This is a genomic window from Pontibacter sp. LHS1 (genome assembly GCF_058932855.1).
On record NZ_JBZYWF010000005.1, the window covers coordinates 112,762 to 228,104 of the forward strand.

General features: G+C 51.2%; 94 protein-coding genes (2 of these 94 only partly in view). 43 read left to right on the forward strand and 51 right to left on the reverse strand.

Annotated elements, in window-relative coordinates:
* The 5 genes in view from AC5FXQ_RS11755 to AC5FXQ_RS11775 are tightly spaced (at most 58 nt apart) and all read right to left on the reverse strand, a layout consistent with a single transcriptional unit that may run on beyond the window.
* On the reverse strand, positions 1-265 hold the 5' end (the start) of the coding sequence (locus AC5FXQ_RS11755; protein WP_493602619.1) for a class I SAM-dependent methyltransferase. The gene continues 329 nt to the left of window position 1, outside the view; 265 of the gene's 594 nt are visible here — the first part of the coding sequence; the start codon lies at positions 263-265; its stop codon lies off the left edge, out of view.
* A 58-nt stretch (positions 266-323) separates the two neighbouring features.
* Positions 324-1,160 carry a subclass B1 metallo-beta-lactamase gene (bla, locus tag AC5FXQ_RS11760; RefSeq protein ID WP_493602620.1) on the reverse strand — a complete coding sequence of 279 codons (837 nt, stop codon included), beginning with the start codon at positions 1,158-1,160 and terminating at the stop codon, positions 324-326.
* Positions 1,161-1,174: 14 nt separating this feature from the next.
* Positions 1,175-2,533, reverse strand: a complete 1,359-nt coding sequence (locus tag AC5FXQ_RS11765; RefSeq protein ID WP_493602621.1) for an MptA/MptB family glycosyltransferase — start codon at positions 2,531-2,533, stop codon at positions 1,175-1,177.
* Positions 2,530-4,011 carry a cellulose synthase family protein gene (locus tag AC5FXQ_RS11770; protein WP_493602622.1) on the reverse strand — a complete coding sequence of 494 codons (1,482 nt, stop codon included), beginning with the start codon at positions 4,009-4,011 and terminating at the stop codon, positions 2,530-2,532. Before AC5FXQ_RS11770 ends, AC5FXQ_RS11765 begins: the two co-directional genes overlap by 4 nt.
* 19 nt (positions 4,012-4,030) lie before the next feature.
* Entirely contained in the window at positions 4,031-4,723 is a 693-nt protein-coding gene (locus AC5FXQ_RS11775) for a glycosyltransferase family 2 protein (protein ID WP_493602623.1), read from the reverse strand.
* A gap of 135 nt (positions 4,724-4,858) precedes the next feature.
* Here AC5FXQ_RS11775 and AC5FXQ_RS11780 point away from each other — a divergent pair, with 135 nt between their 5' ends.
* Complete coding sequence (locus AC5FXQ_RS11780; protein WP_196115807.1) at positions 4,859-5,347, forward strand: peroxiredoxin; 489 nt, start codon at positions 4,859-4,861, stop codon at positions 5,345-5,347.
* A 78-nt stretch (positions 5,348-5,425) separates the two neighbouring features.
* Here AC5FXQ_RS11780 and AC5FXQ_RS11785 read toward each other — a convergent pair whose 3' ends face one another.
* From AC5FXQ_RS11785 to AC5FXQ_RS11805, 5 genes are all read right to left on the reverse strand, one after another.
* Complete coding sequence (locus AC5FXQ_RS11785; protein WP_493602624.1) at positions 5,426-6,010, reverse strand: hypothetical protein; 585 nt, start codon at positions 6,008-6,010, stop codon at positions 5,426-5,428.
* Between the two features lie 139 nt (positions 6,011-6,149).
* Positions 6,150-6,731: a hypothetical protein gene (locus tag AC5FXQ_RS11790; RefSeq protein WP_493602625.1), complete on the reverse strand. Its 582-nt coding sequence runs from the start codon at positions 6,729-6,731 to the stop codon at positions 6,150-6,152.
* A gap of 144 nt (positions 6,732-6,875) precedes the next feature.
* On the reverse strand, positions 6,876-7,115 hold the full coding sequence (locus AC5FXQ_RS11795) for a hypothetical protein (RefSeq protein ID WP_493602626.1): 240 nt from the start codon (positions 7,113-7,115) through the stop codon (positions 6,876-6,878).
* A gap of 212 nt (positions 7,116-7,327) precedes the next feature.
* Positions 7,328-10,954: a T9SS-dependent M36 family metallopeptidase gene (locus AC5FXQ_RS11800; protein ID WP_493602627.1), complete on the reverse strand. Its 3,627-nt coding sequence runs from the start codon at positions 10,952-10,954 to the stop codon at positions 7,328-7,330.
* A gap of 507 nt (positions 10,955-11,461) precedes the next feature.
* Entirely contained in the window at positions 11,462-12,820 is a 1,359-nt protein-coding gene (locus AC5FXQ_RS11805) for a neutral/alkaline non-lysosomal ceramidase N-terminal domain-containing protein (RefSeq protein WP_493602628.1), read from the reverse strand.
* A gap of 240 nt (positions 12,821-13,060) precedes the next feature.
* Between AC5FXQ_RS11805 and AC5FXQ_RS11810 the strand changes: the two genes are divergently transcribed.
* From AC5FXQ_RS11810 to AC5FXQ_RS11820, 3 genes are all read left to right on the forward strand, one after another.
* A complete protein-coding gene (locus AC5FXQ_RS11810; RefSeq protein WP_493602629.1) occupies positions 13,061-15,313 on the forward strand; it encodes a Tex family protein in 2,253 nt (750 codons plus the stop codon).
* A gap of 166 nt (positions 15,314-15,479) precedes the next feature.
* Complete coding sequence (locus AC5FXQ_RS11815; RefSeq protein WP_493602630.1) at positions 15,480-16,229, forward strand: YgaP-like transmembrane domain; 750 nt, start codon at positions 15,480-15,482, stop codon at positions 16,227-16,229.
* Positions 16,230-16,415: 186 nt separating this feature from the next.
* Positions 16,416-17,027: a hypothetical protein gene (locus tag AC5FXQ_RS11820; RefSeq protein ID WP_493602631.1), complete on the forward strand. Its 612-nt coding sequence runs from the start codon at positions 16,416-16,418 to the stop codon at positions 17,025-17,027.
* A 1-nt stretch (position 17,028) separates the two neighbouring features.
* Here the strand turns inward: AC5FXQ_RS11820 and AC5FXQ_RS11825 are convergent, their stop codons facing one another.
* On the reverse strand, positions 17,029-18,444 hold the full coding sequence (locus AC5FXQ_RS11825) for a high affinity choline transporter 1 (protein WP_493602632.1): 1,416 nt from the start codon (positions 18,442-18,444) through the stop codon (positions 17,029-17,031).
* Positions 18,445-18,620: 176 nt separating this feature from the next.
* Between AC5FXQ_RS11825 and AC5FXQ_RS11830 the strand changes: the two genes are divergently transcribed.
* The 8 genes from AC5FXQ_RS11830 to AC5FXQ_RS11865 all read left to right on the forward strand — a co-directional run bounded on the left by AC5FXQ_RS11830 (position 18,621) and on the right by AC5FXQ_RS11865 (position 25,051).
* Entirely contained in the window at positions 18,621-19,523 is a 903-nt protein-coding gene (locus AC5FXQ_RS11830) for a M48 family metalloprotease (protein WP_493602633.1), read from the forward strand.
* A 103-nt stretch (positions 19,524-19,626) separates the two neighbouring features.
* Positions 19,627-20,349 carry a head GIN domain-containing protein gene (locus AC5FXQ_RS11835; RefSeq protein ID WP_493602634.1) on the forward strand — a complete coding sequence of 241 codons (723 nt, stop codon included), beginning with the start codon at positions 19,627-19,629 and terminating at the stop codon, positions 20,347-20,349.
* Positions 20,350-20,363: 14 nt separating this feature from the next.
* Entirely contained in the window at positions 20,364-20,954 is a 591-nt protein-coding gene (locus tag AC5FXQ_RS11840; protein ID WP_493602635.1) for a hypothetical protein, read from the forward strand.
* Positions 20,955-21,169: 215 nt separating this feature from the next.
* On the forward strand, positions 21,170-21,379 hold the full coding sequence (locus tag AC5FXQ_RS11845) for a hypothetical protein (protein ID WP_493602636.1): 210 nt from the start codon (positions 21,170-21,172) through the stop codon (positions 21,377-21,379).
* Between the two features lie 55 nt (positions 21,380-21,434).
* Entirely contained in the window at positions 21,435-22,355 is a 921-nt protein-coding gene (locus tag AC5FXQ_RS11850) for a M28 family peptidase (protein WP_493602637.1), read from the forward strand.
* Between the two features lie 206 nt (positions 22,356-22,561).
* A complete protein-coding gene (locus AC5FXQ_RS11855; protein ID WP_493602638.1) occupies positions 22,562-23,335 on the forward strand; it encodes an outer membrane beta-barrel protein in 774 nt (257 codons plus the stop codon).
* A 121-nt stretch (positions 23,336-23,456) separates the two neighbouring features.
* Positions 23,457-24,476: an SDR family NAD(P)-dependent oxidoreductase gene (locus tag AC5FXQ_RS11860; protein ID WP_493602639.1), complete on the forward strand. Its 1,020-nt coding sequence runs from the start codon at positions 23,457-23,459 to the stop codon at positions 24,474-24,476.
* Positions 24,477-24,538: 62 nt separating this feature from the next.
* Entirely contained in the window at positions 24,539-25,051 is a 513-nt protein-coding gene (locus AC5FXQ_RS11865; RefSeq protein WP_493602640.1) for an NUDIX domain-containing protein, read from the forward strand.
* A 74-nt stretch (positions 25,052-25,125) separates the two neighbouring features.
* On the opposite strand, the gene msrA is transcribed toward AC5FXQ_RS11865, so the two are convergent.
* The 3 genes from msrA to AC5FXQ_RS11880 all read right to left on the reverse strand — a co-directional run bounded on the left by msrA (position 25,126) and on the right by AC5FXQ_RS11880 (position 28,457).
* Entirely contained in the window at positions 25,126-25,668 is a 543-nt protein-coding gene (msrA, locus tag AC5FXQ_RS11870; protein WP_493602641.1) for a peptide-methionine (S)-S-oxide reductase MsrA, read from the reverse strand.
* A 111-nt stretch (positions 25,669-25,779) separates the two neighbouring features.
* Positions 25,780-26,478: a DUF6565 domain-containing protein gene (locus tag AC5FXQ_RS11875; RefSeq protein WP_493602642.1), complete on the reverse strand. Its 699-nt coding sequence runs from the start codon at positions 26,476-26,478 to the stop codon at positions 25,780-25,782.
* Positions 26,479-26,558: 80 nt separating this feature from the next.
* Positions 26,559-28,457, reverse strand: coding sequence for a glycoside hydrolase family 3 protein (locus AC5FXQ_RS11880; RefSeq protein ID WP_493602643.1), 1,899 nt, complete (start codon positions 28,455-28,457; stop codon positions 26,559-26,561).
* 226 nt (positions 28,458-28,683) lie between these two features.
* On the opposite strand from AC5FXQ_RS11880, the gene AC5FXQ_RS11885 reads away from it, so the two are divergent.
* The 4 genes from AC5FXQ_RS11885 (at position 28,684) to AC5FXQ_RS11900 (ending at position 31,777) form a co-directional block, all read left to right on the forward strand.
* A complete protein-coding gene (locus AC5FXQ_RS11885; protein ID WP_493602644.1) occupies positions 28,684-29,481 on the forward strand; it encodes a rhomboid family intramembrane serine protease in 798 nt (265 codons plus the stop codon).
* A 29-nt stretch (positions 29,482-29,510) separates the two neighbouring features.
* On the forward strand, positions 29,511-30,230 hold the full coding sequence (locus tag AC5FXQ_RS11890) for a TVP38/TMEM64 family protein (protein WP_493602645.1): 720 nt from the start codon (positions 29,511-29,513) through the stop codon (positions 30,228-30,230).
* Positions 30,231-30,628: 398 nt separating this feature from the next.
* Positions 30,629-31,129, forward strand: a complete 501-nt coding sequence (locus AC5FXQ_RS11895; protein ID WP_493602646.1) for a hypothetical protein — start codon at positions 30,629-30,631, stop codon at positions 31,127-31,129.
* 84 nt (positions 31,130-31,213) lie between these two features.
* Positions 31,214-31,777, forward strand: coding sequence for an HD domain-containing protein (locus tag AC5FXQ_RS11900; protein WP_493602647.1), 564 nt, complete (start codon positions 31,214-31,216; stop codon positions 31,775-31,777).
* A 64-nt stretch (positions 31,778-31,841) separates the two neighbouring features.
* Here the strand turns inward: AC5FXQ_RS11900 and AC5FXQ_RS11905 are convergent, their stop codons facing one another.
* On the reverse strand, positions 31,842-32,033 hold the full coding sequence (locus AC5FXQ_RS11905) for a hypothetical protein (RefSeq protein WP_493602648.1): 192 nt from the start codon (positions 32,031-32,033) through the stop codon (positions 31,842-31,844).
* Positions 32,034-32,226: 193 nt separating this feature from the next.
* On the opposite strand from AC5FXQ_RS11905, the gene AC5FXQ_RS11910 reads away from it, so the two are divergent.
* Positions 32,227-33,228 (forward strand): sterol desaturase family protein, encoded by a 1,002-nt coding sequence (locus tag AC5FXQ_RS11910; RefSeq protein WP_493602649.1) that lies wholly within the window; start codon positions 32,227-32,229, stop codon positions 33,226-33,228.
* A gap of 51 nt (positions 33,229-33,279) precedes the next feature.
* On the opposite strand, the gene AC5FXQ_RS11915 is transcribed toward AC5FXQ_RS11910, so the two are convergent.
* Together AC5FXQ_RS11915 and AC5FXQ_RS11920 are read right to left on the reverse strand one after the other, a co-directional pair.
* The gene (locus AC5FXQ_RS11915; RefSeq protein WP_493602650.1) at positions 33,280-33,714 is read right to left on the reverse strand and encodes a DUF4890 domain-containing protein; all 435 of its coding nucleotides are present in this window, start codon (positions 33,712-33,714) and stop codon (positions 33,280-33,282) included.
* 128 nt (positions 33,715-33,842) lie between these two features.
* Positions 33,843-34,892, reverse strand: a complete 1,050-nt coding sequence (locus tag AC5FXQ_RS11920; RefSeq protein WP_493602651.1) for a nucleoid-associated protein — start codon at positions 34,890-34,892, stop codon at positions 33,843-33,845.
* Positions 34,893-35,177: 285 nt separating this feature from the next.
* On the opposite strand from AC5FXQ_RS11920, the gene AC5FXQ_RS11925 reads away from it, so the two are divergent.
* Positions 35,178-35,858 carry a porin family protein gene (locus AC5FXQ_RS11925; protein ID WP_493602652.1) on the forward strand — a complete coding sequence of 227 codons (681 nt, stop codon included), beginning with the start codon at positions 35,178-35,180 and terminating at the stop codon, positions 35,856-35,858.
* 71 nt (positions 35,859-35,929) lie between these two features.
* On the opposite strand, the gene AC5FXQ_RS11930 is transcribed toward AC5FXQ_RS11925, so the two are convergent.
* Positions 35,930-36,646, reverse strand: coding sequence for a response regulator transcription factor (locus tag AC5FXQ_RS11930; RefSeq protein WP_493602653.1), 717 nt, complete (start codon positions 36,644-36,646; stop codon positions 35,930-35,932).
* A gap of 75 nt (positions 36,647-36,721) precedes the next feature.
* A complete protein-coding gene (locus tag AC5FXQ_RS11935) occupies positions 36,722-38,917 on the reverse strand; it encodes a sensor histidine kinase (RefSeq protein WP_493602654.1) in 2,196 nt (731 codons plus the stop codon).
* A 142-nt stretch (positions 38,918-39,059) separates the two neighbouring features.
* Here AC5FXQ_RS11935 and AC5FXQ_RS11940 point away from each other — a divergent pair, with 142 nt between their 5' ends.
* On the forward strand, positions 39,060-40,163 hold the full coding sequence (locus tag AC5FXQ_RS11940) for a T9SS type A sorting domain-containing protein (protein ID WP_493602655.1): 1,104 nt from the start codon (positions 39,060-39,062) through the stop codon (positions 40,161-40,163).
* Between the two features lie 118 nt (positions 40,164-40,281).
* Positions 40,282-41,277 (forward strand): alpha/beta fold hydrolase, encoded by a 996-nt coding sequence (locus AC5FXQ_RS11945; protein ID WP_493602656.1) that lies wholly within the window; start codon positions 40,282-40,284, stop codon positions 41,275-41,277.
* A 20-nt stretch (positions 41,278-41,297) separates the two neighbouring features.
* Here the strand turns inward: AC5FXQ_RS11945 and AC5FXQ_RS11950 are convergent, their stop codons facing one another.
* The gene (locus AC5FXQ_RS11950; RefSeq protein WP_196115716.1) at positions 41,298-41,525 is read right to left on the reverse strand and encodes a hypothetical protein; all 228 of its coding nucleotides are present in this window, start codon (positions 41,523-41,525) and stop codon (positions 41,298-41,300) included.
* Between the two features lie 203 nt (positions 41,526-41,728).
* On the opposite strand from AC5FXQ_RS11950, the gene AC5FXQ_RS11955 reads away from it, so the two are divergent.
* The gene (locus AC5FXQ_RS11955; RefSeq protein ID WP_493602657.1) at positions 41,729-42,100 is read left to right on the forward strand and encodes a hypothetical protein; all 372 of its coding nucleotides are present in this window, start codon (positions 41,729-41,731) and stop codon (positions 42,098-42,100) included.
* Between the two features lie 76 nt (positions 42,101-42,176).
* Here AC5FXQ_RS11955 and AC5FXQ_RS11960 read toward each other — a convergent pair whose 3' ends face one another.
* Positions 42,177-43,607, reverse strand: coding sequence for a DEAD/DEAH box helicase (locus AC5FXQ_RS11960; protein ID WP_493602658.1), 1,431 nt, complete (start codon positions 43,605-43,607; stop codon positions 42,177-42,179).
* A gap of 293 nt (positions 43,608-43,900) precedes the next feature.
* Here AC5FXQ_RS11960 and AC5FXQ_RS11965 point away from each other — a divergent pair, with 293 nt between their 5' ends.
* Together AC5FXQ_RS11965 and AC5FXQ_RS11970 are read left to right on the forward strand one after the other, a co-directional pair.
* Positions 43,901-44,479, forward strand: coding sequence for a helix-turn-helix domain-containing protein (locus tag AC5FXQ_RS11965; RefSeq protein WP_493602659.1), 579 nt, complete (start codon positions 43,901-43,903; stop codon positions 44,477-44,479).
* An 11-nt stretch (positions 44,480-44,490) separates the two neighbouring features.
* A complete protein-coding gene (locus AC5FXQ_RS11970; RefSeq protein ID WP_493602660.1) occupies positions 44,491-44,946 on the forward strand; it encodes a DUF305 domain-containing protein in 456 nt (151 codons plus the stop codon).
* Between the two features lie 99 nt (positions 44,947-45,045).
* Here AC5FXQ_RS11970 and AC5FXQ_RS11975 read toward each other — a convergent pair whose 3' ends face one another.
* Positions 45,046-45,462, reverse strand: a complete 417-nt coding sequence (locus AC5FXQ_RS11975; protein ID WP_040574064.1) for a response regulator — start codon at positions 45,460-45,462, stop codon at positions 45,046-45,048.
* A gap of 2 nt (positions 45,463-45,464) precedes the next feature.
* The gene (locus AC5FXQ_RS11980) at positions 45,465-48,812 is read right to left on the reverse strand and encodes a PAS domain S-box protein (RefSeq protein WP_493602661.1); all 3,348 of its coding nucleotides are present in this window, start codon (positions 48,810-48,812) and stop codon (positions 45,465-45,467) included.
* A gap of 298 nt (positions 48,813-49,110) precedes the next feature.
* Between AC5FXQ_RS11980 and AC5FXQ_RS11985 the strand changes: the two genes are divergently transcribed.
* Positions 49,111-51,345, forward strand: a complete 2,235-nt coding sequence (locus tag AC5FXQ_RS11985; protein ID WP_493602662.1) for a heavy metal translocating P-type ATPase — start codon at positions 49,111-49,113, stop codon at positions 51,343-51,345.
* 35 nt (positions 51,346-51,380) lie between these two features.
* Complete coding sequence (locus tag AC5FXQ_RS11990; protein WP_007655716.1) at positions 51,381-51,590, forward strand: heavy-metal-associated domain-containing protein; 210 nt, start codon at positions 51,381-51,383, stop codon at positions 51,588-51,590.
* 73 nt (positions 51,591-51,663) lie between these two features.
* On the opposite strand, the gene AC5FXQ_RS11995 is transcribed toward AC5FXQ_RS11990, so the two are convergent.
* The 3 genes from AC5FXQ_RS11995 to AC5FXQ_RS12005 form a co-directional block, all read right to left on the reverse strand.
* Entirely contained in the window at positions 51,664-52,056 is a 393-nt protein-coding gene (locus tag AC5FXQ_RS11995) for a transmembrane 220 family protein (protein WP_493602663.1), read from the reverse strand.
* A gap of 133 nt (positions 52,057-52,189) precedes the next feature.
* Positions 52,190-53,206 carry a PorP/SprF family type IX secretion system membrane protein gene (locus AC5FXQ_RS12000; RefSeq protein WP_493602664.1) on the reverse strand — a complete coding sequence of 339 codons (1,017 nt, stop codon included), beginning with the start codon at positions 53,204-53,206 and terminating at the stop codon, positions 52,190-52,192.
* Positions 53,207-53,212: 6 nt separating this feature from the next.
* Entirely contained in the window at positions 53,213-59,749 is a 6,537-nt protein-coding gene (locus AC5FXQ_RS12005) for a T9SS type B sorting domain-containing protein (RefSeq protein ID WP_493602665.1), read from the reverse strand.
* Positions 59,750-60,804: 1,055 nt separating this feature from the next.
* On the opposite strand from AC5FXQ_RS12005, the gene AC5FXQ_RS12010 reads away from it, so the two are divergent.
* From AC5FXQ_RS12010 to AC5FXQ_RS12040, 7 genes are all read left to right on the forward strand, one after another.
* Entirely contained in the window at positions 60,805-62,136 is a 1,332-nt protein-coding gene (locus tag AC5FXQ_RS12010) for an undecaprenyl-phosphate glucose phosphotransferase (protein WP_493602666.1), read from the forward strand.
* Positions 62,137-62,140: 4 nt separating this feature from the next.
* Positions 62,141-62,962 carry a WecB/TagA/CpsF family glycosyltransferase gene (locus AC5FXQ_RS12015; protein WP_493602667.1) on the forward strand — a complete coding sequence of 274 codons (822 nt, stop codon included), beginning with the start codon at positions 62,141-62,143 and terminating at the stop codon, positions 62,960-62,962.
* Positions 62,963-63,262: 300 nt separating this feature from the next.
* On the forward strand, positions 63,263-64,063 hold the full coding sequence (rfbF, locus tag AC5FXQ_RS12020; RefSeq protein ID WP_493602668.1) for a glucose-1-phosphate cytidylyltransferase: 801 nt from the start codon (positions 63,263-63,265) through the stop codon (positions 64,061-64,063).
* Positions 64,064-64,142: 79 nt separating this feature from the next.
* On the forward strand, positions 64,143-65,249 hold the full coding sequence (rfbG, locus tag AC5FXQ_RS12025) for a CDP-glucose 4,6-dehydratase (protein WP_493602669.1): 1,107 nt from the start codon (positions 64,143-64,145) through the stop codon (positions 65,247-65,249).
* A 61-nt stretch (positions 65,250-65,310) separates the two neighbouring features.
* Positions 65,311-65,862, forward strand: coding sequence for a dTDP-4-dehydrorhamnose 3,5-epimerase (gene rfbC, locus AC5FXQ_RS12030; protein ID WP_493602670.1), 552 nt, complete (start codon positions 65,311-65,313; stop codon positions 65,860-65,862).
* Between the two features lie 132 nt (positions 65,863-65,994).
* Positions 65,995-67,341, forward strand: a complete 1,347-nt coding sequence (locus tag AC5FXQ_RS12035) for an NAD(P)H-dependent oxidoreductase (protein WP_493602671.1) — start codon at positions 65,995-65,997, stop codon at positions 67,339-67,341.
* Positions 67,342-67,442: 101 nt separating this feature from the next.
* The gene (locus AC5FXQ_RS12040; protein WP_493602672.1) at positions 67,443-68,657 is read left to right on the forward strand and encodes a glycosyltransferase family 4 protein; all 1,215 of its coding nucleotides are present in this window, start codon (positions 67,443-67,445) and stop codon (positions 68,655-68,657) included.
* Between the two features lie 10 nt (positions 68,658-68,667).
* On the opposite strand, the gene AC5FXQ_RS12045 is transcribed toward AC5FXQ_RS12040, so the two are convergent.
* The 3 genes from AC5FXQ_RS12045 to AC5FXQ_RS12055 form a co-directional block, all read right to left on the reverse strand.
* Positions 68,668-69,909, reverse strand: coding sequence for a glycosyltransferase family 61 protein (locus AC5FXQ_RS12045; protein ID WP_493602673.1), 1,242 nt, complete (start codon positions 69,907-69,909; stop codon positions 68,668-68,670).
* Between the two features lie 61 nt (positions 69,910-69,970).
* Positions 69,971-71,083 carry an alginate O-acetyltransferase AlgX-related protein gene (locus AC5FXQ_RS12050; protein WP_493602674.1) on the reverse strand — a complete coding sequence of 371 codons (1,113 nt, stop codon included), beginning with the start codon at positions 71,081-71,083 and terminating at the stop codon, positions 69,971-69,973.
* 12 nt (positions 71,084-71,095) lie between these two features.
* Positions 71,096-72,574: an MBOAT family O-acyltransferase gene (locus tag AC5FXQ_RS12055; protein WP_493602675.1), complete on the reverse strand. Its 1,479-nt coding sequence runs from the start codon at positions 72,572-72,574 to the stop codon at positions 71,096-71,098.
* Positions 72,575-73,247: 673 nt separating this feature from the next.
* Between AC5FXQ_RS12055 and AC5FXQ_RS12060 the strand changes: the two genes are divergently transcribed.
* Together AC5FXQ_RS12060 and AC5FXQ_RS12065 are read left to right on the forward strand one after the other, a co-directional pair.
* A complete protein-coding gene (locus AC5FXQ_RS12060; protein ID WP_493602676.1) occupies positions 73,248-75,530 on the forward strand; it encodes a LamG-like jellyroll fold domain-containing protein in 2,283 nt (760 codons plus the stop codon).
* Between the two features lie 342 nt (positions 75,531-75,872).
* Positions 75,873-76,352 carry a hypothetical protein gene (locus tag AC5FXQ_RS12065; protein WP_493602677.1) on the forward strand — a complete coding sequence of 160 codons (480 nt, stop codon included), beginning with the start codon at positions 75,873-75,875 and terminating at the stop codon, positions 76,350-76,352.
* A gap of 184 nt (positions 76,353-76,536) precedes the next feature.
* On the opposite strand, the gene AC5FXQ_RS12070 is transcribed toward AC5FXQ_RS12065, so the two are convergent.
* The 17 genes from AC5FXQ_RS12070 to AC5FXQ_RS12150 all read right to left on the reverse strand — a co-directional run bounded on the left by AC5FXQ_RS12070 (position 76,537) and on the right by AC5FXQ_RS12150 (position 100,307).
* Positions 76,537-79,164 (reverse strand): PA14 domain-containing protein, encoded by a 2,628-nt coding sequence (locus AC5FXQ_RS12070; protein ID WP_493602678.1) that lies wholly within the window; start codon positions 79,162-79,164, stop codon positions 76,537-76,539.
* Between the two features lie 628 nt (positions 79,165-79,792).
* On the reverse strand, positions 79,793-81,031 hold the full coding sequence (locus AC5FXQ_RS12075) for a glycosyl hydrolase (protein ID WP_493602679.1): 1,239 nt from the start codon (positions 81,029-81,031) through the stop codon (positions 79,793-79,795).
* Between the two features lie 57 nt (positions 81,032-81,088).
* Positions 81,089-81,928 carry a glycosyltransferase family 2 protein gene (locus AC5FXQ_RS12080; protein WP_493602680.1) on the reverse strand — a complete coding sequence of 280 codons (840 nt, stop codon included), beginning with the start codon at positions 81,926-81,928 and terminating at the stop codon, positions 81,089-81,091.
* Positions 81,929-82,040: 112 nt separating this feature from the next.
* Positions 82,041-82,976 (reverse strand): nucleotide-diphospho-sugar transferase, encoded by a 936-nt coding sequence (locus AC5FXQ_RS12085; RefSeq protein WP_493602681.1) that lies wholly within the window; start codon positions 82,974-82,976, stop codon positions 82,041-82,043.
* A 64-nt stretch (positions 82,977-83,040) separates the two neighbouring features.
* A complete protein-coding gene (locus AC5FXQ_RS12090) occupies positions 83,041-84,342 on the reverse strand; it encodes an O-antigen ligase family protein (protein ID WP_493602682.1) in 1,302 nt (433 codons plus the stop codon).
* A gap of 29 nt (positions 84,343-84,371) precedes the next feature.
* On the reverse strand, positions 84,372-85,589 hold the full coding sequence (locus tag AC5FXQ_RS12095) for a glycosyltransferase family 4 protein (RefSeq protein ID WP_493602683.1): 1,218 nt from the start codon (positions 85,587-85,589) through the stop codon (positions 84,372-84,374).
* Between the two features lie 84 nt (positions 85,590-85,673).
* Positions 85,674-87,209, reverse strand: a complete 1,536-nt coding sequence (locus AC5FXQ_RS12100; protein WP_493602684.1) for a lipopolysaccharide biosynthesis protein — start codon at positions 87,207-87,209, stop codon at positions 85,674-85,676.
* Positions 87,210-87,312: 103 nt separating this feature from the next.
* Positions 87,313-89,685, reverse strand: a complete 2,373-nt coding sequence (locus AC5FXQ_RS12105) for a GumC family protein (RefSeq protein WP_493602685.1) — start codon at positions 89,683-89,685, stop codon at positions 87,313-87,315.
* A 9-nt stretch (positions 89,686-89,694) separates the two neighbouring features.
* Positions 89,695-90,468: a polysaccharide biosynthesis/export family protein gene (locus AC5FXQ_RS12110; RefSeq protein ID WP_493602686.1), complete on the reverse strand. Its 774-nt coding sequence runs from the start codon at positions 90,466-90,468 to the stop codon at positions 89,695-89,697.
* 496 nt (positions 90,469-90,964) lie between these two features.
* A complete protein-coding gene (locus AC5FXQ_RS12115; RefSeq protein WP_007657645.1) occupies positions 90,965-91,177 on the reverse strand; it encodes a hypothetical protein in 213 nt (70 codons plus the stop codon).
* A 172-nt stretch (positions 91,178-91,349) separates the two neighbouring features.
* On the reverse strand, positions 91,350-92,666 hold the full coding sequence (locus tag AC5FXQ_RS12120) for a sensor histidine kinase (RefSeq protein WP_493602687.1): 1,317 nt from the start codon (positions 92,664-92,666) through the stop codon (positions 91,350-91,352).
* Entirely contained in the window at positions 92,650-94,029 is a 1,380-nt protein-coding gene (locus AC5FXQ_RS12125; protein ID WP_493602688.1) for a sigma-54-dependent transcriptional regulator, read from the reverse strand. The genes AC5FXQ_RS12120 and AC5FXQ_RS12125 overlap by 17 nt, the downstream gene beginning before the upstream one ends.
* 56 nt (positions 94,030-94,085) lie before the next feature.
* The gene (locus tag AC5FXQ_RS12130; protein ID WP_493602689.1) at positions 94,086-95,267 is read right to left on the reverse strand and encodes an ABC transporter permease; all 1,182 of its coding nucleotides are present in this window, start codon (positions 95,265-95,267) and stop codon (positions 94,086-94,088) included.
* The gene (locus tag AC5FXQ_RS12135; RefSeq protein ID WP_493602690.1) at positions 95,264-96,505 is read right to left on the reverse strand and encodes an ABC transporter permease; all 1,242 of its coding nucleotides are present in this window, start codon (positions 96,503-96,505) and stop codon (positions 95,264-95,266) included. Before AC5FXQ_RS12135 ends, AC5FXQ_RS12130 begins: the two co-directional genes overlap by 4 nt.
* A 2-nt stretch (positions 96,506-96,507) precedes the next feature.
* Positions 96,508-97,212, reverse strand: a complete 705-nt coding sequence (locus tag AC5FXQ_RS12140) for an ABC transporter ATP-binding protein (protein WP_493602691.1) — start codon at positions 97,210-97,212, stop codon at positions 96,508-96,510.
* A 219-nt stretch (positions 97,213-97,431) separates the two neighbouring features.
* Positions 97,432-98,898: a TolC family protein gene (locus AC5FXQ_RS12145; RefSeq protein WP_493602692.1), complete on the reverse strand. Its 1,467-nt coding sequence runs from the start codon at positions 98,896-98,898 to the stop codon at positions 97,432-97,434.
* 164 nt (positions 98,899-99,062) lie between these two features.
* Positions 99,063-100,307 (reverse strand): efflux RND transporter periplasmic adaptor subunit, encoded by a 1,245-nt coding sequence (locus AC5FXQ_RS12150; RefSeq protein WP_493602693.1) that lies wholly within the window; start codon positions 100,305-100,307, stop codon positions 99,063-99,065.
* Positions 100,308-100,619: 312 nt separating this feature from the next.
* Here AC5FXQ_RS12150 and AC5FXQ_RS12155 point away from each other — a divergent pair, with 312 nt between their 5' ends.
* The 7 genes from AC5FXQ_RS12155 (at position 100,620) to rluF (ending at position 108,207) form a co-directional block, all read left to right on the forward strand.
* A complete protein-coding gene (locus AC5FXQ_RS12155) occupies positions 100,620-101,141 on the forward strand; it encodes a hypothetical protein (RefSeq protein ID WP_493602694.1) in 522 nt (173 codons plus the stop codon).
* A 96-nt stretch (positions 101,142-101,237) separates the two neighbouring features.
* Positions 101,238-101,708: a YehS family protein gene (locus AC5FXQ_RS12160; RefSeq protein ID WP_493602695.1), complete on the forward strand. Its 471-nt coding sequence runs from the start codon at positions 101,238-101,240 to the stop codon at positions 101,706-101,708.
* A 174-nt stretch (positions 101,709-101,882) separates the two neighbouring features.
* The gene (locus AC5FXQ_RS12165; protein ID WP_493602696.1) at positions 101,883-103,022 is read left to right on the forward strand and encodes an OmpA family protein; all 1,140 of its coding nucleotides are present in this window, start codon (positions 101,883-101,885) and stop codon (positions 103,020-103,022) included.
* Positions 103,023-103,178: 156 nt separating this feature from the next.
* A complete protein-coding gene (locus tag AC5FXQ_RS12170; protein ID WP_493602697.1) occupies positions 103,179-104,957 on the forward strand; it encodes an aminopeptidase P family protein in 1,779 nt (592 codons plus the stop codon).
* Between the two features lie 119 nt (positions 104,958-105,076).
* Positions 105,077-106,006, forward strand: a complete 930-nt coding sequence (gene ctlX / locus AC5FXQ_RS12175; protein WP_493602698.1) for a citrulline utilization hydrolase CtlX — start codon at positions 105,077-105,079, stop codon at positions 106,004-106,006.
* A 189-nt stretch (positions 106,007-106,195) separates the two neighbouring features.
* On the forward strand, positions 106,196-107,107 hold the full coding sequence (locus AC5FXQ_RS12180) for an AEC family transporter (RefSeq protein ID WP_493602699.1): 912 nt from the start codon (positions 106,196-106,198) through the stop codon (positions 107,105-107,107).
* 89 nt (positions 107,108-107,196) lie between these two features.
* Positions 107,197-108,207, forward strand: coding sequence for a 23S rRNA pseudouridine(2604) synthase RluF (gene rluF / locus AC5FXQ_RS12185; protein ID WP_493602700.1), 1,011 nt, complete (start codon positions 107,197-107,199; stop codon positions 108,205-108,207).
* 177 nt (positions 108,208-108,384) lie between these two features.
* Here the strand turns inward: rluF and AC5FXQ_RS12190 are convergent, their stop codons facing one another.
* From AC5FXQ_RS12190 to hemN, 3 genes are all read right to left on the reverse strand, one after another.
* On the reverse strand, positions 108,385-109,047 hold the full coding sequence (locus tag AC5FXQ_RS12190; RefSeq protein WP_493602701.1) for a hypothetical protein: 663 nt from the start codon (positions 109,045-109,047) through the stop codon (positions 108,385-108,387).
* Between the two features lie 59 nt (positions 109,048-109,106).
* Positions 109,107-109,655 carry a CopD family protein gene (locus AC5FXQ_RS12195; protein WP_493602702.1) on the reverse strand — a complete coding sequence of 183 codons (549 nt, stop codon included), beginning with the start codon at positions 109,653-109,655 and terminating at the stop codon, positions 109,107-109,109.
* Between the two features lie 115 nt (positions 109,656-109,770).
* A complete protein-coding gene (gene hemN / locus AC5FXQ_RS12200; RefSeq protein WP_493602703.1) occupies positions 109,771-111,141 on the reverse strand; it encodes an oxygen-independent coproporphyrinogen III oxidase in 1,371 nt (456 codons plus the stop codon).
* Between the two features lie 230 nt (positions 111,142-111,371).
* Here hemN and AC5FXQ_RS12205 point away from each other — a divergent pair, with 230 nt between their 5' ends.
* The gene (locus tag AC5FXQ_RS12205) at positions 111,372-112,484 is read left to right on the forward strand and encodes an alanine racemase (RefSeq protein WP_493602704.1); all 1,113 of its coding nucleotides are present in this window, start codon (positions 111,372-111,374) and stop codon (positions 112,482-112,484) included.
* Between the two features lie 75 nt (positions 112,485-112,559).
* Here the strand turns inward: AC5FXQ_RS12205 and AC5FXQ_RS12210 are convergent, their stop codons facing one another.
* Positions 112,560-113,423 (reverse strand): M28 family peptidase, encoded by an 864-nt coding sequence (locus tag AC5FXQ_RS12210; protein ID WP_493602705.1) that lies wholly within the window; start codon positions 113,421-113,423, stop codon positions 112,560-112,562.
* A gap of 196 nt (positions 113,424-113,619) precedes the next feature.
* Here AC5FXQ_RS12210 and AC5FXQ_RS12215 point away from each other — a divergent pair, with 196 nt between their 5' ends.
* Entirely contained in the window at positions 113,620-114,519 is a 900-nt protein-coding gene (locus AC5FXQ_RS12215) for a glycoside hydrolase family 25 protein (RefSeq protein WP_493602706.1), read from the forward strand.
* A 45-nt stretch (positions 114,520-114,564) separates the two neighbouring features.
* Here the strand turns inward: AC5FXQ_RS12215 and AC5FXQ_RS12220 are convergent, their stop codons facing one another.
* On the reverse strand, positions 114,565-115,343 hold the 3' portion of the coding sequence (locus AC5FXQ_RS12220; RefSeq protein ID WP_493602707.1) for a hypothetical protein. The gene runs 1 nt beyond the window's last position; the window shows 779 of its 780 coding nt (coding positions 2-780); only part of the start codon is in view: it crosses the right edge, with 2 bases visible at positions 115,342-115,343; it ends in the stop codon at positions 114,565-114,567.

Below are 115,343 nucleotides of genomic sequence, written 5' to 3' on the forward strand. Positions count from 1 at the left end.
GGAAGAATTGAGCGGAAGCATGATTGGCCTTTGCTATCGCTATCATTTTTGTTGAAGCATCTATTCCTGTCACACTAAACCCGTTCTGCTCCAACCTTCTGACCATTCTGCCACCACTGCCACACCCCACATCCAAAGCTGAATCACGACTTCCGCAATATGAAATCGCCCTTTCAAGCTGGCTTAGTCCGTAGTCAGATTCATTATGGTAGCTGTGCCACCACTGTGCTATTCTATCGTATTTCTCTCCGATATTAGATTTCATCAGTCAATAATGCTTCAACTTGCGATGATGTCCACTATTATAGGCTATGAGTAGCAGCTTAATTTTGCTCAAACAGCCGAACAGTATAGTCGAATAATTGTTGCCCACCCGCTTTGCCATGTCCCGGAATAACGTGCTTAACCTGCGGGAAAATGGCTTTCAACTTCGCCACCGTTTGTGGCCAGGCGACCGTATCAGCATCGGCCAGATTGCCTTTGCCAGCACCCAGTTCCTTGATCAGGCAGCCGCCAAACATGGCCTCCGCCTTCGGAAAATAGCCGACTACATTGTCGTGGGTGTGCCCCTTGCCGGGGTATAAAACCAGCACTTTTTCGTTTCCGACTTCCAATGTTAACTCCTCCTCAAAGCCATGCGCTGGCACGGCTGTATTGTTGTCCTTAGCCAAGGCAATGGTCCTATGGCTGGCGTAAGTCGGAATGCCTCGTTGCTCGAAGACCTGCAGTCCGCCCAGGCAGTCGTCGTGGAAGTGCGTGGCGACAACCGCTTTTACTTTGCAACCCAGGCTTTGCTCCACCCAATCGATCAGCTCCAGAGAGGCCCGGTCTGTTGTCGGCGTGTCGAAAATGATGGCTTCCTGCTGATCAATCACGACCATTCCGTTGCAGGGCACTTTACCGAAGCTTTGGGTTTCCAGGAAGGACAGGTGCTGGTATACCTGGTCTGCTATTTTGTGCACCTCCAGTGTTTCGGAGGTATAGCTCTGGCCGTCGCGGGAGACTATACCTGAGGTGTTCTTTTCAACTGTAGTCTGCTCGTCAGTTGGCATAGGTGATTGACAGGAGAGGAGACAGGTAATAAGCAATGTTCCTGAGAATAGTGTTATGTTAGCCAGACTATAAGGCATGCCTGGAACGTGCTGGAAGTGTTTTTTCATAATGTGAGTAAAGTTTATTTGGGCTGCGCGACACTCTGCCGGGGCAGGTTGATATGTTTTTTCTGTTGGCGGTACAGGTATAGCTCGGCCAGCAGCCAAAGTCCAACCAGGGTATACTCCAGCGCCACAAGCCACAGGTTTTCGGTATAGGTACTGGTGCGGTAGGCGGAATAGCTGAAAATGGCCAGACAACTCCAGACTGTGGCGTAGCGGAAGTGACTCAGGGTGGTGAGCGCCACCAGTGTGGTGATATACCAGGGATGCACCGTGGTAGCCAGCAGCAGGTATACAGTGAGGGCTGCCGCCATGTAGCCGGCCAGTCGGCGCACCGAACCCAGCTTCTTCACCGCCGCCATCGACAGGATAATAACCAATGTTGCCAGCGAGAGCAGTGGACCGATTACTGCAATCTGGTTGTAGCCTGTCAGCTGATAACCCAGCCAACGCAGCAGATAGTAAACACTGGCATTGAACTCAAACCGCTGAAAGTACAGGTCGATGCTTTGCCAGATATTGTGCAGCACCTCCATTGAAAGAAGCGGCAGAAACAGCAACACCAAAACAACAGTCATCACCACCCCAAAACTGATGAAGCGTTTCAGGCCCAGTTTGCGCCACACAAAGGGCAGGAACATCAGCGGCAGGAGTTTGCTGCCAATAGCCAGGGCAAAAGGCACCGCCGCTATGAGGTAGCGCTGATAGTGCAGCTGATACAGAAACAGCAGCAGGAAAAAAATAAGCAGTGCCTCCATGTGCAGATTGCCGGTCAGCTCGAGGATCATCAGTGGGTTGAGAGCATAGATATGCACGTAGCGGTCGGGCAGGGCCATGCGGCGCAAAAGGCGCAGCAAAAGTAGAATAGAGCCTGTCTCGGCAGCCAGAATGATCACCCGCATCACCAGTATGCTGCCAGTCAGGCTTTCGGGAGAAAGGGCGGCTGCCAACCAGAACACAGCTTGCAGCACCGGGGGGTATACCGAAAAGTAATGCTGGGAATTGAGCTGCAAAAACAGTTCGGCCGTAAGGCCAGGTATAGCAGGAGCTTCTTCGCCCACAAACTGTGCCGGTAGGTATAGGTAGGGATTCTCACCGGCAAGCAACAAGCGTCCATCCCACACAAAGCGGAAATAATCGTCGGACAGTGCAGGTATAGCGAAGAGGAACAGCAACCTGAAAAACAGACCTGCTCCGATGCCATGCCACACGGGCAACTTTTGGTTCGTGACGTAGGCGTAGATACCGAAGGCCAGCAGCGTGAGCAGCAGCAATTGCGTGAAATTCTCGCGCGGCGTCGCATAGCCCAGTGCCAGGTATACCAGGGCGGAGATTCCCAACAAGGTATAGGACGCTATGTGCTTTCGGGCGAGGGTCATGCGCGGCGGCTATGGTTGAGCGAGTATACGAAAACGGAACCAAAACCGAGCATCAGCATCATATGAAAAGGCAGCAGACCATAATCCTGCAGCTGAAATCCCAGCACGACACCGTATCCGAAATATAATACCAGCAGCCCTTCCAGTAGCGTAACCGGGTGGAGCGCGGTGATGGCATAGGCGTGCTTGCGCCAGGAATCGCGGCGGTGCTTCAGGTTGTGCTTGGGAGTGCGAATAAAGGGCGTTTTCCGACCCAGATAGCCCTCCAGCACCGCCACCGTGTTGTGCAGCGACATCCCCATCGACATGGAAAGGAACAGGAAGAACTCAGGTATAAAACGCTTTGCGGTATGCCACACCGAGCCGGTTTGCTGGTAAAGGGAGGTCCAGTAAAAAGCCAGCAGGGCCAGCAGACTGATGATCAGCAGTGAGCCCAGCGCAAAAAGCAGCTCGAGTCCCGGTACAGTGTGTTTCAGGTATAGCATGGGGATGCTGAGCAGGGCCGTGAGCAGCACGCAGACAAATATGCTGCTGTTGAGCAGATGGAATATTGCATGAAGCCGGGTAGAGAAGGGCATGGGTTCGTGCAGCACTTTGCCCAGATGTTTGCGGGCTGTTTCAGCAGCGCCTTTGGTCCAGCGGTACTGCTGCGACTTGAGCGCACTCATGGCGGCAGGCAATTCGGCGGGGGCTTCTACACCCTGCAGGTAGCGGAAATGCCAGCCCCGCAACTGGGCGCGGTAGCTCAGATCCAGGTCTTCGGTCAGGGTATCAGACTGCCAGCCGCCGGCGTCCACGATGCAGCTTTTGCGCCATATCCCAGCCGTGCCGTTGAAGTTGATAAAGTGCCCGCCGCTGTTGCGCCCGACCTGCTCTACCGTAAAGTGCGCATCCAGCCCAAAGGCCTGCAAACGGGTGAGCAGCGAATAGTCTTGGTTCAGGTGGCCCCAGCGGGTTTGCACCACACCCACCTGCCCGTGATTGAAAGCAGGTATAGTGCGCTTGAGAAAGTCGGGCTGCGGAACAAAATCAGCATCGAATATGGCAATGAAGTCGCCGGTAGCTTGCTGCAGGCCATACAGCAGGGCACCGGCTTTGTAGCCGTTGCGGTCGGGGCGCCGCACGTGCTCCAGGCGCAGTCCGGTGCCGGCGTAGCTGGTGATTTTTTGCCGGATCAGTTCAGTCGTGTCGTCGGTAGAGTCGTCAAGCAGCTGGATCTGGAGCAGGTGGCGGGGGTAATCGAGGGCGGCCACCGCGTCGATCAGGCGCTCTACCACATAGCGTTCATTATAGAGCGGGAGCTGCACCGTTACAGTGGGCCAGGTGTAGCTTGCCTCAGGTATAGCCTCCGGTGCAGGTATGGTTTTGCGGCGGGTCCAATAGAGGTAAGTGAGGTGCAGCTGCACGAGGCTGTAGCAGAATATAAAGGCCAGACAAAGACCATACACGGCAACAAGAAGAAGCTGAGGGATTGTCATGCGGTGGCGCTGGTTAAGGCTACAGGAGTTTAAATATAGTCAATATAATCTTATACCCTGCCAGCACCGAGCCCTTCACCGTGCCCGATACTTTGGACACGCCAACGCGCTTGCGGTAGTTCACGGGTACTTCCACATACCGGATCTTTTGCTTCGCTGCCCGCGCCTGCATCTCCACAGTCCAGCCATAGTTGCGGTCGCGCATGCCCAGCTGCTGCAGTGTGCTGAAGCGGACGGCCCGGAAAGGTCCCAGGTCGGTATATCGGACGCCATAGAGCCAGCGCAGCAGGGTAGTGGCTAGCCAGTTCCCAAAGATCTGCTGCGGCATCAGCGCCCCAGCCTCCCGCTGCCCCAGTACCCGTGAGCCAATCACCAGGTCCGCTTTCCCGTCCAGAATAGGCTGTACCACCTGTGGCAGCTCGCCGGGGTAGTCGGAGTAGTCGCCGTCCAGGAACACAATGATGTCGGGCTGCTCCTGTACGGGCTTGGAGGCGACGTAGGCTATACCTCTGAGGCAGGCATTGCCGTAACCGGGCCGGGGCTCGTCGAGTACGGTAGCACCGGCAGCCCGGGCAACCTCAGGGGTTTTGTCCATTGAATTGTTGTTCACCACGATCACTTCCTGCACCAGTTCGGCAGGTATGTCGCTGATAACGTGTGCGATGGATTTTTCTTCGTTGTAGGCAGGTATGATGACGCTGATTCGGAGCATGCTGCAAATTTGTGCAAAAAATATATGCTAAACTATTGAGGGTCAGGTATGGCTTTTGTAGTAAGAAGTGTATTAACTTTGCAAATTGAACCTTCCGGTATCGGAAAGGTTTTTAGAGAGTAGCTTTTTTAAATTATGAGTAGAGAAGTAGTTAAGATTGGAGATAAAGCCCCTGATTTTGAATTGCAGCGATTAGATGGAGGGTTTTTCCGACTTTACGAGTTGTTGAAGAAGAAAAACGTGGTGCTGTACTTTTACCCGAAGGACAGTTCCTCTGATTGTACCAAGCAAGCCTGTGAATTCAGGGATCATTATGATACCTTTCAGGATCTGGAAACGGAGATTGTGTGCATCAGCTACGACAAGGCCGACGCCCACAAACGCTTTGAGCGGGTGTACCGTCTGCCTTTTACCCTGCTGAGCGACTGTGACGCGCAGATCCGCAACCTGTATGGGGTACCGCGTAAGTTCGGTATCATGCCGGGCCGCGCCATCTACGTGATCGACAAAAAAGGGGAGGTCCAGTATGTGTTCAACTCGCTTTCCAAGCCAGCCGAGCACGTGCAGCAGGTACTGGACGTATTGGACGACATAAACCACGACAGCGTAGCCCAGTACGCGTAAGTTATTTGTATCACTTGAATAAAGCCAAAAGGCCCGGTGTTGTTCGCACCGGGCCTTTTGCATGTTCTTTATTTCGAGCTAGAATATCAGTTCCAGCTTTTTGTCATTGTAGAACTCCACGCTCAGGAAGCCACGCTGCTTGTTGAACAGGATGCGTTTTACGTTTGTAGCCTTGCTGGCGTCGTTGTTTATCACTTCATACACATCGGTATACAGCACATCGTTTACCTCGACAGAAGGGTAGGTGGGCTGGTCCAGATTCAGCTTGTATTCGCCGCGCCCATTCACCGCTACCGATACCTCTAGGCTGTTTTCACGCTTCAGGAAATAAGTAGCAATGCCCGGACTAGCATTCGTATTAGTGTTGCTTCTGGCTATGTCCTCCATTACGCTATAGGCCTGCACATCAAAGTGGCTGATGCAGTCATCAGTGATATTAAAGCCTTCGCCTGGCACTTGCTCCGCTATCAGAGCAGTATTGGCATACGTTACGGTATCACCAACTTCGTTCAGGAAACGGACGGTGTCTTTTCGATCATAAACAAGCCATTCCACGTCTTTCTCGTCAAATTGGGTTGTGGTGGTGTCACAATCTTCTTTGCAAGAGGTAAAGAGCAGTGTTGCCAGAATAAATACGCCTAAAAGTTTAATACTGTGTGTCATTAGGGTGAAAATTAATAGTAATGGTAAATGTTCAGTTGTCGCATCTTAGGTATAGCTATACCTACTAGTAAGAGTCATTTTGGAGGCGAAGCGTTGCAAGGTGGTGCAAAAATAAATATTGCAACTGTTTTTCAGGTGCCTAGAGCCTGCGGGTAGTGCGTGTCAGCGTGCGGCCATTGGCATAGGCGACCTGCAGAAATCCAAACTCACGGTTGAACAGAATGCGGCTCACCCCGGTTTCCCCACTTTCCGGGTTGGCTACATCGTACACGTCCCGATAGGTAATGTCTCCCACTGCAAGGGTAGCATGATCAGGGGTATTGATATCCGGAATACGAAGCTCGGCTCTGCCTGCTACAACCAGACTCACGTGAATAGAGTCAGGCATGCGCACTGCTACTACTGTCAGCGCCGGAAAGCGGCGGTTGTTATGCTGCATCACACTGGTACGGCGGGTGTAGTACTGCTCGATGCAGACATCGGCCGGACCAAAGCCATCGCCAGGTATAGGATCGGAATTAACACGGGTGTTCAGAAACACGCGAACAGTATCCGGCGTGTTGCTGTCTACCATGAGGAGGCTGTCCCGGGCATTGTACACGGTCCAGCTGCTGTCGCCATTTTCAAACTGCGCTACTGTTGTTTCGCAGTCGTTGCAGGAGCTAAGCCACAATGAGGCGCCGAACAAGGACAGGTATAAGAGTAAGCGAATTGACTTCATAGGTTCGTGGGCTATACTGCAAATTAACGAACTTTATCCGGTTGATAGTCTAAGAAACGCAGATTAGTGGATGGAGGTGGTCAGGAAATGAAAGCAGCCGGACATTTGCCCGGCTGCTTTTCAAATTAAATCACACTAAATAGTTTATTCCTGAATCCTTACCCATACAGGCTCTGGTTTCAGAGCTGGTCTGAACACCAGCCAAAGTACTACACCCAGCAGGGTACCCGTCATAAAAGCCGGAACCACTACCATCCATCCCATCACACCACGGCTTTCTGCATCGTGGTAGGTCCAGACCAGCATAAAGATCACCAGCAAGGAGTAAATGGCAAAGGTTAGAAAAAAGAGTAAACTAGCTATATCAGGCAAAAACGTTTCCATGGTCAGAATTTTAAGTAACACAAAGGCGGCATATAAGCCCCATATTAATTTAAACCCGGATAGCTGATGTTTTGTTTATAACTATTTTAATACAATGATATGAATATGAGTGATATGGGAATGATATATTGTATTTATTCTCCTGATCAGGTGTAAAAAAGAGAAAAGCCACCCCTATGGAGGGATGGCTTTTGCTCGGGGTTTATAGTTTATTATTTTCTAATGATCACCTTATGGGTACTGCTCTTGTCGCCATTGCGTACCGTGAAATAATAGATGCCATTGGTCAGGTCCTCCAGTGAAATACTTGCTCCGCTACTTGCGTCTTCAGCTGAGATCTCGTGTTGTGCCACCTGCTGTCCTAAGGCATTGGCGACAGTGATCAGCACAGGACCTGCTGCATTCTCCGCCAGTTTCAGACTGATTCTGTTCTGGGCAGGGTTCGGGAAGAGGATCTCCCGTGCTTCTGCAGCTTTGGCCGTGAGCACACTGCTCTGCGACAGACTGCCTGCTTTGAGCACGAGCGTTTCAGTGGTCGCGTTGGCATCTCCTCCGAATCGGGAGGAAACGTAGGCGGTGCTGCTCACCACAGTCGGGTTCGATACAATGTCCACGTCATCTACATACCAGCCGGTTGCGCCTGTGAGCACATCAGAGCCCATGCGGAAGCGGATCAGCACGTTTTGTCCTTTGTAGCTGCTCAGGTCCACAATGGTCTGGATGTAGCCGTCGCTGTTGCCCGTAAAGGCCGGTCCCACAATGGTAGAGGCGTTGAGCAGCGGGATTTCGCTGTTGTATCCGTTCTGTATCATTTTGCTGCCCAGGTTGCTCCAGGTGAGGCCTCGGTTTGTGCTGATCTCGACTACGCCGCCGTCAAATCCGTCTTCGGTGGCATAACTGTGCCAGAAGCGCAGCAGTGCATTTTCTCCGACAGCAACAGGCTGTGCCGTGATCAGGTACTGATCGCTGAAGGCATCCGGGTCTACGGCAAACCAGGAGTTTGTGCCACTGTGTGGGTTCTTCGTGCTCAGTTGCCAATCACTCAGGCCAATGCCGCGGGCTGTTTTCCACTTGCCGGTGCCGCTTTCCATGTCATCGTGGAAGAACACGGTCGTGCCAGTGCCTTTGTTCACGCGCACCTTGAAGGTACGCTCCAGGGTCTCGCCCTGCGCCATCTTCACTGATTTGAAGGTCACCACGCCGTTGTTCAGTTTTGGCGCATCTTTGCTCGACTCCTGTACAAACACAGTACCCTCTGGCAGTGGATTAGTGATTGATACATTGTTCACAGAACCAGCCGTTTCATTCGTCACGGTAATCTTGTAAGTCAGTTCTGCCCCGTCTGTTACCGGAGAAGGAGTGGCTTGAAGTTTTATAGCAAACTGTGGCTCGCAGGAAGGTGGCATGTCAAAGGCTTCGGTGCCGTCAGTAAGGTCGTTGTTGCTGCCCTGTGTGGCGCTGTAGCCGAGTCCGCGCTTGGCAAATGCACGCCAGATGTGGCACTGGTTGGCGCCGCCGTTGTTGATGCGGTCGGCAGCCAGGATGGCATCACGGGCATCGATAAAGCCGGGGCTGCAAGGCTGTAGTTTCAGGCCGTCGATCACCAATTGCAGGGCAATGTTGTTGCCGCCTTTGCCATTGTGCAGGTCCGGGTCATAGCCATACTCCTCAATCAGGTTCCAGGTCATATCCCAGAGCATCGTCGCCCAGATGAAGCCTACACCGTGCGGCACAGAGATTTCCGGATTGGCGATCATCTTGTAAGTGTAAGGATTGATGCCCATGTCGGTGCTGTAGGGGGCGGGGCGTATGCCGTTACCGTCAGTGCCCTCGGACATTACATAGGTGCCGATGCCACGGCGCTGCGTGCCTGTGTCACCATCGCGCATGGTCATGATCAGGCCAAAGAAGTCGCTCCAGCCTTCGCCGCCCTGCTCAGCGCCTGACAAACACTGCGTGCTCGGACCACCGGTGAGGCGGGTGGAGATGCCATGGCCATACTCGTGGGCAATGATACCGTTGTCGAGGTCGCCGTCACGCATCGGAGGTACACCGCCTTCCAGTCGCAGGGCACCGGTCAGACCTTGAGCCAGCGCTGCTTTCAATTTGTCGCCGTCAGCCTTGCTGATCATGATGGCAGGTATAAGCACGAGTGCTCCTGTTTCATCGCCACCCATCGACATGGCCGGACCGTCTATGTTGTTCACGACGATAACTCCCGTGGCACCCGAAGCCTGTGCATTAAGTGCCTTGGAGATGAAAGAACAGTCGCCGCGGTCTACCAGGGCAATATTACCAGTGATTTCCGCCTGGTTGTTGAATGGCAGAGGCACAGAACCAGCCGGGAGCTCAGGAGCTGCGTTACAGCCATTTGCCGGGTCAGCCATCACGATCTTGCCGGATACGCCCTTTTCATCAATCGCCGGGCCAAAAGCTGCCTGCACGCCGGTATAAGAACCCGCTACTGAGGAAGGAGCTGTGATATGGAGCAGTTTGGCAGGTACCGAGGAGGTCCATAGGTACATCTGCATGCGGCCAGGTATACCATCCTGCAGGGTCAGGAAATTGGCGTTGTTGGTACCTCCGCCATCCTGTGCCTCTGCCATTACGGCGTCCAGCCCCATACCTTCGCCTGTGAAGTTCTTCTGTTGAAAGTTGCCACTGGCCTCGTCAAAACCATAGAGGTAAAAGAGGTCGTGGATGATGTTATTCCAGTAAAACAGGTTAGTAGTGGCTGCTTTTACATAGGTGTCCGGCTCTTTGGAGAGGTCCAGCGGAAAGTCGAAATTGAGGTCGAAACCACCGTCCGGGCTGGTGCCAGCATTGGCGCCAAGTCGGTCTTCGTAGGCGTGCACGTTGTTGCCCTTTGTGATCGTGTAAGACAACAGGCCGTCGTTGTGCCAGCCAAGCGGAGAGGCAAGCGGATTTTCTTTGCCTGTCACTAGTGTTCTGTCACCATGGCTTGGCGTCTCGAAGGGCGCGTCGTATACGCGATAAGTGCCGCTGGAGGCAACTGCCGCCGCTGCCACGCTACGAGGTGCGAAAGCCTGGGTATAGAAGTCCTGCTGTGCTTTCAGGCGCTCAGCTTTAGTCGCCACGCGACCTTGTCTGTTCTGCTTTACAATGGCCATTTTATGGTGCGGGTCGTCCGTCACCACAGGCAGTCCCCAGTTGTCATGTATGACCAGGTCCTGCTGTTTCAGCACCTGCCCGGTCGCAGCGTCAATACGCATGTTCCAGTAATGCTGGGCGTCGGTGTTGTAGATATCCACTTCCCAGGCCAGGCGCACTTCGCCATTCGGCATCGGCTGGTATACCAGTTTGGCAGGTATAGGCTCCAGCGAGATTCCTCCATCAGTCAGCACCACAGCCTTGGCGGCGGCAGGCAGTTTAGGAGTAGGGGCCTTGCGCTCCTTTAGCTTGATGGTCTGTTTGGGAGTGAGTTTAAGAGCCGCTGCCGCTGCGTTGGCGGCCCGTTCAGGAGAGAGGGCTGCCGCATTGCCCTTGATGGCACCGCGCAGATTAGGTATAAAGCGGTTGCCCATGTTGATTACATTGCCCTCACGGTCGATGTTGATGTTGATGTTCGCATCCACCACTTCAATGCCCTGGTGGCGCTGGCGAAGGTAAATGTGCGTAATGCCGTTGTGCTTGGAAGTATACTGGTCAGTGACCACGTAGTCGGAGAGATCGGCAGTGTTGAGCTTGTAGTCCGTCTTAGTCTGATCGATGTGCCGCAGGGCGATGTCGAGGGCAGACTGGGCACTCACATTACCCGATGCCAATAATAGAATCAATCCCAGCAGATACAGGGGATTGCACGGTAATTTTAGTTTCATAGAGGAGAAATTAGAATTAGAAATGCTACATATGGTATTCTTTACTAGGTGTTGTAGATCGGATTCTGGTGTCGTGCTTTGTATTATATAAGTATGGGTGACCTGTCCGGAGCAGGAGGGTACCAGAAGGTGTTTTCCTGCTTTCCGCTGACATTGATGCATTTACGATGCCTGACAATGTCTGGATTTGTGCGTCATAACATCATTTTAAAGCTGATTGTATGCCTTTTTGCACCTTTTGGAGATTTTAGTCTATGAAGTGTGAGAGGCGGTAAGGAACTGACAGTTCTGGCGAATTTTGAGCGTTATGGAAGACAGAAGTGAAGGAAAGAGAAGTCGGGAGGGAATTATTTGGCAGGCTTACTGCGGCTGCGTATTGTATTTTTTTATAATACCTGATAGGCTATATAAAATAAGGAATAGGATATAATTTATCTATATGCTGGTGTTCTATTACTGAAATATTGCACTAAAATTCTATGAAAAAAATTTAAACATTTTTGCAGATCAGTTGTTTCGTCCGTCATCTGACTGATACCTGCGCATTATCTGTTCTAAGACCTCCGTCAGATAGCTTCCGCTTTGCGGGCCGTAAAAGTTCATGGAGCGGGTCTCGTATTTCTTCAACCGGTGGTGCCGGTCAGGTGTTATATAGCCGATGTACCCGCCATTGAACCCGGTCACGACCACAGGGCGACCTTGCTGCTCCAGTTCAGGTATAAACTCACCGGAGTAGTCAGCCGGAACGCCAAGCAGCAGTGCATCGCCAAGCTGCATACTATTAATATAAGTGGGGTATTTGCCGAACAACCCATTAAACAAGAAAGGAGCAAAACGGTAATTGGCGTTGAGACGCCACTGCGGCTTGGGCAAGAGGACGGAATGCTTGGCATACCCGATGCGAGCCGTGTTTTTTAGCTCAACTGCCGGCAGCTTCTCCACTATGGCAGCTGCCAGCTGCTGTCCGACGGCAGCTGTGCTCTCGTAGGTGTCGCCGTGCGGTGCCACTACGGCCTGACTACCAACCGCGCCAGCTGCGAAAGCAGCAAAGTCCACTCTTTTTTCCAACTGGTCCACCAATTCTCCCGGGTAATCACGCGAAAGCACCGGGTCCATAGACGGCAGGATGGTGGGGTGGGCTGCAAAGGTGGCCAGTACAGCCGTTTTACCAGAGACTTGTTCTATTTTGAAGAAACGGATGGTGGTATCCCTTCCCACCAAAGAGCCTGTCAGGCGGTTGCGTACCAGGTGGGGCGCATAAGCGACTCCATAGCCGATTTGGGCGGCCTGCTTGTTCTGCCTGGCCAGCTGTATACTCTGCACAATATGGACTGCGGTCTGCTGCACCAGCTGCTTGCTATACCTGCCAGCCATAAGTCTGCCAACCAGTTTTTGCCCCCAGCCTCCGAAGCTGGTGTGGGTATGGGTGGCGCTCAGGTATACCTGTCCGGGACTAAGTCCCAATGCTTCATACTCTTTTTCCAGCGCCGCAGCCACCGTCATGGGAGCAATGAGCATGTCCAGTGCCACAAAAATGACCTCTGCCTTCCCGTTGTCAAAGGCAAAGGTGCGAACCCACACCGAGTCGTGCACGGAGTTATACCGGAGCCCTTTGCGCTTGCCATAACCTGCCAGCGGACTACCCACAGGAGGGGTGATGTTTACTTTGGCCCAGCCGATCTGCAACGAATCACCCTCACTGACAATCGGAGACTGGTTTTCGAGCTTCTGCAAGGTATGGCGGTAGTAGTCGGTCTGTGCGTAGGGGGTATGGTCGATGCGCTGCACCACGCAGCTCTGCATCGCGCAAAGCAACAGGCTGAGCAGCGCCCAAAGACTAGTAGTATCGTGTTTCAGAAATCTCAAGCTTACGAAGGTATAAAAATATTAAGCAAACAGTACGACAGCCTTTTAAGGGCAGCGGTCAATTTACAGGCCTAAGTTGTTTCGCTTTCAGGCAATATCGTTTAAATTTGACGTTCCTTATGGAAATAGGCTAGCCCCTGCTGCAGGGGTAATTGTGTGGGAGAATACTGTAGGGCCGCTTGTATACCTTGCCATTACGCCGCTCCCCGCCACTGTTTTGCTTATTTTTTACCGAAATACATGGAATTAAACGTTGACCATTTAATCAAGATTGCCACCGAGCTGTCCATTACCATCAAGCAGGTGGAAGCCACGGCAACCTTGCTCGATGAAGGCGCCACGGTGCCTTTCATCTCCCGTTACAGAAAAGAGGCCACCGGTTCGCTCGACGAAGTGCAGGTAGCTGCCGTGCGCGACCGCCTGGAGCAGCTGCGCGAGCTCGACAAGCGCCGCGAGAGCATCCTCAAGTCTATCCGCGACCAGGAGAAGCTGACGCCGGAGCTGGAGGCGCAGATCATAGCCGCCGAAACCATGGCCGTGCTCGAAGACATTTACCTGCCTTACAAGCCGAAGCGCCGCACCCGCGCCACCATCGCCCGTGAAAAGGGACTGGAGCCGCTGGCGCAGCGCCTGTTCGAACAGGAGAACATCGATGTGACTGCCGAGGCTGCCAATTTCATCTCGGAAGAGAAAGAAGTAAAAGATGCTGAAGAGGCACTGGCCGGTGCCCGCGATATCATGGCCGAGTGGATGAACGAGAATGCCGAGGCACGTGCCACCATGCGACAGCTTTTCGAAAAGAAGGGCACCTTCAAGAGCCGCGTGATGATGGGCAAAGAAGAGGAAGGCCAGAAGTTTAAGGACTACTTCGACTGGGAAGAGCCGATCGAGAAAGCACCTTCACATCGAATATTGGCCATGCGCCGCGGCGAAACTGAAATGGTACTGCTGCTCAGCGCCCAGCCGGATGAAGAGGAAGCACTGGAGAGACTGGAACGCATGTTCGTGAAAGGCAACAATGCTGCCTCTGAACAGGTGAAACTGGCCGCAAAGGATTGCTATAAACGTATGCTCAAGCTGAGCATGGAGACAGAAGTGCGCCTGACATCAAAGAAACGTGCCGACGAAGAAGCGATTCGCGTATTTGCCGACAACCTGCGCCAACTGCTGCTCTCTTCGCCACTTGGTCAGAAGACGGTCCTGGCACTGGACCCAGGATTTAGAACCGGTGTGAAGTCGGTGGTGCTCGACAAGCAGGGCAAACTGCTGCACAACGAGACAATCTACCCGCACACGGGTCAGCACAAGGAAAGCGAAGCTGCCCAGGCAGTCAGGTATATGGTGACCCGATTTGAGGTAGAGGCCATTGCCATTGGTAACGGTACCGCCAGCCGCGAAACGGAGGCCTTCGTGAAGAGCCTGAAACTACCAGCTTCGGTACAGGTGGTGATGGTGAACGAAAGCGGCGCCTCTATCTACTCCGCCTCAGACGTAGCCCGTGAAGAGTTCCCGGATCAGGATGTGACGGTGCGTGGCGCTGTTTCCATTGGTCGCCGTCTGATGGACCCATTGGCTGAACTCGTGAAGATCGATCCGAAGTCGATCGGAGTTGGACAGTACCAGCACGACGTGGACCAGACTGCCTTGAAGCACTCGCTGGATGATGTGGTGATGAGCTGCGTGAACGCCGTGGGGGTGGAAGTAAACACCGCCAGCAAGCAGCTACTAACATATGTGTCAGGTTTAGGCCCTTCACTTGCGCAGAACATCGTAGAATACCGAAACCAAAACGGACCGTTCCGTACGCGCACTGAACTGAAGAAAGTACCGCGTCTGGGTGATAAGGCCTTTGAGCAGGCGGCAGGTTTCTTAAGAATCCGTGATGCTAAAAACCCGTTGGACGCCTCGGCCGTGCACCCGGAAAGCTACCCGATCGTGGAGCAGATGGCTAAAGACCTGGGCGTAACCGTGCAGGACCTGATGCAGAAAGAGGAACTGCGCAAGCAGATCAACCTGAAAAACTACGTGACCGATACAGTAGGTCTGCCGACGCTGCAGGACATCTTAAGCGAACTGGCCAAGCCAGGCCGTGACCCACGCCAGACCTTTGAGGCATTCAGTTTCACAGAAGGCGTGAACGAGATGAAAGACCTGCGCGAAGGCATGAAGCTCCCTGGCCTTGTGACTAACATCACCGCCTTCGGTGCCTTTGTGGACATAGGAGTACACCAGGATGGACTCGTACACGTGAGCCACCTGTCGGACCGCTTCGTGAGCAACCCGCATGATGTGGTGAAGGTAGGACAGAAGGTAGATGTAACCGTGCTGGAAGTGGACGTGCCACGCAAGCGTATCTCCCTGAGCATGAAAGGCGACCCTACTGCAGCAAGACCTGCTGGAGGTGGTGGCAAAAAAGGTGGCGCCAAGCGCGAAGAAGAGCCAGCCAACGATTTCGCAGCGAAACTAGCCATGCTGAAAGGCAAGTTTAAGTAAGCTATACCTAATGAATGTATAGAAAAGCCCCGGTGAACAGCCGGGGCTTTGTTGTTTAAGGTCAGCTTAGCCAGATCTCCATTCTTATTAAAATAACTGTATAGCAACAATAATAGACCCTAAGCACGTATCCAATAAAATCTAAATAGAACAAAACAAATAAGCTATGGATACATACAAACCTAATTACTCCAAAATGCTTCACACGGAGCATATTTTTCCACCTGCTTCCGGGTCGAGCCATATCAATGTGAGCAGGCCGGAGCGTGTGCTCTCGGCAGTGGGTGGAGCGGCACTGGCCCTTGTGGGGCTGCGACAGTCAGGAACTGCCGGTTTACTGTCAACGCTGGCGGGAGGCTTGCTGCTCTTCAGAGGCTTTACCGGCTACTGCCCTATGAACCAAATGATAGGCCGCGATACTGCTGAGAACGAAGATATTTCAGTAGACATCATCAAAACCATCACAGTGCAGCGCCCGCGCTCAGAGGTGTACCAGTTCTGGCGCATGCTCGAAAACCTGCCCAAGTTCATGGAGCACCTGGAAAGTGTACAGTCCAACGGTCCGCAGCGCTCACACTGGGTAGCTAAAATCCCGGGTGGTGTCGGTACCATTGAATGGGATGCGGATATCATCAATGAGAAAGAAAACGAACTGATTGCCTGGCGTTCACTGCCAAACTCTGACATCGACAATGCAGGTGAGGTACGTTTCTCTGATTCGCCTGATGCGCAAGGGACCATTGTGCAGGCGGTGATTTCTTACAGTCCACCCGCAGGATCCGTAGGCGGATTGGCTGCCAAGATGCTCAACCCAATGCTGAAGAAAATGGTGGAGAATGATCTGCGCTACTTCAAGCGTTTTATGGAGACAGGGCAGGACGTGCATAAGCCTAAACAGCCACTAGGGGCCAGCTAGGATATAGCAGCGCCGGGTATATCATCTGTAAACCAGGTATGGCAAAGAGGCTATACCTGGTTTTTGTGTGTATACACTTCAATTTTTTATGAATTATACTAATTTAGTATTATAAAAGCTTAATTTGTAACACTTTAAACAACCAGGGGCGTTATCTAAAACAGATAGTATTTAGGACATCTAAACATGAATAAGATATGGAGCATGGCCTTGCTGCTGATGCTGGCGATGGTCATCTATTCCTGTAAGCAGGCGCAGGATATAAAAGCTTTTACAGAAGCAAAGTACAGCCTGCAAAGCGTACGGGACATAAAGCTCAACGGGATAGATGTGGAGCAGCGCATACAGGAGCGTCGTGGCTTTTCGCACGAAGAGCGCGACAGTCTGTTGGCAGCCGTGACCAGTAACTCGCTGGAAGTAAGTTCTACGCTGGCCCTGCACGTCACCCTGCAGGAGCAAAGCGAGGAAGCACGACACCTGACCATCACGCGCATGAAATGGCTGTTGGAAGTGGATGGCGAAGAGGCTTTGACAGGTGTTATCGAGGAAACTATGGTGCTGCAGGAGGGCCTGAACCTGCTGCCGATCGCGACACCTGTGGGCTTGGTCCCAGATGGAAATTTGCCCAACTATACAGGCCTGTCCAGGTTGATCACTCTGCTGGGACAGCGTACGGATATACGGGAGCATGTGACGCTCAAGATCAAGCCGACGATTAAAACACCGGTGGGAAACGTAGAGTCGCCCGCGTATATCACCGTGACCAAACCAACCGGTATAGTGGCTTTTTTTAAATAAGTTATACCTGCTTTTTTATGGCCAATGGCTCAGCAGGTATAGGTTCAGCCCGTAAATGGGATATCAGTTGACCTGCAAGCAATCCGGCTATGCTGGCACCCAGTCCATAGAGCATCGGGTTAACGGTCGTTTGGAGGTAAAGGCAGAGCAGCCAGCCGGCCATACCTGCGAGGATAGACACATTGGCAGCCAGCGCAGAGGTGCGCTTCCAGTACAGGCCTGCGACCAGCGGCACGAACAGCGAAACCAGACTCAGGGCAGAGGACTCACTCACCAGTTCATAGATATTGCTGCGCAGCAGCGCCATTCCCAGCGAGACAGCCGCCACAACGAGCACGCTGATGCGCGAGAGCAACAGCATTTGCTTATCGCTGCGCTGGCCAAGTAGCGGGCGTAGCATGTTCTCACTCAGCACAGCTGCGGGAGCCAATATGCCGCCGCTGGCCGTGCTGATGATCGCCGAGATCAGCGCCCCGAAGAAAAGCACCTTGATCAGCAGTGAATCCAGTCCCATGATAAGGCCGGGAACAAGCAACTGGGCGTCTTCCTGCATCAGTTCGGGATGCAGCGTGCGGGCGTAGAGAGCCAGCAGCAGCGGCATGAAAGCCACCGTCAGGTATAGCAGGCCTGCGCCCAGCGAGGCAGCTACCGCCACCTTCTCCGACTTTGCCGACATCACCCGCTGGAATACATCCTGCTGCGGAATAGAACCAAGCCCGATCGTGATCCAGAGGGCAATATAGTTGAGCCAGGTAGTGGGGCTGCGGTCAGGGGGCGTCATCCGGAAGAAGCCGTCAGGCAGGGTGGCTGTGATCTGCTCCAGCGGCATCCGCTGGAGCAAGGTATAGGTAATGAAAATAAGTCCCCCGATGATCATCACAGTCTGCACAAAGTCCGTGATTGAAACTGACCACATACCGCCCATGTAGGTATAGCCGACCACGATCATACTGCCAATGATAATGCCGGCGGCTGTGGAAACCCCGAACACCTGGTTCATCACAATGCCCAGGGCGACCATCTGTGCAGCGATCCAGCCGAAATAGGAGATGACCATGAAGAAAGCCGCGATCTGTTCGGTGGTGCGGTTGAAGCGGATACGGTAGTAGTCGCCTATGGTAAGCAGGTTGAGGCGGTAGAGCTTTTTGGCGAAGAAGAGGCCGACCAGCACGAGGCAGAGCGCAGCGCCAAAAGGGTCTTCGATTACACCCAGCAGGCCGTGTGAGGCAAACTCCGAGGAAGCGCCGAGCAGTGTTTCAGAGCCAAACCAGGTGGCGAACACCACGGCCGTAGAAATATAGAAAGGCAGGCTCCTGCCAGCCAGCAGGAAATCGCTGGTATTGTGTACCCGTCTTGATGCCCAGAAGCCCACTCCCATGTTGAAGAGCAGGTAAAGGATCACAAAAAATAGCAGCATACCTCCAAATCAGTCAGGCAAAATTAGAAATAATTCGTGCAGCTGCCAAAATGCCCTTTTTAGAAGAACGAAACGCTCAAGTCTGGCAAAGTACTTGCATGGAAGGGTATACCAGCTTCCGCCCATTTTTCGTTTTGGATATGCTGTATTCATCCATCTACAGAAAGGGAAATAATATGAATCGATTGAATAGAATAAGCCTGGCACTGCTGCTGGCCCTGACTCCGCTCCTGGCGGCAGTGGCAGCGCCCGGTGCGGAGCCTTATGCCGCCGCCAAAGCCGCGCCCCGTGATGTGATCGGTGAGATCATCGACGTGATTGGGCTGAAGCCACGCTTTGAGGTGCGTTCTGCCAATATTGAGAATGCCGCTGCTGTGATCTACAATGGGAAACGCTACATCCTTTATAACGAACATTTCCTGGCTGCCATCAACAATGCCGTACATACGGACTGGGCGGGCGTAAGCATTCTGGCGCACGAGATCGGGCATCACCTCAACGGCCATACCTTGTCGCGGCAGGGCAGCAACCACGCCGATGAACTGGAAGCTGATGAGTTCTCTGGCTTTGTTTTACGCAAGATGGGTGCTAGTCTGGAGGAGGCGCAGGCTGCCATGAAGGTATTGTCTGATGAAAGAAGCTCTGCCACGCACCCGGGCCGCAGCTACCGGTTGGCGGCTATCAGCAAAGGCTGGGGCAATGCCGATGCGCAGCTGCTGGCGAGTGCAAACGGCCATCAGCGGGAGTCGCAGGCCATGGCCGGCAACAGCCAGCAGGCAAGAGAGCAGGTGCGACAGCAGCCAGCCAGAACCAACACAGCCTCACAGGGACTGGACAGCCGACTTGTATTGCGCAAAGTAGTGTTCAGCAATGCGCCGGATGAACAGTTCTTCCTGACTACAAGGTTGCAACTGGTGCACATGACCGAGCGTGGTGCCCGCATCATTGGCAAACTGGCCCGTACCAACAATCGCAATTACCCTTTCTACTTTGAGAGCGAATACCTGCAGGGTTTGTTTGTGACCGATAATGGGGTGCTGGTGAACCAACGGGGGCAACGAGTGGGGCACTTTAGCTAAAAATTGGTGATAGTGTCAAAATATTGAGCAGACGGAGCCGTCAGTTTTATGCAGCTGTAGCAGGAATAACTAACTTGCAACGTTAATTTAGCTACATAAAACTATGAAATCTACTAATTTTGCATGCTGGATGCTTTTGCTCATCCTGCCTGCTCTCTTGCTTGTTTCCTGTGGTGATGAAGTGGATTGTATCAGGGGAAGAGGAGATGTGGAGAGCCGGGAGTTTAACCTGGATGCAGTTAACGGGCTGCGAGTGAACGGCGATACCCGTGTCTTTGTTAGACGGGGAGCCACGCAGCGTATCGAGGTTAGAGCGCAGCCTAACGTACTGGACGCGATCAACACCAATGTAGCCAACGGGGTGTGGGACCTCAGTTTTGACAGGTGCCTGCGCAGCCACAAGACCGTTGAAGTACACATGACCGTGCCGGAGCTTAGCAGTGCCGAATTGATCGGGTCGGGGCGGATAGAGTTGCAGGATGAATTCGAAACAGATATCTTCCGGGCGGTGCTGGACGGATCAGGTTATCTTTGGATCAATGTGTCAGCCACAAAAGTAAGCAGCAGACTTACTGGTTCGGGTAAGATTGATCTGGTAGGTGCTGCTGACGTAGAGGAGATCAATCTCTCCGGCTCGGGCAGCGTAAAATCTTTTGGTCTGAGCAGCGAGAACGCCGGCGTAGTGCTGAGCGGCTCAGGCAATGTAGAGGTTCATGCATCCAATGAACTGGCCGTTACGATCAGTGGAAGCGGGAATGTATATTACCAGGGAAATCCGACTATTAATTCAAGTATATCAGGCTCAGGCAAAGTGATAAAGCGCTGAGCATAACAAAGCAAATGATCAAAAAAACAAATCTATTAAGTCTCGCTCTGCTGCTAGGTATAGCCTTATTCGCATTTTCATGCGGCACCAAGAGCGACGTGGATGCTTTTAAGGAAGCAAAGTATAGCTTGTCAGGTATAAATGAAGTGAAGCTGAATGGCGTGAATGTGCTGAACAAGAAGCGGCCGGAGGACTTTTCTCTCGGGGAAGCGGCCCTGCTTTTTACGGCCTTCTCTGACAATAACCTGTCCGCCTACTCCAGCCTGGGACTGAACGTAGAGCTGGACGAAGCTAGCCAGGATCGCAGCATGACCGTGACTAAGCTGAAGTGGCAGCTGCTGCTCGACGGCAAGCAAACGCTGAGCGGCATCGTGGACGAGCCGGTGGAGCTCCGTCACGGACTCAACACCATCAACGTGCGCACGCCTATCCGGATAGCTGAGGAAAATGGCAAGCCAGGGTATAACAACCTGCTGCGCCTGGTTACCATGCTCACCAAAACAGATGGCACCAGCCGGCCGGATGTGGTACTGCAAATCAAGCCGACCATTCAAACATCAGTGGGACCAGTAGAAGTGCCTTCCTTTATTAATGTAAGGAACTAAAATACAATTAATTGTGATATCCTGACGGGCCGGTTTTCTGATCGGTCCGTTTTGTTTTTATGGCTTTCTGCACGCTCCTGGGGACTATTGTGTGTGGTTGTGCAGTTTATTTTAAAATTGTTGTAACATTTACAGTCAGTGAACGTATGTGGCACGCTCCTTGTTTAAATACTATCTGATAACCATTTGTAAGACCATTTATAACAGGAACGAACATGGAATTCGACGTAATTGTAGCAAACGACTTGCAGGCACTTGTAACGAGAGTACAGGACTATGTAAAAACAGGATGGGTGCTGAAGGGCGAGGTCTTTGAAAAAGACGGCAGCTACACACAAGAGGTAGAGCGCCGCGTGGCAGATCAGCAGAAGAAAGCCACTGCACGCCAGAAAAGCTGGATCTCCTGGCCTGTTGTGAACGGCTAATATATTTTGAGGGCGGGTTAGCATATTTATGCTAATTTCGCCTGAAATAGAACTTATGAAACGCCGCCTATCCCTCGCTTTTATTCTAGTGTGTGCCCTGCAGCTGACTGCAGTAGCCCAGAAACAGGTGCTCGACCCGCAGCTCCTGTTGCGTGACGTGCAGATACTGTCTGCCGACTCGATGGCAGGCCGGCTGAGCGGTACCGAAGGCAACCGGATGGCGCAGAATTATATAGAAAAGCGTTTCAACGAGATCGGATTACGGCCCTATAACAATAGCTACCGCCATACCTTCCGCCTGGAGGGTAGGGGCGTCGTAGTGGAAGAGGCCGTGAACCTGATCGGCTTTATACCTGGCAAAACGGACAAAGCCATTGTCCTGACCGCACACTACGACCATGTAGGCGTGCGCAAGGATGAGATCTATAACGGAGCCGACGACAATGCATCCGGGGTGGGAGCTTTGCTGGCCGCTGCCGCTTATTTCAAGAAGAACAAACCTTACTATACCCTGGTCTTTGCCGCGCTTGATGGCGAGGAGCTGGGCCTGCAGGGCGCCAATGCCTTTCTGGAGAATCCCCCGCTTGCTTTGGACCTGATCCAGCTGAACGTGAACATGGACATGCTCAGCCTAAACCAGAAGGGCGAGCTGTATGCCAGTGGCGCCTATCACTATCCGGCGCTTCTGCCGCTGCTGCAGCAGGTAATGGCAAGACCACAGGCCAGGTTACTAACAGGCCACGACCGGCCTGAGCAAGGCCAAAACGACTGGACAAAGCAGTCAGATCATTATCAATTCCACAAACGCCAGATTCCTTTCGTTTACTTTGGCGTAGAAGACCATCCGCACTACCACAAGCCGACGGATGTGTTCGAAAACATCAATCCCTCTTTTTATCCCGATGCGGCTGCACTCGTAATCGATTTTGTTCAGTTGCTGAACAAGAAGCGACCGGCTCTCCGTGCAACTAATTAATTCCTTGGATCATAAGATCTGATAAACTAATTGTATCCAATCGGGAAGGTATAGCACGTATTATAGTATAATGGCTATATTATAATGTATTCATAAAAATTAATAATCCTTTCTTTTGGCCCTGCGTAGATAGGGGGAGCAGGCCCACCACAGCCAATACCTGGGCTGCATGCCACACAACACTTAAAGAGAAACCTGTCTGAAGCATGAGCAGGAGCAGATACTTCCTTCTATTACTATGTTTGATCACCCTTACAGTCAGCACATCGGCCCATGCGCAGAATGGTGCCATACGCCGCATGGGGGTAAGTAAGATTCCGGAGCGCGGACTGGTTATTCAGGCTGGCGCGGGTATAGCCGCTGTGAAAAGCGATATATGCGGCAGCTATGGTTGTAATGATCTTGGCCCTGCTTTCAGCATTGGTGCCCTGTTCAAGTATAATCCCTTCTGGTCCATCAGTGGCGAGGTGGAGTACATCAAACTAGGCGCCTCCGAGAAAACCTATCAGGATAATATCACTTTTGAGTCCAGGGTGATCGAGGTATCCGGAATGCTGGTTTACAACCTGATGGATAGCTACGCCGGATCTAACAACTACCGCTCTTTGCGAAAGCGCTTTGCCGTGCCGTTTGTAAAAGGCGGGATTGGCTTTGTATATTACACCCCAAGTTCTTACCCGACCAACCGCGCCCCGAACTCTGATATCACCTATGACCGCCTGAGGTCATACCCAGCTATAGCCGGCGTAATTCCTTTTGGTGGAGGTATACGCTTCCGCTTATCCGACCAAATTAGTATCGCGCCAGAAGTGATGTACCAGATCACTACAACTGACTATCTCGACAACGTTACCCGGGTGGAGAACAATAAGGACCACTACGGCGTGGTATCAGTCAAGCTGCTCTATACCCCGATGCCTAAAAACGAGGTGTTCACGAGCAAGCGACAAGGTATAAACCCCTTCAAAAAGAAAAAATAAGCAGCATTATACCTGCCTGTTCCCGGTTACCGAACCTACATCACCCGCCTTCCCGTAGACAAAAAAGCCAGATCAGCTGTTTGTACGCAGCTTCCGGCTCTATTTGCTATACCCAAAATCTATGAAAACAGAACAGAAGAGAAACCTGTGGTGGCTGGCAGCCGGAGCGGGCGCTTTGCTTGCAGCCCGTGCCATTAACCGCAAACTGAATGCCTATAACTTCCGAAACAAGGTGGTGCTGATAACGGGTGGCGCCCGTGGGCTAGGCTTTGTGATGGCGCGGCAACTGGCCAAAGAAGGAGCGCGGCTCGTGCTGTGCTCACGCGACGAGATGCAACTGGAGGACGCCCGCATGGAGCTGGCAGGCAACGGAGCCGATGTGATGGTGCTGCCCTGCGACGTAACCCAGCAGGCGCAGGTAGAGCAGATGGTCGAGCGGGTGCAGCGGGAGTTCGGCCCGATTGACGTGCTGATCAACAATGCGGGCATCATCACGGCGGGACCGGTGGAGGAGATGACGGTCGGGGACTTTGAAGAGGCTATGCAGACGCATTTCTGGGGACCACTTTATACTACCCTGGCTGTGCTGCCTTCCATGAAGGAACGTGGTGCCGGGCGTATTCTCAACATAGCTTCGATCGGAGGTAAGTTGGGTGTGCCACACCTGGTACCCTACAGCGCCAGCAAGTTTGCGCTGGTCGGCTTTTCAGAGGGTCTGCGGGCAGAGCTGAAGCAGTATAACATCACGGTCACTTGTGCTTCGCCGGGTCTGATGCAGACCGGTAGTCCACGCCATGCCAACGTGAAGGGACAGCATGAAGAAGAGTATGCACTGTTCAAAATTGTTGACTCCAGTCCGCTGACCTCTATCACTGCAGAGCGATCGGCCAAATCAATACTAGATGCCTGTCGACACGGTGATGCCGAGGTGGTGACGTCTATACCTGCCAAAATCGGCGCCTTTGTGCACGGGCTCTCACCAGAAACTACCACCGATATTTTTGCTGTGCTCAACCGCATGCTTCCCGGGCCTACCGGAGAACAGCAAGCTAAGAAAGGCTATGAAAGTGAAACACCCCTTTCCATGTCTGGTCTGACGGAACGGACCCAGAAAGCGGCATTCCGAAACAACGAATTGTAACGACATATATTAACCTATCCCTGATGGCAAGCTATACCCTGGCATTGCCTATATTCGCCCTTATGGAAATTAAAAAAAGAGAGACAGCCTATGATGGCTACTTCAAGATCTATAAACTAACAGTAACGCAGAATGGCCATACCTTCACCCGGGAACAATTTGACCGCGGCACGGCGGTGGCTGCAATGGTCTATGACACAGAAAAGCAGCGCTACATCCTGACCAGGCAGTTTAGGGTAGGCTCTGAATCGGAGCTGGTGGAAGTGGTGGCAGGTATGGTAGATGAAGGTGAAAGCCCTGAAACCAGCATTGCCCGCGAGATAGAGGAAGAGATTGGGTATAGCGTAGACAACCTGACGCACCTGCACACCTTTTACTCTTCGCCGGGTGGCACTACCGAGAGAGTGCTGTTATACTACGCCGAAGTATCGCACCAGCACGCTAACGGCGGTGGCAAAGAGGATGAGCACGAGGATATTGAACTGGTGAGCTATACCCGGGAAGAGCTTCTGAAAGAAAGCTTCGCCGATGCCAAGACCATCATCGCCCAACAATGGGTGCAGCTAAACAGCTAGTAAAGATCAGACTGGCAGGTATAAGAATAGCCTCAGCCACTTACATTGTGGCTGAGGCTTTTTTTGCTGTTTGACTATCTTCTGGCTTCAGGCTTGAGTTTGTCTTCAAACACTTTTCTTACCTTGTCTACTTTAGGGCGGATCACGAAACTGCAGTAAGGCTCGTGCCCATGGGTGTTGAAGTAATTTTGATGATAGTCTTCGGCCGGGTAAAACTCCTGCAGCGGCTCTATTGTCGTCACGATCGGATCATCGAAAGCCCCCGCTGCATCCAGCTCCTGCTTATACCTTTCGGCCTTCTCGCGCTGCTCGTCGTTGTGGTAGAGCACGATGGAGCGGTACTGTGTTCCAATGTCATTGCCCTGTCTGTTCAGGGTAGTGGGGTCGTGGGTTTTCCAGAACACCTCCAGTAGTTCGTCATAACTGATAATATCGGGGTCATACGTGATCTGCAATACTTCCGCGTGCCCGGTGGCGCCTGAGGTTACCTGCTTGTAGGTTGGGTTTTCCATGTGCCCGCCCGCATAGCCGGACTCTACTTTCTGCACGCCTGCTAGGTCCTGAAACACTGCTTCGGTACACCAGAAGCATCCTCCTCCAAATGTCGCTTTTTCCATGGTTTTTGCTTTTAATTTAGGTATAGGCAATCATGCCCAGGGCTATTGGCTATACCTGTGCAAAGGTATAAGGCCAAAACCAGAAAGCCTTCAAATAGTTTTGCCAAGTCATTAGTTGCGCATATTGCGCATGGTGCTTTGGGCATCGGCGGCACCCTCCAGGGTCAGGTACTCTGCCTGCAGCGCTCTGATCTTGAGCTTGTCGCTGTTCGAAATCTGATTTTCTACCTGCCGGCGACGCTGGTTCAACTGCCCGTATACATTGTCCACGTAGTCCCAGTCGTGCTGGGTCCAGTTGCGGCGCTTGGCCCGTACTACCCCCATGAACGTAAGGTAAGCCTCCCGCATATCCTGGGGCGCTATGTTTTCAATGTTGTTGAACTCACGGAGCAGCTGCTCTTCCCACTGGTCCAGTTCGGAGCGGTCCAGTGGGGTGTTCAGCCGTCGCTCCTGTCTGTTTTCCCAGCGTTCGTAGCGCTCTTTCAGACGGGCATACTCAGCTTTGGAGTCAGCAGAAAGGCTGTCCAGGTTCTGCTCGATCTCAGCGGTGCGTCTCCTGAAGTCATCCTTGATTTCAGGCATCTCGCGCTGTATGGCCGTGTCGCCACGTTCGACTTTCTCGTTCATCCAGCCACGGAGTGACTCCAGACGCTCGCCAACGGTGCGGCCGGTGCGTTCCACACGGGCAGTGTCGGCGGGTACATCAACCGTTATTTCTTCTGTATCCTGCGCGGTGCGGTTACCTTCGCAACTCCAGAGTAGCGAGACAGCCAGCAGGCCTACAAGGTATGTTGTTCTATTGTTAAGCATTTCTTTTTCAAAGTTTTAGGGTTGGTGTTGTCAGGCGATGCCTATACTTGGCATAATACGCAAAGCACCCATACAAGATACTAAGGGCTGACGGCAAGTAGTGGTTTGTCTTTGCTAATGCCGTGTCCATACTGGTAGTGCCTGTTGACGGTAACGGGCAGCTTACCGCGTGCAGGTATTTTGCCAAACAGCAGTTTGGCTGCCGCCACCTGCGCGTGCATGTGGGCCTGATAAGCTAATATAAGTACCCGGCTCTTATGTATGTCCGGGAATTGGTTTAGGGTATAGGGGTTATCAAAGAGCGTCATAATAGCCCTGTTGGAGCGAGCCAGCTCTGTCACATAGGCGGTTGCTTCCTTAGAGTAGCCTAACCGGTTGTTGGGCGTCACACTCGGGCCGTAGAGCCCCACCAGCACCAGGTCGTAGCCTTTAAGCTTCTGCTTCATTTGTTTTACCTCTTTGGCATTGGCTTTTCGGGATATCACAAAGTCAGCGTCAATGCGGGCATGCCTGTTTACCTCCCGTTGGAAAATACTGGGGCGCACCACACCAAAGGAGAGTGTGGCGATGCGCTGGCGCTTTTTCTGGCGGATGGGCAGGAAGTTCTTGCGGTTGTTGAGCAGGGTCATGGCTGCTTCGGCCAGTGCATGGTTGGTGCTATCGGCTATACCTGGGTTCAGGTCCTCGTACAGGTTTTTCAATTCAATAGGTTTGTACCTGTCCAGGCCTACCCAGGCTTTGGCCGCCAGCATTTTTTTGCAGCGATGGTCAATCTCTTCCTGCGTCAGGTCGCCTCTTGCGATAGCCTGCTTTATAGCCTGAATGGCTTTAGGCACGCTGTTGAGGCGCTCCAGCACGTCGTTGCCCGCCATCAGGGCGCGTGCCTCTGCCTCACCCGGACTGAAGTACTTGGTAACACCCTTCATCACCATGGCATCTGTAAAGACCAGGCCCTTGAACTCCAGCTGGTTTTTGAGCAGACTGGTCACGATGGGCTTGGAAAGGGTAGAGGGCAGGTTATGGGTAGTGTCGAGCTGCTGCATGTGCATGTGTGCGACCATAATGCCGCCAATGCCATGCTTGATCAGTTCCCGGAAAGGGTATAGCTCCAGCGAGTCGAGTCGGGCGCGGTCATGTGGGATCACAGGCAGGTCATAGTGGGAGTCCACATCTGTGTCGCCGTGGCCCGGAAAGTGCTTGGCTACCGCGATGATGCCATTTTCCTGCATGCCACGCATGTAAGCCAGGCTTTTGGCGGTAACGTCCAGTTTGTCCTCGCCAAAAGCGCGGTAACTGATAATCGGGTTCTGGGGATTGTTGTTGATGTCGGCCACCGGGGCGAAGTTGACGTGCATGCCCAGTCGCTTAAACTCTTCGGCCACTTCGGCCCCCATGCGGTAGATCAGGCCATTGTCTTCTATAGCCCCCATCATCATCTGGAAAGGATACTGCACGGTGCTGTCCAGGCGCATGCCCACACCTGTTTCGGCATCCATCGAGATGAGAAGCGGCACTTTGGAAGCGGCTTGCAGTCGGTTGTTTAAGACAGCCTGACGCACAGGGCCTCCCTGGAAGTAGATGATGCCGCCTACCTTGTACCTGGTTACCAGGTTCATCACATCGGCCTCGTATTTCGGGCCTTGGTTGGAAAAAGCTTCAATAATGATGAGCTGTGCGATGCGCTCTTCGGGACTCAGTGTTTTGAAAACAGAGTCGACCCAGGGAGAGGGGTTTTCGATCGCCTCCACCAGCGTGCCCGGTCGTGTATAAGGAACCTCCTCGGGATAAAATTCGTGCTTTTGCTCTTCCTCACGCGCATAAGCGGCCCTGCTCGTGTCTGAGCTCTCGCAGGAACTCAGCAGCAACAGCAGCACACAGCACAGCAGGCTAAGGCCCGGAGCTGACAAGCGTCTGGCTAAAAGGTGAAGCGGATTAGCGTGCATGGTACTCGTGGTGAAATCACCTTTTATACTTCTCAATATTGAAATCGATTTTTGACTATACCCTTATACGCTCAAGAACAGGGCTGAAATGGAACTGTTACGATATAGAACGTGAAAAGTATGGATATAGCATACGATTTCTGACCTACAGCCCTTATCTTGCCACTATGCGGGATTATTTCTCCATGACCTGCCTTTACCCTTGTACGTATAGCCTGAGCACAGTGAAAAGCGCAATTACACCTGCTCCAAACAAAACCCTATGATGCAAGCAACTCCTTTGCAGAGTCACCAAAACCTGAAGGCCGAACATGAGCGTTTTGCTTACAGTTTTCTCCCAGGTACCTTGTTTGTAGGGCTCATCTGGCTGGTGGCGCTGCTCTCATACCTGGCTGAGGTGAACCTGGTTTGGTTGGGTATTCACCCGCGCGACTTCCTGGGGCTGATCGGTGTGTTTATGGGGCCACTCATACACTCGGGGCTCCTCCATTTACTTTCCAACTCATTTCCGCTGGTTCTGCTTTCCGGCTTCATCCTGTTTTTGCACCGCCCGGTTGCACTGCGTGTGTTCGTGCTGGTCTACGTGCTGAGCGGCCTTTTCACCTGGTTTATTGGCCGCGACGCTTATCATGTCGGGGCAAGTGGAGTCGTGTACGGCCTGGCGGGTTTTCTGCTGTTCAATGGCATTGTGCGCCGTGACAGGGCCGGCCTGGCTATTTCTTTGGCTATTCTGTTTTTGTACAGTGGCTTGTTTTATGGCTTATTTCCGTCGGAGGAGCGCATCTCCTGGGAAGGGCACCTGGGCGGACTGGTGGCAGGACTGGCAGCGGCTGTGCTTTACGGAGAGCATGTCGATAAGCAGGCGGCTATACCTGCTGAGCCGCCTCTTAGTCCGGGAGAGCTCTCGGTGCAGCAGCGACATCAAAGCAGTACCCTGGCTAACCCGCAGTATACCTGGCGTTACTCACTTGCCACTCATGTGCCGGGAAGGGTATATAAACATGCGGCTCGGATCAACACCCGCACAGGTATGCTGGAGCATCCAACCTCATCCAAGTAATCTGCGTCTAAACAACGAAAGGCTGCCTTATGACGAACAATACGACGACAAAGCAAGAAGATACAAAGCAAAGCAAATGGCCCCTGCTGGTGACGGCAGCCATCATCGCCCTGCTGGTGGGTGCATATTTTATCTCCTCCGATTTTCAGGCCAATATCAAAGAGGGCTGGGAAGTACTGACAAGCGGTGAAGAGGAGCGCATCTCCTCCTGGGTGGAGCAATTTGGCTTCTGGGGACCATTTTTTATTATTCTGGCCATGGTCGCCCAGATGTTCTTGCTGGTGATCAATGTGGTGGCGCTGATGTTGGTGGCTATCATTGCTTATGGACCAGTGTGGGGATCACTTATTGCGCTGGCCGCTGTGCTGGTCGCCTCCACTATCGGGTATTTAATTGGCCGGGGGCTAGGTGAGGCAGGAGTACGTAGGATCATTGGACAAAAGGCCGAAGAGAAAGTATGTGGATTTGTGTCGGAGTATGGGGTTTGGGCAGTGATCATTGCCCGCATTTCTCCTTTCCTCTCAAACGATGCGGTTAGTTTCGTTGCAGGGATAACCAAGATGGGTTATTTCAAATTCATTGGAGCGACTATGGCCGGTATTATCCCGCTCACTGTGTTATTGGCCTGGCTCGGCGAGAATGACGACCGCCTTATGAATGGCCTGATCTGGGTAGGTGGCATTAGCCTGGCGCTCTTTATAGGCTATGTACTCTATGACAAATACTTTAAGAAGCAGCAGCAAAGCTAATCTTTTGGTATTGAATAGGGGATTTTTTAAAGGCTTTATAAATTACAATTCTGCAGCTTAATCTCCGCTGAAAATCATCGCTCAAGATGATGCTCCAATGGAATGATTTTAATTTCTACTATAAATATTTGGTGAAAATTTTAAGTTTTTATTTTATCTCTCCTCTTGGCTGAAAACATTGATTTTAGAATAAACTGGCATCATACTCTACTTTTTGTATTATAAACTTTCACTATACTACTGTCCTAAATTCATCCATCTCATAAAACTTAATTTCTAAGCCTGCCGTTTAAGCGGGTTATTGTAATTGAAATGATGTTTCACGAAATGGATCGCATATGTTTAGGGTCAAAATACTCGCAGTAGTAGTTTCCATTTTTGTAACTTTTTTCGAAGAAATGGCTTTTCTGGAACCTGAGGATTCAAACCCTCCGAGCGAACACAAAGACCCAGATTTTTTAACTCCACGACTTATAGAAAAAATACAAGAATACCCCGAGTACCCAGAAACTTTCACCGTAACGGCCACTGTTTACTACCCCGAAAGAGGCCAGACTGACGGAAATCCCCTTGTCACTGCCGACGGCTCCCGCATCAACCCCAAAAACCCTAAAAAACACCGCTGGATTGCTCTTTCACGTGATATGCTGTCGCGTTGGGGCGGCGATATACAGTATGGTGATACGGTGTGGGTACGCGGCATTTCAGATGAACTGGACGGGCAGTACATCGTGCGGGACACCATGAACCGACGCTTCACAAATCGTATCGACATATTGGTAGGCCGCAAAGACAAGATCTATGGCAAGTGGGAAAACGTTAAAATTGCCAAAGCTGAATTTCCGGAAGTGGAGTATAACTTCCAGCCAAGCGATTTTGGCTTCGCTATGAATCGCTAAGCTTTTCAGGTGAGCTGTTCGATTCTGGTAGCAGGCTTGTTTGGTGATTTTGCTTATATTGGAGCTTCATCAAGCTTAAACGATATGACAAGAGACGAAGCACGCGCCATACTGGAGCAGATGACTACCAGCGAAAGCCTGTTGCGCCATGCCCGCACCGTAGAGCTGGTAATGGAAGCCTATGCAAATAAGTTAGGGGAGAATGCTGAAGAATGGGCTATCGCCGGCCTCCTGCACGATGCCGACTACCAAGCCTACCCGGAGCAGCACCCGAATGTGATCGTAAATCAGTTGCGCGAGAAAGGGGAGGAGCGCATTGCACATGCCATATCGGCGCACTATACACACTGGGGGGTGCCTTACGAAACCACCCTCGACAAAGCCCTTATCGCCTGCGACGAGATAACAGGTTTTATTGTAGCCTGTGCGCAGGTGCGACCACAGCGGCTCGAAGGACTGGGAGCGAGGTCAGTAATGAAGAAACTGAAGACCAGCGGATTTGCCGCTTCCGTTGACCGCGAAGAAGTGCGTATGGGGGCTGAGCTTTTTGGCGTGGACTTAAAGGAGCATATCGACTTTATCATCGGGGTACTGCAGCAGCACCAGTCTGAGCTCCAGCTCGAGCCTTTGGAGCAAAACGAAGCTTAAGCAACATAGCGTAAAATAATGCAGGCCGTGCCGGTGCAGTGATTGCGTCGGCACGGCTTTTCTTTTAAGCCAGGTAGTAGCGCAGCGCCTCCAGGCCCCTGGCATCATCCTCGGCCTCTACTACTTCGTCTATCACAAACTGAATCTCCTGTTCGCTCCAGTTCTCCTTCTCAGCAGCTTTGACAAACAGGTCGATGGCGGCATAGCGGTTGATGCCGGCAGGTAGGGTGAATTTTACTTTCTTTCGGATATTCATGGTATGTACTTGATTGGAGCAAGATTACGCAGCCTAATTCACAAAATCAATTTTTTTTGTTGATCCCCCTTTATCTAACGAAAGGCAGACCAGTGTTATGCCGGCGTTTGTATAGTAAGGCCTGCTGAAGGGACTAACCCTTTCCGGCAGCGGTCGTTACATTAAGCTATACCCCTGCACAAATGGATAGCTTATGGAGAAGGAAATCTTTATTATGGACCAAATCGCAGAGCTGGATAACTTTACAATCATGCATTTGGCGGCGCCTATTATCGTGGCCTCTGTGCTGATCGAATGGTATGTGGGTGTCAGGAAGAAGAAGAATTACTATGACAAGCGTGATTTCATGGCCGCTGTTTCCATTGGGTTGGGCAGCGTTATACTGGGGGCTATGCTCAAGGTCACTCTCTTTTACATATCGCTTGTCATCTACAATGCGGTGCCTTGGGCCATACCGCGGTCCTGGTGGGGGTTTGCATTGGCTTTTGTGCTGGTGGACCTGTGCCGTTACTGGGCGCACCGCATTTCGCATGAGCAACGCTTTTGGTGGGCAACGCATGTCACACACCACTCGTCTGAGAAAATGAACTTCTCGGTCTCCTTCCGCACCAGCTGGACCCAACACATCAAATTCCTGTTTTTCCTGCCCGTGCCTTTCATGGGCTTTGATCCATTAACCTTCTTTGTGTGCCACCAGTTAGCTGTGCTCTATCAGTTCTGGGTGCATACCGAGCTGGTCCGCAAGCTGCCTGCGCCTATTGAGTACATCTTCGTGACGCCCTCGCACCACCGGGTGCACCACGGCTCCAATCCCAAGTACATCGACAAGAACTACGGCTCCACCTTCATTTTCTGGGACCGCCTTTTCGGCACTTTTCAGGAAGAAGAGGAGCGCCCCATTTACGGGCTAACCAAACCTGTCAATTCATACAACCCAATTTACCTGGTGTTTCATGAATGGGTGGATATCTGGAAAGATCTGCTGCATGCCCGGTCGTTCAGAGAAGCCTGGGATATTCTGTTTAAGCCACCGGGAGCTGTCGTGACGGCTTATCAGCGGGAGCGGGAGGCACTGGCAGCACAACAGGCAGTTGCTCCTGAGGTGGCGCCCGCCCTTCAAGTGGCCACGACTATACCTGCCGATATGGAACTGGAGGAACAAACTAGCCCGCCTGAAAACAGGCAGGTGGGCTGAAAACAGAAAAGCATGGCGGCTGCCATGCTTTTCTGTTTTGCTCTATACAAACTAGTAGTTGTTGTCGTACTGCTGCCCCTGACCTTGGCTGGGGTTGCTTCTGGCCTCGCGCGGCACACCCATTTTCTCTTCGCGGCGTGACTGGTACTGGGCAAACTGCTGCTCTGTGAGGATGTCTTTGATCTGCGAAAGCCTGGTCTGGCTGATGATGTCCATCTGCTGCGCCAGTTTGGGGGGATTATCGCGGTGCTTTCTGCGTGCTTCTTCCGCAAACCTCATGCTGCTGCGATTTACATCTTTCAGCTGGGCGGCTTGTTTTGGACTAAGACGCAGGTTCTTTACCATACCGGCCGTTATCTCATCGGCACGCTGTTCCACTGTTTTAGGCGCACTTTGGGTTGTGCCAGCCTTTTGAGCGGGGCCCTGTGCAAACACGGCGGTCGCGGCAAAGGCAAAAAGTAAGGTAGCAAGAACTGATTTTTTCATATCTCTTTTAAAGCTTATCATAGGTGCTTTTTCTATATCAAATACTGTTCCGGTATTTTGGTGCAGGCTCCTCTGCAACAGGTCCAACGCAGGTATAGTTTCTATACCTGCTTGCCTGGCAGATAACGCTATGACTCGGAGTGGAAGTATACTTTGTAGAAATGCATACCGCGCTCCTGGTCGAAACCTCGCTCCACATACTGCTCACTCTGCTCCGGGTTGTAGCCGCTGAACTTGATCTCGATCTGGGTGTCGAGCTTGATGAAGTTGCGGAACTTGCGTTTCATGTTCTTCACCGTGTTTTTGTTGATGGCAAAATCGGTAAAGCCCTCGATGTCGCGCTCCTCGGCAAAAGTCTGCGTGTAGTTCTTGAAGCGCTCCGCCGTTTCCGGTTCGTCGATCACGCTGCTCGTGAACTCCTCCAGGTCAAAGGTCTCGCTCTTGGAGAAGTAGTCCACGGAGCGGCTGATGAAGTCCACCTGCGCTTTTTTGCTGTCGGTCTGGGCAAATACCTCTTCTGAGAAATCCTTACATAGGTTGAGCGCCGTTTTGGTGTTGAAGTTGGTATCCTTAAGTTCGGTAACGTGCAGGAAGTCCTCTTTCCAGAACACGGCGTCGGTGCTGTTGGCGTCCACGATCTTCACCCGGAAACCGTCCTCGGCCTCGGTGTTAAAGATCAGGCAGCCTTTGTCCACGCTCTTGATGTTCACACCGAAGTGGTAATTCATGCTCAGGTCATCATCTTCTTCCTGAAAGGTCAGGAAAGTGTCTTTGTTCTCCGACTTGAAAATACCGATCGCGTCTACGATGTCGTCTTCCATCACGCAGCCCGACAAATGCACCACATATAGCTCACCGCTCTTTACTTTGGGATGGTCCGACTGTTCGTAGAGGTGGTTGAGCACATGCACCGAGTACTCCAGAAACTTCTGTGGTTCTGTGAACATCAGGGCTGAATAGGCGAACATCTCATTCAGGGCCAGGTCAGAGGTATGATGGAAGCGGAAAAACTCCTCCTGTTTAAAAGGTGCCAGAAAGTAGTTGGTTAGCAGATCCGTCAGCTGCTCGTCCCTCAGATCGACCAGTTCCTTCGAAGCGATCACACCTTCTTCCTTTGCCTTATTACCTACCCTGTGCACGGCCAGCCTGTTCAGCCGCACCTGTCTTTTGTCATTCATCTGCCTATACCTTAATACCTGGCCCAACTGTGGGCCATGGGGCTGCAAAGGTAAGGTGCAAGTGGTCCTCTGGCCAAATAAGCAGCGCTATTAATAGAGCTTCGTTTTAAGCTGATTTTGTAACTGAAAAAAAATATTAAATACTTAATTATCTGATATTTAATTATTTACTATTTGTTATGAACTTTTTTAAGTCCCTAGATTCCAATTTGGCACGATTCTTACATCAGTGAGATTAAGCTGCGCAGCTTATTTCTTGTTTTTTAATATTTAAGGATAGGTGTGATGAAAAAGATATTTCTACTACTGGCCGTCGTTCTGGGAATGGCGGTAAATCAGGCAAATGCGCAGCAAAAACAGCCCGTGCGCATCGGTATAAAAGCGGGTGTGAACATGGCCGAGTGGCAGGGGCAAACGATCAACAGTGCCCAGGATCTGATGGATATGACCAATGGCTCCCTGAGCCGCGAGATGCGCGAAGGGTTTCATGTGGGCGGTGTGGTGTCTATACCTATAGCACCGGGCTTTGAGATCGAACCGGGCTTGCTATACTCTCAAAAAGGCATGCGCCTCACAGGTAAAATTCCGATGGAACAGTTTGACTTCCTGAATGCCGGTGTAACCGTGACGAATAAAGCCGAATACATTGATCTGCCGATCCTGGCAAAGATATTCATAGGTGACGGCTTCCATATTTTTGCTGGTCCGCAGTTCTCATACCTGGTGTCTAACAAGGTGCAGGTACGGGCCGGAGCGTTGGGTTTCAATGCCCTGAACCAGGAGTGGGACATGAACAGCGGCTTCCGTGAACTAGATGTGGCGGCAACCGGAGGTATAGGCTACCGCTTTGCCAGTGGCTTTAACCTAAGCGCCGGCTACGACTACGGTCTGACCACGGTGGACGCCAACCGCAACTTCGACACCTTCAACCGGGTGATCAAAGCCTCTGTAGGATTTACTTTCTAAAAAGATATTGTTTGTTAAAGTGTTTTGGTGAAACACACAGGCCGCTACTTTTGGTAGCGGCCTGTTTCATTTTATAGCATCACCCCATTGTGGGCGCACAGCCGGTAGCCCTGCCCATGTATGTTGATGATCTCCACAGCAGGGTCGTGGCGGAGGTACTTGCGGAGCTTGGCAATGTATACATCCATGCTGCGGCCCGTGAAGTAGCTGTCTTCGTGCCAGATGCGCAGCAGGGCCTCCTCCCGCGGCATCACATCATTCAGGTGTTGGCAGAGCAGACGCAACAGCTCAGCCTCTTTCGGCGAAAGCTTCTGGATTTCGCCGTTATAGTGCAGCAGGCGCAGTTTGTACTGGAAGCGATACTGCCCGATGTTATACTCTGTCACTTCCTGCTTTTCTATGGTCGGGTTGCCACCCTTGCGGTGCATGATCGCTTTTATTTTGTAAAGCAGCACTTCGGAGTCAAACGGCTTGGTGATATAGTCGTCTGCACCGATTTTGAACCCTTCCAGCATGTCCTCCCGCATAGCTTTGGCCGTCAGGAAGATCAGCGGCATGTCTGGCTGCAGCTTCTTGATTTCGCGGGCCAGTGTGAAGCCATCTTTGCCTGGCATCATCACATCGAGTATGCACAGGTCGAAGTTTCCCTTCCGAAAAGCCGTAATGGCCTGGCAGCCGTCCGGGCATAGCGTCACCTCGTAGTCATGCAGCTCCAGGTAGTCTTTTAGCACGATCCCGAAGTTCGGGTCGTCTTCGGCAAGTAGTATGTTCAGTCCTTTGTCGCTCATGAGGTGACGGATTTAGGTATAGATTTCAGATTAAAAATGCTGCGCCTGGTACTCTGGTTGCATGGCGCGGTGCTTTTAGACACTGGCTGGTAAAAATACCTCAAAGCGACTGCCTTTGCCCGGCTCACTTTGCAGCCTTATGGTTCCGTTATGGGCTTTTACGATGGCTTTCACGTAGCTGAGCCCCAGCCCGAACCCTTTCACGTCGTGCAGGTTTCCGGTCGGCACCCGATAAAACTTGTCAAATACCCGCAGCTGCGTGTCACGTGTCATGCCCATGCCTTTGTCTTCCACGGCCAGTAGGGTGCCACCAGCTGTATTGTAGGTTTCTACGCGGATGGCTGGGCAATCCGGCGAGTACTTATTTGCGTTGTCCAGCAGGTTGCAGATGACATTGTAAAAGTGCACCTCGTCCAGCTCAAGATCAGGAGCAGTGGCATGTAGCTCGGTAGTGATCATTCCCTGACGTTCTGCTACCTGCAGGTGTATACTTTCAACAGCTTTGAGCACCAAGGCATGCAGGTCAGTTCTGGCCAGGTTCATCTGGTAATCGTTCTTTTCGAGCCGGGCTATCTGCAGCACGTTCTCCACCTGTGCATTCATGCGCTTGTTTTCCTGCCGGATGATGCCGGTGTAGTACTGCACCTTCTCCGGACGGGCGTATACCTTAGGATTTGATATCGCGTCAGCGGCAAGCGAGATGGTCGCGATCGGCGTCTTGAACTCGTGCGTCATGTTGTTGATGAAGTCGTTCTTCATGTCGGAAAGCTTCTTCTGCCGGAAAATAATGTGGATGGTGGTGCCAAATGTGGCGACCATGATCAGGGTGAAGAGCGCCGAGAAAGCCAGCATCATCCAAAGTGACTTGAGTGCATAGGCCTGGCTGTCAGGAAAATATATAGCAAGGTGGTCAGATTTGTCAAAGATGTCGTTTGGAAACAGGCTGGCCTTGTAAGTGGCAAAAGAGTTGATGCCGCTGACAGGCAGGTGACTGGCCATCACCGTGTCCTGCTGACCGGAAAGCACCCAGTAGCCAAAATCCAGCGCAATGCCTTTGTCCCGCAGTTCGCTTTGTAGCATAGGCTTTAGTTCGTTCAGGTTCATGCGCTGCGCCAGGGGGATGTCCTTGGCTACATACTCCACGACCATTTTCTCCACTACATCATTTAGCTTTTCTTTTTTCGCCTCTATTTTGGCCGGATCCGGTTTGGCAACTGCAGCTGGCTGGGCTACCGTGTTCTGTGCAGACTTTGCAGCCCTGGCAGGTATAGCGCTCGATTTTGCCCTACCCTGAAGCGTAACACTTCGGGGACTAACATCCTGCATGGGCTTTCTTTCCTCCGGCCTGTGAATACTCCGGAAGGTGATCTTACTGCCCGAGAAGATCGTTGGATCCGATACGATGGTCTCTGTTAAGTTGCCGCCGCGGACGGTGTTTCCTTTTCTATAAATGAAAATGCTATCCTTCCGCACGTTGATAGAGGCTATTTCAGCGGGAGATAGCGTTTGGGTGAGATTATTATTACGACGGAGACTGTCCAGGTGCAGGGCAATATACTGCAGGGTATCCACCGAAAAGTGAATGCTCCGGCCATTGACCTGGCGGGTATACCTGACCGTGCTGTCTGGTAGCCGTCGTATACGCAAGGTGCTGTTCTGGCTCAGGCGCTGGGCGCGGGCTTGCATAGAGTCTGCCTGGGCCGCCATGTACCGGATATGCTCCATCGGGATGGGTGGCATGGCAGGCATATATACACCGGGGGGCAGCAAGTGTTGAACCGCTGAGTCCAGGGAGCTAAACTCCACCCGGAAACTGCGGTTGCCGGCATAGGGAAAGGCCTGCCCTTTAATGCTTCTGTAGAGCGTAGGCTTGTCTGGCTGCTGCTTTTCTGACGGCGCTATACCTTCTGCTGTCGCTATACCTTTGGCTTTGCTTTGTGAGGCAACTGCGCTGCTGCCCTGCGGCTGATCAGAAGATTCTGACTTCCTGGCGTTCGTAAAAGATACTTCGGTAAGAGGTGAAACTCCATGAAGAGGCACCGTTTCCTGTGCAGGCTGCTGAAGCGTGGCCATTCCGCTTGCCACTGCTGACACGGCCTCCTGCGTCTCCAGCTTTTCAACTACGCGGGCCAGCGCCTCGTGTACACTGCGGTCAAATTGCTCCTGCTTCACCTGTATGGCATCCGATATCCAATACAGCTGAAGGCCGACCATACCGAGTAACGATATGCTCATCAGCACGATAACACCTATGATAGTCAGTTTGCTCACATAACAAATTTACGTATTTCGACTGGCTTGTCCATCACTTTAACTTTTCCTTAACAGACTTTAACCTGGCTTTAACGCTTAGGGCTCCCGTGCTGGCGTACATTTGTAGAAACGATTCGCTAACCCATTATACCCCAACACTATGAACCTCTTTGTCAACCTTCAGACCTTACTCAGACTGGCTCTTGCTTTACTGATGGCACTCTTGCCCTTTTACCACACATTGGCGCAGGAGTCAGGCCAGCAGAAGCACAAGATGCATATCAAGATGATCCGCACCGTGGATGGTAAAACGGTGGTGATTGATACCACTTTTACAGCCGAAACGGAAGAGGCCATCGCCAAAGCCCTGAAAGCTGCGCGTCTGGATACAGCGCACATGCGCCTGCTGGATGGGAAGGTCAGAGCTTATACCTTGGGCAGAGAGGGAAATGCCATGTTCAGGGCCAGGGAACAAGGTATAGAAGGGGATAGTGCCATGCGGCGTGCTCTGAAAGAAGTGCGCGTGCTAACTCTCTCTGCCGATAGTCTGAGCAAGGAAATGGTGAAGCGAATGGAAGTACTGCGGGGAGAGGGAAAGAATCTGACGATAAAGGGGCATCCTGACGCTTTCATTAAAATGCACCGGGACTCGGCTTTTACGATCAGAATGTTGGACGGGGAGCGTCTGAAGGAGATAAATCCAAAGGAAATTGAGCGCATTGTCGTACAGGCGATGCCTAGTCCTGTCCGTATTGACTCGCTGATGAAACTGCACGAGAACCTGAATATCAAGGTGATTGTAAAAGACGGTGATAAGAAAGTATACCGCATCCATGAAGACGGTAGGGAAGAAGAAGTGACGGGTGAGGAAGTTGGGCTGCATTTTGCCAGGCCTGGCCGGGCTATCTTTCTCGTGCACAGGGCTAAGGTAGAGGATGTGTCGGAGGCCGACAAGGAGCAACTGAAAGCCACAGGTGCCCCTGTGGAAATGAAGTCCCGTGAGGAACTGAAGGTAGAAGAGATCAATTTCTACCCAAATCCGAACAACGGACGCTTCAAACTTAAGTTCGCGCTCAAAAACAAAGGCACGACCGTGGTGCGGGTGATGGATGACAAAGGCCAGGAGGTGTTTGTGGATACGGTCGAGAAGTTGGAAGGAGCATATGAGCGGGAGATAGACCTGACACCCTTTGGCCGTGGCTTGTACTTCCTGCAAGTGGCCCAGGGTGGCCGCTACCACACCAAAAAGGTGTTAGTACAGTAAATTAGATTTGTAGCATAGTTCAGTAGAAGAGCCCGGTGCCTGCAGTGCCGGGCTTTTTTGCATCATAACTCTTCCAGCCCACAGTAAGTAAAAAGAACATGACTTATACCTGAATCAGATGAAAAACTTTATATACCCCTTAATATTCCTGCTGCTTTGTCATGTTTCGGCAATGGCACAATCGCAGCGTACCTACAATGCCACCCTAAGTGATTATGCTTACCGCTACCCGGTGAACTACCTGGAGGTAGAGCAGGAGGGGCAGAAGTACAGAATGGCTTATATGGACGTGTCGCCGCCCACCAGTTTCAAAAATCCGCAGACGGTGGTCCTCCTGCATGGCAAGAACTTCTTGGGGGCCTATTGGCAACAGACAATGAACTTCCTGGCAGGGCAGGGCTTCCGGGTTGTCGTGCCTGATCAGCTGGGCTTCGGCAAATCAGATAAGGCAGAAGTGCACTACAGTTTCCATCAATTGGCGCAGCACACGCGGCAACTGCTGAACCACCTCAAAATCAATGAAGCCGTGCTGGTTGGGCACTCCATGGGGGGCATGCTGGCCACAAGGTTTGCGCTCATGTATCCGGAAACAACCGCCAAGCTAGTGCTCGAAAACCCGATCGGATTGGAAGACTACCGGCGCATAGTGCCTTACAAGAGCCTGGATGAGCTATACCAGGAAGAACTGAAGCGTACGGAGGCAGGCATTCGGGACTACCACAAAACCTACTATACCTCCTGGAAGCCGGCCTATGAAGAGTGGGTGCGTATACCTGCGGCACAGTTGAGCAGTCCGGACTACCCGCTCGTGGCACGGGTGGCGGCGCATACCTATGCCATGATCTACGAACAGCCTGTGGTTTATGAATTCAGTGAGTTAAAGATGCCGGTGCTACTGGCCATCGGGCTGGAGGACCGCACGGTGGTAGGCAAGGCCTATATCAAAAGTGAAGAGGAGCGGAAGCAGTACGGACAATATCCGCAATTAGGGCAGCAAACGGCAGGAGCTATACCGAATGCCCGGTTGCTGGAATTGAATGGGGTAGGACATATCCCGCATATCGAGGCAACTGATCAGTTTCACAAAGCGCTGCTTGATTTCCTGAAGCAGTAAGCTATACCTGATGCCTGATCTTAGTGATGGTGGTGATGATCGTGATCGTCGGGTTTGCTGTTGAAGTTAGCAATAGTGCCTAATCCAAAGAATACAAACCAGCAAAGGTATAGCGCGTTGAAATTCTCCACTGTTTTGTCAATAAACAGTAAGATGATGTTCGCCAGTATGGTCATCACCAGACCCGTCATCGCCACAAACTGGTAAGAGTTCATTTCACGCGGGTCATATATTTTCGATAGTTTCATAAGCTTTTTTGCTGCCGGTTCCTTCTGTAACGCAATCGGGATGCCATACGTGCCATCCGCTCGCGTTATTTCGCTCAAAGATAACCGAAAGATGCGGTAGATATATAATAGTGTTTGGTTGATAAATTATGTTAAGTAAGTTGCGCTATACCTAACTGATCTCTTGGCGGAGCGTATACACAGGTAAACAAACGAATTGAATTATGGCAACGAGAGATGAAGATATACAGAACACGCCCAACAGCCCGAAGAATATAAACGACGAGCACCGCAAAGGACAGACGATGGGCAACAGGCCCGATCCGTCAGCGAAGCGCAACGTAGGGTATGGGGGAGCATTGGAGCGAGGCGACCAGAAAGACAGCCTTGAAAACCTGCATATACAAGGAAACGAAACGACTGGCTATGGGGCCAACAATCCTAATAGCACTGAGGAATTCGCACAGGGCCCCGGCTTTGAATATGAGGGCAGCGATACGGCCATGGACGATGACGTGAATGGCATCCGCAGTCGTCAGCAGCCTTTTGGGGAGGATGATACCGAGCCGAACGACAGCGACCAGAGTCGCATTTAAAGTATAGGCTATACCTGCATATAGCAAAAAGCCCCGCCTCTTTACGAAGAGGCGGGGCTTTATATGTTACAGAAGGCTAGTATTCCAGATTTCCGGATGGCCTGCTTTGACCGCCGCCTTTTTTATCCCGCCAGTTTCTGCGGTTGCCGCTAGCTGAGCGGCTATTGGTGCCTGTGCTTGCTGTAGCACGGCTGCTTCCTTCGCTTCTGCCTGATCGGCCGTTTGAACTTCCACCTGATCGGCCATTGCCGTTTCCAGTTGGCCTGTTACCACTTGCATCACGGTTGCCGCTGTTAGAAGCTGCTTTGTTACGGGGTTCTCTCCCGGCCGGGCCTTTCGGCTTCTTGGCATGTTCCAGGTTTACTGACAAGTGCTCTGGCAAACCGAAAGGATGGTCTGCATCCACTTTGATTTGCTTGTTGATCAGCTTCTGGATGTCACGCAGGTAGGCTCGCTCCTCTGTGTCGCAGAACGAAAGGGCAACGCCAGCGTTACCGGCACGGCCCGTACGGCCAATGCGGTGCACATAAGTCTCCGGCTCGTTCGGCAGTTCAAAGTTGATCACATGCGACAGTTCCTCTACGTCTATACCGCGGGCGGCAATGTCCGTCGCCACCAGCACACGTGTAGCGCCTGCCTTAAAGTTGCTCAAGGCACGCTGACGCGCATTCTGTGACTTGTTGCCATGGATGGCCTCCGCCTGGATATTGGCTTTGTTGAGGTCCTTGGCTACACGATCGGCGCCATGCTTGGTTCTGGTGAACACCAGCACACGGTCGATCTCAGACTCTGAAAGAAGGTGACGCAGCAGTTCGCGCTTGTCGTTTTTCTCTACAAAGTACACGGCTTGTCCCACTTTCTCAGCGGTAGACGAAACTGGCGTCACCTCCACTTTCACAGGATTAACCAGAATGGTATCGGCCAGTGCCTGGATAACAGGCGGCATGGTAGCTGAGAAGAACAGTGACTGGCGCTGCTTAGGCAGCATCGGGATGATGCGTTTGATGTCATGGATAAAGCCCATGTCCAGCATACGGTCCGCCTCGTCCAATACGAAGAACTCTACGTGCTTAAGCGAGATAAAACCCTGCCCGATCAGGTCGAGCAGACGGCCCGGCGTTGCGATGAGCACGTCTACGCCGCGCTTTATAGTTTGTACCTGCGCATGCTGCGAAACGCCACCGAAAATAACGGTATGGCGCACGCCAGTGTTTTTGCCGTAAGCGGCAAAGCTTTCGTTGATCTGTATGGCCAGCTCCCGTGTAGGAGTCAGGATAAGCGTTTTGATGGTGTTAGATGCTCTGTTTTTTTGGTTGTGCAGCATCTGTAGCACAGGTATGGCGAAAGCAGCTGTCTTGCCTGTGCCCGTCTGAGCGCAGCCAAGCAGGTCCCTGCCAGCCAAAAGGTGTGGAATAGCCTGTTCCTGTATTGGCGTAGGTTGCGTATAGCCCTCCGCCTGAAGTGCCTTCAGGATAGGATCTATTAAATTTAATTCGCTAAATGTCATGTATGATTGATTATTGCAAGCTACAAAGGTAAGTCTATTATTCCGGCTTGTGCTTATTTATTTGTAAACCACTATACTGCCACTCAGCAGGTATAGGAAGGTCGAATAAGGGTACAACAGGAAGTGTATCGTAATAATTCAAAGCAGGTATGCACAGGGCAGTTCTGTTTTGCAGAAGCCTGTAAATGCGGCAGAGCAAAATGTTTTCTTAGATTTGCGTAGGTGTAGGCAGGTATACCCGCGCATAAGAAATTGTTGTGCTATGGTGACCTGCTCTTAATTAAACAAAGGAAATGATACAGCCACACACGTTGCACATCCGCAATATGGTATGCCCCCGTTGCCTTAAGGTGGTGACACAGGAACTGGATAAGCTTGACTTAAACCCGGTAGCCATACAACTGGGCGAAGTAAAGCTGGAGCAGGAGCCTACAACAGAGCAACTGCAAAAGTTGCGGGAAGCCTTGCACGAGAATGGCTTCGAGTTGATAGAGGATAAGAAGGCCGAGCTTGTCGAAAAAATCAAAATTGCCATAATCGAATTGATTCGCTCGGGAGAGGTGGAAAATCTCAATGTTAACATATCAGACTACCTGGCACAGCAGCTTGGCCGGGACTATCACTACCTGAGCACACTCTTTTCGGCCGAAGAAGGGCTCACAATTGCACGCTATGTAGTGCTGCAAAAGGTAGAACGGGCCAAAGAACTGCTGGCCTACAACGAGTTGAGTCTGAGTCAGATCAGTTTTTTGTTGGGGTATAGCAGTGTGGCGCATCTGTCGGCGCAGTTTAAGCAGGTAACCGGGATGTCGCCATCAGAGTATAAGAAAGCCGCAGCTCCATTGCGGAAGCCGCTGGATAATGTAAACTGATTCAATTGCTTATGGAGAAGGGGAATTACGGAAAGTTTATGCTGATGCTTGGGCTTTCCTTCTTGGTGATGTATGCCGTCATGTTCAGCAATGTAGCCGAAATAGGTCACATTCACCTCAACCTCAACCTTAACCGGCTATACATGACCATCCTGATGGTGGCTCCTATGGCTTTGATCATGCTGGGGGTAATGCGCTCGATGTACAGAGACCAGAAGCTGAACGCTATCATCGCCGTCATGAGCATTGTGGCCATTGTTGGGTCATTTATTATGCTGCGCAACCAGTCCTATGTCGGTGACAAAGCGTTTATCCATTCCATGATCCCGCACCATTCTTCTGCTATACTGGTCAGTGAAGAGGCCAGAATCAATGATCCGGAATTGAAGAAGCTGGCAGAGGAGATCATCCGGTCACAGAAGAAAGAGATCGCAGAGATGGAGAAAATTCTGCAGCGGGTAGACTGAGTAAGCAGGAAGTACTGCAGCCAAAGTCGCCAAAAAGCAAGAGCGCATGCTGCGTCGGTACTGACTTGGCATGCGCTCTTGCTTTTTGAAGCAGGAAAATTACTCTACCCGCATCAAAAATTCTTCTTTGATGAACTCAAGGATCTCAGGAGAGAGGGGCTTTGAGAAAAACTCCTTTACTTCCTTGTGGCTGCGGGCACACTGTATGTCTTTGCGGTCCACAGCTGAAGAAAGCATAAATAAGCTACACTTCTGGGTAGCGTACTCCGGGAGTTTGCGATACTCCTCTATAAAATTCCAGCCGTCCATTCCGGGCATGTTGATATCCAGGAAGATCAGATCAGGGAATTTCTCTCCCGAAGGTTCCACAGAAGACTTCAGAAAATCAAGTGCTTCTTCAGCTCCTTGAAAGCTGAACACGTCTTCAGCAAAGTTCTCATTTCGGATGATGCTTTCACAAACAAAGTTGTTGACTTCATCATCATCAATCAAAACTACTCTTTTCAATATATTCATTACTACAGGGTGTGTCTAAAGTAAATGTTAAAAGTAGTGCCGACATTCACCTGACTATCTACTTCTACTTTGCCGCCTAGCAGCTCAGCCTGGGTTTTAACAAGATGCAATCCCAAACCACGTCCTTCTCCGTGAGAGTGAAATCGCTTGTATAAACCGAAGACTTTTTCTTTTTCCTTACTCAGATCGATACCAAGACCATTATCTGATACGCTGAGACAAATATAGTTAGGAATAGTGAAAGTTTTAAGCCGCAGATGCAAATTTCTATCAGGCGATCGGTATTTCAAAGCATTTGTGATGAGATTATGCATGATGCTATGCACATAGCTGCGAACGCCAATTACGATGGGTGCCTCTTCAAAGTCCCGCTCCAGCCTGATATGCTCTCCCAGCAGGTCAGTTGGGAGGCTATCATAGATCTTTTCATATACATCTTCAAACTTAACCTCTTCCCGCACATTGTTGAGTTCACTCCGGATCGTGAGGAGATCGTTCAGGTCCCGTATGGTGGTGTCGAGCAGCCTGGCGGACTTAAACAGGTTGTCAATCACCCGGGGGTTCATAGGTGAGTCGGGCATGTGCTTGTTGTATATGGTGGTAAGGCCCAGAATGTTCGCGATGGGGGCTCTGAGGTTATGCGATACAATGTAAGCGAACTGCTGCAGGTTCTGATTTTGTTTCAGCAGCTGGTCAGTCAACTCATCCCGTTTTTGTTGGGCCTCTTTGTAGGATGTCATGTCAGAGGCGGAACCGTCGAGACGGTAGACGCGTCCGTTTTCATCCTTTCTGGGTGAAATGCGCAGCATCAGCCATTTACACTGCTTGGCTTTTGTTGTGAAGCGTACTTCGTAATGCTGGCGCTCGCCCTTTTTGAGCTCAGGCAGAATATGCTGCTCTGTGTAAACTCTGTCCTCTGGGTGTATTCTGTTGCACCACAGATCCGCCTGTGCTGTAAACTCTTCTTCTGTATAACCTGTCAGTTCGCGGCACTGCGGACTGACATAGAGCATATGCAGGGACGTGTCAGCTGAGAATATCATTTCCGGAATGTTTTCCAGAGTAGATTGCAGCAAGTCTCTCGCTTTCAGGGCTTCTTGTTCGGCCTTCTTACGGTCTGTGATATCCTGTATTGAACCATGAAACCGGACAAGCCTTCCCTGTGTATCATTTTCCGGTTCACCTATTTCATATACCATGCGCTGACTGCCGTCGGGCCGTACAATGGTATGTTCTACAGATAAAATCTGGCCGTTGTCCGCGGCTTCCTGATAGATGGCCAGAAGCTGTGCTCGTTCCTCCTCTGGCACAAAGTGCATGATGTTGATACGTGAGGGCGCAAAGGACATTTTACTCACACCGAATATGTCATACACGCTGTCAGACCAGGTTAGCTGGTCACGCTCCATGTCAAGCTCCCAGTTGCCCAGCCTGGCTAGTTGCTGGGCCCGGGCCAGCTGCTCCTCGTTGCGTCTGATCGTCTCCAGTGCCATTTTGCGCTCCGAAATATTGAGCACACTCAGGGCAACGGCCAGCACGCGGTTATCCGGACCAAGTACAGGGCGAAGCGCTATTTCATGCCAGAATTCGCCATGGCCATCTTCATACTGGATTGTTTCACCTTTTATGGCACGTGCATGCTGTTCCCGAAACTGTTTTCCTTTTTCTTCGCCAAGCAGATCCAGGAAATTCATTCCTGTTTTTAGCTCTGTCATGAGCATGTTATGCACGTCTTTCTTCGCCACAGCATTGCACATCATCACGCGCATTGATTTATCGAGCAGGTAGATCGCCTGTGGTGAGCTGTCGAGCAGTGCCCTCAGGTTTGCCTCACTGGCCATCAGTTTTTCCTGTGCTATGACCTGGTCTGTAATATCGATCATGGTCCCGTTCCAGATCACATGACCAGCCTCTTTCCAGGTAGGCAGGCCATGGGTCTGCACCCATTTCCATTGGCCGCCCTGCGGCTGCCTGATCCGGAAGATCACCACCAGGGGAGACAGGCTGCGATAAGAATCCGTGATGGCATTCAGAACATGGGGCACATCATCAGGCTCAATGTTTCGGTATAGCGCCGTAATGTTACCATACACTTCTTCAGGGCTTATATGGAAAAGATCACGGATGCCGTCACTGACAAAAGTAAAGGCGTAATGGGACAGGCTCTTCATCTCCAGCTGAAAAACAGCACCCGGTATGCTGGAGCTAATCTCACGCAGCTGTTTTTCGCTTACCTGCAGTTTTTCGATCATCTTTAGTCGCTCATCCACGTTCATAGCGACAACCAGGCGAGGCATAGTCTCCCCAATGCGTGGCAGTGCATGAGAAATTACCTCGACCTCTAACTCACTGCCATCGCTGCGTTTATGGCGCACTCTGCTTTGCTGCGACTCCAGCTTGTCTAACTGGTCCAGCCTGAACTTGAGAAGCGGCACGTCATGCTGCGGCCTTATATCGAATATACTCAGCGCCAGGAACTCGTCTCTGCTGTAACCATACTCACGCAGGGTGGCCTCGTTTACGTCCAGAAACTGCATACTGAGCCGATTATACACCCACATAGGGATAGGATTCATGTCGAAAAGCATCTTATACTTCAGCTGGCTCTCGGATAGCGCTTCCTGCAGTTCTTGTCGTTTCTGCATTTCAGCGTTGAGCAATTTGTTGTCAGAGCGGAGCCGCTGAATGACGTTGCGGAGCAGGAGAGCGGCGGCAAGGCTTATGAGTATGATGATGGCAAGTATGAGCCGGTGGCTTTGTACAAAGGATGAGATAGACTGTGATGCCTGCTGGCTACTCTCGCGGGTAGCAAGGCGTATACTTTCACTTAAATCTTTGAGATAGTTTTGATGATGTTGGTATTCAGGGGTGATCACCAGACGGTTATAGGTGAGGGCCTCTTCTGTGTTACTACTGCGGCTGAGTTGAAGTAAGTGCTCGATCAGAGTATCGTGCGCAGCTGCCTCCTTTTCGAAATTGAGGAGAATCTGTAGGCGCTGCTCATCCTGCATCATGGCCTTCAACTGCGTGATGATGTTTGCACTGTGTGCCTGGGTCGCCTGAATAACCTGCTCGTATTTTGCCTTCTCGGCTGGGCTGGTTGTAGTCAGGTGCAGTAGTACTGCCTGGTGTACGGCATCATCATTGGTCTGCAGGTCATCGATGAGTTCAAGCTCCTGAAGCGCCAGTACAACGTAAGCATCATGGCTGAGCTGAACCTGGCGGGCCTGAAAAAAGGTGTTGGAGATGAGGACGAGCAGAGTGATCAGTAAGCCCGCGAATACAAACAGCACAAGATAGGTCGTGCGCGATGCTGCATGCAGATGCGTGGGCTGGTTTGTTTTCAACATTGGTCAGGTACAGGTGCTTGCTAAATTGCGGAGCACAACAAGTATTTGGGTCGCGGATTTTGCACCGATTGTTATCAGTGTTTGTCCCCGAACTTAAACAATTGCAACTCTAAAAACAAAAACACAGCCTCCAATTAGTTCCATTTAGCTGATTACTAGTCAAATATGCTAAGATCCAGGTATAAAGCAACAGCTCGTTCTGTCAAAAATCTATAAACCTTTTGAAAGATAGTGTAACACACAGGGGGTGAAAGGGGCGTACCTTTGTATTGATTGGAAGCTAAACCATCGAGACAAAATGGAAACAATAGCAAAAACAGCCTATAAAAAAGATACCTTTCCGGTTGAGGGAATGACCTGCGCCTCCTGTGCTTCAAGTATAGAGAGCATGCTGCGTACAGTAGACGGTGTGCAGGAGGCCAACGTGAACTTCGCCGGCAAGACGGTGCAGGTAGCCTATGCGCCGGAGCAGGTAAAACCGGATCAGCTGCGCGACACCTTACAAGAGATCGGCTTTGAGCTGCTGATTGACCAGCATACCGAGGAGGAACTGGAGGAGCGCCAGGAGAAGGCACTTGGTGTTCTCAGAACCAAAACCATTGCGGCAGGCATACTGGCTTTCCCGGTTTTTGTGCTGGGTATGTTCTTCCACAATGCCTTCAGCTGGGGCAACTGGGCCATGCTGGCCTTCACCACCCCGATACTGCTGTGGGCCGGTCGTCACTTCTTCGTGAACGCCTGGGGGCAGGCCAGGCACCTGCGTGCCAACATGGACACACTCGTAGCGCTGAGCACAGGTATAGCTTTTGCTTTCAGCTTGTTCAACACCGTATACCCCGAGTTCTTCCTGAGCCGCGGACTGGAGCCGCACGTGTACTACGAAGCCGTAGCGGTGATCATAGCCTTTATCCTGATGGGTAAGTACCTGGAGGAAGGCGCCAAGAGCCGAAGCTCCGAGGCCATTAAGAAACTGATGGGCCTGCAACCCAAAACGGTGCGCGTGGTTCGTGATGGGGTGGAAGCTGAGATTCGCATAGAAGATGTACGCATTGGCGACCATGTGCTGCTGTTGCCGGGCGACCGGGTGCCGGTGGATGGCGAAGTGCTGTCAGGCGGCTCGTATGTGGACGAGAGCATGCTGAGCGGCGAGCCTTTGCCGGTGCAGAAACAAGTGGGAGACATGCTTTTTGCCGGTACGATTAACCAGAAAGGCAGTCTGCAGCTTGTTGCCCGCAAAACCGGTGGTGAGACGATGCTGGCTCACATCATCAAAATGGTGCAGGAGGCGCAGGGCAGCAAGGCGCCGGTGCAGAAGCTGGTGGATAAGATAGCTGGTATTTTCGTGCCTGTAGTGCTGCTGATTGCAGTATTGACATTTGTAACCTGGGTAGTGTTGGGAGGTGAAGCTTATCTGTCACAGGCGCTGGTGTCGATGATCTCGGTGCTGGTGATCGCCTGCCCCTGTGCGCTCGGCCTGGCAACGCCTACCGCCATTATGGTGGGAGTGGGCAAGGGCGCTGAGAATGGCATTCTGATCAAAGACGCGCAGAGCCTGGAGCATGCCTACAAGGCCAATGCCATCCTGCTTGACAAAACCGGAACGATCACCTTAGGCAAACCCTCTGTAACCGATGTAGTATGGGCCAGAGGCGTAGAAGGACAGGGGCGACTGGAACAGCTTTTCTTCTCGGTCGAAGCCAAGTCGGAACATCCCATTGCGCAGGCCATCTATACCTATTACAAAGAGCAGGGGATGCAAGCCCTAGAGCCGGAGTACTTCAACAGCGTAACCGGTATGGGGGTAGAAGCGGCTTTTGGAGGTGATAAGTTTTTCGCCGGTAACGAGAAGCTACTGCGCCAGGAAGGTATAAGCATTGAGAGCCAACTGACAGATGCCGCCCGGGAGTTGCAGGAGAATGCAAAAACTGCCATATACTTTGCCGATGGGCAGAAGGCCCTGGGTGTGTTTGCGGTGAGCGATCCGATAAAACCCGCCGCTGCCGAAGGTATAGCACGTATGAAAGAGGCCGGCCTGGAGGTATACATGCTAACCGGTGACAATGCACAAACCGCTGCGGCCGTATCCCGACAGGTAGGTATCACGCACTTTGAGGCTGAACTACTTCCAGGCGACAAAGCTGATTTTGTGAAGAAACTGCAGGAGCAGGGCAAAGTAGTAGCGATGGTAGGAGACGGTATAAACGATGCGCAGGCCCTTGCGACAGCCGATGTTAGCATTGCGATGGGGCACGGTACCGATGTGGCTATGGACGTGGCCGGCATCACGCTGATGCGCTCTGACCTGGTGCAGGTGGCGGCGGCCGTTAACCTGTCGCGGGCGACGGTGCGCACAATCCGCCAGAACCTGTTCTGGGCCTTTATTTACAATGTGATCTGTATACCTGTGGCTGCCGGTCTATTATTCCCGTTCACAGGTTTCCTGCTCAACCCGATGCTGGCCGGTGCTGCCATGGCTCTCAGCTCTGTTTCGGTGGTAAGCAACAGTTTGCGCCTGCGCGGCAAAAAATTATAAAAGTATTTTTAATCAGTTAATAAATTATGTTAAATATGAAGACCTATAAGTTTAAAACGACCATTAACTGCGGAAGCTGCGTGAGAGCCGTAACGCCTCACTTGAATAAACTGGAAGGAGTACAGGACTGGAAAGTGGATACTGATAATCCGGACAAGATCCTGGAAGTGAACACCGACAGCCTGGATGCACAGGATATCAAAAGCACTGTGGAAAAGGCAGGATTTAAAGCAGAGCAGGTATAGCCTGTGATAAGCAGAGTGCTTTGCCTGCTAAAATAGACAGAGCTGTTTTATAATGAATGGGCAAGTTGAATTATCAATTTGCCCATTTTCTTTGTCTATAGACGGGTTTCCTGGGGTGAAGACGAGCCTTGCTTCTGTTCAGAAGGGCAAATGTCAGCATAGAGGCACTCGTCAGGGCCAAGCCTAAGAACTCACGCGCTTCTTCAATATTTTTGATATCTCCTCCACCAATCGCTAGCCCTTCCCATTTCTCAGGCCAGAAGAATATGGCACCTATCGCATAGGCAGCAAAGGCACTCAAAAGCACAACCTGGCTGATTCTGTTGAAAGAAACCAGGAAACTGAAAATTGCTGCCAATAGATAAATCGCAATCCAGATAACAGCATCCGGGTCATTGTATTGCAGCGCTGCGAAAACAATGAAAACAACACCCAGGAGAATCGAGAGGATTTGTTTGAAGACCATAATTGATGGAGATGGTTATCTAGCTATACTGTAATAAACTATAAAAGTTTCATGTTTTTATTGTGCTTTTAAAAGCAAACGAGCAGCCTGGGGCTGCTCGTCATAAATTCTGTAAACTCTATGGCTCAAAAGCCTACCAGGCCCATTGTGGGCAGATTATTTTAGCTGAATTGCGCAGTTTTAAACCTAATACTACTTCGTGGCTGCCTGAGTTGGTACTGCCCAGCGGCGATACACTGGCATCGTAAGCGTAGCTCAGGTCCATCAGGTAGCTGATGTTTATACCTGCCATCACAGTCACTGACTCGTTGTGACGATAGGAGGCCGCTGCCCAGATGCGATCACTGTACAATGCCTTGAGGGTTGCGTCTACTGATACCGGACTTGGTTGTGCCATTTTCACCATCACCGAAGGTATAAGCGCCAGGTCAGGCGACACATCCAGGCGGTAACCACCCGTCAGGAAGTAGTGTTTCTGTAGTCGTCCGCTGTTGTCGGTAGCAGTACCGGTCGTCAGGTGCTCCCGCTTGCTGGGCACGAGCTGCGCACCGGCTATACCTATATAATAATTGTAGGAGTACAACCATAAGCCCATGTTCAGGTCAAATTTCATCTCATTGATCCGGCCGTCGTTGATGGCTCTGTCATTCGGGTTGATGACACGCACTGCCGTAGGGTCCAGGCTGTACTGGATCAGGCCCGGAGACACGCCGGCAGCTATACGCATGGTGCGGGAAAGCGGCTGGTGATATGCGTAGCTCACATTGAAGCTGCTGCGCTTGAGCGGACCCGTTGCGGTCGTCATAGCCATGGCACCCAGACCGTGGTGCGGCCTGATGCGCCGGTAAGAAGTCGGTTTCTTGGTAGTGGCCTCTTTGGCAGGAGAGCTATTACGCTGCGCCGCTGTAACGGGGGCTACTTCTTTCATAATCGGGGCATGGAAGGTGGCGTAGTACGACACCGGAGCTCCCTCCAGTCCGGACCATTGCTGCCTGGTGCCGATTTTCACGTCGGCATAATCCTCTATACCAGCTATAGCCGGGTTGAGCAGGTAATTGTTGAGGGTGTACTGGCTGTACTGCGGCTTTTGCTGCGCCATGGCCTGTGTAGCCAGCAAAAGCACAAATCCTAAAGCTAAAAGTTTGTTCATAGACGGTTATTTAACAATTGTCACACTTCCTGAAAGCGGTTTTTCCTGGTTGTCAAGCTGAATGAGGTAATAATAAGTGGCGATAGGCAGTTCTTTGCCGTTCTGGCGTCCGTCCCACGGCAGTTTATAGCCCTGTGAGCTGAATACCACATTGCCCCACTGGTTGAACACCTGTACTTTGCAGTTCGGGTACTGCTCAATGTTGAGAATCTCCCACACATCGTTCACACCGTCGTGGTTTGGAGTAAAGGTGTTCGGCACGTGCACCAGCTGCTGCACCGTAATGGTCACCTCGTCAGTAGACACACAGCCTGCTTCGTTGGTCACGGTCACGGTATAGGTCGTGGTTTTCTCCGGTTTGGCGTATGGATTGGCGATATTCGGGTTGTTCAAGCCTTCAGCAGGAGACCAGCTATAGGTCGCGCCGCCACTAGCCTGCAGCTGCACGGTTCTGCCCAGCATCAGGGTTTGGTCCATACCTGCGTTGGCACTTGGGCCAGGCACTGTTACAGTCACCGGACGACGCTCGCTGGCGCACGACAAAGCCACTTCCTGTACATAATAGGTGGTAGTGCCTGTCAGTATCGGTGTGGTGAAGCTGCTGCCGACATGAATCGGGTTGCCACCTTTTGCCTGGCTAAACCACTCCAGTCTGCCGCCCTTGCCTGTGGCTGTCAGCGTAGTTTTGGTGCTGTGGCAAATTGTTTGGCCGCTGGCTAACGGCATGTCCGGTAGTGGCGTCACGGTTACTTTTATTGCTTCGCTCACCAGTCTTTCGCATGACTCAGAGGTAATTACTCTTCTGAACCAGGTAGACTGGGTAAGTGCAGCCGACTGGAAGTCTTTGCCATTGTTTATACCTGCAGCCGTTGTATAGCCATTGTCCGGGCCGCTGGTGCTGCTCTCCCAGCTATAGTTATAGTTGCCGCTACCACCTGTAGGCAATGTGCCCACCAGCGGAGAGGGAGCAGTGCCATAGCAAATGGTCTGGCTGGTGCTGATGCGGTTGTTGGCCATAGGCGGACGCACGCTGATGAACACAGCCGCGCTGGTGTCTGGCGTTGGGCCAGATAATACCACACGACGGAACCAGGTAGACTGGGTAAGTGCCGCTGGGCTGTAATCCTTGCCTGTACTTTGACCAGTAGCCGTCATAAAGCCTGATTTAGCCCCCTTCGTGCTGGCCAGCCACAGGTATAGGAAGTCACCATCGCCACCTACAGGTACAGAGCCCTGGAGGGTAGCCGGTTTGTTGCCCGCACAGATCACCTGATCGCTGTAGATGTTGTTGTTAGTCACCCCTTTGTGCACTTCGATCAGCACCGGATCAGAAGTAGTTTCGCAACCGCCCGAGATCACACGGCGACGGAACCAGGTCGATTCGTGCAGTGCCTCTGGGGTGTAGTGACGGCCGTTATTTATACCAGTCGCTGGTTTATAGCCTCCCTGCTGGGTATGGCTGCTCTCCCACAGATAGGTATAGGTGCCTGCTCCAGCACCGCCGCTTGGGTTAGTGCCCGAAAGCGGAGCCGGCGTCTGGCCACGGAAGATGCTTTGGTTCAGGCCAATTGTATTGTTGCTGATGACTGGCGAGACTGTAATCGTCACTACATTTGACACATGCTGGCACGGACCGGATTCCACTACACGGCGGAAAGAAGTTGTGGTGGTCAGAATGCCTACGGTTAGGTCGGCCGATGCGCTGCTGTTCACCTTGCGGAACACGCCGTCGTTGCCCGCTGCTTCCCAGTAGAAGGTATAGCTTCCGGTGCCGCCGCCAGGCTGTGAGCCAGTCAGTTTAGCCGGAGCAGTGCCTGTACAGATCACCTGGTCCGCAGAGATCGTATTATTCGCAATCACAGCGTTCACCAGAATACGTACCTCTGCTGAAGTATTAAAACACTCACCAGCCACTACTTTGCGGCGGAACCAGGTTGTCTCAGACAACTGACCCGGCTGGTAGTTCATACCAGTGTTATGGCCTGCAGCTGGAGCAAATTCAGTGCCCTCGGTGCGGCTTTCCCACAGGTATACCGGCTGCTCGTTGCCACCAGTTGGACGGGTGCCTTTCAATTCGCCTGGCGTATCGCCCGCGCACACGGCATGGGATTGTGTCGTGATGGTGTTGTTGGTAATCACTGGCTGTACCACGATCTCCAGCACTGGGCTTACGGATTGCTGGCAAGGAGCTGAGTACACCACTCTTCTGTACCACATGCGCTCAGTCAGTGGGGCAGGAGCCTGATAATCTGGTTGGTTGTTGGTGCCTGCTGCGGCGGTAAAGTGCTGGCCGTCGCGGCTGCTTTCCCATAGGTAGGTATAGCTGCCATTGCCACCGGCTGGGGCTGCACCTTTTAGCAGCTGCAGCACATCGCCTGCGCAGATGTTGCTCTTCTCTGCCATAATTGTGTTGTTGCTGATCGCTGGCAGTACGTCCACTTTCACGGCTGTGCTGGTATGCGCCTCACATGGACCAGACAATACCACTCTTCTGAACCAGGTCGTTTTCTCCAGCGCCTCTGGCTGATACGTAGCGTCAGTGGTACCTGCTACCGGGCTGAAGCCTGTTTCTGAGCCCTGCTGGCTACTTTCCCATTGGTAGGTATAGCTGCCGTTTCCACCTGTAGGTGTCGTACCAATTAGTACATTCGGTCGCTGACCGGCACAGATTGGTGTAGATGGAGCTGTCAGGCTGTTGCTGTCGATGCGTTTGTTGACGGTCACCGTCACAGGAAGGCGCTCACTGCTGCCGCAACCGTTCACATTCACCGCCTCGACAAAGAAAGTCGTAGTTTGCTGCAGCACCTCCGTCTCAAAGCTGTAGCCTTCGAATAAGTATTCCTGTGCTGATGCATTGGCATACCAGCGGAAGGTATTGGTGGTATGGCTGTTCACAGTCAGGGTGGCTTTACTGCCTTCGCAAATTGTAACAGGAGCTACCTGTGGCGCTGCCGGTAAACCCACCACGGTTACCTCCACCACATCGGAGTTGCTGATACACTCTCCGGATACCACTTCGCGGATATACCAGGTAGTTTGAGCCAGTGCAGTCGGGCTGGTGTAGTGCTGGCCAGTGTTGTTGCCAGGAGCTGGGCTGAAAGTAGTATTCGGGCCTGAGGTGCTGTATAGCCAGCGGTAGGTATAGCTACCGTTTCCGCCCGTAGGCTGTGCACCCGTGAGTGTAGCAGCGGTAGTGCCTTCGCAGATAACCGGTTGTCCGGCAATCTGGATGGTGTTCTGCACGATGGCTGGCTGCACCAGTATCTGAATCTCGTTGCTGACATTCTCGCCACAAGGACCACCTGCTACCACACGGCGGTACCACATGGTTTTGTCTTTTATCTGCGGGGTATAGTTCAGACCTGTGTTAGTGCCGAGTGCCGGCTCAAAGCTGCCGTTCTCGCTGCGCATCTCCCAGCGATACGTCTTTTGAGCAGAGCCGCCCTGCGGCATGCTGCCGATGATAACAGATGGCGTGCTGCCGCTGCAGATGGTGCCCTGCTGCACCGATACAAAGTTCATCGTGATCGGCTTCACCACCGTCACTTTCACGGCTTCACTCACATGTACCTGGCAAGTGCCCGATGTTACTTTGCGGCGGAACCAGGTGGTTTCGTTCAGCACACCTGGGCTATAATGCTGCTCCCGGTTATTGCTGGTTGCTGCTTTAAAGCTGCCGCTGGTGCCCGTGGTGCTGTATTCCCAGGTATAGGTATAGCTGCCTGTGCCGCCAGCCGGTTCGCTGCCCTGCAAAGTAGGGGGCTCTGCGCCTTCGCAGATTGGAGCAATAGCTGTAATGGTGTTTTGATCAATAACAGGTGTAACGGTAACAGCAACCGGTGCAGAGGTATGAGAGCAACCGGCTGACAATACCGTTCTTCTGAACCAGGTGGTGCGGTTAAGCTTGCCTGGTTGGAAAGTGGCAGCAGTAGCACCGGCTATGATTTCAAAACCTGCATCTGCGTCTGTTACACTGGCCTCCCATTGATAGGTGTAGCTACCGTTGCCACCGGTCGGGGCGGTGCCAGTGAGTAGAGCAGGGGACTGACCTGCGCAGATCACCGCCACTTCGTTTAATGTGTTGCGGTCGAGCGCTGGCAGAATGGTAACGGTTACGGCTACCACAGGGCTGTAGCAACCGTTTGTAACACCGCGCACATAATAAGTGCTGATGCCTTCCGGCAGGTTGTGAGCCGTGAAGCTTCTGCCTGTCTCCAAAGCTTGAGTAGCCGCTGCGTCGGCATACCATTCATAAGCGCCAGCATTTCCTTCAGCTATTATGGTGGCGCTGCTGCCTGCACCGCAGAGGGTAACAGGAGCAACCACAGGGGCCGGTGTGGCAGGGTATACCTCTACTTTGAGTGGCGTACGCACACTCGAGCAGCCGCCTTCTACTGTGGTTTGGGCGTAAAATGTTGTAGTCTGATCAAGTGCAGAAGTATGGAAACTGTTGCCTTCGTGCAGCAGATTACCACCGGTCGGCTGGTCGTACCACTGCACGCTGCCTTCGACCTGTAGCACCTGTAACACGGCGGTGCTGCCTGGGCAAAGTGTCGCCACCGGCTGCACGGTTGGGGCAGACGGCAGGTCATTCACTGTAACGGTGATAGTTTCGGAAACTTCACACACACCAGCGCGATAGGTATACGTTAAGGTATAGGTGCCAACAGCAGCCGGATTAAACTGACCATCAGCGGAAACAAACTCAGATCCGCTCCAGGTGCCGCCTTCGTGCGAGGACTGCAACTGCATGATCCCGCTGTTCAAACAAACTACTTCCTTTGGAGCGCTCAGCTCGAGCTCAGGTATAGCATCGATCGTGACTTGCTGCGTCGCTGCTTCAGAGTCACCGCATTCGTTGGTGGCAATTACTTTCACTTCGTAAGTGCCCGGCTCAGTGAAACGCATGGTCGGATGGGCGGAGCCTGCGTGGGTGCCACCTTCAAAGGCTATATTGCCAGGTCCGCTTACTTCCCAGCGGTAGGCGCTAATGGTGCCGGATTGCGCATCAAACTGTGGTCTGTGGGCAGCATTGGTTTCAGAGAAGGCAATAGTTTGCGGACCGCAATAAGTTTGGGCCTCCGGTAAAGCGGCCAGCGGCTTGTGGATAACGACAATATTTGTCTCCTGCGTGCTTACGGAAGAGCAGAAGCTACTGGCAAGCAAGGATACAGTGTACTTGCCAGACTTGTCGAAGCTGAACACTGGATTTTCGGAGTTGGCATCAGTGCCCTCGGCAAAGCTCCAGCCTTCTTTGGCAGAGACAGTCCAGGTATACTTCAGATCGGCGCCAGTGGACTGGTTATGTGCTCTGAAAATAGAAGGAGTGCATACGCCTCCATCCGGCGTCAGGTCGAAGGCAGCCTTGGGAACATCGTTCACCACGATCATCTGCTCCATCACGGTCGGCAAACAGGTGGAGTTCGGGTCAAGCGGATAGGCAGTCAGGCGGACCATGTACTCGCCCAGTTCGTTGAAGACCACATTCGGGGATAGTGTTGTGCTGTTTCCGGAAGAGAATTTCCAGCCTGTTGCCGGGAAGATCTCCCACTTCACACGGTAGCGGTCGGTTCTGGCGGAGGCATCGTAACCGTTCCTGGTCTTATCTTGAAAGCGGACAGGCTCGTTCAAACACACATTACCAATGGAAAAATCAGCGATAGGGCCTTTGGAAATACGAATACCGGTAAAGGTGGCGATTGATTTATTACACTGATTGATAGCAGTACCTGTCAGTGTGAAGCCGTTTGGCTTGTCCTTGGATGACTCCAGGAACTCATGACGCAAAACGCGGTCGGCGGGCAACTCGTTGTGCTTGAACACATAAGGTGCAGTGCCGTCATCGAACTGGAAGGTATAGACGGTGTGCGGTGAGTTGCCTTCAACACCTGTGATCCTGAAACCATAGGATACAGGGGCGCAGTCGATGTTGTTGCCATCGCTGGTGATACCCAAGCCTGGATTGCTACCAATGAAAAGCTTTTCGGTAAAGGTGCCCTGGCAGCCGCTGGCATCAGTGGCTGTTACGGTAATGGTGTACAGGCCGGGAGCAGTGTAGGTATGGCTGGTTCGCTCAAAGTCAGCGCCAAGGGTACTGCTCTTGCCATCGCCCCAACTGATGGTATAGCCCGTGTTAGATGCGGCCGTGGTAGCGGCATTCTCTACCTCCAGCTTAAATGAGTTGGCGCTGCCAGTATAGCTGCAATAGGTAAAGTCGTATAGCGGGTCTTTGATAGTAGCGTCCGGCCGATCACTGATCTGTACAGGTGCCGAAGTGGCCGTACAGCCACCTTCAGTGGTGGTTGTGACGGTGTAAGTGTCTGCTGTTGTGATGGTAATGCTTTGTGTGGTAGCGCCATTCGACCATTTGTAACTGGCTGCCTGTGTGGCAGTAAGGGTCGTTTCGCCTTCAGCACATAGTGAGGGAGAGCCCGAAATAGTTATAATAGGAGTGCAACTTTGTGCTACGGTTTTTGTACCAAAACACAGCACATAAAGCAGGGTGAGCACAACAAACGCGAGGCTCTTTTGTACCGGTTGCATAAAGGGTTCAGTATAAGTTTGCTATAGATAAATGCTTTTTTATGAAAATGGCTATGGCCGGAAAATTCAATTCAGCTGAGCAATGGGTATTGAGAGAAAAAGAGAAGTGTTAGCAACTCTTACCTATGTCACTCAACTAGTTAATGAGGTGTCAGAATAATGCATTCTGAGCCCATTAAATATTTATCACCTTAGGCTGAACATTTTCACGGTCTGTCCGTATTGTGCAAAATGTTTTTTGAAGGTACTTGGTTCAAATAATTGTAAATTTTTTATGAATCAAGATTTAAGACAGATCCACGTAAATAGCATTCTATTAAATGTGCCTATCCTGAATTAACTCAAGCTTTAGTTGTTTTCCTGTTTCAAGCTATTTGGGGCAAGTTCTGGCAGGACAGTATTGTGAAGTGTTGTATTATTTTTATATGATATTAAACGGCGGGTGGGAGAGGATAAGTGATATAATCTAGTATGCGTTTGAATAAAAGCTTCTTGTTTTTGGTAGAGTAGTTTAAGAAAGAATCCTTTTTAGAGTTGAGGAATTATTGTTGATTAATTTTTAATAAAAAATTCCAGCTCCTGAGTGAAACCTTTTTAGGAATAGCAGTCTTAAAACTGTTAATTTATTGGAATAGTTATATAATAAAGATCAAAGGTATAATTTTAAATTATACTTATTCAATAATATAAATATGCTAATATTACCACTTTGAATTTTATTGATGATTTAGCGATAAATTAATAAACCTTAATATAAATGCAGTCGTATTTCAGTCTAAATTCTGGTTGTTAATTGTGAGCCTTCTTAAAGCTGGCAAGCAAGTATCTCAAAAGCAGAATATAAATTATAAGCAAAAGGTGAATACAGACATTAAGGTTGTCATGGGTCCCGGAGCAACGAGGGGATTGACAAAGTGATTGAAGACGAGAGGCGTAAGAAAGTCAATTAAGGGAAAAAGGGAATTATGATTCAATAAGTACAATTTTAGGTTATGCACAAATACAGACACTATAATAGTTTTAATAGAATACTCTTATTAATACTAGACATTACATTGATAGCTTTCGCGTTTAAGCTGTCAAACCTTTTCAGATACGGTGATCTGGAACTCACACATCAATACAGTATCTTCTTTGTACTGTTTGCACTCGTGTGGTGGATCGTTTCCGGGTTTAAGAATTTTGTTTTCCGGATCGACGGTTTCATTCCGGTAGGCAGAAGGACTGGTAACATGCTGAATGCATTTGCGATACACGCCGTCATACTGGCCAGCTGTATCGTAATATTCAACCTGGAGCATCTGTCCCGTCTGTTGCTCTTGTATACTTATCTGTTTACAGCGCTGCTGATCGGTCTGAGCCGTGTGGTGCTTTTCCTTGCCCAGCGCTACTTCTCGAAATCAGACATGGCCTACAGCCGCTACGTGATTGTAGGTATGGGGCCGGCAGCAATCAACCTGCACCAGACCTTCAGCAATGACGAGGCACCAGGCCGTAAGTTTATGGGCTTCTTCACTGACAAAGCCGACGAATTGAGCAAGCATAGTAGCATGGTTAAGGGTAATGTGTCTGATCTTCAGGAGTTTTGCCTTCAGAACAATATTGACGAGGTGTACTATACCTTGCCAGTAAATGACAAAGAGCACATCGACGAACTGACAGAGTTTGCTGACGAGAACTTCATCTACTTCCGCATCGTACCTGATTTCAGCGCCATTGTGCAGCGTGAGGTGAACATGTACTTCTACCAGAACATCCCGATGATCAGTGTGCGCAAAGAGCCGCTGGAGCAAGTGACCAACCGCGTTGTCAAGCGTGCTTTTGATATTGCCTTCTCTCTGGGTGTGATTCTGTTCCTGTTCCCGATCGTGATGCCGATCATCGCACTAGCCATTAAGATCAGTTCTCCTGGCCCGATCTTCTTCAAGCAGCTGCGCCCTGGTAAAAAGAACCGCCTGTTTGTATGCTACAAGTTCAGAACGATGCGTGTGAACAACAACACGGAGCTGCAGGCTACCAAGAATGACCCCCGTGTAACCAGAGTAGGAGCTTTCCTGCGCAAGACCAACCTGGACGAACTGCCACAGTTTTTCAATGTGCTGCTCGGCGACATGTCGGTAGTAGGGCCACGTCCAAACCTGGTGTCGCAGCTGGACCACTATTCTAAAGTGATCAACAAGTACAAAATGCGCCACTTCGTAACACCAGGCATTACAGGCTATGCACAGGTGAGTGGTTACAGAGGCGAGACCAAGGAAGTGCACCTGATGGAGAAACGTGTAGAGTACGATGTGAAGTACATGGAAAACTGGAGCTTCATGATGGACATGAAAATCATTTTCCTGACTGTGTGGAATATGGTGAGAGGCGAGAAAAATGCATACTAACGAAATGACTGAGATAAATACCCTGCGCAAAACGGCTGCACCCTTACAGCAGAAGCGCCGCCTCCTGAATTCCTACATCACCACGGGCCGTTTCGACGAGTTTGTGGAGCAGGTCTTCTGGATGACTGAAAACAGGACATCGTCTTATGTATGCTTCGCCAATGTGCACATGCTCGTGGAAGCGTACCAGGACCCGAGTTTCAATAAAATACTAAACGAGGCAGATGTGGCCTCGCCAGACGGTGGGCCGCTTTCTAAACTGATGAAGCTGAAGTATGGCCACAAACAGGACCGCGTGCCAGGCATGGACCTGATGCCGCGCCTGATCGAGGAAGCCGCTGCCAGGGGTAAGTCCGTATTCTTCTACGGCTCCACCGACGATGTACTGGAAGCTGTGGTGGCTACTGCAAAATCAAAACATCCAAATGTCCGGATAGCGGGCCATTACTCACCACCTTTCCGTCAGCTTACAAAAGAGGAAGATCAGTCGATTGTGGACATGATCAACGACTCAGGTGCTGACCTGGTATTTGTAGCGCTGGGTTGTCCGAAGCAGGAGCGTTGGATGGCGGAGCATAAGGGCCGCGTGAAGGCCTGTATGTTGGGGGTTGGGCAAGCTTATATGACCTATGCGGGGCTGGAGAGGCGACTACCGAAATGGGCGCGAGACCTGTCGCTGGAGTGGACCTACCGGCTGTACCAGGAGCCCAAGCGGCTCTGGAAACGCTACCTGGTTACCAACAGCACATTTGTATACCTCACGCTAAAAGATATGCTCTGGCCAAAGGATAAACATAATAAAGCAACTGCCGTAACGGTGGGTTAGTAAGAACAGAAATGCGCTGCGTAGGTATAGCACCACCACAGCGCATTTTTTTCGTCAGTTCTCTTCAAGCTTTTAACAGGCGTTTCTAAAAAGCTACCTAATAGACTCAACTTATCAGCCAAATGCAGGTATAAGGACTAGTAATTGTAGTTGCAGGTATGTTATAACACTCGAAGTTCTGATACTTAAGAACATAGCTGCCTGCGATTATAAATTCCGCAATATCATAATCAAAATATAGTAATTGTCGTATAGAAGACAGATTTAAAACTGAAGTTCACCCCAAACCCTTAGAAATTAATGAAAGCTGTAATACTGGCAGGCGGATATGGAACCCGCATCAGTGAGGAGAGTGGTATCAGGCCGAAACCGATGGTGGAGATCGGCGGGAAACCCATCCTCTGGCATATCATGAAAATATACTCGGCCCATGGAATCAATGATTTCGTAATCTGCTGCGGCTACAAAGGCCACATGATCAAAGAGTATTTTGCCAACTATTTCCTCTATAACTCCGATGTGACCTTCGACATGAATAACAACAGCATGAAGGTGCACCAGAATAACACGGAATCCTGGAAAGTGACGCTGATTGACACTGGCGAAGGTACGCTGACAGGCGGCCGCCTGAAACGTGTGCGTGACTATCTGGGTGATGAGACCTTCTGTATGACCTACGGTGATGGAGTAAGTGATATAGACATTAGCGCTGCCATTGAGTTTCACAGGCAGCAGGGCACCAAGGCAACCCTTACGGCAGTGCAGCAGCCAGGCCGATTTGGCGTATTCACGCTTTCCGGAGAAGATACCCATGTGCGCCATTTTCAGGAGAAACCCATGGGAGGCGAGCAGCCCTGGATCAACGGTGGCTTCTTTGTGCTGGAGCCATCTGTAATCGACTACATCGACGGCGACCATACCACCTGGGAGCGCGAACCAATGGAGCGTCTGGCCCGCGAAGGGGAGATGGCTGCCTTTAAACACACGGGCTTCTGGCAACCAATGGACACGCTGCGAGACAAAAACTACCTGGAGGAACTGATCCAGCAGGGCAAGGCTCCCTGGTACAAAGTGATTCAAAACCAACCTGTAAATGCCTAAACGGCGAAGGGTATAGCACATTGTTTGGCAACTGCGTATAACATATCCTATACCTGACCCTATAGCGAAACATAAGCTGATGAAGAGAGAATTTCTGCAGCAAACCTATCAAAACAAAAAAGTATTTCTGACAGGCCATACTGGCTTCAAAGGCTCCTGGATGCTGCAAATGCTGCACTCCCTGGGTGCTGAGGTAATGGGCTACGCCCTTGCCCCCGAAACCGAAGAGGACCTATATCACCTAATCGACGGTGACAGCCTATGCGAGTCAATAATTGCTGATATCCGCGATAAAGAGGCGGTGGAAGAAGCGGTGCTGCGTTTCCAGCCGGACTTTATCTTCCACTTAGCAGCGCAGCCGCTTGTGCGCCTGTCCTACGAGTTTCCTTCCGAAACTTTCGCCGTGAATGCCGTGGGTACAGCCCATGTGCTGGACGCGGTGCGCAGGCTCGAAAAGCCTTGCACGGTGGTGCTGATCACGACTGACAAGGTATACGAGAACAAGGAATGGGTATACCCTTACCGTGAAACTGACCAACTGGGCGGCTATGACCCGTACAGCGCCAGCAAGGCTTGTGCGGAGCTGGTTATCTCGTCCTATACCCGCTCGTTCTTCCATCCGGAAGCCTATGAGCAGCACCAGAAAGCGATTGCCAGCACCCGTGCCGGTAATGTGATCGGCGGTGGTGACTGGGCAAAGGACCGCATCATACCTGACATTGTGCGGGCGCTTCGGGTAGGGGAGCCTGTAACGGTGCGCAATCCGAATGCGGTGCGCCCATGGCAGCATGTGCTGGAGCCGCTGGGCGGTTACCTCTTGCTGGGTGCTAAAATGGCCGAGGATCCGAAAGCATTTGGCGGCGCCTGGAACTTCGGTCCGCAGGCCGGTGACAATAGTCCGGTGGAGGACCTGGTGCAGAAAGCGCTGCAGGTATGGGGCTCGGGCAGTTACGACAAACCGGAACTCAAGAACCAGCCACACGAAGCCGGACTGCTCAAGCTCGACATCAGTAAAGCGTTGGTGGAGCTGGGCTGGAATCCGAAGTATAACTCAGCGCAGGCAATCGAGCGTACCATCGGCTGGTATAAGACTTATCACGAAGGTATAACCGATATCAAAGAATTTACGATGGGGCAGATCGCGGAATATCTGGGAGAAGAACAACCCGCATACCTTCCATCTTAATCTGAATGGCAGACACCTGCAAGGCAACCCCTTGCAGGTGTTTTCAAATACATCAATACACATGATCTTTACAGAAACCAAACTAAAAGGCGCTTACATCATCGATATCAAGAAGCTGGAAGACGAGCGTGGCTTTTTCGGTCGGGCTTACTGCCAGAAGGAGTTTGAAGCGCACGGGCTGAACACCAACCTGGTGCAGGCCAATGTGAGCTATAACTACCAAAAAGGCACCCTGCGCGGCATGCACATGCAACTGGCCCCGCACGCCGAAACCAAACTGGTGCGCTGTACCCGTGGTGCCATTTATGATGTGATCGTGGACCTGCGTCCCGACTCTGAGACATACAAGCAATGGATCGGCGTGGAACTGACCGCGGATAACTACCGCATGCTCTACGTACCGGAAGGCTTCGCACATGGCTACCTGACGCTGGAGGACAACTCCGACGTGATGTACCAGGTGACGGCCTTTTATGCGGCGGGAGCAGAGCGAGGTCACCGCTGGAACGACCCAGCCTTCAACATACAGTGGCCGATGGAGCCCCAGATCATCTCAGAAAAAGACCAGAACCACCCCTTGCTGGAAGCAGTGCCGGAGCAATCAGCTTTGTAGAAAAGAAATTGACAAATGACTGGTAGACAAAGGACATAAGACTTTCGAACTGCGGTTACAGTGAGGCCTATTTAAAAGTCCTTTGTCCTTTGTCAGGAAACTCCTTTGTCTTAATTCATTAACGAGAAGAAAATGATCATTATAGATACCGCATTAGCCAAACGAGAAGCCGAAGGCCGACCTGTCCGGGTAGGCATGGTAGGAGCCGGATTTATGGCCAAAGGTGTGGCGCTGCAAATTAAAAATCATGTGCCCGGAATGGAGCTGGTGGCCATCTCAAACCGAACTATTGAGCGTGCCCGCGAAGCTTATAACGAGGCTGGTATAGCTGAAGTAGAAGCAGTAGACTCAAAAGAAGCGCTAGAAGAAAACATCCGCAACGGCAGGTATAGCATTACCAACGACCCGATGCTGTTATGCCGTGCCGAAGGGATAGACGCAATTCTGGAGGTAACCGGTGCCGTGGAATTTGGGGCGCAGGTAGCTTTGGAGGCGATTCGGAATGGCAAGCATACCATCATGATGGATGCGGAGGTAGACGGCACGGTTGGTCCGATCCTGAAAGTATATGCCGACAAGGCAGGCGTCGTGTTTACGAACGTGGACGGTGACCAGCCCGGCGTGATCATGAACCTGTACCGCTATGTGAAGTCTATCGGTATGAAGCCGGTGCTTTGCGGCAACATCAAAGGTCTGCACGATCCCTACCGCAACCCAACCACACAAGAAAGCTTTGCCAAGCGCTGGGGACAGAATCCCGCCATGGTTACCTCCTTTGCCGATGGCACCAAAATCTCTTTCGAGCAGGCCATCGTGGCAAACGGAACAGGTATGCGTGTAGCCAAGCGTGGCATGCTGGGGCCTTATGCACCACAGGGAGCTAACATACGAGAGTCTGTGAACTTGTTTCCGCTGGACGAACTCACCAACGGGCCGGGTATTGTGGACTATGTGGTAGGTATAGCCGAACCGGCCGGTGGCGTGTTTGTGCTGGCCACGCAGGATAACCCACGGCAGCAGCATTACCTAAATTATTACAAGATGGGGGAGGGGCCGCTGTACTGTTTTTATACCCCATACCACCTCTGTCACCTCGAAGTGCCGCTGACTATTGCCAGAGCCGTCCTTTTCAACGATGCCGCGCTCACGCCGCTGGATCGTCCGTACGTGGAAGTGGTAACAGCCGCCAAAAAAGATCTGAAATCCGGTGATACTATCGACGGCATTGGCCACTACATGACGTATGGCCTGTGCGAAAACGCCGACGTAACCGAGCGTGAAAACCTGTTACCGATCGGTGTGGCTGAAGGCTGCGTGCTGAGGCGCGATATCCCGAAAGACCAGGTGCTGACCTACGATGACGTGATACTGCCGGAAGGCCGAACGATCGACAAACTGCGGGAGGAGCAGCGAAAATACTTTGCCTCCGCTCTTGCTGAGACAAAGGAGCAGGAACCGAATAAAACCGCAATGGCCTAATCTGGCGCTGTGGTTACATAAAAGACACGCACAGGCAAAATCCCGCCTTGGCCAGGTATGGCCCGGGCGGGATTTCGTATGCCTGCCATCATATATAACACATGCGCATTCTGATCATTCACAACTACTACAAACAGGCAGGTGGCGAAGACACCGTTTTTCATGCCGAGGCGGCTCTGCTGGAGCAGCACGGGCATCAGGTAGAGAAGCTGACATTTTCAAACAAAGAGGTGAATAGTCTGTCAGAGAAGCTAAAAGCTGCTTTGGGCGTTGTGTATAATCCGGGTAGCGCGAAGCTGGTGGAGGAGCGGATAAAGGCATTTCAGCCGGATGTGATCCATGTGCACAATTTCTTCCCGTTGCTGTCGCCAGCCGTATTTTATGTGGCGCAACGCATGCAGGTGCCTATTGTGATGACACTGCACAATTACCGCCTCGTTTGCCCGAGCGCCCTGCTCTATTACAAGGGGAGGGTACAGCTGGAAAATCTGCACAAGTCCTTCCCGCTGGGTGCCATTCGCCAGAAGGTATACCGCGATTCGGCTGTGCAGACAGCGTCGGTGGTGTTGACGACAGGTATACACAAAGTACTGGGTACCTGGCAGCAGAAAGTTGATAAATTCATTGCCCTTACGCCAGGAGCTGCCAACCTCTTCCGGGACTCGTCGCTTCAGCTGAGGCCTGAGCAACTGGCCGTGAAGCCCAACTTTACGCAGGACTTAGGTATAGGCCAGGCTGAGCGTGAAAATTACTTCCTCTATGTCGGCCGCCTGACACCAGAGAAAGGTATAGAGACTCTGCTGCAAGCACATGAACTGAAAAGCTTTCCGCTGAAAGTGGTGGGCGATGGTCCGCTGCGGGAGCGTGTGGAAGCTTATGCGACCGCACATGAAGAGATAGACTACCTGGGTTTCCGGAACCGGGAGCAGGTGCTGGAGCTGCTGAAAAGTGCCCGTGGGTTGATCTTTTCGTCGGAGTGGATGGAGACGTTCGGCATGACCATTATCGAGGCTTTTTCAACCGGTACGCCTGCAATTGCAGCCAAGATAGGCGGGGCGGAGCAACTGGTGGAGGATGGAGTCAATGGGCTGCATTATTCTCCCGGCAGTGCCGCAGAGCTTTCCGATAAGGTACAGCTGATGCTGCAAAATCCTGCTCTGGCCGCCAAACTAGGTGCCGCTGCCCGTAAAAGTTACGAAGCCAGGTATACACCTGAGGCCAATTACCACATGCTACTATCTATTTACAAAGACGCCCTCCGGGCTAAAAAGAGAAATGCCCCTGCAACCGAGGTCACAGAGGCATTTCTTTTATAGATGACAGACGTTACACCGTCTGCACATTACTTTTCTTTCCAGAACTTTTCCGCATTTTTTCCAGTATCTCCACCACCTGGCCGGTATCTACGTGGAGGTGCTGCCGCTGCCCTTCGGCGGCATCATGTACCTTTTTGTCGCCTTTGCAGATGATATAGTCATAGTCCAGGTCGATCTTGGTGGCTATGTCGTAGAATGGCTCTATCACAAAACCCTCATGGAAGATCTCAATGATTTTGGTGCCTGGCTTGCAGAAGAACATGCTGATGAGGCCGGCGCCTGTAGCCGATATCACCACTTTGGCCTGTGAGAACATCCTGATCTTTTCCAGAATACTATACTTGCTGGAGACAATGGATTTGAACTTATAAGCTTCCAGGGCTTCCAGCAATTCTTTCTCGTTCAGCACATTGCGTATAGCTGAGTCACTTCGGCTGATGTACAGGTATGGTACACGCTCCGAAGCAGGCAATACTTCATCCTGCACCAGTGGAAGGAAAGAGTCCCGGATATACTGGCCCAGCCAGCGTGGTACCAGGGTATGATTGCCACGCGGCGCCGTGGAAGCGATGATGCGGTCGGCGGTGAGGTGGTGATATTCTATACCTGTGATGATCTTCTCAGCAGGTATGCCCAGCAGTTCGAGCGTTTCGGTCTGGTAGCTGTAACGTGTGTTAGGCACCAGAAACCAGTCCACTTCGTCGTAGAGGCCGCTCTCACGGAGCAGGTGCAGGCGTGGCAGCACATCCAGGAACCAGTGCCCAATGTTGTTGAGACCAGCACCGCCAGTCAGCATACTGAACACAGTGCCTTTGAAACGTGTAGGTGCCTGAAAATAACTTTGGGTAAAGATGTTGTTCGTCTCTGCACCCTTTGCCTTGCCTTCTACCAGGCTGAGCGATACATTCTCGATAATGCGGTTCTGCTGCGATACGATCGCCACACTGCTCTCATTGTCTGTGTAAATGCGACCGTCTGGCACCTCCACCACTACGTAGTCAGTGGTGACACTGCGCTTGGGCTTCCAGTAGTCAGAGCAAGCCCGGTAGAGCTCCTCGGATATCTCAAGCGGGGTAGTCAGGTTGGGGTATATACGATGCACCTTCACTTCAGAATCGGTGCAGGCGGTTTCACTTTCTATATTAATCTGGCATACGCCATTAGGTCTGAAACGGGTGTTATGGGGAATGATACGGCCAAGTATCTTCTTCAGACGATTGGTGGATTTATCGTAAAATACCTTTGGTTTCATATATATACGGTAGGTAATAATTGCTATACGTTTGTTATTCTAATTTGGCTGTGTTACACCATCAATCTAATTGTTTTACCAGGTGTCGGGTGTTATTTTCCGTGCTGTCATCGGTTTGCTGCAAATGTCGCGCCAGCAAGTCGGCGGCAGCGGCCACCGCCGTGTTGTTCCAGTGCCCGTCATCCGCAGGATACAGCTTCTTTTTTTCGTTTTTGTACAAATGTTCGAAGGCGCTTTGTGTGTCTACCACCTGTACGTCTCTACTCCTGAGCTCAGCCATCAGGCGGGGCAGAAAGTCCGGCTTTCGGGCTGAGGGCAGCATCTGGTGGTAGATGTTCTCTTTGTTAGGTATGGGCATGAACACGAATGGGATGCCTCTTTCTGCCAGCGCATGCTTGTAACCTTCCAGCACGTCGGCTATGCGGTTTATTTCATCATCAGTGAAGGTTCGGTTGGCATATTCGCCTTCCATAAAGAACTCGTTCTGATAATTGATGTACTCTTTTTTACCGAATGTCCGTTCGATGTTAGCCAGTGTGCGGTGGTAGAGCGCCAGCTTTGAGATACGGTCCGCTGTCACCGCCATCCACGTCAGAACTTTCGATGAATTGATGATGGCGCCCGTGCGGTCGCGAAGTTTGTTGCCTATACCTGTGGCGCCCACAGCGGGCAACTCCGGTATACGGCGCTCAATGCTCGATACTACCACGATCTCAGGCGGATTTTCCTCGAAGCGCTTAGTGCCCAGAAAGCGGTTAATAGTAGCAGGGGCGAAGGAATAAACTTCTTTGCCCAATTGCTTTTCCAGTACTTCAGCCAGGATTTCTTCCTGTGAGAGCTTGGCGCCTGTGATGTTGGAGTCTCCGATCAGCAAGACCTCTGCTTTGGTGTCGCGGTTGCGGTACCCGTAGGGGTCTGTGTACCATTCCACCTGTTTCTTCTCAGCATAGGGGGTGCGGGGTGCCAGTTCACCCTCTTCCTCCATACGCATGTGCATGTTCGGGTAAAAAGGTCCTGACATCAGGCGCACACTGTTCACAGAGATGGTCTCCCAAATCCTGAACGTAAAGAAGTTCATGGGAAGCACAACTGCCTCCACAAAAGGCCATAGCGCAAAAGGCAGCACAAGCAGCGTCAGTTTCTTTAATAGCCTTTTCACCTCTTTATTTTTCATCTCTTGTGCTGGTTAGAACTGAAAATAAATGAATTCCTGATGCCCGAACTGCCCGAAGAGCAGCACTGCGATGATGGCCACATAGTAAAACGCCCAGCGCACCACAGTAGGCCGGCGACCGATCAGCTGCGATACGCTGCCATGGCGCTGGATCAGGTGCACCGTTTCCATGATCATGATCGAAATAACAGACACCGCAAATACCTTAAAGCCCTGGTCCATGAACAGGATGTGCTGCAGGTCTATACCTGCGAGCAGTTGCTGGATGTTGCCTATACCTGCCACACTGCTTTGCAGTATGTAGAAAGCCTCTCCAATGGAGTTAGCCCGGAAGAAAACCCAGGAAAAGAGTACCAGCGCGAATACGCTTAACACCTGCACCCACTTGTAAAGCAGCGGGCGGCTTCGCAGGCCAATACTATCTGCCATGGCGTCACGCTGTTTCGCTGTAAGGATAGCAAACACCAGGTAAAAGCCGTGCAAGGCACCCCATACCACAAAAGTCCAGTTAGCGCCATGCCATAGCCCGCTCACCAAAAACGTGATAAACAGGTTGTAGTACCAGCGCCACTTCACCACCCGGTTGCCCCCTAACGGAATGTACAGGTAGTCGCGGAACCAGGAGGAGAGGGAGATGTGCCAACGGCTCCAGAACTCTGAAATACTCTTGGAGTAGTAGGGTCTGCGGAAGTTTTCCATCAACCGGAAGCCCATGACCTGCGCCGCCCCGATGGCAATGTCGGAGTAGCCCGAAAAATCACAGTAGATCTGAAAAGCAAAGAAGACAGTGGCGATGATCAGGGTGATGCCCTCGTAGTCGGTCGGGTTGTTGTATACCTGGTTTACCATCAGAGCCAGGTTGTCTGCGATCATGATTTTCTTGAAGAAGCCCCAGCCCATGCGTCGCAGGCCACCCACTATGCGCTCGTAACTAAACGCATGATTGGCCTTGAGTTGTCCGAGCAGGTTACCCGCCCGCTCAATGGGGCCTGCCACCAGCTGCGGGAAAAACGTCACAAACAGTGCAAACACGCCCAGGTGCCGCTCCGGTTTGATGCGCCCATGGTACACATCAATGGAGTAGCTCATGGTCTGGAAGGTATAGAAGGAGATACCCATGGGCAGCAGCAGCTCAAAAGCCGGCACAGCATAGTCCATGTTCAGGGCCGAGGCTGCATCGCGTGCGCTTTCGTTGAAGAAATTGTAATACTTGAATAAGCCGAGTATGCTCAGGTTAGAGAGCAGCGAGATCCAGAGGTAGGGCTTGCGTTTGTGTTTTTCCTCGTCGCTATACCTGCCCATGGCACGGCTGCAGCCGTAATCCACCAGAGTTGAGAAGATCAGGATCAGGGTATAGGCCGGCTTCCAGGAAGCATAGAAATAGTAACTGGCCAGCAGCAAGATTAGCCATCTGCGATTTGGGGGCGTTAAGAAGTAGAGCGTAACTACTACCGGGAAGAATATAAAAAATTCAGTAGAGTTAAATAACATATATAGACGCTGTTATGGATAAAGAGAAGCGTGTGATCCCATGTCCTTTGGTAGCTGTTATTCAGGCCGTATCCTGCGGCAGGGCAAAAAACAGAACCTGTTTTCTCTATTATATTAGGAGTCAGGTCAAAAGGTTTAGGATTTCAGTATATATTTTTCTGACTGTATAAATGCACCGGATTTATTGTGCAGCTTTCTATACGCATCTGGTTTGAAATGGCTGTTTATATAATCAAAAAATTGTATTCACTGATTTGACAGCCACCTTACTGCACGAACCTGCCACAGGTATGTTGTGTTACCGAGCCTGCCTTAGCCATAGATATAGCTTCATATTCCTCCCTTTGGGCCTCTTTTCGGATTAGTTACTTTATGGACAATTTTAGTATACCACAAAGCCGAACATCTAGGCGGCTACGGCGTAATATTATTGTACTCTAATACAACAGTAACTCTATACTCCTCGTACAGGACATGCAATGTTGTAAACTAGCATTTTGCTTAGAACGGCAGCTGTTCAGCTCTAATTGATACCGCGAAACAACCCGATATAAACTGGCGAGCATTAATCAAACGCCGTGATACAAATACTTAGTGAGCTTATATGATAGCATCCACCTTCAGGTACATTTTTCGATACCTATCCTCCTTTCAGTTAGCTTGTAAACGCACCATGGCTTTCGTCGCTGCACTTAGTCTGCTGCTTAGCTTAGCAGTTCAGGATATGGCACTGGCCCAGACTTCCTGCCCTCCCGGCTTGGCGCATCACTTTGGACTGGACGAGAAAGTGGCCGGCAGCTATACTGATTACGTGACGAATGCAAGCGCAGACTGTGCTGCTTGCCCGGAACCTGCCAGTAGCCGCTTTGCAGGTGGTCAACGATTTAACGGATCAGGCACTGGCCTGAAGTTCACCCCTATAGAAAGCTTCCAATGGGGCCCCCACAGCAGTTTTACTATTGAGGTATGGGTGCAGGTAAGCAGTAAATCATCTAACCAGGTTATTATCGGTCGTAAATCAGTTGATGGGTTAACAGCCTGGTGGCTAGGTGTTAGCCCTGAGGGGTATGCCGTTTTTGATATGCAGGATAATTATGGTGAGCCACATACCATAAAGGATTATCTCAAAGCTGTGAACTTGTTTGATGGCAAGTGGCATCATGTGGCGGTAGTTCGGGATGGACCCAATGAAATCAGCAAGCTGTATGTAGATGGGTTCAGAGTGGATGACAGGGTCAGTGAGAAAAAGACTTACAGGGGAAGCATGGAGTCTTCCAGCCCAACCACAATCGGGTACATCGATATCGACAACAAGTACTATTTTGATGGGGTAATGGATGAATTGCTGGTCTACAACCGCAATTTGTCGGAGCAGGAAATGCGTGCCCGCTACAATCAGGGGGCAGGCAGTTATTGTGGCCCCGAAGCGGTCAGACCTGAGATCGTATCAACCCCTATTACCTACGGCACGGTTAACCAGCAATACAAGTATGACGTAAATGCAGCGGGCAAACCTGATCCTCGCTATATTCTGGTATCAGGGCCCCCCGGAATGACGATTAATGCAGGCACGGGCCTAATCACCTGGGTTCCCCAGGCAGCCGGAAGCTTTGCAGTGGAGGTAAAAGCGAATAACAGCCAGGGAGAGAGCGCTCCGCAACGCTTTCAGGTCGAGGTGAAGGCCGCCACGGAAGAGGAAATAGGAATGCTGCACCACTGGATGCTAAATGAATCTTCAGGATCTAATTACCGGGATGTGTACACACCCATCGATGCCATTGTACAAGAAAGAAGCCGACCTGCCCCGGTAAAAGGAGTAGTCGGAGGAGGACAGCGGTTTAATGGACGTGACACCGGGCTTGATGTAATCGGTAGTCCGAACTTTGATTGGAAAGCGAATGAGACTTTTACGATCGAACTGTGGCTCCGCACCGAAACCAGGGAGGGTAGCAGCGAAGCCCAGAACCAGGTGCTGATGGGGCGCCATGCCACGGACTCTCCGTCGCAGTGGTGGCTGGGACTTGACAAAGACCGAAGAGCCGGGTTTTACTTGCCCGACATCGAGTTCAAAGGTGCTTATGTAGGGAACAGCGGCCCAAAACTTAACGACGGAGCCTGGCATCAATTAGTAGTGGTGCGGGAAGGTGGTTCAGGGGCTATCAGACTGTATGTCGATGGTGAGCAAATAGCCACCAGCAGCTTTGCACACGATCATGAATTCAGTAGCCGATCGCCTGTTACTATTGGCTATTTTAATGCGAGTATGCTCAACAGTTACCACTACGAAGGCGAGCTGGATGAAGTGAAGCTATTCGGCAGAGCGCTTTCGCCGGAGGAGATCAGGGGGCGTTTCGTTGAAGTGTACAACAACCTGACAGAGTTCCTGAGCTTTGAGGGGCGCTATACGGAGGGGGAGAACTTCAATCAGAAAATTGTAAGGCTAGACTGGAGAACACTTTATGAGCTTGGAACGGATTTCTTTGAGGTAGAGCGATCCGAGGACGGTGAGAACTTTACAGCCATCGGTCAGGTGAAAGCTTCCGGTACTACTACGGCTGCCATAGATTATACCTTTACCGACGATATGCCACTCAAAGAGCAAGGGTATTACAGGCTTCGGCTGGTTCGGCTGGATGGTACCTTCACCTACTCAAATACCATACTGCTACAAGACCGCTCACCCGCTGCATCATCCTTCAGGGTATACCCGAATCCGGCTGCGGTGGGAGACGAAGTGACCATTGAGATAGCTAACCTGAAAGAAAGCGAAGATGTAACCTTTATGATAACTGATGCTTCCGGCAAGCAAGTGCTTAGCCAGCAGGTCCGAACCGACGAGTTTGGTGAGCTATACCTGACACTGCCAGTCGGTATGTCTTTAAAACCGGGTATCTACAATCTGACAGTGGCAGGCAGTAACAAAACCCTTAATCGCAAGCTGGTGGTGGCCCGGTAATGCAGTCGAAACCATAGCAGGAGAAGTGTAGCCTGCATCTTGAAAACGGGCTTTTTGTAAACCTGGCAATGGGAGAACATGCAGGTGTAGGCCTCTTACGCTGTTCAGCAGCAGAAGCTGCTCGTTGAAAAATGGATAAAAATTCCGGTTAAAACTTTTAAATTTTCCATAACGTAATGAATAACAATCACTTCTGATTCAAATATTGCATTTATGAAATTTTTAATAAACCCTGCAAAGCGCGGTTCGTACTATGGGTGAAAAACATCGCATGTGCTCCGTTTAACAAATGAATTATCATCAAGTTTAAAATACCTTTACTTATCTAAATTTTAATTTTTTATGAAAAAGTTATTTCTATTACCAATATTATTTGCCCTTGTCTTCACTTCATGCAGTGACGACGACGACAATGAAACGGTCGAACCAGCAGTTTCGGAAATTGATGCCCAGATGCGTGGCGACTGGACAAACACAATGATCAAAAGAGTGTATTATTCAATTGATGATGAAGTCATGTTCACTGACTCAGTTCAATACCAGACGAGCTTCAGTTTTGACGGAAAACGCCTGACTGTTACTGTACCAGGAGGCACTCCGGAAGTAATGAATTACAGTTTTCCAGACCCAGCTGATACTACCATCATCGAACTACAGCGGGGCAATGATAAAGGGCAGTATAAAGTAACAGCTATTTCAGATACGGAAATGACCTGGGTAGAAGAAAAGCCATGGGCTGGCTTTCCAGAGGAGGCGCCGGAATCAGAAAAAACAACATCCAGACTTGGTTTGTATACCTGGAAATTCGTTCGCAAAAACTAATATTGCATGAAGCGTCCCGTGTTTTAGGGATGGTGTGAACAAAGAAAAGACTCCCGCTTTAGTCAATATATCGACTAAGGCGGGAGTTTTTTTATTTCCAGCAGGCACTGGCCAATTGGTGGGATCTACTGTTTCTTCCCCTCTGTTAGAGTTAGGAAAGATCCACTTTTATTATAAGCTATGCTTACTCTTTGATAAGCTTGATTGTAGCGCTCTTACCGGCGTTGTCAGTATACTTCAGGAAGTACAGACCTGCTCTGAGACCGCTGGCAGCCAGGTTCATCACCAGCTTGTTGTTCTCTACCTTCAGGTTTGCTTCTTTGTATACTACTGTGCCAGCCTGATCAAGGATTACTACTTCCTGCAGCTTAATCTCCTCTTTGCCCAGATCGAGTGTCACCACGTCGTTGAACGGATTAGGATAAGCGCTTACTTTCTCAAAGCTTATGTCAGTGTCAGTTGTCTCAGCAGAAAGTGATGACGTTGCAGAAGCAATCAGCGACTCGATTGGTGACAGTCTGTTTCCAGCGATCGGGCGCTCCATGGTCCCGTTTGGCAGCTGCCAGCCCACGGCCAGGTTGTCGCCGCCGCCGCCCTGCAGCATGATCGCCTCGATGTAGTAGCGCTTGCCGGCCTCCAGGGTGATCTTGGCAGACTGCTGGCTTGCGTTCTTGGTCCACTCACGCGGGTTAGTCCAGGTGCTTGACAGGGCGATGCGCGTCTTCTTGGCTGGGTCTTCGCTTGTGCTCAGGTACAGCTCGGCCACGTCGTCGGCCGCGATCCAGAAGGTGTACTGGCCTGAAGCAGGAGCCGTCACGTAGCCGCGGATGCGCTGGCCGTAGTTGTTGCCCTGGCCTGTTGGCGCCTCGAACGAGTTAAGCTCAGTAGTTGAAACAGGCTTTGTGTTCACAGGAACCACACTGATTGTAGAACCATGCACGTTTGACCAGAAGTCACGTGTGATCTTACCTACAGGAGTTGTAGTAGTAGTTGCAGGAGCTGTTGCTACAGGAGCAGTGCTTCCCATTTCAGACAGTCTGTTTCCAGCGATCGGGCGCTCCATGGTCCCGTTTGGCAGCTGCCAGCCCACGGCCAGGTTGTCGCCGCCGCCGCCCTGCAGCATGATCGCCTCGATGTAGTAGCGCTTGCCGGCCTCCAGGGTGATCTTGGCAGACTGCTGGCTTGCGTTCTTGGTCCACTCACGCGGGTTAGTCCAGGTGCTTGACAGGGCGATGCGCGTCTTCTTGGCTGGGTCTTCGCTTGTGCTCAGGTACAGCTCGGCCACGTCGTCGGCCGCGATCCAGAAGGTGTACTGGCCTGAGGCAGGAGCCGTCACGTAGCCGCGGATGCGCTGGCCGTAGTTGTTGCCCTGGCCTGTTGGCGCCTCGAACGAGCTTATTGCACTCGTAGAAGTTGGGTTCGTGTTTACCGGCACCACGCTGATTGTAGAGCCGTGTACGTTTGACCAGAAGTCACGTGTGATCTTGCCAGTGCCAGCAGTACCGGTTGTAGTGCCAGTTGATGGTGAAGTTGATGCAGATGGTGTCTGCTCAGCAGGTGCAGTTGCTACCGGCGCATCTTGTGTTGGCTGCGACGGAGAAGTAGCCGGAGCTGATCCGTTAGGACCAAGTGCGATACCATTGCGGCTCAGCTTTGATAACCATGCGTTGTACTCATTCTGCTCGTGCTGCTTTGTGATGTTACCGCCAACGTATGGGTTGTTCTCGTTTTTAACCAGACCATCAGGGAAGTAGTTCTTGTCGAAAAGGTTGCCCTGGCTCATAACGCCTGTAACATTGTTACGCATTACGGCATTGAAGGTAGCACCCTTCTTGTAGTAGTCGTAGCCATACAGGCCCACGTTGTGTGTGTTCATGCGGGTGCCATCGTCAAACAAACCAGAGTTTACTCCACGGTTGTTGTATACCTCGATGTTGTTACCACCAGCAATGGCGTAGTTATAGTTACCGACGTTTACCGTCTGGTTGTCAAATACCTTCACGTGAGCAGTGGCTACTGAAGCCGGGTCGCCCATGCCATCCTGGTACCAGGAGTCAGCAATGATACCACCACCTGAGAATTTAGTTTCTGTAGCAGGGATTGGGTAAGCACCCTTGATGAAGTTGTTGTGGATGCGGATAGGAGAAGCAGAAGTACCACGAGCGTTAGACAAGTTGATGTTGTCTTCTACAAGCGACTTGTTTGGCTCGTTGATTATCTCGTTCCAGGCGATCTCAGCGTGTGGCAGGTTACCGCGGTAGTTGAACTGAGCGAACTGCGAGTGCTCAGCACCTCCGTGAACGCGACCGTCGATGTTCTTGGCTTTGTTGTAGCGGATCTTTACAGTTTCGTTTGTAGAGCCATTGCCCTCATAGCGCGTACCCACATAGATACCAGCTGTACCTTCTAGGTAGCAGTTCTCTACTACAATGTTCTTGAAGTTGTTAACTGTTAAGAAGCGACGTGGCTTCTTATAATCACGCCAAGGGGTAGGAGTTAGGCCGTAACCTTTGGTGTGTCTGACAGTAATGTTAGCTGAATAACCCCAGCTCTTGATCAGGTAACCGGCACCTCTGATGTTTGAGTTAACGATTACTACCGGTTCAGAAGTTCTTACGTCTACAGCAGCTACCTCGGAATCTTTTGATTCCCAGTTGCCTGTGTAAGTGCCTCCTTTTGTGATTACTAATGGCCCGCTGTAAGTCTGGGCGTTAACGAAACCTGTCGAGATTAGAAAGGCTACGAGTGTGAGCATGAAAGCAGACAGAGTTGTCCCCGTCCACTTAGTCACCTTAGTGGAAATTGTATTCATCTTTTTGGCTAAAAGTTGAAAAATTAAAAAATGTACTCCTTATAAGGCCCCAGGTTAGCTACCATTTTCTGTTAGTGTAGCAGGTGAGCTGCCTGGTGCTTTTTATGAAAATATTAAGCTTGGCTAATCCTCGCCCTTATCTTCATATATAAGTTGTTGCAAATATAAGTATGAAATTTTTAGAAAAACCAGTCTTTTATGATAAATTCTTATTTAAATCATAGACACTTTGGATATTTCAATTTCGAAAAGAGACAAAAAGTGCTTTTTTAGCCTGTTTTGAGGCTTTTGTTGATGAGGTAACGATTGAAAAAAGTTACAAAAATTTTAAAAGTCCAAACTTTTTATTATAACTAAAGGCGTAAACCATATAACATTATTTATAATAATTAATCTGAAATATAAGATAATAGATCAATTTTGGGTCATGGATTCAATAAAAATAGGTAATATATAAAATATAATATATTTAATAAGATAGGGTTTACTGTTAGGTTTTTCATAGGTGTTGCAACTCCGAATCGGTACCCTGAGGCTAAAAACCGGAGTTGTGATTTGGGGGAGGCAGTGCAAAACGCCAGGCGATGGATCCATCGCTGAGGTAAGTTGAATCTTACGGATAGCTCAGTTACTGAAAACTAACTGACTTACTCGAGCCTGAGGTAGGCGGCAATACACGGGGACCAAGGAAGATATTATTTGTCTCTAGCTTCAACTTCCAGATTTGATACTCTGCCCGTTCGCTTTCTTTTGTTATCTCACCTTCAATAAAGGTATTATTGCGCTCGTGGACTGTTCCATCTGGAAAATAATGATTGTCATTTCTTCCGTCCTGCCCCATGATTCCAATTACATTGCTGTGGAAGGTATTGTTGAAGGTTGCGTTCTTTTTATAGAAGTCGTAGCCGTACAGTCCTTGCGTCCACATCTTAAACTTTCCACCATCCTCAAAGCGGGCAGCGTTTACGGCGCGGTTATTAAAGACCTCAATGTTATTGCCGCCTGCAATGGCGTAGTTATAGTTTCCAAGGTTTACCGTCTGGTTATCGTAAATTTTTACATGAGCTGTAGCAACCTCTTTGGGATCGCCCATACCGTCTTCGTACCAGGAGTCAGCAATAATGCCACCACCCGAATAGTCCTTGCTGTCGGCTGGGTAAGGATAGGCTCCCTGGATGTAGTTGTTGTGGATGCGAATGGGAGAGTCGGGTGTGCCCCGTGAGTTGGACAGGTTGATGTTGTCTTCTACCAGCGACCTGTTTGGCTCGTTGATCACCTCGTTCCATGCTATTTCGGCATGCTGTACTGGGTTGCGGAAATTTAATTGCACGAACTGAACCCGGTACCAGCCACCATAAATGCGTCCATCGATGTTCCTGGCCTTGTTGTAGCGGATCTTGATGGTGTTGTTTGGGCTACTGTCGCCCTTGTATCCGTCCCCTATGTAGATGCCGGCAGTATTCTCCATGTAGCAGTTCTCTACCACCACGTGTTTGAAATCGTTAACGATCAGAAAACGCCGTGGCTTCTCATATATAAACCACGGGGTGGGGGTAAGGCCGTAGCCTTTGGTATGTCTAACAGTAATATTGGCCGAGTGTCCCCAACTTTTAATGAGATAACCGGCTCCTCTGATACTTGAATTTTCGATAATGACTGGCTCGGACGTCCTGATTTCCACAGCAGCCACCTCTGAATTTCTTGATTCCCAATTGCCGGAGTAGGTGCCTCCTTTGCTGATCACGATCGGGTTGTCATAGCCAACTGTTGTGGCTTTGGCGCTCCTTTTGGCTCCAGGCAGGTGCCCTTGGGTATAGTAATAAGCAAAAAGCATTGCTACCACCACCAGGGGAATAGCAATGCTCATTATTTTGATGTATGGTGAATCTAGCTTCAAATCAATTATTTAGTACCTCAGATGGTGTTATTTTAAAAAATAACCAAAGAGCCTGCGCGTGTAGCCATTCGCCAGGTGAAACGGGATGTAAGGTGTAGGGCAGTTCTTGAGTGTGAACCTGGTAAAGTCCCGCAGGTTACCGCCTCCCTTCAAGTCAAACAGGTGCTTGTAGTAGTTTTTAAAACTCTTTTCGCTTCTGATCTGTCGTTCCCCGCTTTCTTCCGGATACGTGAGCAGCCTTGCATCATAGTTCACATACAGTTCAAATCCAGCTCTTCTGGCAGTGTGGGTGTAGTCGTAGTCGGCAATATAATGCGGGAAGCGGTCCTGGTCGAAGAGCCCTATTTTCTCAAATACTGCCCGGGGTATAAGCAGGCCTCTTCCAGGCAGGTGCGTCACAGCGTGCAAGCCCTTTTGCTCTTCCTCCGATAGCGAAGGGAGTACTTCGTCGATGGTGTTCAGCAGCCAGTTAAGCCGTTCCCCTCCGAAAATGGGCTGTTTTGTATTGGCATCCAGTTCGAGCGTCCCCAGCAGCGCGGCAGGTTTTTGCTCGTGCCAGTAATACATCTTTTCCAGCAGGCGCTCATCCGTGATCACATCATTATTCATGGTCATGATGAGTTGAGCATCCTGCTTCAGTGCGTGCCGGATTCCCATGTTCACGCCAGCCGTCCAGAACAAGTTGCCACTGCCTTTGAGTACTTCCACTTCCGGAAACTCTTCCCGAAGCATATCTTCAGTACCGTCTGTTGAGCCATCGTCTACAATTATGACTTTAAAACGCTGGTCGGTTTGCTTTCTCAATGACTGGAGACAGTCCCTTGTATATTCTTTTCTGTTAAAAACAGGTATAACGATGCTTATCATGTGGTTCTAATGTAAATCTATTTTTCTGTGCATTCCTGGCAGGCTAATTTGCAACGCAGCACTGCCAACAATGCTCTCTACGAAAATAAGAGCGTTTGTAATAGGAATATTTTTACAAATTAAAGCTCAGGATGCTTTTAAGCTTTGAGCTTACTTTGCCCCGTATCAAGTGATTGAAGTTGCGTCTGTCAGACTCTATGTCACGTACGACAAAGCGAGGGTGGCGCAGCGGGAATGAGATCTCATTCTCTTTGATCTGTGCCTTGTTATCATGTGTGTTAAACGTGTGCGTGGCATCTTCACCGAAGCCAATATTGCGGACCAGATTGACTTCTGGCACAATGCAGAGCCCTGAGTTGCTGTACACGGTAAACTCCCATTGGTAATCCCAGATGTCTCCGTTCGGAATGCTGGCAAATGCCTCCTCCAGTTTGCTCAGGCGGTATGTCTCTTCAAATTTATGCAGGAAAAGCCCTTTCAGATAGCCTTTCTCTTTGAGCTCCGGGTATGCTTTTAGGTTAAAATCGAATAGCTGCCAGGCTCTGCGCCAGGTAGCCCAGCCCCAGGCATTTACTTTGTTCGAGAAGTAGTAAGAGTAGTCATTGTCTTTGCGCCAGCCATTCAGGTAGTTGTTGCCGCTGATATGCATAATGCGCGTGTCGTACTTGTACTTCTCGAGAAGCTCCTGGCAGAACCAGAAAAAGCTTTTGGAAGGCACACAATCGTCTTCCAGAATAATGCCTGATTCTTCGTGCTCAAAGAACCAGCTTATTGCCGTAGCCGGAGCTACACCACACTTCAGGTTTTTCTCCTGAAACAGCGTTTTCACTTCGCAGTCCCAGTCTACCTGCTCTACAATGCGTCGCGTTTCGGCGCACTTCTCTATATCTGTCTCCACGCCAGGTCTCGGGCCATCGGCGGCTATATACAGTCGCGAGGGCTTCACCTGTCGGATACGGTCGAATACTTGTTGTGTGGTATGAGCTCTATTAAATATGATTAGCAACACAGGTGTGTGCAAGGGGGTGTTCGGAATAGAATTACTCATAATATTAAGGTATAACAATATGTTTGGAATTGTATACTGAAATCGCTGTCAGAAGTTGTTATGCTCAGGCGGCTGTTAACCTGCGGTACTGTCCAATTGCTTTTGCCTTCCAGCGGGAGCCGAAGTCGCGCAGGTAGGTCGTTCGCTCCACACCATCTTCTTCCATATACACAATCGTCCAGCCCAGTATGGCATAGTAGAATACGGGCAGCACGTAAGAGAAACCATACACGAAACCCGTACTGATAAAGGCTACCAGGATGATCTGGTGCACGGTCATGGCTTTGGAACGCAAGCCTTTTGCAATAGCGTAAATGGGCATGATCGAGTAGATCGCCAATCCCACAAAACCAGTGTAGAACAGCACATCTACATAAAAGCTATGGAAGTGGTGCCCTTGACCGTCGTCGAACACTGGTTCGTTGGTGTCGTCACGCCAGAACTGGATGGGCAGCTCAAAACCCTCGAAGCGCATGCCTATCAGCCAGTTCTCCTGGATAAAGGGCAGGTATGACATCCACTGTATATAACGCCAGCCACCCGTACCCTGCGAGTCGAAATTTTCGATGTCAGAGAAGCTCTCCTCTATTTTGGTAATGATCTCGGGGTTGGTGGAGAATAAAAAGGCGCTGCTCGCTATACCTGCTATGAGCATCACGATGCCGATGGGCATGAACTTAGCGACGAAGTTGATGGAAAGACCTGACTTGAACCGGATAAGCAGGTAGTAAACGATCAGAATGATAGCTGTCGAGATCCAGACGGTACGGTGCTGGAAGAACACGATAGACACCAGGATAAAGAAAGCCATGAACAAGCTGAAAAGCTTGCCCTCGAAAATATACCTGCTCAGGAAATACATAAATGGAATGACCAGCATGTAAACCGAGGAGGCGTATACCCCGCGCTCATGCGAGGTAAAGGCACCGAGGCTCAGTTTATCGGGGTGAACCACAATTACACTGAGCCAAAAACCACCCAGGATGAACCAGACCAGGTGCGAGAACTTGAGGTAAAAATTGCCTTTGTAAAAGGTATATACAAAGAAAATAAAGTAAAACAGGAAGAGCTTCTGGAACACGTGCGGGTATACCATCGGGGTGCCATAGAAGTAATACGACTCAAACACCATAGCGAACACATACAGCGTGGTAAGTCCAAACGCTACCCGCATTACGGGCGACATGCGCATGAAGTACAGGGCGCTGTAGCCGAACGACACGGCCGCCATACCTTTCATCAGCATGTTCAGCATGTTTCCCTGCGCCTCCAGGTTGTTCGGAAAGGCCAACTCCGTGAACATGTTGTCCATGAGCAGGATCAGGGCGATAGGGATAATAAAGAGAAAGCTGTAATTAATTTTCATTGTAGCGGGCAATCCAACATCTACTGCAGCTATTTGGCAGTGTGTATGGTGTTACGGTGTAAAGCGTTTTCAGGTTCGTACTGTGAGTTGTCAGGCTGAATCGGTCTGCCCACTATGTCGCTGTAGTAAGCCAGGTGCTTGTCTATGATCACGTCCTCAGAAAAACTGGCACGGGCAAAGGCCCGGCCTTTCTCCGTCATTTCCGCAGCCAGTTGCTCGTCTTCCAGCAGCCGGAGCAGCGCAGCAGCTATGTCGTCGGGTGACTCCACATTGCAGAGCAGGCCAGCCTTGCCGTGGTCAAGCAGATCAGGTATAAAGCCGCTTTTACTGCCGCCTACTACAGGCGTGCCGCCCACCATGGCCTCCAGGGGTACCATGCCAAACGACTCCTCCCGGGCGGGGTGAAGCAGCACACGCGCATGCACTATTTGCTGGTACACTTCGTCGAAAGGCAGCGGGCCTAAAAAACGCACGCCTTCGGTCAGACCATTGGCTTGGGCATACTGTTGCGCCAGGCCGCCTTCCTCCATGTCTACTCCTATTAAATGATACGCCAGTTCGGGATGTCTGGCCCGTACCTGGGCAAAGGCATGGAGGGCATTCTGCACATTTTTGCGGTGTGTAAAGCCCTGCACAGCCGTAGTGATGTAGTTACCCTTGATCAGCGGCACAGGTATGCTCTCCTCCAGTTCGCTTGTGTAGAAGTTATCGATGATGCGTGTTTTTTTCTGTGTGCGTCTTGCCAATTGATTGTAGGTATAGGACGAGTTGGCAATCAGATGTTTCGCCTTCGACACTACAATGGAGTTGATTAACCAGCGTACCACCCGGAACATATCCGGAATGTTAAGCAGAATCTGGAAAGCAACGTCGTGAAAACTGACAGCAGTTGGCTTCCCTGTTTTTAAGGCTGCCCAGGCATATTCATAGCTCCAGAATGCACTGATGAAATCAGCCGGATGAGCTACCATCATCTTACGAAGATCCTCTACCTCAAAAAGAAAGAGGCGACGGCCAGGCTGTGGCTTTTGGCGGCTAATGCAAACCTTGAGGTTGCCACTCTCCAGCACCATTGGCTCCGCAATCTCGGTTGAGTTGGTATAGGCAATTACTTTAAATCCTCTTTTCAGCAATGCATTGATGAAATGCGAGGTTAGGGGAAACGCATTGGTCTGAGGTAAGTTTTTATCTTTGAGGTCCCAGTTAAGTATTTGCAAATTAACGGGCCCGGCTACTCCTATAGTCATTTGGTTTTATCCTAAGGTTAATTAGTATGCATCAGGTCAGACAAGGCTGGCTAACCGCCGACTCATCTTTTATTTATACCTTGTTTATACATGCTCAGTTTCTTTTACCAAACTCTTTCTATACCGCATCAGCATTCTTCCATAGTAGGAGGTCGGGTTGTCTTGTACGCCCAGTTTGGAAAAGACCATATGTAGTTGCTCCTTGAGTGCACTGTGCGGGAAGAGCAGTATCATGGCAAGAAATATAAAGGCGCCTGTGATCATCTGTGCGAGCAGGATCACCAGGTGCGGCAGTTCCATGCCACGCAACAAGGTGCTCACCAGGTATACAACTACAGCTACGACAGCACCATTCAGAATGCCTGGCAGGTATACCCGCAACTGCTTCCAGTATGAGAGGTGCAGTATTTTCTTCATCAGGGTCTGGTACATGCCGATGCGGATGAGCTCGCTGATCAGCAGCGCAAAGCCGAAGCCTACCAGGCCATAGTCTTTGAGTAGAAAGAACAGGCCGCTGATGACTACGATCAGTGTGATGGTGATCACAATCTTCCAGTTAAGCACAGCCTTGGCATCGCACACGATGCCGGCAAACATGGTGATGAAGCTAAGCGGAATAGCCAGACTCAGCACCTGCAGCACAGGGATAGCTTCGCCCCACTGGTCGCCCAGCACCACATACACGATCTCGGGTGCCGCAATCATAATGCCCAGACAGACCGGTATGATCAGGGTCGCCAGCAGGGTGGTGCTGGAGAGGTATACCTTGGCCAGTTTGTCGGTTTCGGACTGCAGCTTGCTGAACGAGGGGAAGACAACGCGCGATACGGTGCGCGTCAGATTGTACATGGGCAGGTTGACGAGCATAAAGGCCCGGTTGTAGATACCCAGTCGGTATGCGCCGAATACACGACCGATCAGAAGCGTGGCTAGTTCGGTGTAGATAAACTCAAAAAAACTAATGACAGACATCTTGCTGCCATAGGCGAGCAGGGCTCTGTAAGCCTCCCACCGCACGACCGGCAGTACATTGTGGCGTGCCATGACATAAGCTCCCAGTGCCACTAGTGCCTGCTGTATCAGCGAAGCATACACAAGGCTCCATACCCCAAAATCCAACCACGCCAGCAGGATGCCCACTCCCAGGTACGACACCACGTAAGAGCCCGTTTCCACGATGCTTAGTGCTTTGAAACGCATGTTGCGCTGCAGCAAGCTAGTCGCTGTGGCCGACACGCCCCCGACAACAAATGCCAGCGCCATGACGCGCACAATTGGCACCACTTCCGGCATGTCGAAGATCAGGGTGGCATAAGGCGCCAGCGCCCAGGCCAGCACCGTAAATACAGCACCCAGTAGGGCGGAGGAGGTGAAGGCTGCCCGGATGTTCTCAGAGGTCAGTTCTTCTTTTTGGATGATAGCCTGGTTAAGGCCCAGGTTGGCGAAATAATAACCAAAGCGCAGGATAACAGCTGAAAGGGCGACCAGACCAAAGGCCTCGGGAGCGAGTAAGCGGGCCATGGCCGAGGTATAGCCAATCTGCATCACGGCATTGGCGATGGTGCCGGCCGAGCTCCACTTTAACCCACTAACCGCCTTCGAAGCTAAATTTTTACTCATGTATAGGTTCAGGTAATCGTGCTCTTCTCAAAAAAGGTGCTGCAGGAATCTGCATCCCACAGCACCTTTAAGATCAAGCGCACATGTATGTATTGCTTAGGCGCTATACGTAGTAGTAGCTGCCTTTTTTCTTGTATCCGTACTCGTAGGTGTTGTTGTAGTCCAGGTCATTGATCACCATGTAAATGTTCTTCAGCTTTCGGGCTGCGTACAATTCGTTCACCTGTGTGAGCATGTCCTTGCTTGTGTACTTGTGCTTCACTACATACAGGTTTACGTCCATGTGCTTCATCAGGATAAAGTACTCGGCCACAAATCCGATCGGTGGCGTATCGATCACCACATACTCGTATTGTTCCTTCAGCTTGGCGATCAGCTCGGCCATACGCTTGTGCTCCAGCAGCTTGATGGCATTGTCAGGTATAGGACCACAGGAGATAATATCCAGATTCTCGATATCAGTTTTCTGAATCACTTCTTCCAGCGGCAGTCCCTGGCTCAGGTATGAGGACAGACCAGCTGCGTTGTGCGTGTTGAAGTACTTGCCAAAAGTAGGCTTGCGCATATCCGACTCGATCAGGATGGTGCGTTTGCCTGCCATGGCCATCTCACTGCTCAGGTTGACAGAGGTAAAGGTCTTGCCCTCGCCTGACACCGATGATGTCACGCCTACTATTTTGAAGTCGGTTTCGGACATCAGGTACTGCAGGTTAATACGGATGGACCTGAACGACTCGGCAATGGCAGAGCGCGGATTGTTTTTCACGGCCAGCTTGTCAGCCTTGGTGCCATGCGCGATCACACCCAGAAACGGAATGTTGGTCACATTGTTCAGGTCGTTCTTACCCTGTATGGTATTGTCTACGTTGTCGAGTAGCACGATGAGGGCAGCAGGTATGATCAGGCCCAGAATAAAGGCCAGCATGAAGATCATTTTCGGCTTCACGTTCACCGGCCCGGCTCCCCACATAGCAGCCTTGTCGACTACTTTCTTGTCAGTGGTGTTGGTAGCCAGTGCAATAGCCGCTTCGGCGCGTTTTTCGAGCAGGAAGTCGTACTTCTTGTTCACAAAGTCAGCCTGGCTCTGCAGTTCCATCAGGCGACGCTCGTTCTCAGGTACCTTCGCAATGCTGGACTCCAGCTGGTTGATGCGCTTGTCCACGTTAGCAATGGAGATGTCGGTGGAGCGCACCAGGTTGCGGATGTTCGCAATGATAGCACTGCGTGTGCTTTTGATCTCGCTATCGATTACCCGGATGCGTGGGTTTTCGGCAGTGGCACTCACGCTGTAGGAGGCTTTCTGCTGGTTCAGTCGCGACAGCTCGTTGAACAGATTGGCCAGGTTAGGGTTCTGTATACCTGCTACGGCCGGCGATACAGCCTGTGTAAAGCTTTCGTCGTCCTCTATCTGGTCGAGCACCGTCACGTAGTACTGCTTCTCGGTTGTCAGCTTAGACCTTTCCATCTCCAGCTGCGCCATTTTTTCATAGCTGATGTTCGACTGCACGTCGATGTTGGCGATGCGGTTGGTAGAGCGGAAAGTAGAAAGCGCTTGCTTACTCTGACGCAGCGAGTCAGTCAGGGTTGCAATCTGGCCATCAATGAATTCCAGTGTTTTCTGGCCATTCATGTTTTTCTCGTCCAGGTCGCGCTTCACATAGGTGTCCATCAGCGTGTTGAGGAAGAGCAGCTCCTTTTGTGGGATAGCGCCCTTGGTGCTCAACTCCAGAACACGTGCCTCACGCTCAATCGGCTTGACATGTAATGTGTTGGCATACTGGGCCACCTGGCTTTCCATGCTGTTGAGCACGAAGTAGTGCTTTTTGGCGTCAATCTTGTCTTCAGGATTGGCTCGCTCAATCGTAAAACTCAGGTATTTGTCTTTGTAAGGCTTGCCGAACTCCAGCACTTTGGTATAGTCTACCTCAGTAATGATCTGCTCAACGGTGTGCTTTCTGAAATCATACAGAGGAGGGGTCTCCGCCTTTACAGTCAGTTCGTATTCTTTGTCGTTCAGCACACGCACCTCCAGCGGAATGTCCACTAATTGGAGTGAGCTGGTATCAAGGCGTACCACGAATGGAGCGTTTTCGTATTGCTCCTCTTTAATAAGGTCTAGCCCCGTGTTGAGCCAGTGGTCGGGCACTTTGTAGTATGAGACCGAGAAATCAAGCTGCTTGAGGGTGCTGCGAATCATGTCGGCCGAGGTCAGAATGCCGATTTCATCTTCTACTTTGATCCCTTTGTTCTGTACATCCAGCAGGTTTAGCAGCTCCTGTGCTTTCTTAGAACCGGTATGCTGATCTCCCAGCAGGAGTGTTGACTTAAAAGCATAAATGCGGGTGGAGCTTTTAACATAGATATAGGCCCCTGCCATCGCCACCAGTACAAAAGCCAGAAACAGATACCATCTGGTTCGGAACTTGAAAAGCCAGCTACGCAGATCTATTTCGTGCTCTTTATTTTTTCGTTTCATGGAGGATTCTTACTTAAAATAATTCAGGATAACTGCCGCCGTAGAAATAACCCCCAGGGCAATGGTGACCACGTTAAGCGACACCAGGTTGTCGCGTTTAACCTGCGCAACGGACGGCTCTACATACAGCACATCATTGGGCTGCATAAAGTAGTATCTAGATTGTACGATATTCGGGTCTTTAAGGTCGAGAAGTACTACTTCAGATCCACCAGGGGTCTGGCGCACCAGCTTTACGTTCTCACGGGCAGCACCGCGTGTCAGGTCACCCGCCATGCCGAGCGCGTCGAAGAGGGTCGCCCGCTCGTTGTACACAAAGTACTGTCCCGGACGGTTTACTTCGCCCAGCACACTTACTCTGAAGTTGATGAGCTTCACTACTACGGTAGCGTTGGTGATATAGCGGTCTACGCTGCGCTGAATCAGCTCCTGCGTTTGCTGCAGGGTAAGCCCTGCCACTTTCACTTTGCCCACATTAGGAAGGTTCACGTTGCCTTCGTCGTCCACGGAGTAACCGCTCAGAAACATAGTGCCTGGGTCAGCAAAGCCGAAGGCGCTTGAGGGCGGCACGATGTTGTATATATTGGATATTTCAGGTTCTAAACTCTGCACCTTGATAGAAAGCACGTCGGCAGGCTGCAACTGGTAGGGCGTGTAGCTGGTTTGCATAGAGGTTGCCGCTGTTTCTTTCAGGTTCTCATTTTGCATGTATACGAGCTCCTTTTTGCTCAGGCACGAAGAGGCGCTTATCAGTAGGAGTAGAAAGTATACGACTCGTCTCATTTGTTTTGGTTAGGGTGTTGTATATAGTGAAGATTGTATAGAGGCTGCTCATTTACAGCACTCCGGGGCTACATACTGCTTAAGAATAGCAGCATGCATACCCAAAAAATTGTATCAGCCATATATACTATAGGAGCCGCAAAAAGATTCTGATTTTAGAAAATATTATGTGCTTTTAATGTATTGAATGCTTCGTTTTTATTTTAAGTAGCTGATATTTAATATTTTGTGGAATGTAAAAAGTTTGTAAATTAAAATTTGAGAAAAGCAGTAGTGAAATCAGGGCGTTAAATTAATATAACTATATTATAAGTAAAGTGCAATTAATGTATGGAAAGAAGTGAGTTAAGGGGATTAAATGAACAGGGAGGTGAGGTAGTAGGCAACCAGTGTTACTTGTAGATAGGGGGAGTGTAAAACAAAACCACCTTTCCTATACACGAGGTATAGAAAAGGTGGTTTCGATACATATATAAAGGGTATATAGTATGCTTAACTATTCAATCCATTTGGTGCGGCGCTGTTTGGCGCGGGGCTCAGGCATCTGGCGATGTTTCAGCTTATCAGATGTTTTGCGTATCAACTGCTGCGAAAATCCTTCAGCATGCTCAATTATTCCACCTTTCAGCTTCCAGCCTTGCGGAAATAATACGGCAACCTCTGTTGCCAGTGTTTCGAGGTTAGGGGCTACTACTATATTGTATTCCATCTTGTGAGTAAATAAACGAACTATAGAACCAATATAGCGGATTATAACATAGGTTGTATGCGGGCGCCTACGGAAATTTAGTGAATGGGGTTACATTCAGAATAAAATTTAGATGATTATTAAAATGATTCAAAAGAAACATAGTGTATCGACTCTTTTTGCTGGATTAGTTCTATTTACCTCCACTCATGGCAAAGCTTATTCTAAAAGTGGTGAGCTTATTTTCACTTGATTCAAGCGAAAACTGAAAACCGTGGCTCAGTAAAATCTCCCGGATCATGGTCAGGCCGATACCCTGTCCGGTTTCTTTTGTGCTGAAGAAGGGCGTGAACAGCATGGGGCGGACGTGATCTGGTATACCTTCGCCATCGTCGGTGATGGTCAGGCTAGGCGGTTCCTGCTGCAGCTCCACACAGATGTTTCCTCCTGATTTCACGGCTTCCATGGCATTTTTGAGGATGTTGAGCAGGGCCTGTTCTATTTGCTGCTCGTCCATCGGTATGCAAAGGGGGGCAGCGGGCAGCTGTAAAGACAAAGTAATCTGTCGCTGCTCCAGCTGGGGCAGCATCAGCCGTTCGAGCCGCTTGAGCAGCACCTGTACCTGCACTGGCTTTTTGGAAGGAGCGGGAAGGCGTACCACATCAGCAAAATTGGCCATGAACCTGCTCAGGTTGGTGTTGCGGTCAATAGCTACCTGCAGGGCGTAGGTGAAATCCTCGCGGTGCTCCTCGTCTATCTGCGGGGTGTAGTACTGCACTGAGTCCAGGATGGAGTTGATGGCACCAGTTGAGTTGTTCACTTCGTGCGACATCATCCGGATCACTTTTTCATAAGCCTGTCGCTCATTTTTGATGATAGCTTCGGTCAGTTCCTCCATCATAATGAAGGCACGCTGAAAACCACGGTCGATAAAGTGTGCCCGGTGTGCCCTGAACGTGCGAATGCCATTGAGGCGGAAGGTATAGGGCTGGCCTGCCTGTACCTGTGTCAGCTCACGGGCCCAGGTACTGGGGAGTGCCTCCAGTGAGCTGCCCTGCAATACCTGGCCAGACAGCTTCAGGTAACGCTCGGCGGCTGGGTTGATGCTTTCGATGCGGTCATCGAAGTCGAGCAGGATGATGCCGGCAGGAGAAGCGCGAATGATTTTCTCGAGCAGGAAGCTTTTTTCGGCCTGTGCCACCCGTTCCTGCCGCAGCTGCTCGATCATGCGGTTGTACACGTCCACCAGTTCATCCAGCTCCGGCTGTCCTACCCGCACAAATTTGGTAGAAAAATCCTTGTCGCGGATAGACTCTATACCTGCCCGAATCAGGTTGAGCGGCTTGAAGAAGGCACTGTACAGGTTCACTGTTATCACAACGGAGAGCAGCACCAGCACCTCCATCCCTATAAACAGCAGCTTATTCTCCTGTAGCAGGAAATAGGCCATCGCTGCCAGCAGGACGTGTACTGCAACCGCAAAGAGGATGAACTTAGTCCTGAGATTCATAGGGGATGCCAAACTTTTCGAGACGACGGTAGAGGGCGGCCCTGCTCAGACCAAGTGCACGGGCTACTTTGCTAACATTGTTGTGGTAGTAGGCCATGGACTTGCGGATCATGGAGGCTTCGATCTCATCCAGCGTCATGGTACCCACAGCGGGCAGGGCTTTATCACCAGCCTTCACAGGGCCCTGCTGCGCCTGCGCCTGGAAATCCTCGGCGCTCAAGACATCATCTTCGGCTACCAGCACAGTGCGCTCCACCAGGTTCTTCAGTTCCCGTATGTTGCCCGGGAAGGAAAGCTCCTTTAGCCAGTGCAGCGCTTTGGGGCTAACTTCCAGCTCAGGCCGGTGATAGGTCTTCTTCATGTTCTCCACGAAAAACTGTACCAGCAGCGGGATATCATCCGGGCGCTCACGCAGAGCAGGTATACGCACCTTGATCAGGTTGATGCGGTAGAACAGGTCTTCACGGAATTTACCTTCTTCCACCATTTGCTCCAGGTTGCGGTTGGTGGCGCATACCACCCGGATGTCAAGCTTGCGGGAGCGACTGTCACCAAGCACTTCGTAAGTACGGTCCTGCAGTACGCGCAGCAGTTTTACCTGGCTGTTCATGTCCAGCTCACCGATCTCGTCGAGGAAGATGGTACCCTTGTTGGCCATCTCGAAACGACCCACCCGGTCAGCTTTGGCGTCGGTGAAGGCGCCTCGTTTGTGGCCGAACATCTCGCTTTCAAAAAGGCTGGCTGAAATGCCGCCCAGGTTCACCTTCACGAATGGCTGGGATTTGCGGAGGCTGTTGCGATGCACTGCCTCCGCTATCAGTTCCTTGCCCGTACCACTCTCACCCTCGATTAGTACCGAGGCATCGGTTGGCGCTATCTGCCCGATCCGCTTCAGGATCTGCAGCAGCTGCGGGTCCTGGCCTACAATGTTTTTGAAGTCATATCGCTGGTCCAGTTTTTTGCGGGTTAGGGCTTCGTCTTTTACGGGTGCCTGCTGCGACAGACTGAGCGCTGTGTGCACTGCCTGCACCAGGTAGTCGTTGCTCCAGGGCTTTGTGATAAAATCGGCTGCACCCAGGCGCATACCTTCCACCGCCAGACTGATCGAACCCCAACCCGTGATCAGGATGACAGGTAGCTGCGGCATTCGTTGCTTGAACGTCCCCAGCAACTGTAGTCCATCATGACCTGTCGTCTCGATGGAAAAGTTCATGTCCATGATCACGAGCTGCAGGGGATGCTGCTGCGCTATTTCGAGCGCCTCCTTCGGGGAAGCAGCCTCTTGTGTTTTAAAGCCGTGCTGCTTGAGCAGTATGCTCAAAGAGGCACGAACCGCTACATCGTCGTCTATTATCAGGATCATGGAACAGGAGCTGCTAAATCAGGTATAAAGATAATTTTTTCAGGTATAAATTGCTATTACTCTTCGTGCAGGGCGATGGCAGGGTGGATGGCTGCTGCCTGTCGGCTAGGGTAGAGGGCGCAACCAACCACCAGTATATAAATAACAACCACACTTATACCCAAGGCTAAGAAGTAGACTACCGATTCAACCTCAAACACCTGCAGCAGCGGAAACTGTACGGCAAAGGCCACACCCAGCAGCAGACCGAAAGTAGCCAGCACCAGCACCTCTCCGATAAACTGCCGGTAAACCTGGTTGGCCGAGGCGCCCAGCGCCCTGCGAAGCCCGATCTCACCATTGCGGCGGCTGATGTTATACCAGAGCACACCAAACAGGCCCAGCGCCACATTAAGGATCAGAAAACCGCAGACAAGTCCCAGGGCAATCATGGGTACCATCGTAAGCTTTGACTTACTCTGACGCATTTTTTCCAGGGTCGCCACCTCCAGTGTCCAGTCTTTGCCGATGCCTGAAACCTCACGCACCATCTCCTCCTCGAATGCAATGCCGGTGCCTGGCTTTACCCGGATCAAGAGTTCTCCCCAAAAGGCCTTGTCGCTTTGCTGCAGGCTGATTCGGTTGAAATAAGCCGGTCGCTCGGCGGAGTACTCGCTATACCCTCTGAAGTGCTCCACTACGCCCACTACCTGGTAGTTCACCGAATCGTTTTGGGGGATTAGCTTGCCAAGGGGATCCTCTTCTCCGAATAGCTGCCTTTGCATTTCGCGGTTTATCACGATGGGCTCGTGGTGGGCGGCATTGTCCTCCGCACCAAACCAGCGTCCCTGACTTAGCTGTATTTGCAATACATCGGCATAGTTGTCATCCACTTCATATTGGTCTGCCTGTGTGCTTCGCTTGTTGCCATATGAAAGATTATTCGTCATCTGGCTAAAGGCAAAAGGGGCATTACTGCTTGTGAGAGCGGCATACTCGACCTCTGGGTACGCACGCACCTGCTGTACCACCTGTACCAGGTTCTGGTGGTTGAGGGCAGCGGAGTCAGCGCTGGGACGCATGGTGAGCAGCCACACATTGTCATGCTCAAAACCAAGAGGCTTGGTGTAGTTGCGCACATTGTACACTACCAGGCTCATCACCCCGAAGAGCACCAGGAAGCAAAAGAAGATTTCGGTCATGAGCAGGAAATTGCTCTTTTTCCGGTTCCAGATCAGTTTGAATAAATGGCGTATCATTTTGTACCTCCTTTCAGCGCCTCTACGGCATTTAAGCGTGACATTTTATAGGCCGGATACACTCCGGAAATAAGACCGAAAACCAGACAGAGCAGCAGTCCGAAGGCAAAGATGCGGAGGTTGAGTCCCAGGTTCGCATACACGATGACGCCGCTGTCGTTGATCAGCCAGAGCACTCCCGCCGACAGCACAAAGCCCAGCAAGCCTCCAAGCAGTGTCAGGAAAACGTTCTCGATAATAAACTGCCCGATGATGGTGGAAGAGGTGGCACCGAAGGCCTTGCGTACGCCAATTTCGGATGAGCGCTCCATAATGCGGCTGATGTTGATGTTAACCAGGTTGATGGTGGGCAGTAGCATGAACAACAGCGCCAGGCCTGCCATGATAATATACAGGAAGCCTAAGCCGGAGTCTTTGCCGTTGCTCAGAAACGTGCGGGCAATGCTTTCCAGAAATGTATCTGGATGGGAGGAAAGTGTCGTGCCTTTTTCTGTTTGCTGGCGCTCTACTTCCTGCATGATGCCCGCATACTCCTCTTTTATCCTGGGTACGTCAGCAGCTGACCTCGCCTTGATGGTAGCAAAGTAGGTGCCCCGAAGGCCGGGCCTGTTGAACTCCTGACTCTTCATTGTAATCGGTACCCACACATCGGCGTAGGAGTGCAGGCGCAGCGCCGGCACGTCTTCTACCACGCCTACCACCTGGTACCGCACCTGGTCCACTACGATGTACTGCCCCACGGCCTTATTTGTGCCGAAGTACTGCTTGCGGGTGTTTTCGTTGATCACGGCCACACGGTTGGCGCCGCGTACATCCTGCTCGCTAAAGCCATTTCCTTCCAGGAAGTTAAAGTCCAGGATATCCCAAAACGCACGGTCTGTGTACTTGATGTCCAGGGCAAGCTTACGGTTGTTGATGTAGCTGTTCACCTGAAAGAACATGGAGTTGATGGACACCATTTCAGGCGTTTTCATGGTGCGCACATGCTGGTCGAGAAAGCGGTAGCTTGGCGGTCCGCTACTCGAGAAGCCTCCATCGCGTTGCTCCCGCATAATGTTCACAAAGAGCAGCTTATCTGTTTCGCGTTCCGGCATTTGAGGACCGAAGGTATGGTCGAAGAGCGAAGAGGCCACCATGAGCACCAACAAAGTAAAGCTGATGCCGAAGAGGCTGATGAAGGTAAAGAACTTGCGACGCAAGAGCACCTTCCAGGCTATTTTGATGTAATTCTTCAGCATGGCTATACCTTTTGATAGTCGTAGGCTGTGGTTTTAGCGTCTGATACCTGCTGGCCATCGAAGAAGCGGATGAGGCGCTCGGTCTTCTGGGCCATGTTCTCGTCGTGCGTCACCATCACGATGGTGGTGCCGTCCTGACTGTTCAGTTGAAGCAGAATGTTCATGATCTCTTCGCCCATCACCGAGTCGAGGTTACCGGTGGGTTCGTCGGCCAGGATGATCTCGGGCTGACCGATCAGTGCTCGGGCAATGGCTACCCGCTGGCGCTGTCCGCCGGAAAGCTGGCTAGGATAGTGTTTGGTGCGGGCGCTCAGGCCGACTTTTTCCAGCGCAGTGAGGGCGAGTCTTCTGGTTTCGGCAGCTGAAACGCCAGTGCGGTACAGCAGCGGAAGCTCCACATTGTCGAGCACACTCAGGTCATTGATCAGGTGGTAGCTTTGGAACACAAAGCCGATCTTCTGATTGCGGATGTGCGCCAGTTCTTTGTCTTTATACCTGCTGATGGGTCTGCCATCTATCTCCACAACGCCATTGGTTGGCTCGTCAAGCAAGCCCATGATGTTGAGCAGCGTAGACTTGCCGCAACCCGATGGTCCCATCACCGACACAAACTCCCCCTTCGGGATGTGCAGGTTGACGTTGTGCAGTGCTACCGTCTCAATGGTCTTGGTCTGGTAGACTTTTTCGATGTTCTTTAACGTGATCATAGTTTTATACCTTGGTTCTAATATCGAATAAATTGTTGATTGCTTATTGTTAATTGCTAATTGTTGGGTGCACGATTAACCCACCCTTGGCCCCTCCAGGGAGGGGAATCCCGTGCACGATTCGGACAGGTCGCGACCTGTCCCTACAGCTATACCTCTCACATTTTCAAATCTTCAAATTCTCAAATCTCCAAATCACTCATTCACTAAATCACTCATTCACTCACTCATTTCAATCACCTGCTGTTGCTCGAAGTCAAATAGCGTGAGCTGACGCAGGGAATAATGGGCTGTCCAGAATTCGCTCAAAGAAGCGATGTGGGCGCGTCGGGCCTGGTCTTTCTCGGCCAGTGCGATGTTGAGATCGGTGATGCTGATGCGGCCAATCAGGAAGGTGTTGCGGGCGATCTCGTAACGCTCCTGCGCGATGGCGTCGGCTTCGGCAGTGGTGGCAATACGGGCTTTAAGGGTGTTGTACTGGTTCACCTGCGTGAGCACCGCCTGTTCGAAATTGGCATCTTCCTGGTCCACGGTATACTGTACCAGCTGCTTGTTCAGTTCGGCTACTTTATAGATGGAGCGCTGCCGCCCCCAGTCCATTATCGGCATGCTGAAGCCGATGCGGGCCCGCTGCTGGTTTTCGGGGCGGGTATAGATGTCGGTGAAGGAGGCGCCGCGGTTGGTGAGTCCGAAAGTAGCAAACAGACTGGCGTTAAAGCCATTGTCGCCATGCGCTTTGGCCATCAATGCCTCGGCCTCCAGCAGTCTTCTGCTGAAGTTGATGCTTTCCTTTCGGTTCTTACGGGCTTCGGCCAGGGCGACCTCGGCCAGCACGGTCGTGGCAGGTATACCTTCCGGCGTGTTTAACTCCAACTGGTCAGTTTCTTTCATGCCGATGTAGGTTTTGAGGGCTAATGCTGCAGTCTGCTGATCGAGGGAGGCCTGTGCCATGGCCAGCTCGGCATTCAGCACCGCCAGGCGCAGCTGCAGCAGGTCGTTTTTAGAAAAGCGGCCTAGCTTATACTTCTCCTGGGCGATCTGGTAGAGCGTGTCGTTGCTGCTCTGGTTTTGACTCGCTATGTGCTGGTTTGTTTGGGCGAGCAGCAGATCAAAGTATAGCTTGGTGGCGTTCACGGCAATTTTTTCACGCTCCTCCAGGTAGGCCTTCTGCGACTCCTGGTAGCGGAGTGGCTCTATCTTTTTAGCCCATGACAACTGGTTGTAGGCAAACAGCGGCTGCTCCAGACCGATGATAGCCGGGTTGCCGTTGTAGCGGGTTTGCTGGCGGTCAAAGTCATCGAAGCGCTGCATTAGCGACGTCACAAACACCCGTCCGCCGGTCGGACTCACTACCTGGCTCAGACTCAGACCAAGTTCAGAGTTGTTGATCGACACTGGTTTAAAGTCAGTGGTGCCGTCGGGCTGTGTTACGGGCATGATGGTGCGGCTGAAGTCGGGGAGGGTGCCGGTGAGGCTGAGCTGCGGCTTGTAGTCTGACTTGAAGCTGCGCCACTGCCAATAGCTGTTCTCGCGGCTGGTCTCGGCCTGCCTTGCCGCCGCCGACTGCTCCTGTGCCAGCGCAATCACTTCCTGCAGACGCAAGGTGCGCGTGGCAGGCTGCGCTATACCTGACATACAGGGCAGCAGCGTCACAAACAGCAAACAGATTTTGTATAGTTCTTTCATGGTTTTATTTGCGTATCACGGTTTCGTATCATATTTCCGCATCACGACACACGTCTCAAGTAGCACGATCTTCTTCCTTGACAAAGGACTATTAGGCAAAGACAAAGGGACCTCACTTCTCAGTTATCTCAATCCTAAACTCTCAAACTCCTCAACCCTCAAACTCACTTCACTTTCACTTCATCCAGGTGCTGGTATTCAGCCAGGTCAGAGATTACCACTTGTTCACCGGCCTGTACACCGCTTTCCAGCTCTACATAGTCCATGTTGCTCACGCCGATCTTCGCTTCTCTTCTGAACAGTTCGCCGTCGCGCAGCACGTATACCTGGGGCTTGCTGGCCGTTCTGAAGTAAGGGCCGTTTTTCACGCGCAGTGTGTTCGGTTTGGCGACCGTGTGCACATACACATCCACGCGCAGACTCGGGCGCAGCAGCTGGTGTGCTTTCTCTTCGAGGGCTATAAGAAAGGTGACGATGCCGTTTTCGACAGTAGGTTTGATGGAGGCCACACTGCCTTGTAGGTTTGTGTCGTTTATGCGGACCATCACGCTGCTCCCCACGCTGATCTGGCTGGCAAAAGCATCCGAAATGGTAGCCTGCACGCGGTAGCTGCTCAGGTCAGCCAGTCGGGCAATGATGTCGCCGGCATTTACGTTGCTGCCGATCTCGTTTTTAACCCAGGTGATGACTCCTGGCTGTTTGGCCCGCACCTCCGCCTGCTCCATTTTGCGCTGCAGCTCCTCTATTGAGCGGCTTTGCATGGTCAGGGTATAGCGTAGCTCCTGTTCGTCGGCCTTGAGCAGTTGGCGTTCTGTGATGATGTCGCGTTCGATCTGCTCGAGTTCCTGCTGCGCGATCCTGAGGTTAAGCTCGGCCTGCTTTACGCTTTCCTGGGTGCCGCCCCCGATCTTGAGGAGGTACTGTTCATCTTCGAGTTGAGCTTGCAGGCTTTTCACCCGCATGCGTTTTATTTCCAGCTGCGAGGCCAGGGCATTCAGTTTCTTTTCGAGGTTCAGGTTGAGCTGCACCGTTTTGTGACGACTTTGTTCCTGCTCGTCTTTGAGTTTGTCGTAGGCCAGCTGGGTATAGGACCTGTCGAGCAAGAGGATCTGGTCGCCGGGCTGCACCTGCTCACCCGTGTTGTGCACCACCTGCTCGATGCGTGCCTGGATGGGGCTGGTGATCACCTGCTCATGCTCCGGCACAACCGTGCCAGAAGCCGTGATCGTAGCTACGACTGGTCCTTCCTCGACCACTGCTGTTTTGATTTCGGCCAGTGCGATGCTGGGGCTGATCAGGCTTCTGAATCCGAAGATGGCTACTGCCACCAGGGCAGCGGCAATCCCTATTTGCCAAATGCGCTTCCGCTTCTGGGCGTGTCTGGTGCTGGCTGATAATTCACGATCCATTGTCTTATTTTGTGCTTTGCTCGTGAGGGTATAGCCAATTTAGATGCCATTAATTTATGTTGTTGATTTACAGTTAGTTATAATGAAAATTATTGATTATTAAAGACTTGGACCTGTTCAGTAATGAACAGTTTGTGCGGTTTTAGGATGTGCCGTCGAGGTAGGTATACGTTTGAAGATTTTATGATGAATTGAGCAGGATATATTCAGATTGATATGTACTTTTAAGGGTAGGTACTACGCATAACAAGCTATATTGGGCGTATAAACGTCAGGATGACGATTATACAGTAGTTGGCGTGCATTCAAAATATGAAAACAATACAAAGAACTTCTTTTTGGATAACTACTTTGTTCTTTATTGTAGTGGGATTTTCTCTTACAATTGGTCAAGTTATTCCTATAGAATTTGCTGACTGGAAATACAGCCATACCTTTTATGACATAGTGCTTCAAGGTTTTCCTGTTGCAGTACTCTTAACTTTAGCTTATACATTGGGGAAGCACAGAACTGCAAAACAGAACGTCAGTATAGCTGTGTTGACAAGTATAGGGGCAGTGGCTTCTTACTTTGTTTCTATTCTCCTTATGTTCTCTTATGGATTCGGTGCTTGGGTGAATTATGAAATAGTTTATGAAAGTAAGGAGAATCCAAGAGAAGTAATTAGCCATCAATTGTGGGATAACGGTGCCTTTGGATATGATGGTCAGCGAATAGTAAAGTCAACACCCTTCTTTGGCTTTTGGACTATTGTGACAGAAACAGACACCGCAACGGTTAATAGAATGGAATGGCTCCTTGTAAAAAGAGAAGGTGATATTAAAATTCCTTAAGAAAAACGAAAAGCCAACAAAGTCTATAGTGCATAAACGCACCATAGCCCAGCCCGTTAAGGCGGTATTTATAAAGAAGTTATTCAAAGTATAAACATGAACAACAACGATATTTTACGCCGGCTCCGCTATACATTTGATTTTAATGACTCTAAGTTGATGGAGCTTTTTAAATCTGGAGGGGAGCAGGTAACCCGCGGAGAAATAATCGAGTTGATGAAAAAGGAAGATGAGCCCGGGTTTAAGGAAATGAGCGACCTGCGCCTGGCTGCGTTTCTCAATGGTTTCATAAACGAGAAACGCGGCAAAAAGGAAGGAGAGCAACCTAAGCCCGAAAGTAAACTGAGTAACAACATAATACTTCGTAAGCTCAAAATTGCCCTTAACCTGATAGACGAAGACATCCTGGATATTCTGGGATTGGTAAACTTCCGTTTAAGCAAGCATGAACTCAGCGCCTTTTTTCGCAAACCCGACCACCAGCATTACCGCCCGCTTCAAGACCAGATTCTGCGCAACTTCCTGCACGGCTTGCAACTAAAGCACCAACCCGAATCAGGTAGATAAGATTGTTTTAAAACCCGCAAAATGCACGAAACTTAGTAGAAGCCTAACTCTGTTCAGCCGCAACCCTTGCCTCGTTAAGAGTTTTGGCTGCACCAAAACGTTAACCTTCCTGATCCTGAATCAACAAGCTAGTCTAATCAAAATCTTCAAACGGAACTCCCCGTAAAAACTGAAATGAAAGCGATGCTGCTATACTTTCTTTTCAGCCTATACCTTGGCCAAGCCTTAGCGCAGAACCTGGTGCGTAACCCCAGTCTCGAGCAGCTGAAAGGGGGTGTCATCGGTTTCAAAGGTGTAAGCGGCACACCCGATGTTGCCTCCGTGGAAGGTAAAGTGTTGCAGTTCCCACCATACTTCAATGCATATCAATCTGAAACGCCCTCCAGGCAGCTTTCCAATATTGAATTTGGTGAGGTTTGCCTGTGCCAGTGGTTTAGTTTTGAGGCAAGTGAACTGACGCAGGTTGAATTGTCGAGGCCGCTTCGAAAGAATCAGGAGTATGTGGTTTCGCTGTATACCATCAAAGCCTCTACCATTGAGCCGCCAATCAGTGAGATTACAGTACACTTTATAAACAGGCCTCTGCCGTCCACAAGACAGGTATACGGGCTCAAAGATCATCCCCTGACACCAATTGCTATACCTTATACCTCCCTCAGGCCTGCTGCTGCCGAACCTCTGGCTTCCCGAACAACCTGGACGAAAGTGAGCGGCAGCTACAAAGCCAAAGGTGGCGAACGCTACCTGCTGATCGGGAATTTTCTGGGCGCAAACGCCGCAGCGCTGGAGGTGATGAATCCTGAAACTGAGGAAGTGGAGGAAGAACTGAAAAGCAGTAAGAAAAAAGGCACGTATTACTGCTACGACAATATCAGCGTGGTGCCAAAGTCTGAGGCAGACACGGAGGCCGATGCCATACCGGATGTCGCTCCGCCACTTGCATCAGTAGCTGAAGCACCCATTGCCATTGGCAGCACCATCACCCTCAGTGATGTAAATTTTGCTACCGGTGACCACACCATCAGGCCCGTAGCTTTTCCGCTGCTCGATTCGCTGGCGGCATTTATGATCGTGCACAAACAGGTAATTATTCACATTCAGGGACACACCGATGATGTGGGTACCGAGGCAGATAACCTTGCACTCTCTCAAAGGAGGGCAGCCGCTGTGAAAGCCTATTTGGAAGGCAAAGGTATAGCAGCCAACCGTATTTCTGCCAAAGGATTAGGGGAAGCATCTCCAAAGACAGACAACCTGACTGAAGAAAACAGAGCATTAAACAGGCGTGTAGAAATCGAGATTTTTCAAAAATGAAAGCCTTGCTTTTTAAAGGCTATACCTGCCTACTATTCATCTGATACTGCTCAGTTAAGCAAGCCCAATAGTTTTAAAGCCAGTAATCCCCTACTGAAACTGCGCATTTCTCCGCATCTTTCCTTAATTTGCCTCTTTCACTAAGCCACACAAACTATGAGTTATAAAGAAAGACTGGCTGCTATACGCCAGCAAATGAAAGAGCAGGGACTGAGCGCCTACATCATTCCTTCTGCCGATCCGCACATCAGCGAATACCTGCCTGACCGCTACAAGTGCATCTACTTCGCCTCCGGCTTTACCGGCTCGGCAGGTACGCTGGTGATTACCCAGGATTTTGCCGGTCTCTGGACTGATGCACGCTACTTTGTGCAGGCCGTGGATCAGCTTGCTGGCAGTGGCTTTGAGCTCGTGAAGCTGCAGGCGCAGCACGCGCCGGAGTACATTGGCTGGCTGGCCGACCGTTTGGAGCAGGGAGAAGTAGTAGCCTATGATGCGAAGCTGATTTCGGTGGGACTGGCAGAGCTGCTGGAGCAGGAACTGGCACCGCTAGGTATAGCACTGGCCTCTGACCGCGACTTGCTCGACCCGATCTGGGATGACCGTCCGGAGCTGCCGACTGCCCCAGCTTACCTGATAGGAGAAGAGACTACCGGGCAATCCACTACGGCAAAGCTGGAAAAACTACGCACCGCCCTTAAAAAGCAAAGAGCCGACTACCACCTGATCTCTTCCCTCGACGACATGGCCTGGCTCTTCAACATGCGCGGCTCCGATGTGAAATGCAACCCGGTGGTGCTGAGCTTTGCTCTGATCAGCCAGGATAATGCGGTGCTGTTTATTGACCAGGCGAAGCTGAGTGAAACGGACAAGAAGAAGCTGATGGCCGACGGTGTGGTGTTGCAGCCTTACGAGATGGTGGAGCGCCTGCTGGCCGAACTGCCTGCTGGATCTTCCATCCTGATCGACCCGAAACGCAATTGCTATGCCCTGTACAAGCAACTGCCGGCTGAAGTGCGCATGATCCAAAACACCAATCCGACTACCTTCTTAAAGGCCATCAAGAATGAAGTAGAAGTAGAGAATACCCGCAAAACGATGGTGAAAGACGGTGTGGCCCTAAACCGTTTCTTCAAATGGTTGGAGGAGAATCTGGGCAAGGAGACCATCACTGAGCTTTCGGTTGCTGATAAGGTGCTTGAGTTCAGGGCAGAGCAGGAGGGCTTCATTGGCGAGAGTTTCGATACTATTGCAGGTTACAAGGCACACGGGGCCTTGCCGCATTACAAAGCTACACCGGAAAGTGATGTGGAACTGAAGGCCGACGGACTGTTCCTGCTTGACTCCGGCGGACAGTATACCACCGGCACCACCGACATCACTCGTGTAGTTTCGCTGGGCAACCTGACCGAAGAAGAAAAGACAGACTATACCCTGGTGTTGAAAGGCATGATAGACGGCGCCACCGCCCGCTTCCCAAAAGGTACGCGCGGTTACCAGATCGACGCCATCACGCGCAAGCCGCTCTGGGACCATGCCCGCAACTACGGACACGGCACCGGCCACGGTGTTGGCTTCTTCCTGAACGTGCACGAAGGTCCGCATGTGTTCAACCCATCGCCTACACCCGTGGACATTGAGCTGGGCATGATTACCTCAGTAGAACCCGGCTTGTACCGCCCGAACCAGTACGGCATTCGCATCGAGAACCTCGTTCTGACTATACCTGATGAGGCCAATGACTTCGGCGAATTCTATACCTTCGAGCACCTCACCCTGGCATTAATTGATACGGCTCCGGTGAAGAAAGAACTGCTGGACGAGCGCCAGATCAAGTGGCTGAACGACTACAACCAACTGGTGGTAGAAAAACTTGGTCCGCACCTGAACGAGGAGGAGCTGAATTGGCTGAAGGAAAAGGCGAAGGCCGTTTAATTTGTTGATTACTTTGTTAATTGTTGGGCCGGCTATACCTGATGAAGGTATAGCCGGTTTTTTATGCTTGTCCCATTCCTCCATTTTCTCTAGTATATTTGTAAAACACCTAAACCACCATGAAACAGACCACCAGCACCATATTAATGATAGAGCCAACAGGCTTTGGGTATAACCCGGAGGCGGCTCCTACCAATTCCTTTCAAAAAGAATCACGTGAGTTCACCCCAAGCCAGGTACAGGATATTGCCCTGCTCGAATTCAGAAATGCTGTAGCGGAGTTGCGCAACCTGGGCGTAGAGGTAATCACCATGCGTGATCCCGAAAATGCAGGTACGCCAGACTCTGTTTTCCCAAACAACTGGTTTTCTACCCATGCCGAAGGACATTTGGTAACTTACCCGATGGCATCTCCCAGCAGACGAAACGAACGCCGTCAGGAGGTGATTGATAAGATCAAACATGCCTGCGGGTGTGGCGAACACGTGACGCTGGAGTTTTTTGAAGAGCAGGAAACACCCGTTTTTCTGGAAGGGACAGGCAGTATGGTGCTCGACCGCGTGAACAAAATAGCCTATGCCGCTGTGTCGCCGCGCACGAGTTTGGATGCTTTGCAGCATTTTTGTGATAAGCTGGGCTACAAGGCTATTACATTCGAAGCTTATGGAGCGGTAGGAGAGCTGATCTACCACACCAACGTGATGATGTGCGTGGGCGACACCTATGCCGTAGTGGCGTTGGAAACAGTAGCTGAGCAGGACCGTGAAAAGCTTCGAATTAGCCTGACTGGTAACGGGAAGGAAATCATCGAGATTAGTAAAGAGCAGACTTACCAGCACTTCGCCGGCAATATGCTGCAGGTCGAGAACCAGCAGGGGGAGCGCATTCTGGTGATGTCGAAAGCTGCTTATGAAAGTCTGACGCCGCAGCAGTTGGAGCGTATGCAGGCACATAATGAGCACATCCTACACCTGCCCATCCACATGATCGAAAAAGCCGGTGGTGGCAGCATCCGGTGTATGATTGCGGAGCTGTTCAGGAAAGCGTAATCTGGAGCATGAGCTAATCTTTCCCTTCCTTCCTATTTGTCTGGGGGGATGGGAAGGGTACAGCTAGACCAAGGGATGCAGCAGTTGCAGCTTTAATAAAGGCATAGTTGCATAATTTTTCTCTTGTAGCATACCCTATCCCAATTACCGTATACCTAGCTTTGCGGTTTCATTTATACCTGAGCCTGCATGAGCAGTATCATCTTACTATTTCTTTGCCTGATTGTCGGGGTATTGCTGCGCCGGGTGCCGGCTTTCCCGAGCACGTCGCCGGTGGTGCTCAACCAGTTCATCATCCACATCTCGCTTCCGGCACTGGCGCTGTACGCTATACCTGAGGTAGCACTCGACAGTACGGTACTGCTGCCCGTTGGCGTCGCCTGGATTTGTTTTGGGGCGGCTGCGGCCTTCTTCTATACTATAGGCCGAATCTATGGCTGGTCTAAGAAACTGATCGGGTGTCTGATTCTTACTGCCGGACTCGGCAACACTTCTTTTGTCGGCTTCCCGATCATCGAGGCGCTGTATGGGAAGCAGGGGCTGCAGACGGCCATTCTCGTCGACCTGCCCGGTACATTTGTGGTGGTCTCGACTTTAGGTATAGCCCTGGCCGCCTACTTCTCCAAAGGGCAGCCTGATTTTAAAGCTATTGGTCTTAAAATACTAACTTTTCCGCCTTTCCTGGTATTCGTGATCGCCTTTGCCATGAATGTAGCGAACCTGCATTTTTCGGATGATCTGAAGGATGTCTTTAATAGGCTGGGCAGTACTGTGACGCCGCTGGCACTGGTGAGTGTGGGCATGCAGCTGCGCATTGAGCGTAAGAGTAAGCACTGGCGCTTTCTGTTCCTGGGCCTTGCCTTTCAACTGATTCTGGCTCCTTTGCTGATCTATGTGCTTTATGCGCTGGTGCTTGGTATGCGTGGTCCGGTGGTGCAGGTAAGTATATTGGAGGCAGGTATGGCCCCTATGATCACCGCCTCTATCGTGGCCATTTCCTACGGACTCAAACCCCGCCTGGCTTCCATGATGGTAGGCTTCGGTATACCGCTCTCTTTCATCACGCTGGCGATCTGGTACCTGCTCGTGCAGGGGCTGTAGGTATAAGCTTTAGCTATTCCTGAAGTTTTCTCGTTATTTTACAAGTATAAACACACGCCGGCAGGTATAGACCACGGCCATTTCAGATTATGACACAACACACATCCGACGGCATCCGCTTAAACAAGTTCATTAGCGACGCAGGCATCTGTTCCCGTCGCGAAGCAGATAAACTGATTGAGCAGGGGAGGGTACTGGTGAATGGCAAACCGCCCGAAGTCGGAGCCAGAATTAAAGGCAAAGACAAAATTCAGGTTGACGGCAAAACGCTGCAATGGAATCAGGTAGCCCCCGTATACCTGGCACTTAACAAACCAGCCGGTATAGAAACCACCACCGACCTCTCGCAGCGTGATAATATCATCCGTTTCGTGAATTACCCGGAGCGTATTTTTCCAATCGGCCGCCTCGATAAAGATTCGGAGGGCCTGATCTTCCTGACCAACGACGGCGACATTGTCAACAAGATCCTGCGGGCTGGCAACAAGCACGAAAAGGAGTATATCGTGACCGTGGACAAGCCTATTAACGAGGATTTTGTGCAGAAGATGAGCAACGGGGTATCTATACTTGGCGTGAACACCAAAAAGTGTTTTGTAGAGCAGTTGGGTGCGAACAAATTCCGCATCATCCTGACGCAAGGTATGAACCGCCAGATCCGGCGCATGACGGAGACCTTGGGCTACGAGGTGCAAACCCTGCAGCGCATCCGCATCATGAACATCACGCTGGCCAAGCTCCCATTGGGCCAATGGCGTGAACTCACCGACGAAGAAATTGCTGAGATTCAAAGCCAGGTGGCTGACTCTGTGAAGACTGAGGAAGGCTCAGTGGCTAAGAAAAAGGCAGCTTCCAGTCAGTCGCAAACTTCGCAGCCAGCTCGCAAGAAATCTTCGTCTGGCAGCAGACCACCACGAAAGGAAGGTGTTGCAGGCAAGAAAAGCGGTTTCGGGGCAAGCGATTCCAAAGGCAGCAGAGGCCAGCGTGGTGCTTCCAAAGGGCCGGGGGCTAAGAAGTCAGGAGGAAAAAGCAGCGCTGGTTCCAGAGGCGCCAGCAGAAACGCTCCGGCAGCCAAAGGCGGTGGACGAAAGAGACGCTAGGCTTATTACGTAGATAAAAAAGCCGGTGCAGCAGTTAGGTTTTATACCTATACCTGCTGCACCGGCTTTCTGCATTTTATGACCTTCATTCCTACTTATCCTTCACTTTTGAAGCTGCTGTGAGTTCTTAGAGAACCAACTTTTGCCTTCAGAGTCGGATTGCAAAAAGACACTCTATTATTGATTGTCTTCCTCCTCCTCAGTTTCTTCCTCTTCCGGATAGGCGTTCAGTTTGATCTTCTCAATCTGGAGGTAGGTCTTGAACTGATGGATCAATTTATCCATTTCCTTTTCTTTCTGCTGCAGGGCGTCCACTTCTTCGTCTGATGTTTGCAACACCGGACGCAGACGGCTCAGGCTTTCCTTCATTTGTGCCACAGCATCTTCCGTATGGTTGATCACCTCCTGGTTTTGCTCGGCGGCCATGGCTAACTGCAACTGACCGATGTACATTTCCAAGAACTCCACCATATCCCAGGGGTTGTTGGGGCGGTTCCAGGTGAAGCCTGTGTTACAACGGCGGCACTTGTAGGTATTGCATTTCCAGCCATGCTCGTTGGTGGTGGAGCCGGTGCGCTTCAGCATGTCGGCTTTGTTGCACTTCGGGCACTGGGCATTGTCTTCGATGATGTTGAGCAGGCGCTCCCGCTTGTCCATGATGGCGCTGCGGTTGGTGGCATGCGTGATCAACTGTGTTTCCAGATTCTGGCAGGCAGCTGTGAGCTGTGAATGCTCCGCACTGAGTTCACCTTCCTCCATCAGCTTTGCAGCACGCTTGCTGAAAAAGCGTATCAGTTTGATCAGTTCTCTCTCGTTTGGCTTCAGGGCGGCTTGTTTCATGATTTGTGTGTTTGTTCAAAGGTACAAAATCCGGCGCAAAGCACGAATTGTTGAGCAGCTTAACGCATCTGCTTCGCTTCGCGGGTGCGTTTGTAAATGCGAATGGCCAGCATCAGCAAGGCCGAAAACAGCAGCAGTCCCACAATACCCCATACCATGCTCAGCGCATTTTTGAGCACCACCAGAAATACAATCGCGATCAGGAAAACCGTGGCTACCTCATTCCAGATACGCAACTGTGTGGAGGTATACTTGATGATGCCGTTTTGCTGCTGCTTGAAGATGCTATGGCAAAAGAGGTGGTACACATAGAGCCCTACCACAAAAGCGATCTTCCAGATAAGCCAGCCCGGAAACGGATCATAGAGTCCCAGAGTAATCACAATGCTGGTGCCGAAGATCAGGGTCAGAATGGCCGATGGCCAGGTGATGCCATACCACAGTCTTTTTTGCATGATCCGGAACTGGTTCTGTAAAATGCTACGCTCCGGCTCCGGCTTTTCAGCCGCCTCAGCAAAGTAAATAAACAGACGCACAATGTAGAATAGGCCGGCAAACCAGGTTACTACAAAAATAATGTGCAGGGCTTTGAGGTATAAAAAGGACATAGACCGTCAGGTGCTGTTTTGGCAAAGGTACGGAAAAACAAAAGTCCGGCATACCTTGCGGTACCCGGACTTTGCGGTTGGTCTGAATAATCAATCAAAATCAAACCTATGCACCTTAAACAGACTTACTGAAAATCGGTACGGTCTTCTTTCCAGCCCACAGGCGGGCATCCAGGCACATGGCGATGTTGCGCACGAAAGGCTTACCAGCAGGCAACACCTGTATGTCCTGGTTGCTGTACTCTACCAGGCCATCGTCAGCCAAGGGCTGCAGACGCATCAGCGCATCTACAAAATATGGCAGTTCCTCGGGCTCCCAGCTGGTGTAGTCGCGGCACATCAGGTTTTGAATGTGGGTGCGCAGCAGCATGTCTTCGCCAGTCAGCTCGTGGCCTTTGAAGATAGGCAGATGACCAGTTAAAACCGTTTCTTCATAGGCTTCCACTTCCTTGATGTTCTGCATGAAGGCAGTGCCCGTGTCAGAGATGCTGGAGCAGCCCAGGCCGATCAGCAGTTGGGTATGGCGTGGGGTATAGCCCATGAAGTTGCGGTGCAGGGTGCCATTTGCCGAGGCAATGCAAAGCTCGTCTTCCGGCAGGGCGAAGTGGTCCATACCAGTTTCAATGTAACCGGCCTCTTCCAGCATGGCGCGGCCCAGTTCGTACAGTCCACGTTTTACATCTGGTGCTGGCAGATCAGCCTCTGAGTAGCGGCGCTGGCCTTTGCTCTTCCAGGGCACGTGGGCGTAGCTGTAGAAGGCGATGCGCTCCGGACGCAGTTCTTTCACTTTCTCAATAGTATGACGCACACTCTTTGCAGTCTGGTGCGGCAGCCCGTAGATGATGTCGCCGTTGATGGAGGTATAGCCGATTTCGCGGGCTATATCAAATATTTCCTTTGTCTTCTCGAACGTCTGGATGCGGTTGATGATCAGCTGCACGTAGGGGTCAAAGTCTTGTATACCCACGCTCAGTCTGCGGAAACCCAGGTCGTAAAGTACCTGCAGCTGCTCGCGGTTCGTGGCGTTCGGGTGTACTTCGATGCTGAAAGCCGCATTGGTAGTAGTTTCGGTTTTCTCGAGCAGACGCTCCAGCAGATTTTTGAGGTTGGCTGCGCTGAAGAAAGTCGGGGTGCCGCCCCCCAGGTGCAGCTCTGTGATGCGTGGCTTCTCGTCGAACAGTTCGATATACTGCTCCCATTCCTGAAGGAGCGCCTCCAGGTAAGGCGACTCAACCGCGTGGTTTTTGGTGATGCGCTTGTTACAGCCGCAGTAGGTGCACAGGGCCTCACAAAAAGGGAGGTGCAGGTATAGGCTGATGCCTTCTTTCTTATTTGTGGCTCGGAAAGCCTGCTGCACGTGTGACTTCCAACGCGCTTCGGTCAGGGGTTTTTCGTCCCAGAACGGTACGGTAGGGTAGCTGGTATAGCGTGGCGAAGGTACATCGTACTTGGCCAGTAGTTCAGCAGGAGTTGCAGCAGTTTTCATGATCGGTTCTTCTAAAAGGTACATCGAAGCAATAGCTGCTTCATTACGGTTACAAAGGTCGGGCACCTAAGCCGCCAAAGAAATGACATTTGTCAGTCAGAGCGTTTTTTCTGAAATTTCGGGCAGGGCAAAGGGGTGATAGTTGTCATGAAAAATGAAATTTCGATAACAATCCCCTACAAGTTTCCCTTTGTACCAAACACATTGTACACCTCTCAAACTTTAATCATATGCTCGACCATATCACACAAACCACCCTTTTAGTGGACGAACAGAAGTGCCGCCAGAACATCACGATGATGGCTGAAAAGGCTGAACGCAACAACATCCGGCTGCGTCCGCACTTCAAAACGCACCAGTCGGCGCAGGTGGGGGAGTGGTTCCGCGAGACGGGAACGACAGGTATAACTGTGTCGTCGCTCCAGATGGCCCGCTATTTTGCCGCCCACGGCTGGACCGACATTATGGTGGCTATACCTGTGAACATCCGCGATATGGCGCTGGTAAACGAACTGGCGTCCAAGATAAAGCTGCATCTGGTGGCTGTGAACATCGAAACGGTGCAGGCCCTGGCAGAGCAGCTGCAGCAACCCGTTAACCTCTGGCTTAAGATCGACACAGGCTACCGCCGCACGGGCATTCTGCCGCACAGCCATGAAGAACTGGACGCGATTGTGGCTTTGCTGGAGCAGAGTGATAAGCTGCAGTTCACAGGCGTGCTCGCCCACGATGGTCATACCTACAAGCAAACGGATGCAGAGGCGATCCGCACTATTCACCATACCACCGTTTTTCTCCTGAATCTGGTGCGCGACAGGTATAAGGCTCGTTTTCCGGAGTTGAAGGTGTCCATCGGCGATACGCCATCGTGCAGCATTCTACAAACCATAACAGGGGTGGACGAGATCAGACCGGGTAATTACGTTTTCTACGACCTCACGCAGCAGCACATCGGCTCCTGCAGTTTCGAGCAGATAGCGGTGTGTATGGCCTGTCCGGTGATCGCGAAGCATCCGGAGCGCAACGAGATCATCGTGCACGGAGGCAGCGTGCATTTTTCAAAAGACAGCCTGGTGGGAGCAGATGGTTCGCTGATTTTCGGGCGTGTGGTGGAGCTGAGCGAGAACGGTTGGTCAGAGCCGCTGGAAGGTATAGAACTAATAGCACTGTCGCAGGAGCACGGTACCATACGGGCCAGCAAAGCACTTTTTGACAGGTATAAGATCGGTGATCTGATAGGGATTCTCCCGATTCATTCCTGCCTCACTGCCGATGTGATGGGGAGCTATACTAATATGGATGGGCAGCGGCTGGAGCATCTGTCAGGTATAGCGCAACCTTAAGTAGCTTTAGGTATAAATTCAGTTGAAAGTCGGTGCGTCGCAGCTGGTTAGCCTCCTGCGAAGCACCGCTTTTATTTACAACCTGATGAGCGCACCGTACACTCCCTGCACCACAGCCGCCATTTTATCGAAGTCGAGCGTGTCGATGGTGTCGCTGGTCTGGTGGTAGTGCGGATTGCGCAGGAAGGAAGAGTCGTTGATCATGATGGCGTTGATGTTGTACTTCCAGTAGTTACGGTGATCGGATAGGCCCACCAATCCGAAGCCGGCCGGCAGGTTAACCGACTGCACATCGATGGAGGTATGCTGGCGCATGAGGTCACGTATCTGCTGGGTATAGGCTTCCTGTCCTGTCTTGCCGACAACTACTATAAAGTTACCCTTATCAGGATAGTGCTTCGCCAGCTCCGGATCCGGGAACTTCTGTGAGTTAGGTTCATCCGAAAAGTAGCCGATCATTTCATAGCAGATCATCGCGCGTACTTTCACTTTCTGCTCCTGCAGTTTTCGGGCGTGCACGGCGCTGCCCATGTCCTCGCTGGCAAAGAAGGGCGGCTCTTCCAGACAGTAGGCCACCAGTTCCACATCATGCCGCAGCGAAGGCTTGTGTTCGTGCAGGAGCCGGGCTGTTTCGAGCAAGCCGGCTACACCGCTGGCATTGTCGTCGGCACCGGGCTGATCGCCACACACATCATAATGCGCACCCACCACCAGGCGCTCAGCATTGCTTTGGCCTTTAAACAGGGCCACCACGTTTTTGTAGGTTCTGTTGTCAACTTTAAAAGGCTGCTCCCTCACATCACAATCCAGCTTCTCTAACTCACCCTTGATATACCTGACCGCCTCCTCGAGCGACCCCATGTTCTGGTAGTTTCGTGCGGGCTGTATACCCGTAAGCTGTGCTACATCCCGGTAAAGTCTATCCTTGCTATTGTTCATGCCTCTCTTTGTTCGTGAATTTTATTTTACGGGATTGGGAGAAACTGTTCTGTTGTCATAGTGGTGAAGACAACGATTTAAGGTGTAATTAGGAGCCAATATAAGGTATAGCCTCCTGTGCAGACAATCTTTTTTGATCAGACCTATACCTTCCATTTGCCTGAAAGGCATATCTTTGCTTTCCCCGCAGGAAGCTATGAGTACAGTTAAAACGCCCCCACCGCTTAAACCCATCCGGACGCCCAAAAAGGCCGCGCAGGCCCCAAAGGTGCCCCGTGCTGCGCCTAAGCGGAAGAAAGGAAAGAAAAAGCAGTCGAAACTGCCTTTCTGGATTGGTGTAGGTGTAGTCGCGGCGATTGGCTTGCTGGTGCTGTATGTGGAGTTATTTACGGAGAAGAAACAACCCATCTGGCCCGAAGGGCATAGCCCGCTTGGCAATACGATCCTGGGTATAGACGTGTCCAAATACCAGCGCAAGATCAACTGGGAGAAGGTGCGCGACAACGATGTCTCTTTTGCTTTTATCAAGGCCACCGAAGGCGTGAAGCTAAAGGACAGTCACTACGAGCGCAACTGGGAGGGCACGCAGGAGGTGGGCATCATCCGGGGAGCTTACCATTTTTACCGCCCCAGCGTCTCGCCTGAGGAACAGGCCCGCAACTTCGTTCAGACGGTGGTGCTGCAACCCGGCGACCTGCCGCCTGTGCTGGATGTGGAAGTTCGCGGCAAGCAGCCGCTCAATCACTTCCGGGGCGATATCAAAGAGTGGTTGGTACACGTGGAGCGGGCCTATGGCGTGAAGCCGATCATCTATACCGGCTACAGTTTCTACAAAGAATATCTCGAAGGTTATTTTGACGAATACACGCTCTGGATCGCGCACTACAATGTGAAAGAGCTGAAGATGCAGCGCACCGACCGTGCCTTGCTATCGTTTTGGCAGCACACGGATCGCGGCGTGATAGAAGGTATACGGGGCCCTGTGGATTGCAATATCTTTTACGGCACAAGGAAGGACATCCTCAAACTCTGTATTCAGCCTAAAGAAACTAATGATCCAAAAGACACCCCAAAAACAGGAAAGGCGCAACGATAAGCTGCGCCTTTCCTGTTTTTGATAAGTTCTACTCCTTATTACCAGTTACCAGTCGTTGTTCCAGCGATTCTGAGCGGAGTTGAATTCCCGTGGTCGACGGTCATCTCTGTTTCTGTCTCTATCCCTATCTCTATTTCTGTCTCTGTTCATTTGGCTGCCTGACTGGCTTCCGGACTGCATAAAGCCGCTCGAGCCGTAGTCGCCTTCGCCATACCTGCTGCGGGTTTCGCGGTTATAGCCGCTGCCCATGTAGTTGCCCTGGTCATCACCATAGTTGGAGCTGTAGTAGTCGTCCCGCTCAAAGTCATAGCGGCCCTGGCCACTGCTGCCTTCAAATCGGCGCGATACCTCGTTGCCGTACAGGTCTTCGCGGTCGGAGCCATACCTGTTGCGGCGGCTGTAGTCGCGGCCTTCATCCTGGTAGCCCCGGTTACCCATCGATCCCCTGCCTTCACTGCCATACCTGCGCTGAGAGCCCATGCCGCTGTCAAACGGGTGATCAGAATCGTGGCGGCCGCCCCGGATGTCGCCAAAGCCCTGGGCACCGCCATAGCTGCCCATGTTGCCATAGTTGCGGGAAGTGCTGTAGGTATCGCTGTCGGTGATGTTGATGTTAGAGTAGTTACGCGATCCACCCCGTTCATTGCCCTGGTTGCCCCAGGTGTCCTGGTAGGTTTCGTTGCCGTAGCCCCCGTGAGCAGCAGAGCCATAGTCGTCGAAGCGATAGCCGCTGTCCTGCTCCGGATGACGATAACGCTCTGATCGACGGGTATGGAAATCCCTTTCATTACGGTCATGATCTCGGTCTGATGAATATCTGTTCA

Excerpts from the sequence above, each read along its gene's own strand:
- bla (WP_493602620.1), bottom strand. The coding sequence starts at position 1,160 with ATGAAAAAACACTTCCAGCACGTTCCAGGCATGCCTTATAGTCTGGCT.
- AC5FXQ_RS11765 (WP_493602621.1), bottom strand. The coding sequence starts at position 2,533 with ATGACCCTCGCCCGAAAGCACATAGCGTCCTATACCTTGTTGGGAATC.
- AC5FXQ_RS11770 (WP_493602622.1), bottom strand. The coding sequence starts at position 4,011 with ATGACAATCCCTCAGCTTCTTCTTGTTGCCGTGTATGGTCTTTGTCTG.
- AC5FXQ_RS11775 (WP_493602623.1), bottom strand. The coding sequence starts at position 4,723 with ATGCTCCGAATCAGCGTCATCATACCTGCCTACAACGAAGAAAAATCC.
- AC5FXQ_RS11780 (WP_196115807.1), top strand. The coding sequence starts at position 4,859 with ATGAGTAGAGAAGTAGTTAAGATTGGAGATAAAGCCCCTGATTTTGAA.
- AC5FXQ_RS11785 (WP_493602624.1), bottom strand. The coding sequence starts at position 6,010 with ATGACACACAGTATTAAACTTTTAGGCGTATTTATTCTGGCAACACTG.
- AC5FXQ_RS11790 (WP_493602625.1), bottom strand. The coding sequence starts at position 6,731 with ATGAAGTCAATTCGCTTACTCTTATACCTGTCCTTGTTCGGCGCCTCA.
- AC5FXQ_RS11795 (WP_493602626.1), bottom strand. The coding sequence starts at position 7,115 with ATGGAAACGTTTTTGCCTGATATAGCTAGTTTACTCTTTTTTCTAACC.
- AC5FXQ_RS11800 (WP_493602627.1), bottom strand. The coding sequence starts at position 10,954 with ATGAAACTAAAATTACCGTGCAATCCCCTGTATCTGCTGGGATTGATT.
- AC5FXQ_RS11810 (WP_493602629.1), top strand. The coding sequence starts at position 13,061 with ATGGAATTAAACGTTGACCATTTAATCAAGATTGCCACCGAGCTGTCC.
- AC5FXQ_RS11815 (WP_493602630.1), top strand. The coding sequence starts at position 15,480 with ATGGATACATACAAACCTAATTACTCCAAAATGCTTCACACGGAGCAT.
- AC5FXQ_RS11820 (WP_493602631.1), top strand. The coding sequence starts at position 16,416 with ATGAATAAGATATGGAGCATGGCCTTGCTGCTGATGCTGGCGATGGTC.
- AC5FXQ_RS11825 (WP_493602632.1), bottom strand. The coding sequence starts at position 18,444 with ATGCTGCTATTTTTTGTGATCCTTTACCTGCTCTTCAACATGGGAGTG.
- AC5FXQ_RS11830 (WP_493602633.1), top strand. The coding sequence starts at position 18,621 with ATGAATCGATTGAATAGAATAAGCCTGGCACTGCTGCTGGCCCTGACT.
- AC5FXQ_RS11835 (WP_493602634.1), top strand. The coding sequence starts at position 19,627 with ATGAAATCTACTAATTTTGCATGCTGGATGCTTTTGCTCATCCTGCCT.
- AC5FXQ_RS11840 (WP_493602635.1), top strand. The coding sequence starts at position 20,364 with ATGATCAAAAAAACAAATCTATTAAGTCTCGCTCTGCTGCTAGGTATA.
- AC5FXQ_RS11845 (WP_493602636.1), top strand. The coding sequence starts at position 21,170 with ATGGAATTCGACGTAATTGTAGCAAACGACTTGCAGGCACTTGTAACG.
- AC5FXQ_RS11850 (WP_493602637.1), top strand. The coding sequence starts at position 21,435 with ATGAAACGCCGCCTATCCCTCGCTTTTATTCTAGTGTGTGCCCTGCAG.
- AC5FXQ_RS11855 (WP_493602638.1), top strand. The coding sequence starts at position 22,562 with ATGAGCAGGAGCAGATACTTCCTTCTATTACTATGTTTGATCACCCTT.
- AC5FXQ_RS11860 (WP_493602639.1), top strand. The coding sequence starts at position 23,457 with ATGAAAACAGAACAGAAGAGAAACCTGTGGTGGCTGGCAGCCGGAGCG.
- AC5FXQ_RS11865 (WP_493602640.1), top strand. The coding sequence starts at position 24,539 with ATGGAAATTAAAAAAAGAGAGACAGCCTATGATGGCTACTTCAAGATC.
- msrA (WP_493602641.1), bottom strand. The coding sequence starts at position 25,668 with ATGGAAAAAGCGACATTTGGAGGAGGATGCTTCTGGTGTACCGAAGCA.
- AC5FXQ_RS11875 (WP_493602642.1), bottom strand. The coding sequence starts at position 26,478 with ATGCTTAACAATAGAACAACATACCTTGTAGGCCTGCTGGCTGTCTCG.
- AC5FXQ_RS11885 (WP_493602644.1), top strand. The coding sequence starts at position 28,684 with ATGATGCAAGCAACTCCTTTGCAGAGTCACCAAAACCTGAAGGCCGAA.
- AC5FXQ_RS11890 (WP_493602645.1), top strand. The coding sequence starts at position 29,511 with ATGACGAACAATACGACGACAAAGCAAGAAGATACAAAGCAAAGCAAA.
- AC5FXQ_RS11895 (WP_493602646.1), top strand. The coding sequence starts at position 30,629 with ATGGCTTTTCTGGAACCTGAGGATTCAAACCCTCCGAGCGAACACAAA.
- AC5FXQ_RS11900 (WP_493602647.1), top strand. The coding sequence starts at position 31,214 with ATGACAAGAGACGAAGCACGCGCCATACTGGAGCAGATGACTACCAGC.
- AC5FXQ_RS11905 (WP_493602648.1), bottom strand. The coding sequence starts at position 32,033 with ATGAATATCCGAAAGAAAGTAAAATTCACCCTACCTGCCGGCATCAAC.
- AC5FXQ_RS11910 (WP_493602649.1), top strand. The coding sequence starts at position 32,227 with ATGGAGAAGGAAATCTTTATTATGGACCAAATCGCAGAGCTGGATAAC.
- AC5FXQ_RS11915 (WP_493602650.1), bottom strand. The coding sequence starts at position 33,714 with ATGAAAAAATCAGTTCTTGCTACCTTACTTTTTGCCTTTGCCGCGACC.
- AC5FXQ_RS11920 (WP_493602651.1), bottom strand. The coding sequence starts at position 34,892 with ATGAATGACAAAAGACAGGTGCGGCTGAACAGGCTGGCCGTGCACAGG.
- AC5FXQ_RS11925 (WP_493602652.1), top strand. The coding sequence starts at position 35,178 with ATGAAAAAGATATTTCTACTACTGGCCGTCGTTCTGGGAATGGCGGTA.
- AC5FXQ_RS11930 (WP_493602653.1), bottom strand. The coding sequence starts at position 36,646 with ATGAGCGACAAAGGACTGAACATACTACTTGCCGAAGACGACCCGAAC.
- AC5FXQ_RS11940 (WP_493602655.1), top strand. The coding sequence starts at position 39,060 with ATGAACCTCTTTGTCAACCTTCAGACCTTACTCAGACTGGCTCTTGCT.
- AC5FXQ_RS11945 (WP_493602656.1), top strand. The coding sequence starts at position 40,282 with ATGAAAAACTTTATATACCCCTTAATATTCCTGCTGCTTTGTCATGTT.
- AC5FXQ_RS11950 (WP_196115716.1), bottom strand. The coding sequence starts at position 41,525 with ATGAAACTATCGAAAATATATGACCCGCGTGAAATGAACTCTTACCAG.
- AC5FXQ_RS11955 (WP_493602657.1), top strand. The coding sequence starts at position 41,729 with ATGGCAACGAGAGATGAAGATATACAGAACACGCCCAACAGCCCGAAG.
- AC5FXQ_RS11960 (WP_493602658.1), bottom strand. The coding sequence starts at position 43,607 with ATGACATTTAGCGAATTAAATTTAATAGATCCTATCCTGAAGGCACTT.
- AC5FXQ_RS11965 (WP_493602659.1), top strand. The coding sequence starts at position 43,901 with ATGATACAGCCACACACGTTGCACATCCGCAATATGGTATGCCCCCGT.
- AC5FXQ_RS11970 (WP_493602660.1), top strand. The coding sequence starts at position 44,491 with ATGGAGAAGGGGAATTACGGAAAGTTTATGCTGATGCTTGGGCTTTCC.
- AC5FXQ_RS11975 (WP_040574064.1), bottom strand. The coding sequence starts at position 45,462 with ATGAATATATTGAAAAGAGTAGTTTTGATTGATGATGATGAAGTCAAC.
- AC5FXQ_RS11980 (WP_493602661.1), bottom strand. The coding sequence starts at position 48,812 with ATGTTGAAAACAAACCAGCCCACGCATCTGCATGCAGCATCGCGCACG.
- AC5FXQ_RS11985 (WP_493602662.1), top strand. The coding sequence starts at position 49,111 with ATGGAAACAATAGCAAAAACAGCCTATAAAAAAGATACCTTTCCGGTT.
- AC5FXQ_RS11990 (WP_007655716.1), top strand. The coding sequence starts at position 51,381 with ATGAAGACCTATAAGTTTAAAACGACCATTAACTGCGGAAGCTGCGTG.
- AC5FXQ_RS11995 (WP_493602663.1), bottom strand. The coding sequence starts at position 52,056 with ATGGTCTTCAAACAAATCCTCTCGATTCTCCTGGGTGTTGTTTTCATT.
- AC5FXQ_RS12000 (WP_493602664.1), bottom strand. The coding sequence starts at position 53,206 with ATGAACAAACTTTTAGCTTTAGGATTTGTGCTTTTGCTGGCTACACAG.
- AC5FXQ_RS12005 (WP_493602665.1), bottom strand. The coding sequence starts at position 59,749 with ATGCAACCGGTACAAAAGAGCCTCGCGTTTGTTGTGCTCACCCTGCTT.
- AC5FXQ_RS12015 (WP_493602667.1), top strand. The coding sequence starts at position 62,141 with ATGACTGAGATAAATACCCTGCGCAAAACGGCTGCACCCTTACAGCAG.
- rfbF (WP_493602668.1), top strand. The coding sequence starts at position 63,263 with ATGAAAGCTGTAATACTGGCAGGCGGATATGGAACCCGCATCAGTGAG.
- rfbG (WP_493602669.1), top strand. The coding sequence starts at position 64,143 with ATGAAGAGAGAATTTCTGCAGCAAACCTATCAAAACAAAAAAGTATTT.
- rfbC (WP_493602670.1), top strand. The coding sequence starts at position 65,311 with ATGATCTTTACAGAAACCAAACTAAAAGGCGCTTACATCATCGATATC.
- AC5FXQ_RS12035 (WP_493602671.1), top strand. The coding sequence starts at position 65,995 with ATGATCATTATAGATACCGCATTAGCCAAACGAGAAGCCGAAGGCCGA.
- AC5FXQ_RS12040 (WP_493602672.1), top strand. The coding sequence starts at position 67,443 with ATGCGCATTCTGATCATTCACAACTACTACAAACAGGCAGGTGGCGAA.
- AC5FXQ_RS12045 (WP_493602673.1), bottom strand. The coding sequence starts at position 69,909 with ATGAAACCAAAGGTATTTTACGATAAATCCACCAATCGTCTGAAGAAG.
- AC5FXQ_RS12050 (WP_493602674.1), bottom strand. The coding sequence starts at position 71,083 with ATGAAAAATAAAGAGGTGAAAAGGCTATTAAAGAAACTGACGCTGCTT.
- AC5FXQ_RS12055 (WP_493602675.1), bottom strand. The coding sequence starts at position 72,574 with ATGTTATTTAACTCTACTGAATTTTTTATATTCTTCCCGGTAGTAGTT.
- AC5FXQ_RS12060 (WP_493602676.1), top strand. The coding sequence starts at position 73,248 with ATGGCTTTCGTCGCTGCACTTAGTCTGCTGCTTAGCTTAGCAGTTCAG.
- AC5FXQ_RS12065 (WP_493602677.1), top strand. The coding sequence starts at position 75,873 with ATGAAAAAGTTATTTCTATTACCAATATTATTTGCCCTTGTCTTCACT.
- AC5FXQ_RS12070 (WP_493602678.1), bottom strand. The coding sequence starts at position 79,164 with ATGAATACAATTTCCACTAAGGTGACTAAGTGGACGGGGACAACTCTG.
- AC5FXQ_RS12075 (WP_493602679.1), bottom strand. The coding sequence starts at position 81,031 with ATGAGCATTGCTATTCCCCTGGTGGTGGTAGCAATGCTTTTTGCTTAT.
- AC5FXQ_RS12080 (WP_493602680.1), bottom strand. The coding sequence starts at position 81,928 with ATGATAAGCATCGTTATACCTGTTTTTAACAGAAAAGAATATACAAGG.
- AC5FXQ_RS12085 (WP_493602681.1), bottom strand. The coding sequence starts at position 82,976 with ATGAGTAATTCTATTCCGAACACCCCCTTGCACACACCTGTGTTGCTA.
- AC5FXQ_RS12090 (WP_493602682.1), bottom strand. The coding sequence starts at position 84,342 with ATGAAAATTAATTACAGCTTTCTCTTTATTATCCCTATCGCCCTGATC.
- AC5FXQ_RS12095 (WP_493602683.1), bottom strand. The coding sequence starts at position 85,589 with ATGACTATAGGAGTAGCCGGGCCCGTTAATTTGCAAATACTTAACTGG.
- AC5FXQ_RS12100 (WP_493602684.1), bottom strand. The coding sequence starts at position 87,209 with ATGAGTAAAAATTTAGCTTCGAAGGCGGTTAGTGGGTTAAAGTGGAGC.
- AC5FXQ_RS12105 (WP_493602685.1), bottom strand. The coding sequence starts at position 89,685 with ATGAAACGAAAAAATAAAGAGCACGAAATAGATCTGCGTAGCTGGCTT.
- AC5FXQ_RS12110 (WP_493602686.1), bottom strand. The coding sequence starts at position 90,468 with ATGAGACGAGTCGTATACTTTCTACTCCTACTGATAAGCGCCTCTTCG.
- AC5FXQ_RS12115 (WP_007657645.1), bottom strand. The coding sequence starts at position 91,177 with ATGGAATACAATATAGTAGTAGCCCCTAACCTCGAAACACTGGCAACA.
- AC5FXQ_RS12120 (WP_493602687.1), bottom strand. The coding sequence starts at position 92,666 with ATGAATCTCAGGACTAAGTTCATCCTCTTTGCGGTTGCAGTACACGTC.
- AC5FXQ_RS12125 (WP_493602688.1), bottom strand. The coding sequence starts at position 94,029 with ATGATCCTGATAATAGACGACGATGTAGCGGTTCGTGCCTCTTTGAGC.
- AC5FXQ_RS12130 (WP_493602689.1), bottom strand. The coding sequence starts at position 95,267 with ATGATACGCCATTTATTCAAACTGATCTGGAACCGGAAAAAGAGCAAT.
- AC5FXQ_RS12135 (WP_493602690.1), bottom strand. The coding sequence starts at position 96,505 with ATGCTGAAGAATTACATCAAAATAGCCTGGAAGGTGCTCTTGCGTCGC.
- AC5FXQ_RS12140 (WP_493602691.1), bottom strand. The coding sequence starts at position 97,212 with ATGATCACGTTAAAGAACATCGAAAAAGTCTACCAGACCAAGACCATT.
- AC5FXQ_RS12145 (WP_493602692.1), bottom strand. The coding sequence starts at position 98,898 with ATGAAAGAACTATACAAAATCTGTTTGCTGTTTGTGACGCTGCTGCCC.
- AC5FXQ_RS12150 (WP_493602693.1), bottom strand. The coding sequence starts at position 100,307 with ATGGATCGTGAATTATCAGCCAGCACCAGACACGCCCAGAAGCGGAAG.
- AC5FXQ_RS12155 (WP_493602694.1), top strand. The coding sequence starts at position 100,620 with ATGAAAACAATACAAAGAACTTCTTTTTGGATAACTACTTTGTTCTTT.
- AC5FXQ_RS12160 (WP_493602695.1), top strand. The coding sequence starts at position 101,238 with ATGAACAACAACGATATTTTACGCCGGCTCCGCTATACATTTGATTTT.
- AC5FXQ_RS12165 (WP_493602696.1), top strand. The coding sequence starts at position 101,883 with ATGAAAGCGATGCTGCTATACTTTCTTTTCAGCCTATACCTTGGCCAA.
- AC5FXQ_RS12170 (WP_493602697.1), top strand. The coding sequence starts at position 103,179 with ATGAGTTATAAAGAAAGACTGGCTGCTATACGCCAGCAAATGAAAGAG.
- ctlX (WP_493602698.1), top strand. The coding sequence starts at position 105,077 with ATGAAACAGACCACCAGCACCATATTAATGATAGAGCCAACAGGCTTT.
- AC5FXQ_RS12180 (WP_493602699.1), top strand. The coding sequence starts at position 106,196 with ATGAGCAGTATCATCTTACTATTTCTTTGCCTGATTGTCGGGGTATTG.
- rluF (WP_493602700.1), top strand. The coding sequence starts at position 107,197 with ATGACACAACACACATCCGACGGCATCCGCTTAAACAAGTTCATTAGC.
- AC5FXQ_RS12190 (WP_493602701.1), bottom strand. The coding sequence starts at position 109,047 with ATGAAACAAGCCGCCCTGAAGCCAAACGAGAGAGAACTGATCAAACTG.
- AC5FXQ_RS12195 (WP_493602702.1), bottom strand. The coding sequence starts at position 109,655 with ATGTCCTTTTTATACCTCAAAGCCCTGCACATTATTTTTGTAGTAACC.
- hemN (WP_493602703.1), bottom strand. The coding sequence starts at position 111,141 with ATGAAAACTGCTGCAACTCCTGCTGAACTACTGGCCAAGTACGATGTA.
- AC5FXQ_RS12205 (WP_493602704.1), top strand. The coding sequence starts at position 111,372 with ATGCTCGACCATATCACACAAACCACCCTTTTAGTGGACGAACAGAAG.
- AC5FXQ_RS12210 (WP_493602705.1), bottom strand. The coding sequence starts at position 113,423 with ATGAACAATAGCAAGGATAGACTTTACCGGGATGTAGCACAGCTTACG.
- AC5FXQ_RS12215 (WP_493602706.1), top strand. The coding sequence starts at position 113,620 with ATGAGTACAGTTAAAACGCCCCCACCGCTTAAACCCATCCGGACGCCC.